Below are 110,395 nucleotides of genomic sequence, written 5' to 3' on the forward strand. Positions count from 1 at the left end.
CGAACGCCCAGAGAACGATGTCACAGCAACAGCTACCGCAACAGCAAGTGGGACAGCCAACGAAACAGCAGGGCCAGTCGACCCAGCAACAGACGGGACAGCAGTACCAGCAGCAGCCCCAGTCGTTCGACCAGGCAGTCCCGCAGCAGGTCTCGCAGGCGATCTACCAGCTCGAACAGCTCGAAACGAACGCCGAATGGGCGCACGGACAGGCGATGAAGGCCGGCGACCGGTTCACCTCCGGGAAGCTGGCGGACGTCACCCAGATCGTCCACCTCCAGAAGACCCTCCTCCTGCGGGAGTCCGACCTGGCACAGACGGTCAGCCTGTGCACCCAGCAGGCGCTCCAGCAGAGCACCCAGCAGCTCCACCAGTCCCAGATTCCGGGCGTCCAGCAGGTCGTCCAGCAGGTCCAGCAGGTCTCCCAGACGATAACGCAGGCGAGTTCGCAGGTCGGACAGCAGCGCCAGTCACAACAGATGGGTGGGCAGGGCGGCGGCCAGACTCCGTCGTCGCGGTCCGGTGGTCAGTCCTTCTACTGACCGCGTAGCGACCCGCCGCCAATTCTTTCCGGCGATCGACAGATGCTGCTCACCGGTGGATTTCGAATCCTGGAAGTCACGCACCAGGCGACGCGATTCCTCACCGACCGTCGTCCGACGTCGAGCGAAGGTTCTCCGACGGCACCCATCCCGTCTCCCCGGTCGGTTTCTCACACCACTCCCAGCCGGCGATGCGACGTGGGATACGACCGTCTCACCGCGCTCGCGGTGAGCTCCCTCGCCACGTAACCCTTTAGCGCGACCCACCGCTCGCCCGTCCGTTCGACGTACGCCTCCGGTATCCATCCTTCTCGCCCGGCGGTGTCGACGCACCACAACCACCCGTCCCACTCCGTCGGCCGCTCTTCGACCACGAGTTCGTCCCCTTCCACCAGCCGTATCGGGTCCGGATACGCCGACGTGTACGCTTCGCTGACTCGACGGCGGTCCGACGTAGTTGAGTCCATGCGTGTCGGCAGTACTCACCGAGTCCCGTGAAAATCCTGCGGTCCGTGTTAACGGCTGTACGTCACAACTATCGAATGCGAGGTGCGGCCGCCGCTTCCTACGGCGTGTCGTGGAACAGCGCGAGGTGGCGGAGTATCGTCCGGCTCTCCAGACCGCCCGCGAGCGCGCCGGTGAGCACGCCGACGGTGCTGATGAACGCGCCGGTCCGGACGAGGTCGGCGATCCCGACCGCAGGCTCCTCGAGGCTGGGCCAGTTCGACATCAGGTTCTGCGGGAAGACCAACAGCTCTATCGTCAGGATGATCGCCCCGACGAGCGCGAACAGGCCGACCATCGCGAACAGGAGGACGAGGAAGACGGTGACGTTCACGAGCGCCGTGTGCTCCGTGATGACGCGGTGGCGTTCGCGCGGAAACGAGAGGTTCTGGACGAACAGGAGGTACAGCGCGGCGAACACGACGCTCGCGACTGCGAAGGCCGCCGCGGTGGCGTCGGTCATGTTGAACCCGACGTCCCAGGACTCGGCGCTGAAGACGATGACGAGCGTCGGCGTCACGGCGGCCGTCGCCAGTTTCGGTAGCGACAGCGGGAGCAACGGCGCTCGACTGTCGACGAGCGCCCGCAGTATCTGTCCCGGATTCCGTGCGGCGCTGACGGCGTAGAACCCGAGTCGACGCAGCGGACCGCGGGTGGGGACCTCCTCCTCTGGGACCCTGTCCCTGATGCGGTACAGGTACCGCTCGACCGTCGCGTCGAACGCCGGGACGCCCCGTCGGTCCGGGTCGAACCGGAACGGCGCCATGACGCCGCCGCCGTCTCGATGGCGGGCGCCCAGGACGTGACCGACGAGGTGGAGCAGCAGCGTCGCGGCGTTCCAGCGGACCGGCGGCGAGTCGAGCGGGCGGGCCGGCCCCTTGCGGGTCGCCCGCTGCAGAATCTCGGTCGAGACGACGGCGATGCGGCCGAGCGGCGACGCGAGCCCCGGGACGAACCGCTGTCGGTTCGACAGGAGCGGGACGTCGGTGACGACGACGGTCAGGTCGTACGGCCCCTCGACCATCCGGTGGGTCGCGCGGTCGAGGAACTCCGAAGGCCGCCGGGTGTCGTTGTCGGAGAGACGGGCGAGCTCTTCCGTGTGGAATCGCCACTCCGTGTCCGTGGCCGTCTCGAGTTCGTCGACCGCGTCGGTGGCCATCCGCCCGGTGAACGAGCGGAGGTCGTCGGTGTCGGCCTCGGGTGAGTGGGCGATGAGCACGCCCACGTCGACGTGTTCGCCTGCCGTCGCTCCGCCGTCGGTCGTCGCCGCGTCGGCGTCCTCTCCTGGCGGTGGCTCGGGAGAGTCCATGACGACGGACGTTCGTCGTCGCGTCGGATAAACCCGGCACTGCCACCGGACCGGCCCCCAGACCTAACTGTCCGAGGATTGCCGTCCAGAGCGTGAGCCGAGGCCCGGAGCGACCGTGCGACGAATCGGACGACCCGTACCACGATTCGGACGGACCGTACGACGCGAACGAGCGGGCGAGCGACTCCTTCTTCCCGTACACCGGTAGCTGGGGGTTGGGGTCGGCGCTCCCGTCCGTCTACGGAACCGGGGAGACGGTGACCGACGAGGAGGCGTACGACGGGAGTCGGCGCGACGACCGATACGACGAGGCGACGACGGACGAGGAGGGGACGTGGCTGGACGAGGGGATCATCTCGCTGGTCCTCCTCGCCGGCGTCGTCCTCCTTTTCTTCCCCGAACCCGCCACGTCGGCGCTCGGCATCCTCCTCCTGGGGGTCGGCGTCGTCGCGTGGGTGATCGACGCGCTCGCGTAACTTCGCCAACCGCTCCCGGAGCACGCGCTGCACGCGGTTCGTAGCGACGCGCCGGAACTCAAACGCGGGCGTCGAACCCCCAGCGCAATCGGACACCCTCCGCGGGCGGTTCGTCGTAGACGACGCGTATCGACGTCTCGTCCGCTTCGGCGACGTGGAACCCGGTCGCCGCGTCGCTCTCCGGCCAGACGTTCCGGACGGCGGGCGCGACGTCGAGGCCGTGCGGGAGGGCGAACTCGGCCGTCTCGCCGTCGCCTGCGGCGTCGACCGTCCCGGCGGCCGCCCTGGGCAGGCCGACGTTGGCGCGCACGACCGCCGGCGGGGCGTCGGCGGCGAGCGGCGTGCAGTCGTGGAACTGGTTCCCCACGAGCGCCGCCGAGTCGTGGTCCGCGGCGAAGGCGACGCCGGGCGACTGGGACCCCGCCGCGCCGTGGACGTGGCACCCGGTCACCGTGACGTGGGTCGCGTCGTCGCCGAACCGGACGCCGGCCGCGCCGCCGTCACGGCCGTTGTCGTGGACGTCGCAGTCCGCCAGTCGGAGGTCGGACCCGCCGTCGGTGAAGGCGACGCCCGGCCCGCCGTTGTCGAAGACGCGGCAGTCCGCCACGGCGACGCCGGCGATCGGTTCGCCCGTCGCGACGCGGACGCCCGCCCCGTCGTTGGCGGACATCTGCGAGGCGGCGACGTCGATCGCCGCCCTCCCGTCCGCCGCCGTCACGTGGACGCCGTGGCCACCGTTCCCGGTGACGTGACAGCCGTCGATACGGTGTTCCCGCGCCGGGAATGGTGGGAGCGCGACCTCGCCGTCCATCTCCTCCTTCTCGTCGACGACGATGCCGTCCCTCGCGTTCGCGTGCGCCGAGCAGTTCGCGAACCGGACCCGGCGGTCCGCGGAGGTCCGGAACCCGACGCGGTTGCCGACCGCCGTGCATCCGTGGGCGACGCAGTGGCCGGCGTGGTGCTCGCGGTCGCGCTCGCCGGTCGCCTGGTTCTCGAACATGACGCCGTTGTTGCCGTTGTCGCGAGCGTGGCAGTCGGCGACGACGACCGGTTCGACGTCGGCCGCGAGGCCCGTTCCGATGCCGATGCCGTTCGAGCCGACGTTGAGGCCGTCGCGTGCGGCCGCGAAGTTGCGACCGCAGTCCTCCGCGACGCACCCGTGGACGAGGCTGTCGACCATCATGTCCGTCCCGATGCCGGTCGCCGCCGACCCGTAGGCGTGGACGCCCACGATGCGGCAGCGGCGGACGTGCTGGAAGTAGATGCACTTCTCGCCCGGCGCGTACGCCTCGTCGCCGGGGACGCCCGAGGCGTCGACGGTCATCTCCGCGACGGAGAGGTCCGTCAGGGGGTCGTCCGGGTCGCCGAAGCCCTCCAGGACCGCGAACCCCGCGCCCTCGCCCCGTATCGTCGTCGCGCCCATCCCGTCGCCGACCAGGTGGACGCCCGAGCGGTGAGTTATCGGTCCCTCGACCCGGTACTCGCCGGCCGGCAGGCAGACGCGGTCGCCGCCGGCCCCGTGGGCGTCGTCCACGGCCGCCTGGATCGCCGCACGGTCGTCGCCGGTGCCGTCGCCCGCCGCCCCGTAGTCGGTCGCTGATCGCACTGGCGACGAGTCACCGCGACGGGTGATAACGGTTGTCGCCGACCCCGTCAGTCACCGCGGCCGCAGTCGTCGTGCGGTCGCGTCCCGGTGGCGTTCGGTCCGGTTGCGTCGAAGTGGTCCGGAACCGGACAGAACTTCCTCGGTTCGCGTGACGCCGGGCGGAAGCGGTCGGCGTGTCCGCCGAGCCAAGGTTTTTACTTCGGATTCCCTAGCAACCGGTGATGAGGTCCCCGTTCGACGTGCTGCTCGTAGACGCCGATGCCGACGAGGAGGAGATAGAGCAGGCCTACCGGAGCCGGGTGAAGGAGGTCCATCCGGACCAGGGTGGCACGGTCGAGGAGTTCCAGGCGGTCAGGACGGCCTACGAACGACTCAAGGCCGGCTATCAGGAGAACGGCGAGGCGCCCGAGTTCGACGACGGCGACCCCGACGAGGAGGCTCCCGACCAGCGGGCCCACTCCGAGGTCACCTACCTCGACTACGACGTGCTCGCGGACTTCGGCTGGGAGACGGACGACGCCGACCTCTTCCGGAAGGCGGCCGCTGCGGACCTCGACGAGGCGGACTACGGGCAGTTCGACGTCGACCCCGGCCAGTCGCTGCTGGAAGCCGCCGAGGACCACGGCTTCGCCTGGCCGTTCGCCTGCCGCGGCGGGGCCTGCGCCAACTGCGCCATCCTGCTCGTCGAGGGCGAACTGTCGATGCCGGCCAGTCACGTCCTCCCCCAGGAGATGATGGAGCGCGGCATCCGACTGTCCTGTAACGCCATCCCCATCACCCGCGAGCTGAAGGTCGTCTACAACGTCAAGCACATGCCCGACCTCGACGACCTCCTGCTGCCGCCGACGCCGTTCGACAGGGCGTACTCCGACGACTGAGCGTCTACGCCGAACAGTTGTTCGCGCCGGTCTCGAGCTTCGCCGCCGCCCGGCGACTGTCGGGCTGCTCACGTCCGAGATTGATGGCGATGACGGTCTCGTAGCTGTCGGGCTTCTCGGGGAGGTTCCCCACCATCCGCTCGACGAACGCCTCGCGGTCCAGGTCGAGGAGGTCGAGTCGCTCCCGCACCTCGGCGAGCGACGTGGCGACCGGCTGCCCTGGCGTCCCGTTCTCGAACCGTCCGTCGTTCGCGATGGTGACGTGGCCCGGGAGGACGGTGAGTTCGTCGGGCTGGTCGAGCAGCGTGTCGTGGAGCGTGTCGTACTCCATCTCCGCGCCCGTCTCGGCGTCTTCCTCGCCGAACTGGACCTCGGTCCGGCCGACGGAGTCGACGAACAGGGCGTCGCCCGTCAGTATCGCCTCGTCGTCGACCCGGTAGTTCACCATCTCGGACGTGTGGCCCGGCGCGTCGAGCACCGATATCTCCCGGTCGCCGAGGCGGATGACGTCGCCGTCCTCGACGTGGTCGAACTCGTACGCCAGGTCGCGCTCCGTCGCGCGTGCGCCGAGGTGGTACGGCACGCGAGCAGGTCGGCCAGCTTCCGGCCGCCGGAGACGTGGTCGGCGTGGACGTGCGTGTCGAGGACGTGCGTTATCTCGACGTCGTGCTCGGCGGCGGCGACGACGTACTGCTCGACGTGTCGCGTCGGGTCGACGACCGCGGCCTCGCCCGCCTCCGGCGAACCGACGAGGTAGCTCAGACACCCCTTGCCCCGCCGCTGGAACTGCACGATGCCGACGTCGTCGCCGGTGTCGATGCGCGCCTGCTCGTACAGGGCGTTCCAGTCGCGCATCCCGCCCTTCACGACCGCGACGTCGTCGTAACCGCTCGCGTCGAGTTCCGCGGCGAGGCTGGTCGACGTCGCGCCCTTGCCGCAGAGCTGGTCGACGTCGCGCCCTTGCCGCAGATGGTGTGTATCGCCCGTCCGTCGGCGAGCTCGTCGATTCGGGCCTTCTGCTCGTCGTCGAGCGTCTCCGCCGCCCCGAACGGGACGTTCACCGCCCCGGGGACGTGCCAGGACTCGTAGCTGTCTTCCGGTCGCGTGTCGACGAGCACGTACCCCTCGTCGTCCGCGTCGACCTCGTCCGCCAGTTCGCGTGCGGTGATGACCTCGAACATGAACCAGGGTTCGGCCTCCGCACGGAAGGGGTTGTGCGCTGACAGTGCAAGTCGGTGGTGAGGCTTGTGGCGGGGACCGCTCGCCCGGCGTCGCTCCCGCGAACGGTCGCGGCGGTGTCGAACGGCGCGCCGGTGACCGCGTCCGTCGCCGGGGGACGATTCAATACCTCGCGGAGCGATGCGGACGGTATGGGAGAGTCAGCGGCGGTACGGTACGAGAACGTGCTGGTCCCGACCGACGGGAGCAAAGGAGCCCGGGGTGCGGCCGAACAGGCGGTCGACCTCGTCGAACGGAGCGGCGGCATGGTCCACGCCCTCTACGTGATGGACATGGGCGACGCGAGCTTCGTGGCGGTGCCGAGCGACATCGGGGAGACGCGGGGTCGGATGGAGAAGAAGGGCCGGAAACTCGTGGCCACGGTGGCGGAACTGGCCGACGAGCGCGGCGTCGACTGCGAGACGGTCGTGAAGTCCGGTATCCCGGAGGAGGAGATACTGGAGTACGCCCACGACCACGACGTCGACCTCGTCGTGATGGGGCGGCGCGGCCGCTCGGACCCGGACAAGCCGCTCGTCGGGTCGACGACGAAGCGCGTCCTCGGACAGTCCGACGTCCCGGTTCGCGTTGTGTAGGCGGGCCGTCCTCCCGCCCGACCGCGGAACGAAGCCCTCCAGCGTCACCGTGACGGCGTCGCCGCAGTCGCGGACCGCGTACGCCGTCGGGTAGCGACCCGGTCCGGGGTAGGCGTCCGGCTGGGACACCGTCAGCCGGTCGACCGCCGACGATGGCGGTCGCGCCGGCGTGCAGGAACGTTCGCCGGTTCATATATTTTCCCCCACGACGCCTGCCGTCTGGCGTCTTCGGCGGACGGGAGCGGCGTCTCACGGAACTCCGTCGCCATTACAGCTGCCGGATATGAAAAGAACTTTACTTTCGATTCGAAACACTCCTACGACGTGCCCCGCTTCCCCAACCCTGTCCGGCTCCTCATCCTCGGCATCGGCCTGTCGCTCGCGCGCGCCGGCCTCCTCGACCGGGACCACGTCCGGCGGACGACCGACCTTGCGTGGCCGCGCATCGTCACCGGTCTGGCGCGCATGTCGAAGAACGCGGCGGACGTGGCGATGGTGGGCATCGGCGTGGGGTCGACAGCCATCGCCGGGGTCGGCTTCGCGACGCCGTACTGGGGCGTTGCGTTCTCGCTCGGCGGCGGCATCGCCGGCGGGACCATCGCGCTCGTCTCCCAGCGCTACGGGGCGGAGGCGTTCGACGAACTCGGGCAGGCGGTCCGGACCAGCGTCGCGCTCGTCCTCGCCGTCTCCGTTCCCGTCGCCGCCGTCTTCTGGCTGTTCCCGACGCAACTCGTCTCGGTGATGACAGACGACGCTACGACCGTCGCGCTGGGGGCGGCCTACCTGCGCATCCTCGCCGTCGGCGTCCCGTTCGCGGGCCTCAACCTCATCGGCAGCCGCATCTACATCGGCGCCGACGACGCGTGGACGCCGATGCTGGTTCGCGCGGGCGGCGCGGTCACGAACGTCGTCCTCAACGCCGTCTTCGTCTTCGGCCTGGAGATGGGCGTCGAGGGCGCGGCGCTGGGGACGGTGCTCGCGAACGTGGTCGTGACCGCGACGTTCGCGGCCGGTCTGGTCGCCGGCAGACTCCCCGGCGCGGGCGACCTGCCGGTCACGGTGCGACCTTTCGGCTCCTACGTCGACCGCGAGACGGCCCGCCAGCTGGTCCGCATCGGCCTGCCGGTCGTCGGCCGGAACCTGGTGTGGACCGTCGCCAAGTTCCCGATGCTCGCCATCGTCGCCATGTTCGGCCAGCACGTGGTCGCCGCGTACGTCATCGCCCGGCGCATCTGGGGGCTGATGAACACGCCCGGCTGGGGGTTCGGCCTCGCGTCCAGCAGCCTCGTCGGCCAGGAGCTCGGCAGCGGCGACGAGGCCGCCGCCGCGGCGTACGCCCGTGACGTCATCGCGTTCTCCGTGGCGACGTACGCCGTCGCCGCCGTCGTCGTCGGCCTGTTCGCTGAACCCATCGTCGTCTCGTTCGTCGGCGACCCGGCCGACCCCGCGGTACCGGTCGCGGTGGCGCTCGTCTACGCGGCCTGCGCGGCGGTCATCGCACAGGGCGTCAAGGGTGCCGCCGCCGGCCCGCTCGACGCCAGCGGCGACACCCGCTGGCCGTTCTACAGCCAGGTCGTCGGCATGTTCGGCTGCGCGATCCCCATCGCCTACCTCGGGGCGACGACGAGCCTCGGCATCGCCGGTCTCTACCTCTCCTTCCTCGCCGAGGCGGCGGTCCCCGCGGTCATCAACTACCACCGCTTCTCGACCGGCAAGTGGAAGGCAATCAGCCGGGACTTCCGCCCCGGGTCGCCCGTCGCCGACGACTGAGTCTCCCGACCCCTACTCGCCGTCGGTTCGGGGGTCGACGAGGAACCGTTCCGCGACGTCGGGCGTCGGAGCCATGCACTCCTCGCGCCGCCCGAACCAGTCGTAGCGGTTGGCGGCGACGACGTCGTAGACGGCGTCCCTGACGCGTCGGGGGACGGCCAGGAAGGCGGCCAGCGCTCGGTACGGCCAGCCGAGGCGTGCCGCGACCCGGAGCGCGGCCGTCGACCTCGTGTAGCAGTCACCGCCGTCGACGAGGACGACGGTGTCGCGGTCGGCGTCGACGTCGCAGTCGGCGAGCAGGGCGGCGGCCACGTCCGACTGCAGCGGCGCGAACCGGAACACTGCGTCGGGGTCGTGGCGGATGACGAACCGGACGAGACCGTTGCAGAGGTTGCAGACGCCGTCGAAGAGGAGGACGGGGTTGTCGGCCGTGTCCACGTCGTCCATGCTGGACGTCAGTGGGTCGGCACGCTTCAGCGTTCCGCCGCTGGTGTGCTCGGCTTCTCTTCGCACCGGAATCCACGCCAGTTAACTATCCCCTCTCTCAACCCTGACACGAAATGAACGCTGGCGTCATCGGACTCGTGGAGGGTGATTTCCAGGCCGTCGACTCGTTCTCCGACACCGTCGTCGAGGGCGACCGCGAACTGACGCGGACGCTCGACGTCGGGCGCGTGTTCTCGCTCCCGTCCGGCGATATCGCGTTCGAGGGGCGCGCGGCGGTCGAGCGCACGGCCGAGCGTGCGACGGCCGAACTGGACTACGGCGAGGTCAGACTGCGGGAGACGAACGAGACGGAGACGCGCGTCACCGGGTTCGTCGGCGTGCCCGGGGAGTTCGTCGTGACCGAGAGCGGCGCGGGACGGTTCGCCTTCGACCTCATCGCGCGTGACACCGGCACCGACGTCGAACGGGCGACGTTCGACCTCGACGGCTTCCTCGACGCGCACGCCGACGCAGACGTGTGGAAGGCCGGATTCTCCGGCGCGGACGGGAGCGCCGAGAGCGGCCTGTTCCACGGGTCCGACCTGCTCGCCGACGACGACCTGGCCCACCTCGTCCGCCGCGGCGACCTGAACCAGCTCGGACTGGAGTACGGCTACGACGAGGACGACCTGAAGATGACGGCGGCGAAGAGCGGCTACGTCGAGGTGTACCGACCGGCCGCGTTCGACTCGGCGGACTTCCTGGCGTACCTGCTCGACGAGGTCGTCCCCCACCTGGAACGGTCCGACTGACCGCCCGCCGCTCGTCGTCGCCCCTCGCCGCTGCTTTGCGTCGGCGTCACCGGACCGCAGCACCGCCAGTGGCCAACGGACTGTGGGCCCCACGACCGCCGAGAACTGTGGGTTCCACCACCGTTGACGCCCGTTCGGCGGTGGAACGCACACCGATCCCTTCCGCCCCCGACCGTTCGAGCACGTTTGTCCAGAATATCGGCCATATCGGAAACTAACGTCCACCGAACGCCGGTTCTGCTTTACGAACATCACAAGCCTTTTCCGTGGGAACCGACTCGGTTTAGTCGCAATGGCAGAAGGTAACGTTGATTTCTTCAACGACACTGGCGGTTACGGTTTCATCTCCACCGAGGACGAGGACGACGACGTATTCTTCCACATGGAGGACGTTGGCGGTCCGGATCTCGAAGAAGGAACGGAAGTCGAGTTCGACATCGAACAGGCCCCGAAGGGCCCGCGCGCGACGAACGTCACCCGCCTGTAACCAGGCAGACCGGTCGCGACGCGACGACACCACACTAACCTGATTTTACTTTGGACTCGTCGACGAGCCGACAGGCTCCGGTTCGAGCGGGGTCGACGGAACGTGCCTCGTTTCCCGTTCGGCGGGCCTCGGTCCCGGGTCTCGAAATCACCAGTATCGTTATCTGTACTGTCGGCGACGGGTGCTGGAACGGACTGTGCGGCGCCTTCCACGCCATCTGTTCTCACGGAAGAATTATATGTGCCTGCCTCCTCTCTCGACAGGCAATGGCAAAAGGTACGGTCGACTTCTTCAACGACACCGGCGGTTACGGCTTCATCGAGACTGACGACGCGGACGAGGACGTCTTCTTCCACATGGAGGACGTTGGTGGCCCCGACCTCGAGGAAGGGCAGGACATCGAGTTCGACATCGAGCAGGCCGACAAGGGCCCGCGCGCGACCAACGTCACCCGACTCTAATCGGTTCTCGCGCTCGGTAGGCACAGTCCTTTCACAACGAATCTTACGTTATTTTCGGCCGACGACACCGCGCTCGACCAGTCGTTACGCCGCCGGTGACGGTCGCGAGGCCCGCGTGCGCAGCCGACGGCTCCCTATCGCTGCCGGACGGTCATCTCGACGGGGCCGTCCGGGTGGAGCGTCACCAGCGGGACGAGGTCGAACGCCTCGGTGACGCGGTCGCGGCGGTCGTCGGCATCACTCGAACTGGAGGTCGAAGTCGAGTTCCACGGTGTCGGTCACGTTGTCGTACAGCGGTGACGTCTCGGTGACCTCCTCGTGGAGTGCGCGGAGCTCCTCCTCGTCGGCGTCGGACTCGACGTACGTCGTGCAGCGAATCTCCTCGTACCCGGCACGGACCTCGTCGCTCATCCCGAAGAACCCGCGCAGGTCGATGTCGCCCTCGAACTCGAACCGCATGTCGTCTATCTCGATGCCCTTGGTCGCCGCGTGGCCGGCGTAGGTCACGCTAAGACAGGAACCGATGGCGGCGAGCAGTAGTTCCACGGCGTTCGGTCCTGCCCGGTCGCCGAACAGTTCCTCGGGCTCGTCGCCGACGATCGTGAACTCCTCGGACTCGACGGTCTCGCCCGCCTGTTCGAAGTTCGCGATGCGCGTCTCGCTCTCGAACCCGCCCGTCCACTCCGTCTCGGCGCTGAACGTGAACGACGCGAGGTCGGGGTCGTCTTCGACCGCTTCGAGCATCGTTCCCAGTTCGTCGACGTCGATGTCGTTGACGTTGGTCATGATTACTACGTCCAAGACCACAGACGGTGCGGACATCGAAGTCGCCTTCGGTGGCGGCGCAGTCTTCCCATTTCTGCCCCGCAGACGGGCCGCATATCTCGGGTGGGCTGCCGCCCCGCAACTCGGTTCAGACGTCCCGCCCGGCGGGTAGAGATGTCTAAAACACGCAATACTGTGGCGTCGGTCACCGTCCTTCCGTCGGTCGGTACCGCCGGCGCGGAACGGCCGTTCCGTCTCCGGAACGACCCTACCGTCGTCGGACGGTCATCTCGACGGGGCCGTCCGGGTGGAGCGTCACCAGCGGCACGAGGTCGAACGCCTCGGTGACGCGGTCGAGTTCGTACTTCCGGCCGAGAGTCGCCAGCACGTGCTTCGCCTCCCGGACGGCGAACCCGTCGCCGATGCACTTGCGCGGGCCGCCGCCGAACGGGAAGTACGCGAAGCCCGGGAGTTCCCGCCGGAACTCGTCGGTCCAGCGCTCCGGGCGGAACGACCACGGGTCGTCGAACCAGCGGCGGTCGTGGTGGACGACCCACTGTGGCGTCGAGACGACGCTCCCCGCCGGAATCCGGAACCCGCAGAGTTCGTCGTCCTCCCTGGCCTCTCGGTAGACGACGTAGGCGGGTGGGTAGAGCCGCATCGCCTCGGTGACGACCCTGTCGAGGACGTCGAGGTCCGCGAGGTCGTCGGCAGTCGGCGGGCCGTCCAGCGCGTCCACCTCCTCGTGGAAGCGCCGCTCGACATCGGGGTTGTCGGCGAGCAGCCACCACGCGTACGTCAGCGTCAGCGCCGTCGTGTCGTACCCCGCGAGCAGCATGGTCATCATCTGGTCGCGGACGAGTTCGTCGTCGACCGCGCCCGCCTCGTGCTGGCGCAGGAGGATGGCGAGCACGTCGTCGCCCTCCCGCCCCTCGTGCTGGCGGCGGAGTTCCCGGAGGACGCGTTCGAGCGTCTGGACCGAGCGCTGGTAGCGCACGTTGCGCGGCGTCGGCACGTCCTCGGGGACGAACACCTGCGGTCCGGGCCGGAACCGCTCGCCGACGTCCATCAGCGCGTCGGCGACGACCCGCTCCATCCCGTCGAGCTCGACGCCGAGCAGCGTCTCGACAACGATGCGGAGGGTGAGCTGCGACATCTCCGCGTGGACGTCGACGACGTCGCCGTCCGACCACGACGCGCCCGTCAGCTCGGCGTTCTCGACCATCTCCGACGCGTACGCGTCGAGGCGCTGGCCGAAGAACGCCGGCTGGAGCGCGCTGCGCTGGTCGCGCCACAGGTCGCCGTCGCTCGTCAGCAGCCCCTCGCCGAGCAGTCCCGCGAGCCCCTCGTCGTCGCCGAAGGTCGGCTTGCGGTAGCTCCCCGCGTTCCCGACGAGCACGCGCCGTATCGCCTCCGGATCGGTCACCTGGTAGACCTCCTGTCCGTACACGTCGATCGACACGACGTCGCCGAACTCGCGGGCCGCCCGTTCCATGAACCCGAGCGGGTCGTCGGCGTACTCCAGGCTGGTCCCCACCACCGGGAGGCCGGTCGGCCCGGCCGGTACACGGTTGGCCATAGACTCCGTTCGGCCGCAACGGATATAGAGTTCGTGCCCAACGCGTCCGAGCGGGCTACTCCGCTCCGTCGACCGCCTCGCGCTCGGCTTCGACCTGCTCGACGTACGCCGCCGTCACCGTCTCCAGGATGGCCTCGCCGGCCTCCGGCGTCGCCTTCCGCGGGTCGCCGAGCACGCCGTTCTCCGTTATCGACTCGAAGCCCTCGCTCAGCAGTCGCGCAGTCGAGAGGTCGCCCTCGTGGCCGACCGCCAGTTCGTCAGTGCGGACGAGGTCCTCGTCGACCGCCATGACGATGGCCGTCTCGGCCGCGCCGGCGTGGATCACCGGCTCCTCGTACTCGACGCCGGCCTCGCGCAACCCCTCGTTCAGCAGCTCCATGTGCTCGTCGAGGTCGCCCAGGACGACGACGTTCGCGTCGATCTCGCGGGCGATCTCGGGCGCGACGGCGTTGACGGGCGCGAAGTTCCCGCCGTGGGTCGGAACGAGCACGAGGTGTTCGAACCCGTGCTCGTCCAGCGACCTGCAGTACGCGCGGACGAGGTCCATCAGGGTCTCGGGCGGGACGGTGATCGTCCCCGGGAACTCCATGTGGTGGCCCGAGCAGCCGGGGCGGATGGTGGGCGCGGCCAGCGCGTCGCCGAGCCTCTCCGCGATGCGCCGCGCCAACTCGTCTCCGTCGAGCGTGTCCATGATGAGCGGCAGGTGCGGGCCGTGCTGTTCGACCGACCCGACGGCCACGACGGCGGTCCGCGTTCCGGACTCCAGCGCCGATTCGACCTCCGGCCAGGTGAGCTCTTCGAGTAGTACCGATTCTGGTGATGACATGCGTTGTCGCTCCGAAAAAGTGGCCCACCGCGACCGCGCAGACCGTCGAACGGCGACCGCCGTCCGAGGTGCTACCCGCTCCCGGTGATGGTTTTCGCGCGGCAGCGCAGAGCACTCCCGCGACAGAACTTGTTGCTACGGTGCCGATTACAGACGCTGCAGGTTCGTCGCGCGCGGGCCCTTGTCGGCCTGCTCGATGTCGAACTCGACTTCCTGACCCTCTTCGAGGTCAGGGCCACCAACGTCCTCCATGTGGAAGAAGACGTCCTCGTCCGCGTCGTCAGTCTCGATGAAACCGTAACCGCCCGTCTCGTTGAAGAAGTCAACCGTACCTTTCGCCATTGCGTTCTACCCAAACAACGCCATGCTTAAAAAGGTATGGACCTCCGCCGGGGTAGTGTGGTACGTTACCGGTGCACGTTAAATTTGGAGTGGCAAGGCTGATACTCGTCCAGCGAGTCACTACTGACCGAGATGTTACGGTGGGTTCGGCAGCAGTTCGAGACGGCGTACGAGCGACATCTGCGGCGGAGTATCTCCGGCGCGCCGACGCACGTCGCGGTCATCCAGGACGGCAACCGGCGCTACGCCAGAAAGGAGGGCGAGGACGCCACGGACGGCCACCGCGCGGGCGCGAAGACGACCGAACAGATCCTCTACTGGTGCGACGAACTCGGCATCGAGGAGCTGACCCTCTACACCTTCTCGACAGAGAACTTCGACCGGCCCGAGCACGAGCGCGAGGAACTGTTCGACCTGCTGGTGACGAAGCTCCGGGAGTTCGCCGACGCCGACCGCGTCCACGAGAACGAGGTCTGCATCCGCGTCATCGGTGACGAGTCGATGCTCCCCGAGCGGGTCCAGGACGCCGTCGAGTACGCCGAGCGCCGGACCCGCGAGTACGACGACTTCGTGCTGAACATCGCGCTCGCGTACGGCGGCCGCAACGAACTGCTGGGCGCAGCCCGCGACGTGGCGTGCGAAGTCGAGGACGGCGACCTCGCGCCCGAGGACATCACCGCCGAGACCATCGAGGACCGCCTCTACGACCGCCCGGTGCGCGACGTCGACCTCATCATCCGCACCGGCGGCAACGAGCGCACCAGCAACTTCCTGCCGTGGCACGCCAACGGCAACGAGGCGGCCGCGTTCTTCTGCACCCCCTACTGGCCGGAGTTCTCGAAGATCGACTTCCTGCGCGCGGTGCGGACCTACGAGTCGCGCGAGGAGTCGTTCCGCCAGGCGAAGGTCCAGCGCGCGCTCGCGCTCGTCCGCGCAGTCGGCGGCGTCGAACTCGACGAGGCGCGCTCGGTCATCCAGCGCTTCCGCGACTACCTGCCGGACGGGACCACCGCGGAGGAACTGGAGAGCCTGGAGGAGCGGTCGGCAGACTGAGCCCCGGAGAATCGAGATCCTGTCTCCACGTCGCTACTGTCCGAACCGCCGCTGTCGGTGCTTGTAGTCGAGGATCGCGCGCAGGTAGTCGCGCTTCCGGAAGTCGCGCCAGTTCACGTCGGTGAAGTAGAGCTCCGAGTACACCGACTGCCAGATCATGAAGTCCGAGAGGCGCTCTGCGCCGGTCTTGATGACGAGGTCGGGGTCGGTCGGGAAGACCAGGCGGGATTCGACCGCCTCCTCGTCGACCGCCGCTGCGGCGGTCGCGCCGGCGGCGACGTCCTCGGCGACCGCTCGCACCGCCTTGGCGAACTCGTGTTTCCCGCCGAGGCCGATGCTCACCTGTATCGGTGCGTCGGCGCGCTGGGTGTCGTCGGGGCCGCGGACGGCGACCGGTTGCGGTGCTTCGACCCCCTCGAGTTCGCGTTCGAGCGTCGGCACCGCTCCCGGGTCGAGGACGCTGACGTACACTGTCACGCGCTCGGCGCCGTAGTCGAACGCCCAGCCGAAGAACTGGCCCAGGGTCCGGTAGGCGCCCTGTTCCAGCAGGTCGCGCTCGGTGATGACGACGGCGATGTGGCGGGGCGGGTCGGCGGGGTTGCGGCGGACGCGGGCGGCGAGGTATCGGTCGTACAGTCCCACTGTTCACTCGATGGTCCCGGACGAACATTAAGCGTGACGACCTCGCCGCTGATGAACTCTCGATGACAGGACGCTCCCGGCCTCGCCGAGAACAACGGCGACCGCGACCCGGTCTGTCGGAGGTGTGCCGGGGGTGCCAGTTTATGCCGGTTGCCGCCGACGGGGCTAGCATGGAACACGTCGACTACGTCTACACGTTCGGTATGGACGACGAGGAGGTCGAGCGGCATCTCCGGGAGGCGATGACGGGCGTCCTCTCGCTCGCGCGGGACGACGACGCGTACGCGGTGCCCGTGGGCTGTCACTACGACGGCGACCGACTGCTACTCCGCCTCGCGGTCGAGTCGGGCGGCGAGAAGATGTCGTTCGTCGAGGAGACGGGGCAGGCCTGCTTCGTCGTCTACGAGGCGACGACCGACGAGTCCTGGAGCGTCCTCGTCGTCGGGAGCCTCCGCGAGACGACGGAGGAGTTCACCGACACCCAGGTCAACGAGTGGTTCGCGCCGCTGCGGGTGTTCAGCGAGGCCATCGACGAGGTCGAACCCGTGCTGTACGAACTGGAGATGGACACCATCGCCGGTCGCACGACGTAGGGCTGGCCGCACTGACTCCGCTTCGGAACCCTCCCGTCTGTACGTGTATGTTCCTCACAGTTCGAAACGTTTGACTACGTTCGGGGACGTCTCTCTCCGTCGACCTCTTAGAAGGGTACTACTGTCGGTAGTTTCACTTCGCGTACAATGAGTCGACGCCTGCGCCGGCTTCTTCCGAGACGGCTCCGACAGAGTTACGCGGCCACGTTCGCACTCACGCTCGCTGCGCTCGTGGTCGTGACCGGGGCGTTCGGGGGGTACATGTACCTGCACGCCGGGTCCGTCCTCCAGGAGGACACGAAGTCGGAGTTGACGACGACGTCCGACATCGAGGCGGACCACGTCGATGCGTGGTTCACGCGGAAGCACCAGCGGTACGAGACGCTGCCGAAGTCGGTCGCCTTCCCCAACGACAACTACAAGCAGATCTCGACGCTGCTGACCGACGCGGTCCAGCAGAGCGACCACGTCGAAGGGATGTACTACGTCGACCGAACGACGGGGGACGTCGTGCTCGATTCGGGGAGTCCAGTGCCGGTCACGGCGGAGGGGACGTTGCGAAAGGCGGTCGGCCAGCGCGTCTCTGCGGCGGCGAGCGAGGAGGTGAACTCGTCGGGGGCGTTCCGACTGTCGACCGACGGGTCACCGTTCGTGGTGTTCGTCGCGCCAGTGCCGGCCTACGAGCATCGGAGCCTCGTCGCGCTCGTGAACGTCGAGAGCCTGTCGGGGGCGTTGCTCGACGACGTCGAGGGTGAGGTCGTCGTCGTCGACGGCACCGGCCGGACCGTCATGGCGACCGACAACCGGTCGCTGCTCACCCGGGACGGCCTCGGCGTGACGTACGGGTCGTCGAAGGGGTTCACGACGGCCAACGGCAGCGCGGTCGGGTACGCGCCGCTCGAATCTCGCGACTGGACCGTGACGACGCGACTCCCGACCAGCGAGGCGTTCGCCCTCCAGTCGGACATCTCGACCCAGATACTCGCGCTCGTGGCGCTGACCCTGCTCTGTGCCGGACTCGTCGGTCTGACGATCGGACGCGGAACCGTCGGGGCGGTGCGTGACCTCTCCGCCAGCGCCGAGCGCCTCCGCGACGGCGACCTCGACGACCCGATAGAGACCGACCGCGAGGACGAGATCGGCGACCTCTTCCGGGCCTTCGACGCCATGCGGCGCTCCCTCCGCGACGAGATACGCGAGGCCGAGCGAGCCAGAGAGCAGGCAGAGGACGCACGCGAGGAGGCCGAACGCTCGCGTCTCGACGCGGAGCAGGCCCAGGAGCGGACCGAACGCGCACAGCGCGACGCGGAACGGGCGCGCGAGGAGGCCGAACGGCTCAACGACCACCTCATCGACCGCGCCAGCGAGTACGGCGACGTCATGGCCGCCTGCGCGGAGGGCGACCTGACCCGCCGCATGGACCCCGACGCGCAGGTCGAGGCGCTGGCGGCGGTCGCCCACTCGTTCAACGCGATGATGGACGAACTCGAACGCACCGTGGGTGCCACCCGGGCGTTCGCGGCGACGGCGGACGAGGCGAGCGACGCGGCCGCCGAGCGCGTCGCCGCCGCGGCCGAGGCCAGCGAGACCGTCAGCGAGTCAGTCGCGGAGATATCCGCGGGGACCGACGAACAGGACCGGAACCTCCAGCGCGTCGCCGCCGAGATGGAGGACCTCTCCTCGACCGTCGAGGAGGTGGCCGTCTCCGCGGACGAGGTGGCCGACCGCGCCGAGCGCGCCGTCGAGGTGGGTGCCGACGGCCGCGAGGCCGCCCGGGACGCGCTCGCGGAACTCGACGCCATCGAGGAGCGGACCGAGGAAGCGGTCGCGCGCATCGAGCACCTCGACGAGACGGTCGCCGAGATAGAGGACGTGGTCGGTCTCATCGCCGAGGTGGCACAGGAGACGGACACCATCGCGCTGAACGCCTCCATCGAGGCCGCCCGCGCCGAGGAAGGCGGTGAGGGTTTCGCCGTCGTCGCCGAGGAGGTGAAGTCGCTCGCCGAGGAGGCCACGTCGGCGGCGGACGGCGTCGAGGAGCAGATCGCCGCGGTCCGTCGCCGGACGGACGAGACGGTCGACGCGATGCACGAGACGCGCCAGCGCGTGGCCGACGGCAGCGACGCCATCTCCGGCGCGCTCTCCTCGCTCTCGGCGATCGAGGACGAGATAGCCGACACGAACGCCGGCGTCCAGCAGATCGACGCCGCGACCGACGACGGCGCCGAGTCCGCCGCCGAGGTCGTCGCTATGGCCGAGGACGTCGCCGAAATCGCCGCGGAGATGACCGACGCCTCCGAACGCGCTGACGCCGTCGCCGACGAACAGACCGAGACCCTCGCGGCCGTCTCCGAGACGGTCGCGGACCTCTCCGGGCGGACCGAACTGCTCCGTGACCGCCTCGCGACGTTCGAGGTGCGCGACGGGCGTGAGACGACTGGAGACGAGGGCGGCGAGACGGCCAGTCGCTCCCTGTCGAAGGGGTAGCCCCTACACTCTCAGCCGTACCGCGTCCTCGGTGATGTCCGCGACGAAGTTGTCGTTGAGGTGATAGACCTCGCGGTTGACAGTGCCCGTCCAGCGGAGGTCCTCCAGGATGTCCCGGTCGGCCCCGGCGGCGACCTCGACGTACAGCGACCCGTGGTCGACGTGGTCGACGGTCCCGATCTCGGTGCCGTCGGCCGCGACGACCCGCTTGCCCACGTGCTTGTCGGTGAACTCTGCCGTCATGCTCGACAGTTCGGCCCGCGCCCTCGTGTGCGTTCGGGCCGCGTTCGAGCGCTGTCCCGGCCGAAACCGTTTTCTAGATGATATCTGAACGGCTGTTCTGGACGAACGAGAGCCCGCGGCGGTCCGCGAGACCGTCCTGGGGAACGCCGAGGCCCTGCTCGCGGACGTCGAGGCGCGGTGGGGCGACGTCACGCGCCTCGACCCGCTCGTCGTCTCGCCGCTCTCCGGCGACGACGGGCCGTTTCCGGCGAGTGCGGCGGCGTTCCGCGACCGGTTCTACCCCTACGCGGCGGGGGCCGTCGTCACCGACGACGCGGGTCGCCTCCTGTGCGTCGACAGCGAAGTCGCGGACGTCGCGTGGTTCGCCCCCGACGAACTGCCGGACCTCCGGGAGTACGACTGGATCGCCGCACACCTCTCGGCGGTCGACGGGACGGCGACTCAGTAGCCGAGGCGGTCGAGCGTCCCCGCGAGCCGGTCCGGGTAGGGGTCGCCGAAGTAGTAGACGTGGACGAGCAGCGGGTAGAGTACGTACACGTCCCGGCGTTCGTCGAACCCAGGGTCGATACCCCGCCGGGCGTCGTAGCGGTCGAAGAAGACGTCCCCGAAGGTGTCGGTCCAGTCGACGTACGCGAGTTCGACCTCCGCGTGGGCGTAGTAGGTCGCCGGGTCGAGGAACGCCGCCACCCTGCCGTCGCGCGCGAGGACGTTGTTCGTCCAGACGTCGCCGTGGATCAGCGACGGGGCGTCCGGTTCGACCAGCAGGGCGTCGCAGTCCTCGGCGACCGACAGGACGCGCTCGTGGAGGGCCGGCGTGAGTCGCCCGGCGTCGCGGGCCACCTCGGCGGCGTACCGGAGCCGCCGGTCGCGGTAGAACGCGACCCAGGAGTCGGTCCACGGGTTCGGCTGGCGCAGCGTCCCGGTGAGCGTGTCGCGCTCGAAGCCGAACGCCGGCGCGGTCGTCCGGTGAAGCGCCGCGAGGTGGTCGGCGGCGTCGCGCTCGACCGACGGGGAGATCTCCGCGTCCCCCTCGACGTACTCCAGCAGGAGCAGGTCGTCGGTAGCGGATTCCACTGCGGGGACGGGGAGGCCGGCGTCGCCGAGGTGGGTCAGCATCTCGCTTTCGACGGAGAGGGGCGTCTCGCCGGTCTTCGCCACGAGCGGGTCGCGGTCGGCGAAGTCGACGCGGTAGACGGTGCCGATCTCGCCGCCGTCGAGTTCGACGAGCGCCGTGGGTCGGTCGCCGGTGCGGTCGGCGACGCGGTCTGCGAGGTCGGTCGGCATCGAGCGGTCGTTCTCGTCCGGGGTACGTAACTCGTCCGTCCGCGGAGCGCCTCGCCGGTGGTGCTTGGCCGGGACAGTAAAACCGTGACCACCTCGAAAGCCCCGCCCACCGTCGGTCGGTCGAGCGGCCGATACAGATGGACTGGATGAGGCGGCTTGAGGAGAGCGGTCCGCGAGAGCACGCGACCGAAGCGAGCGCGTAATGAGGGCACGCTCACGAACGAGACGTCGGGAAACTGTGCAAGCTTCACGGCAAAGCCTATACTGTCACTAACCCAACTCGATACATGGCCGTCTTCCCGCTTACACCGAAGGAACTCCAGATACTACGAATTCTCTTCGTAATCCCTGTCCTCGTCGGTATCGTCGGGCGTGCGCTCGCTGGCGGTTCCGCACTGGAAGCTGTCGCTGTAGGCGGCGTGCTTGGCGGACTGTACTTCTTGCCACTCGCACTCATCTACTTCGTGTATCTGTTCGGGAAGCGCCGCTCGACGAAGCACACCTGACCCGATCCCGCTGTGACCGATACGCGCCCCGTATTCGGCACGAACTCAGAAACCCAACCTTGCTGATGGTTTCGACGAGACTTCGGATTCGAACATCGCCGCGTCGACCGGGCAAGCGTTTTTATAGGGTGACGAGCATACGAGTCGGTATGCGACGGAGGGTCCGTCCGGCGGCGATGCGTATGCGTGGCCAGCAGTAGCGCCGAGTGGACCCTCCCGGACCGACGCGCGGCCGGTTCTGCGGTGGTGAAACTCGGCTGACCGGGCACCGCTTTCCAGCCACTGCGTACTCACCGAACCACGACAGATGCGAGAGACACCGAAACCGGCGGGTTTTACACCCGCAACGAAGGAGTTGATAGCATGAGCCACGACGACTATCCGACCGACGACCCCGCGGTGGTGACCTGCGGGCTCCCCTACGCCAACGGCGACCTGCACATCGGTCACCTGCGGACGTACGTCAGCGGCGACGTCACGTCGCGCGCGCTGCGAAAGCTGGGCCAGGAGACGGCGTTCGTCTCCGGGTCCGACATGCACGGCACCCCGGTGGCCGTCAACGCCGAGGAGGAGGGCGTCACGCCACGTGAGTTCGCGCTCCGTCACCACGAGAAGTACGAGGAGACGTTCCCGAAGTTCAACGTCGAGTTCGACAACTACGGCCACACGGACGACGAGACGAACACGGAGCTCACCCGCGACATCGTCCGCACGCTCGACGAGGAGGGGTACGTCTACGAGAAGGAGATCAAGGTCGCCTGGGACCCCATCGAGGACGAACCGCTGCCCGACCGCTACGTCGAGGGCACCTGCCCGTACTGCGGCGCGAAGGCGCGCGGCGACGAGTGCGACGAGGGCTGCGGCCGCCACCTCGAACCCGGCGAGATAGAGGATCCCCACAGCATCCGGACGGGCAATCCCGCGGAGTACCGCGACCGCGAGCACCGGTTCTTCCGCGTCTCGGAACTGCAGGAGTACCTCCAGGGGTTCATCGACCGCCTCGAAGGCACCAGCAACGCCCGCAACCAGCCCCGCGAGTGGATCGAGGGCGAACTCCAGGACTGGTGTATCACCCGCGACATGGACTGGGGCATCGACTACCCCGACAGCGACGCGTCGGAGGGGCATCGAGACGGAGACGGCGAAGCCGTCGACGAGGACGCAGACGACCTGGTCCTGTACGTCTGGGTCGACGCTCCCATCGAGTACATCGCCTCGACGAAGCAGTACACCGAGCGCGTCGGCCCCGGGGAGTACGACTGGGAGCAGGTCTGGAGGGAGGAGGGAGAGATAATCCACATCATCGGCCGCGACATCATCCAGCACCACACCGTCTTCTGGCCGGCGATGCTCCACGTCGCGGGGTACAACGAGCCCCGCGCCGTCGTCGCCAGCGGGTTCGTCAACCTGAACGGCAAGGGCTTCTCGACGAGTCGCAACCGCGCCGTCTGGGCCGACGACTACCTCGCGGAGGGGTTCCATCCGGACCTCGTCCGCTACTACCTCACGACGACCGGCGGCTTCCAGCAGGACGTCGACTTCTCGTGGGACCGCTTCCAGGAGCGGGTCAACGGCGAACTCGTCGGCGCGGTCGGTAACTTCGCCTACCGCTCGCTTTTGTTCGCCGCGCGCAACTTCGACGGGACGCCGGACGCCGGGGTCTCAGACGAGGTCCGCGAGCGCATCGAGGAAGCCGTCGACGAGTTCCGGGCGGCGGTCAACGACTACTCGCTCAAGCGACTCGGCGAGGCCGCCACCGCGCTCGCGGCGTTCGGCAACGAGTACATCCAGCGCAACGAGCCCTGGAAGCTGACCGACGACGACCCCGAGCGGGCCGCCCAGGTCATCCGCGACTGCGTCCAGATCGCGAAGGCGCTGGCCGTGCTGCTCGCCCCGGTCCTGCCCGGCAAGGCCGACGAGCTCTGGTCGCAACTCGGCGAGGACGGCTCCGTCCACGACGTCGCGGTCGAGGCCGCCCTCGAAGCGCCGCCGGCCGACTTCGGCGAGCCGTCGGAGCTGTTCGAGAAGATCGAGGACGAGCGCGTCGAGGAGCTGAACGAGAACCTGCAGGAGCGCATCGAAGCGGCTACGGCGGACGAGGAGAAAGCGGACGACGAGGACGAAGACATGAGCGAGGACATCGAACCCATCGACGACGAACGCATCGGCTTCGAAGAGTTCCAGGACCTCGACCTGCGGGTCGCCCGCATCGAGGACGCCGAGCCCATCGAGGGCGCGGACGACCTCGTCAAGCTGACGGTCGACGTCGGCGTCGAACAGCGCCAGATCGTCGCCGGCATCAAGCAACTCCACGACCTGGACGACCTTCCGGGGACGAAGATCGTCGTCGTCGCCAACCTCGAGAAGGCCGAGCTGTTCGGCACCGAGAGCAACGGCATGCTGCTCGCGGCGGGCGAGCAGGCCGACCTGCTGACGACCTACGGCGACGCCGAACCCGGCACGAAGATCAAGTGAGAACGCCGTCCGCGACGGCTCCGGACACCCCGATTTTACACTCGAACCCGAGTTAACACTGGCTTTTTCACGTGGCCTGGCGAACGTGCAAGCATGAGAAACGCGAAGATCGTCTGCACGCTCGGCCCCGCGTCGAGCGACCGGAGCACGGTCAGGAACCTGGCGGAGGCCGGGATGACCGTCGCCCGGATCAACGCCAGCCACGGAACCCGCGAGGACCGCGCCGACCTCATCGACACGGTGCGACGGGTCGACGAGGCGACGTCGCAGCCGCTCGCTGTGATGCTCGACCTCCAGGGTCCCGAGATCCGCACCGCCCCAACCGACGAGCCGGTCCACCTCGAGACCGGTTCGACCGTCCGGTTCGTCCCGGGCGACGAGGTGACGGCCGACGCGGTCGGTATCTCGGTCTCCCTCTCGAACGCCGACCCGGGCGACCGCATCCTGCTCGACGACGGTCGCATCGAGACGGTCGTCGACCACGTCGAGGGCGAGGACGTCGTCGTCCGCGTCGAGAACGGCGGCGACCTGGCGAGCCGCAAGGGGGTCAACGTCCCCGGCGTCGAACTCGGCCTCGACACCGTCACGGAGAAGGACCGCGAGGACCTGCGGCTCGCCGCCGGCGAGCGTCCCGGGCAGGACGCGACGGTGGACGACCTCGAACGGACGGTCGACTTCGTCGCTGCGAGCTTCGTCCGCGACGCCGACGACGTGCTGGCGGTGAACAAGGTCCTGGAGGACCTCGGTGCCGACGTTCCCATCGTCGCGAAGATCGAGCGCCGCGGCGCGGTCGAGAACCTCGGCGAGATCATCGACGCCGCCTACGGCGTGATGGTCGCCCGCGGCGACCTCGGCGTCGAGTGCCCGATGGAGGACGTGCCGATGATCCAGAAGCGCATCATCCGTAACTGCCAGGCCGAGGGCGTCCCCGTCATCACCGCGACCGAGATGCTCGACTCGATGGTCCACGCGCCGCGGCCGACGCGCGCGGAGGCGTCCGACGTCGCCAACGCCGTGCTCGACGGCACGGACGCGGTGATGCTCTCCGGCGAGACGGCGGTCGGCGACCACCCCGTGCGCGTCGTGGAGGCGATGGACCGCATCGTCCGCGAGGTCGAGTCCAGCGGCGAGTACGACGAGACGCTCGAACAGCGGGTCCCGACCGCCGACGACACCCGCACGGACGCCCTGGCGCGCTCGGCGCGCTACCTCGCCCGCGACATCGGCGCGAGCGCCATCGTCGCGGCCAGCGAATCCGGCTACACCGCGCTGAAGGTGGCGAAGTTCCGCCCGCCAGTCCCCGTCGTGGCGACGACCCCGAACCACCGTGTGCGCCGCGAACTCGCGCTCTCCTGGGGCGTCAACGCCCAGTACTCCGACCTCGGCGACAGCGTCGAGACCATCATCGACGACGGCGTGCAGGCCGCCCTCGACGCCGGCGTCGCCGAGAGCGGCGACACGGTGGTCGTCCTCTCTGGCATGATGAGCGAACTCGACACCCAGGACGCGACGAACATGCTGAAGGTTCACGTCGCGGCCGAGACCATCGCCACCGGCCGCAGCGTCGTCCGGGGCCAGACCGTCGGTCCCGTCGAGCGCACGGCGACCGGCGACCTCACCGGCATCCCGGAGGGCACCATCCTCGTCCTCGACCCCGACTTCGACGGCGAGTTCACCGGCGACGCGACGCGGCTGGCGGGCATCGTCGACGCCCGTCCCGGCATGACCGGCTACCCGGCGATGATCGCCCGCGAACTGGAGATTCCGATGATAAGCGGTGCGCCGCTGGGGGCCCGCGTCGGCGACGGCGACGTCGTCACCCTGAACGCCGAGCGTGGCGTCGTCTACGACGGCGACGTCCGCTCGCGCGAGCGACGCTGAGCGACTGTCGAGCCGGTCGCCTTTTGTTGCGCCGGCCCGTACCGGCATCCATGTCCGACTGGAAGTACGACCTCGACGAGGTCGGCGACGATGCGTCCCCGACCGCGGACGAGCGGGACGAACCGCTCGAACCCGGCTCGCCGTCGATAGAGAACGCGGCGTTCGTCCTGCTCGGCGTGCTCTCGATGCTGCTCGTCTTCGTCCGCATCCTCGTCTTCTGAGCCGGGGCGACCGCGTAGCCGCCCTGTTCCGTTCACCCGCCCGCGCTCTCCGCTTCGAGTTCGCTGACTAGCTCCGACAGCGTCGCCAGGTCGTACTGGCCGGGCGCGGTCGCGTCGGCGGCGTCGACCGGCGCGTACCCGATCTTCGACCCGTACAGCGGGGCGACGGCCCGGGAGTGCCGGCCCGCCTCGCCCATCGCCATCGTCGCCACGGTCCGTCCCTCGGCGTCGAGTTCGTCGGTCACGGCGAGGAGGTCGAGGACGTCCCGTCGCGACTCCGCGGTCACGGCGAGCTTGCCGACGTCCGCGCGGTCGGTCGCGGTGACGAGTAGCTCACGCATCGACGCGCAGTCCGGCGTCGCCTGGAAGTCGTGGACGGAGGCGACGACGGCGACGTCGCGGTCGCGGGCGTGCTCGGCGACGCGAGCGCCGTCCTCGAGCAGACTCTCGAGTTCGACGTCGACCGCCTCGACCGCCGGGTGGTCGACCGCCGCTTCGAGTTTGTCGAGGCGCTCGTCGCCGTCGGGGGCCTCGCCGCCCTCCCACGTGACGCGGTTGGTGACGAGTATCGGCAGGTCGCCGTCGTAGTCGTCGAGCGCGGCCAGTGGGTCGGTCGCGAGGTCCATCCGGAACTCGACGGCGTCGGCGTGGGGGTCGGCCCGCGACGCCGCGTCGAGGTCGGCCGTGCTCGCCGCGAGGACGAACGAGTCGAACTCCATGCCGGTGCGTCGTCGCGCACGGGCAAAAGAGTCCCCGGTTGCCGGTAGTTCTCCGGCGCGTCACCCGGTGTACGGTTCGTGGGTGGCGACGAACCGGTCGCCGGGGTGGTCGGCCTCGACGCGGTCGACGTCCGTGACCGCGTAGAACTGCAGGTCCTCCTCCTGGCGGGTCTTCACCGGGAAGTCGTAGTTCGCGGCGTCGTAGCCGAGGTCGCCGTCGTGCTCGCGGGCGAACCGCCGGTGGGCGTCGAGGCGCTCGTCGGCCTTCCGGCGCGAGAGCGCGGGCGCCTCGGCGGCGCGGTCGTCGAACACGCCCGTGAACTCCGCGTCGAGTTCGTACCCCACCGAGTTCCGCCCGGCGACCATCGCGGCCAGCGAGGTGGTGCCGGTTCCCCAGAACGGGTCGAGGACGGTGTCGCCGTAGACGGAGTACATGTTGACGAGACGGTATGGGAGCTCGAAGGGGAAGGCAGCCGAGCGCTCGCGGAGGTCGCCGTGGTCGAGGTCCTGGGTCTCGCCGCGGACGTCGGTCCAGAGGTCGGAGAACCAGCGGTTGCGCTCCTCCCAGAAGTACGCCGCCTCGTACCGGCGGTCGGCCCCCGGCTCCAGCTCGCGCGGGTCGCCGTTCCGGAAGATGAGGACGTACTCGTGTTCGAGCGCGGCGTAGGCGTTCGGCGGCACCATCCCCGAGCCCATGAACTTCGTCAGGCGGTTCGACGGCTTGCGCCAGAGGATGTCCGGCAGCGGTCGCAGGCCGCGGTCCTGGAGGTCGCGGGTCACCCTGGCGTGGTTCGGGAACAGCTGAAAGGAGTCGTCGACTTTCCGGGTGGCGTCGCCGACGTTGACGGCTGCGACGCCGCCGGGCGCCAGCACGCGCGACAGCTCCGCCCAGACGGCGTCGAGGGCGTCGTGCATCGCCTCGTAGGCGGCGTCGCCGTCGCCGCTGTCCAGGTGCTCGCCGACGGCGGGGTCGAGGTCGGCGAACAGGTCGTCCCACATCTCGATCATCGGATACGGCGGGGAGGTGACGACGAGGTCGACCGAGTCGTCCGGCACCGTCGTCATCGCCGCCGCGTCGCCGACGTGTATCTCGTGCTCGGTCTTCATTTCGGTCGCTACGGGAACGTTTCACCCCCCACAAAAACATCTTTTCAAACGGTCGGGCGTTCGCAGCGCCTGGCGCTCCGGGCGTTACAGCGCGACGGTGCCTTCCTCGGCCTCGAGGAGTTCGTGGTAGCGGTTGCGGATGGTGACCTCGCTGATGTCGGCCACATCGCTGACCTCGGCCTGCGTGGTCTTCTCGTTGGTGAGGAGGGCGGCAGCGTAGACGGCGGCGGCGGCGAGGCCGACCGGCGACTTCCCGCTGTGGACGCCCTGCTCCTTGGCGGTCTTCAGCAGCGACCGCGCGCGGTGCTCGGCCTCGTCGGAGAGGTCGAGCCCCGACGCGAACCGCGGGACGTAGCTCTCGGGGTCCGCGGGCTTCACCTCGAGGCTCAGTTCGCGGACGACGTAGCGGTAGGTGCGCGCGACCTCGCTCTTCTCGACGCGGCTCACGTCCGCGATCTCGTCGAGGCTGCGGGGGACGCCGGCCTGGCGCGCCGCGGCGTAGACGCAGGCCGTCGAGACGCCCTCGATGGAACGGCCGGGGAGGAGGTCCTCGTCGAGCGCGCGGCGGTAGATGACCGACGCCGTCTCGCGGACGTTCTCGGGAAGGCCGAGGGCGCTGGCCATGCGGTCGATCTCGCCGAGCGCCTGCTTCAGGTTGCGCTCTTTCGAGTCGCGGGTGCGGAAGCGCTCGTTCCACTTGCGCAGGCGCTGCATCTTCTCGCGCTGGCGCGACCCCAGCGAGTTGCCGTAGGCGTCCTTGTCCCGCCAGTCGATGTTCGTCGACAGCCCCTTGTCGTGCATCGTGTTCGTCGTCGGTGCCCCGACGCGGGACTTCTCGTTCTTCTCCTTGGCGTCGAAGGCGCGCCACTCCGGCCCGCGGTCGACGTTGTCCTCCTCGACCACGAGACCGCAGTCCTCGCAGACGGTCTCGCCGTGCTCGGAGTCGGTGATGAGGTTGCCGCTGCACTCGGGGCAGCTCTCACCCTCGTCTCGCTGGTCCTCTACCTCGTTCTCGTCGGCCCTGTTCCGCGCTCGGATGGTCGTGTCTGGCATGATTGATACACCTCTCTGGACGAGAGTGCGTCGGCTACCGGGCAGGGGAAAACCTGAAAAACCCGGCGCGTGAATTCTTAACTTGCGGTTATTCCGAAACTCACTTAAAGCCATCGATGCTGGCTGCCCGCGGGTTCGTGAAACAGTCACACGGGACGTGAGCCGCCTGTCCAACGTCGGACGAACCAAAAGTTTAAGCGTAATGTTCGACGCGAAGGGTTTACCCCCGAAGGGCGTGGAGGAAAACAGCGTGACTGCCCCGACCGTCGTCTCGCTTGCCCCCAGCGCGACCGAAACGCTCCGGGCGCTCGACGCGACCGACTCCCTCGCCGGCGTCACGCACCACTGCGACGCCGACGCGCCGCCGGTCGGCGGCTGGTTGAACCCCGACTACGACGTCGTCGACGACTGCGACCCCGACGTCGTCCTCACCGCCGACCCGCTCCAGCGCGAGGTGCGCGACCGCCTTCGCGAGCGCGGCCACCGCGTCGCGCACGTCGAACCGAGAACGCTGGGCGAGGTCGTCGAGTCGTTCGTCGACGTCGCCCGCGCCGTCGGCCGCGAGCGCGCCGGCCACGACCTCGCCTGGCGCGCCCGCAGTCGCATCGACCGCGTCCGCCGACTCACGCGCGACCGCGACCGCCCGACCGTCTACTGCGAGGAGTGGTCGGACCCGCCGACCGCCGCCGGCAACTGGGTCCCCGACGCGGTGCGGGCCGCGGGCGGACGCTACCCCTTCGTCCCGTCGGGCGAGCGCTCCCGGGAGGTCGACCGCGAGACGGTCGAGGACGCCGCGCCCGACCACGTCGTCCTCCACGTCTGCGGGCACGGCGAGCGTAGCGACCCGACCGCCGTCACCGGACGCGACTGGGCCGTCCCGGCCGTCGAGCGCGACGCCGTCCACGTGCTCGACGACTCCCTGCTCAACCAGCCGAGTCCGCGCCTCCTCGACGGCGTCGAGACCCTCGCGGCCCGTCTGCACCCCGACGCGGTCGGCCGTCAGTCCTGACCCCTCCGCGGGACCGGTTCCGGGCCCGGTCGATTTCTCGGCCCGGTCGACCCGGAGAACGCGCGGGCTAACCGGTCGCCCGCACGCCGTCCACCGCCGTCACGTCGTGCGCATCCCGACCGTAACCCGGCGGCAGGACGGGCGGGAATCAGCGTCGATTCGAACGGATGGTCGCTCCCGCCGGTCCGTCCGGCATCGCGCTCGTCGTCTGACACCCGCGCGAACGTCTCGGTCGTCCGACCGGTTTCTCCGGTGTTTCCGCGACGGTAACGGGCGCGTAACCCGTAATCGAGGCAGAACTTTCAATGCCGTCCTCGTCGTCGGTCGTTGCAACATGACACTCGATTCCGCCGTCGTGCTGGCCGCCGGGGAGGGACGGCGGCTCCGGCCACTCACGCGCAACCGACCGAAGCCGATGCTGCCGGCGACCACGCGCCCAGTTCTGGAGTACGTCCTCGACGCGCTCGTGACGGCGGACGTCGAGCGCATCCACCTCGTCGTCGGCTACAAGCGCGACCGGGTGCGCGAGCACTTCGGCTCCTCGTACCGCGGCGTGCCGCTCTCCTACGTCGTCCAGGACGACCGTCTCGGGAGCGGCGACGCCCTACTGTCGGCTCGCGGTGCGGTCGAGCCTCCGTTCCTGGCGGTCAACGGCGACCAGATCCTCGACCCGGCGATGGTCGCAGACGTGTGCGAGGCGTTCGAACGGGGCCGGGAGCGACCGACGGTGGCGCTGGCCGCCGTCGAGCGCGACGACCTCGCGCAGTACGGCGCGGTCGTGCTCTCGGACGACCGCGTCACCGAACTCGTCGAGAACCCCGGGACCGACGCCTACCGCCTGCTCAACGCCGGCGTCTACGCCTTCGACGACGGCGTCTTCGAGGCGATCGAGTCCACGCCGCGCGACGCCGGCGACCTGGCGCTGACCGACACGCTGCGACGCCTCGTCGCCTCCGAGACCACCGTCCGGGGCGTCCGGACGGACGGCGTCTGGCTCGACGCGAGTCGACCGTGGCACCTGCTCGACCTGGCCCACGAACTGCTCGTCCGCGGCCGCGTCGACGAACCCGAGCGCGATGACCGGGTCTGGGTCGCCGACGAGGCGACCGTCCACGAGAGCGCCACGTTGCGACCGCCCGTCGTCGTCGGCCCGCACAGCGAGGTCCGGGCGGGCGCCGTCGTCGGTCCGTTCGCCACCCTCGGCGTGGACGCGACGGTCGGGGCGAACGCCGTCGTCGAGCGGTCCGTCCTCGACGCCGGCACCCGGGTCGGGGCGAACGCGACCCTGCTCGACTGCGTGACCGGCCAGGACGTCCGCCTCGGCGCGGGAACGACCGTCCCGGGCGGCCCCGGCGACGTGCGCGTCGACGAGGTCGTCCACGAGGACCAGCGACTCGGCGCGTTGCTCGCCGACCACGTCCGGGCCGGCGGGAACGCAAGCTTCGTCCCTGGGACGCTCGTCGGTCCCGGGACGACCATCGACGCCGGCGCTTCGGTCGCCGGAACCGTCGCCGAGCAGGCCACCCTGGTCCGCTGACGCGGACCGACGCTCTTCTCACCGGTTGTCACAGAACAATTTTTCACATTATAAAAAGATATTTCTCGCCGCGCACAGCAACCAACGCGTACGGTCGAACGGCGTCGACGCCTGAATTCGGACGTCGTCGTCCGCGCGAACGAAATTGCCACGCCGTCGTCTGGTGAATCGAAGGGGCTATAAGCGTGCTAGAACAGTTTGAGGATATGGCTTCCGAGCGGCCGCCCGTCTCCGTCATCATCCCTGTCTACAACGACCCCCGAGGGATTCGGATGACGCTCGACGCCGTCACCGACCAGACGTACCCGTCGGCGGCGTACGAGATACTGGTCGTCGACAACGGGTCGGAGGACGACACGCGCGAGGTGGTCCGGGAGTACTGCGACCGCTTCCCAGACCTCGTGACGCTCCTCGTCGAGGACGAGGTCCAGGGGCCGGCAGCCGCGAGGAACGAAGCGATACGGAACGCGAACGGCGACATCCTCGCGTTCGTCGACGCCGACATGACCGTCGAGGAGTCATGGCTCGAGGACGCCGTCGAGTCGCTGGAGGCCAACGACTGGGACTACATGGGCTGTGACGTCGACATCTACGTCGAGGACGGGAAGGACACGCTCACGGCCCGGTACAACCAGATCTTCGGCTTCCCCATCCGGCGATACATCGAGGAACAGCAGTTCTCGGGGACGGGCTGTCTGGTCACGCGGAAGGAGGTGTTCGACGAGGTCGGCCTGTTCGACGAGCGCCTGTTCTCCGGCGAGGACGAGGAGTTCGGCAACCGGGTGTACGACGCCGGCTTCGACCAGCACTTCCAGCCCGACATCACGATGTACCATCCCGCCCGGTCGTCGCTGTCCTCGTTCCTGAAGAAACACTTCCGGCTGGGCCGCGGAAAGGCGCAGATGCAGCGCTACCATCCCGAACGCGTCGAGAAGCCGAGCGTCCTGAACCCGCGGCACTACCTGCCGCCTCACCCCGGCCGATTCTACCGACGCGTGACCGACGCGGTGTCGGTGACGAAGCTTCAGCTCTTGCTCCTCTTTCTCATCGCGTACGCCAAGCGGTTGACGACGACTGCGGGCTGGGCGTACGAGCACTTCTTCGACGGCGCGGACGACTAGCGCCGGGTGTCGTTTCCCACCGACGTCGCGGCCGGCACCTCGTCAGCTCTCGTTCCCCTCCGCCACTAGCCGCCGGACGACCGGTCGTCCGACCGCAACTCGCTGGGAGGCACCGTCGGTCCCGGCGGTTCCCCCTGCGTTACGTCGCCGGGCACCGACTGCACCTCCATCCCGAGGTAGTCGTCCGGGCAGGACGCCGTCTCGGTGATGATGAAGGGAGCGCCGGCCTTCACCGACGGCCTGTTCGCGTTCATGTAGAACTCGACCCTGACGTACTGCGGCCGGCGGCTGAGCCGGTCGAGGTACATCCCCTGGTAGAGTCGCGTCTGGTCGGCCTGCCAGTTCGGCCAGTCGCAGTCGTCGACGACCGCCGGGGACACCTCACTCTCCGACGGGTAGCTCGCGATGAGGAACTGTCCGACGTAGTTCCCTTCGAACGGCTGTACCGCCGGGCCGACGATCTGGCGGTTCACTCGCGCTCCAGCTTCCTCCTCCTCTTCTCCGTCGTCCGCCGCGTCCTGATTCGCGGCCTCCGCGCCGCTTCCCAGCGCCACCGCGCCCGTGACGCCGGCCACGCTCGATAGCACTTGCCGTCTCGATGGTCGTTGGTCGTCTGTCATCGCTGGTTCTCCGTTCGAGAAACTGCACTGTCCGATAGCGGTCGCTGCGACCACTGGTACCGGTGGGAGGTCCGAAAGCACTGTGGCCGACGCCGACCACGTCCGAGGGTTTATGAACGAGGCCGGGACCAACGCCGGCGATGCGTCCGCTCGTCGCCGTCGTGGTTACCGTGCTCGCCCTCGTCCGCCGTCCGTCCGAGGGTTCAAAACGGAGGGGGTCCCACGTACCGACATGTACAGCGTCGTCGGGTGCAGCGAGTGCTCCAACCTGTGGCTCGTCGAGGGTCGTCCGGAGACGACCCAGTGCTCGCGGTGCGGGAAGCGCCACCAGTTCGGGAAGCTCAAGCAGTTCGTCCGGACCGACGACGAGGACCACGCACGCGAGGTCCGCGCGTCGATGCTCGCCAACCGGCAGGGGCACGGCGAGGCGTTCGCGGAACTGGACTCGTTCTCCGAGATGGAGGCGCAGGCCGAAGACGCAGGGATGGACGACGCGGAGTTCCTCGACCGGTCGGGCATCGACGCCGACGAGGTGGAAGCCGCCGCCGATCGGTCGCGACGCGGTAGCACGAGCAAACGCGACGCCGTCCACAACGCGCTCGACGTGCTCGACCGGCCGACCGAGGACGAGGTCGTCGCGTACGCCGAAGAGCGTGGCGTCGCCCCCGAGTACGCCGAACGCGCGCTCGAAAAGATGGTTCGGAGCGGCGAGGTCAGCGAGAGCAGAGGGCACTATCGGCTCCTCTGAGCTACGGCACCGAACCCGTTACCGCCTTCCAGATCGTGACGACCAGAGTGACGACCGTGAGCACCAGCTTCAGGAACTGTAATCGTCGGTAGGCGCGGGATTCGGTTATCGGCGCGTTCCGGTCGGAGCGCTGCGTTGACATAGGGCTCACCACGGTCGGCGCGACGCGAGCGTGGAACCGCAGAGAGCGGTTCAGCGACCGACCGTCGCCTCGCCCGGTCGGTCCGTCGCTCCACACACGCGCGCACCACGAATCCATTCCACCCCAACCGCAATAAATTCCCACTCTAGATATTGTGAATTTTGTCGGCGGGCGGCCCGTCGTCAGCCGATCAGGTCGACCACCCAGCGACCGGCCTCGGACGCGACGAGCAGCAGACCCTCGGCACGGGTGAGACGTCGCCCCGTCCAGAGCACCGCGACGGTGAGGACGGTCAGCACGACCAGCCACAGGGTGTCCGCCAGGGCCGTGCGGCCCACCGACAGCGGCTGGATGAGTCCCGCGACCCCGAGGACGCCGAGCACGTTGAACACGCTGCTCCCGACGACGTTGCCGACCGAGACGCCGGTGCGTCCGCGAGCGAGCGCCGTCAGCGAGACCGCCAGTTCCGGGGTCGACGTCCCGGCGGCGACCAGCGTCGAACCGATGGCCCACTCCGAGACCCCGACCGAACGCGCCAGCGTCACGGCCGAGTCTACGAGGACGTGCCCGCTGGCGACCACGAGACCGAGGCCGACACCGAGTTCGACCGCCGTTTTCGCCGGTCGTGCCACCCCCGTCTGCGGGACGTCGTGCAGTTCGTCGTCGTCAGCGCGGGCGAGCACGAGCAGGTAGCCGACGAACAGCGCGAGCAGGACGGCGGCCTCCGGTCGCGCGAGTCGCCCGTCCCGGAGAACCGCGAACGCCAGCACCGACGACCCGACCAGCGCGACGGCGTCACGCCCCAGCACTGCTCGCGGGACCGAGACGGTCCCGAACACGGCGGTCACGCCGAGTACCACGGCGACGTTGTAGACGTTCGACCCGACGACGTTCCCGACGGCGACCGCCCCGCTCCCAGCCAGGACGGCGTCGACGCTGACCACGAACTCCGGCAGGCCGGTCCCGATCGCGACGACGGTCAGGCCCACGACCAGGTCCGACAGGCCCGCCCGGCGCGCGAACGCCGCCGCCGCGTCGACGAACAGGCGAGCGCCGAACCAGAGACCGACGACTCCCAGCACGACGAGCAGCACCGCGAGCTCTGCACCGTTCATCCTGTGGCGCCACGACGCGCTCGCGAAAACCTCTGTCGTCCGGTCAGCGGCCGAGGTCCTCGTGGGCGCTGGAGAGGTGCCGCGAGGCCAGTGCGGCGAGCAGGGAGAGTTCGCCAGCGAGCGCGCCGACGGCGACGACCTCGGCGAGCGCGTCCGCGTTGCTGCCGGCGGGGTCGCCGCCGCCGCGGAGGCCGAGCACGTCGAGCGCCTCCGACTGCGTCGGCAGCTTCGTCCCGCCGCCGACGGTGCCGACTTCGAGGCTCGCGAGACTGACGCTCGCGTACAGGCCGTCCTCGCGCGCCTCGACGGTCGTGATGGCGTTGGCACCCTCGACCACCTGCGCCTCGTCCTGTCCGGTGGCGAGGAAGGCGGCGGCGACGACGTTCGCGGCCTGTGCGTTGAACCCCAGGCTGCCGGCCTTCGCGCTGCCGACGAGGTTCTTGCGCGTGTTCGCCTCCGCGATGGCCTCCGGCGTGGTGTGCAGACGCTCCTCGACCGTCTCGCGCGGGACGAGGACGTCGGCGGTGACGCTTCGCCCGCGCCCCTCGACGGCGTTGATGGCGGCGGGCTTCTTGTCCGTACAGAGGTTGCCCGAGAGCGCGACGAGGTCGGCCGGCGTCTCCGCCTCGACCAGCGACGCGGCCTCGCCCGTCGCGATGGTCGCCATGTTCATCCCCATCGCGTCCTTGGTGTCGTAGACGAACCGCAGGAAGACGGAGTCGCCGACGACGTAGGGGTCGACGTCGAGCAGTTCGCCGTGGTTCGTCGTCGACTCGGCGGCCTCGGCGAGGCGGTCTCGGTTGTCGGCGACCCACTCGACGACTTCCTCCGCCTCTGCGATGCCGGTCACGCTGAACACGGGAGCGCGGGTCATCCCCGAGGCGGTGACGCGGGCGTCCGCGCCGCCGGACGCGCTGATGACCGAACAGCCGCGGTTGACGCTGGCGACCAGCGCGCCTTCCGTCGTGGCCAGCGGGAGGTAGTACTCGCCGTCGGCCGCGCCGCCGTCGACCGCGAGCGGCCCGGCGACGCCGAGGGGCACCTCCGCCGTCCCGACCATGTTCTCGATGTTGGGGTCCGCCACCGCAGCGTCGAAGCCGTAGTCGCCGACGGCGTCGAGGTCGGCGTCGGTGGCCGATTCGAGCAGTCGCCGCCGCGCCGCGGCGGCGGTGTCGTGGTCGGCGTGGTCTTCGAGTTCGTGCAGGCGCAGGTCCCCGGTTCGTACCTGCTCGGCGAGGTCGTCTGCGTCGCTCATACTCGGAGGGTTGCGGACCGTCCCCCCTAACAGTTGCCGGTTCGGCGCCGTCGCGAGGACCGTCCGCGGGATGCCGTTCGCGCCGTCGCGGGACCCGTTCGTCGACCGCGTCGCGGTCGTCGCTCCGACCGGTACCGTCTTGGCCGCTCGTGCGGTACGTGTCGGGCATGCAGACGCGACAGGCGACCGCGGACGACATGCCCGGCGTCAGAGAGGTCGCACGCGAGGCGTGGGAGACGGCGTACGACTTCCTCCCGGAGCGGGAACACGAGGCGGCGATGCGCGAACGCTACTCTCTCGACCGACTGGAGCGGGTCCTCGCGGACGACGAGGACGAGTTCGTCGTCGCGGTCGAGGACGGCAGCGTCGTCGGGTTCGCCTACGCCGACCCCGTCGACCCCGTGAAGCGCGTCGGCGACGCGGAACTGCGGGCTCTCCACGTCCACCCTGACAACTGGGACGAGGGCGTCCGGACCGCGCTGCTCGACCACGTCGAGCGCGTGCTCGGCGACCGGGGGTACAGCCAGCTGGAGGTGCTGGTGTTCGCCGACGCGCTCCACGAGCAGTCCTTCTTCGAGGAACAGGGATTCGAGCGCATAGAGAACCGCGTCGCGGACCTGCTCGCCGGCGACACGGAACCGGTGTACCGCTACTACCACGAGTTCCGATAGCTCAGTCGTCGAGGTACTCGCCGACGAGCAGGTCGACGCGTTCGCGCGTCTCCGCCGGTATCTCCTCGACTGGCGTGTTGACGGTGCCGGCGAGCGTCTGCCCGCAGTCGCAGTCGCGCTCGTCGGGCATCGTCCGGATGGCGTGCTCGACGACCTCCTTGATGGCGTCCTCGTTCTCCGCCGCGTTCGCCAGGACCTCCTGGAGGGTCACCTCGCTGTCCTCCTTCCAGACGTCGTAGTCGGTGACGCCGGCGACCGTCGCGTAGCACATCTCGGCCTCCCGGGCGAGTTTGGCCTCCGGGATGGTCGTCATGCCGATGACGTCCCAGCCCTGCTCGCGGTAGAACTCGCTCTCGGCCCGGGTCGAGTACTGCGGCCCCTCGATGCAGACGTAGGTGCCACCCTTCTCGTGGGTCGCGTCCGTCGCCGTCTCGCACGATTCGGCGAGGTGGTCGACCATGTGGGGACAGTACGGCTCCGCGAACGGCATGTGGACGACGATGCCGTCGCCGAAGAACGACGAGTCGCGGTGCTTCGTCCGGTCGAACGTCTGGTCGGGCACCACGAGCGTCTGCGGCGGCAGGTCCTCGCGGAGGCTCCCGACGGCGTTGCTCGACAGCACGCGGTCGACGCCCATCTCCTTGAGCGCGTAGACGTTCGCCTTGTACGGCGCGTTCGTCGGCGTGTGCTGGTGCGCCGGTCCGTGGCGGGGCAGGAACGCGACCTCCTCGCCGGCCATCTCGCCGACGGTCACGGGGGCGCTCGGCTCGCCGAACGGCGTCGTCACGTTCTCTTCGCGGGTGTCCTCCAGTGGCAGCGCGTCGTAGATGCCGCTGCCGCCGATGAAGCCTATCATGCCTCCGAGTCGCCCCGGGAGCTACAAAACGGTTTACTTCGGGCGGCGGCGACCGTCGGAAACGGTCGGGCCCTCGACCGGCGAACTTCCACCAGTGATTCCAGGCCGTGCGCGTACGGCGATCCTGGGCCGTCCGTTGATGCTGGGCCGCTCTCGACTTCGTCCATGCCGGCAACTCCTCGACCGTCTTCCGTGTCCGTCTGGCACACCGTCGGACTCCTACGCGCTAGGAACGGGCGATCAGCACGGACGTATCGGCCGACCGAGCGACGCGATCCGTCGTGCTCCCGAGCAGGTGTTCCTTGAGTCCCGAACGACCGCTCTCGCCCAGGACGACGAGGTCGACGTCCCGGTCGGTGCTGTACTCGACGATCGCTTCGTGCGGTATCCCCTCCAGCACCGTTCGTTCGCAGGGAACGCCAGCATCTTCGGCCCGCGACTCCGCCGTGTCGAGTGCGTCTGCTGCCACGTCTTCGAGAGTCGTCGTGAGGTCGTCGGCGATGTCGCCGACCGCAGACGCAGACATCTCCGCGCCCACGTCGACGACGTGCAGGAAGTGGACGGTCGCCTCGAACCGACGTGCGACCGCGACGCCCTGGTCCACCGCGGCCAGGCTCGCGTCGCTTCCGTCGGTCGGAACCAGTATCTCGGTGAACACGTCGGGCGTTCGGTTCCGACCCGGGTAAAGTGCGTGGCCGGTTCGCCGCTGTCGTCATCCCTCCTCGGACGTGACGACGGACCTGGTGTCGAGCGGGTCTTCGATGTCGCCCGTCACCGACTCGAGCAGGTCGGTCACGGTCACCATCCCGACCACCTCGCCGTCCTCGATGACGAGCGCGAGTTCCTGATTCTCCGCCTGGAACCGGTCGATGGCGTCGCTCACGTCGACGTCCGGCGACACCGTCATCGGCGGTGCTGCCAGTTCGGTGAAATCGATGTCGCCGTCAGCCACCTTGTCGCGGTGCTGGGTGATGATCGGGAGATAGACTATCCCGCGGAAGTCGGTCATGTCCCCGCCGATCAACGGGTACCGCGTGTGTGGGTTCTCCGCCATCCGCCGGAAGTTCTCGTCGGCGTCGTCCTCGGTGGAGAGGGCGACGACGTCCTCGGCCGGGACCATCACGTCCCGGACCGGCCGCTCACCGATCTGGAGGGCGTTCATCACCTCGTCGCGCCGTTCGTCGGACAGGTCGCCCTCGTCGAGGACCGAGCCGAGGCGGTTCCGCAGGTCGGCCCGCGATTCGATGACGTCCTCCTCGGTTTCGAGCCACGCACCGGTCATCTCGACGCCGAACAGTTTGAGCGTCGCCTTCGCGATCCAGTCACCGAACGTGATGAGCGGCGATATCAACCAGTTGAACCAGTACAGCGGCGTCGCGCCGTACTTGCAGACCATCCGGGACCGTTCGACGCCGAGGTAGGTCGGCGTCTGTTCGCCGTGGGTCAGGTGGACGAGGTTGATGATGAGGAAGGCGACGATCGCGCCCGAACCCACCGCTGCCAGCGCGGTGTCCGCGAACAGCGGTTCGAAGATCGCCGCGAGCGCGGGTTCGGCGACGATACCGACCGCGATGCTCGACGCCGTGATGCCGACCTGGCAGGTGGTGAGATAGATCTCCAGGTTGTTCGTCATCTCCCAGGCCCGCTCCAGGGCGCTGTGACCCTCGCCGACGAACTCCTCCTCGCTGAACTGCCGCGCACGCGTCAGTGCGAACTCGATGGCGACGAAGAACCCGTTGGCGAGGATCAACAGGACGCCGGCGACGAGACGGATCCCTACTTCTAGCGAGTTCATTGCTACCATGTTTACTCACGCACCGTCAGGCTCCTAAGAAGCCCTGGTTCTGTGTCTGTGGCATCGGAGACGATGTCCCCGCGCTCACCATCGGGAGCGTCGCTATAGCGACCGCGTCGCTCGCGATCGCGACGAGGAACAGTACGAGCAGGAACAGCCCCATGACGATGACGAGGATCGTTTCTTCTTTCATGCGTTGCTCTGGTGGTCTTCCTTTCAGGCGTCGCTCTCGGGACCGCTTCGACGGCGTCTCCCTCCCTGCGTCGCCGTTTCCCGGGTCACCCCATCGAGGAACCAGCCGTGTGTCATCGGCTCGCGCTAGCGTCTCCAGTCGGAAAAAGAGCGGGCCGGTACTCGTCGCCGTTCTCCTCCTGGGCGGCTGGACGTCGACCGCTCCCTGCGAACGCTGGTCCGGTCCCGCCGGACGTACGCCACTGTTCCGGGGCGACGAGTGGGGCTTCCAGGACGGGCAGGCGGACGGGAAGACGCGAGGGGCACGACCGGCTACAGGTTTTACGGTCGCTGTACCGAATGGCCGCTAGTGGCGCTCGACGCACTCGTGACCAGCGAACGTCTCAACGCTGTCGTCGGATGGGTGTCGGTAGCGATGGTAACGCTATGGGCTGTCGAGAGCATTCTGACAGGCGATCTCCTCTGGGGTGGGTTCTCGCTTCTTCTCGCCGCCGTTGCGTCGCTGCCGGCCCTGACGACCCGCGACTGGCTGGCGATGGTCCCGTGGCCGCTCCCGTTCAGCGCTGCGGTGGCCGTGATCGCGAGGGCGACCGAACTCTCCACGGAAACCGCCGGGTATCTCGGGGTCGCGACCCTCGCGCTCCTCGTGGTCGTCGAACTCGACGTGTTCACGTCCGTCGAACTCGGCCGTCGGTTCGCCGTCGCCTTCGGCGTCCTGACGACCATGGCTGTCGAGGCGCTGTGGATCGTCGCCCAGTTCTACTCCGACCGGTGGCTCGGGACCGACTTCCTGACCACCCAGACCGAACTCCAGGAGGACATCGTCATCGTCACCGTCGTCGGCTTCGCGCTGGGGGCGCTGTTCTTCTGGTACTTCGAACGGGTCGAGTCTGCAGGAGCCGTAGAGCGGTCGTCCGACGGCGTGGAGTCACGATGACGGTCGGCGACTCGCTCGGACTGTCGGACTCCAGGGAACGACACATCGTCCGAGCGCTGCAACTCGTGCTGGTCGGTCTGCTGTTCTTCGGGGTGGTGACGGTGCAGGTCGAGGTGGTCGCCTCCGTGGGCCTGGCGCTCGGCGTGACGCTGTTGCCAGCGCTGCTGCGGCGGGAGTACGGCTACGCGATGGACCCCGGTCTCGTCCTCTGGATCACCGTCGCCATGGTCCTCCACGTCGCGGGATCGCTGCGCCTCTACGCGCAGTACCAGTGGTACGACGAGATAACCCACGCCGTCTCGGCGACGCTCATCGCCGGCGTGGGCTACGCCGCCTTCCGGGCACTGGAGCTTCATTCCGACGACATCGACGTCCCGTCGGAGTTTCGAGCGGTCTTCGTCGTCGTGTTCGTCCTCGCGGCGGGCGTCCTCTGGGAGGTACTGGAGTACGTCCTCGGCGGGCTCGTGACGGTCTACGGAATCGACGACATCGTCACTGACTTCGTATTCAACGCAGTTGGCGCAGCAATCGTCGCGGTCTGGGGGACTGGCTACGTGAGCCGGCTCGTCGGGTTCTTCGGAGACCGGTTACGTTCGGGTACGTAGGTCGTCCGACTGCGGAGACTGCGCCTCACCCCGACCCGTCACTTCGCGTCCTCGTACCGACGCCGTATCTCCGCGAACAGCGTCTCGCCCACCCCGGTCCGCAGTCGCGGTTCCGCGGTGGCGAAGAACTCGTCGAGGTCGTCGTACTCCTCGAACGCCTCGCCGTCGTCGCCCGCGTACCGGTCCTCGCGTTCGTAGACGAGCGCCTGCAGGCACATGTCGACGAGGTCCATGTCCTTGACGAACCGCGCCGCGGCGGTCTCGCGGGCCTCGTACTCCTCCCACAGCGACCGGACGGCGTCGTCGAGCGGCGCGGCGAGGTCGTCCATGGCCTCGCGCTCGCGCCGCTCCTTCGCTTCGGCGTCGACGCGCTGACGGTCGTCGTTCGCCCGCGTCGCCACGTCGCCGGTCTCCGCTTCCGCGAGGTCGTGGACGACGGCCAGGCGCAGCGCGCGGTCGACGTCGACGCCCGCCGCGTCGGCGTACTGGAGACAGAGCAGCGCGACGCCCCAGGTGTGGGCGGCCACCGACTCCGGGTCGGCGACGCCCCGCAGTTGCCACCCCGTTCGTTCCTCGTCCTTGAGCGCGTACGCCGAGGCGAGTGCGTCGATGGTGTCCATGCTCGCGTCGCTGTGTCGCTACGCCTGCACGCCGGTGGCGTTCTCCAGCAGCCGCCAGCCGCCGTCGGCCTCGGTGACGACGTCCCGGCGCACCATCTCCTCCAGCACCTCGTCGAGGCGGTCCGGCTGGGCGATCTCCATCTGGATGCGCTCGACGTCGTGGAACTCGTTGAGGTAGTGGCGCAGGTCCGCCTCGGAGAACACCTCCGCGTCGGCCTGGTCCATGACGCCGCTGACGATGTCGATCATGTCCTCGATGAAGTTCCACGGGTAGACGATCCAGGCCCACTCCTCCAGGCGCTCGCCGACGTAGTCGGGTTCGAACTCGCTGGTCTGGAGCAACTGCAGGGTCGCGGTCCGGACCTCGTTGGCGTCGCGGTCCGTGACGTACTCGTAGGCGTGCTCGATGGACCCGCCGGTGTCGGCGATGTCGTCGATGATGAGCACGTCCTTGTCCTCGACACTCCCCTCCGGCATCGGGTAGCGCACCTCGGGTTCGCCGCTCTTGGCAGCCGTCCCGACGTAGTGTTCCATCTTGAGGCTCGTCAGGTCGTTCAGCCCGAGGAAGTCACAGATGCACCGCCCCGCGAACCAGCCGCCGCGAGCGAGCGCGACGACGACGTCGGGCTCGAACTCCGACGTCTTCACCTGGTCGCTCACGTCGCGGCAGAGACCGTAGATGTACTCCCAGTTGGTTATCGTGCACTTGAAATCGTCGGGGAGGTCGCTCATACCACCGTGGAGGTCTCGGCGCGTGGCACTTAACGGTTTACAGGCGTCCCCGCGAGCGTGCTTCCGGAACCTGAACGCAGCTGTGGTCGGACTCCCTCATCAGCGGTCCAGGTCGACGCGGTCGTGTATCGGTCCGCCGGCGTCCCGCAGGTGGCCGGGGTCGCGGCCCGCGTGGACGGCCAGCACCTCCGCGACGACGCCGAGCGCGGTGCGGTGGGGCGACCCGCCGCCGAGGTCGAGGCCGACGGGCGCGTACAGGCGGTCGAGTTCCCCCTCGACGTCGGCGCCGAACGCCGCGAGCATCTCCTCGGCGCGCTTCGCCGGTCCCATGACGCCGACGTAGGGGACCGGCGACGCCAGCAGTTCCTCGACCGCGACGCGGTCGGCCTCGAAGTCGTGACTCATGAGCACCGCGTACGTCCGGTCGTCGAGGTCGAGCGCGTCGCGGACGTCCGCCGGCGACGTCGTGACCGTCCGGTCGGCGGCCGGGAGACGCTCCGCGACGTCGACGGCCTCGCGGAAGGAGACCACGGTCACCCGGAGGTCGCTCAGCGCCGCCAGTTCGACGACCGGGGCGACGTCGTGACCCGTCCCGAAGACGACGCAGTCGGCGGGCGCCGCGACGCGCTCGACGAACAGTTCGAGGCGGTCGCCGTCGCGGTCGAGGCAGACGACGTCGCCCACGTCGCGCCCGGCGAGGTCACCAGCGACGTCGGCCACGTCGTCGACGGGCCAGTCGGCCTCGTCGCCGTCCGCCGCCTCGAACCGGTCGTTCGTCGGGTGGTAGTACGCCCGGTCGCCGCGGGCGAGCGCGTCGCCGCCGGTCGATAGCACGGTGACGGCGACGACCGCCTCCCCCGCCGCGAACGCCTCGGCCATCGGGCGGTGGCTCGCGGTCAGCGGTTCGAGGAGGACGTCGACGACGCCGCTGGTGCTCGCGCCCGACTCCGGCGCGTCGCCCGACGCGTCGCCGCTCAGGTCGTACGTGCGCAGGGCCGGTCGCCCGGATTCGCGGACGGCGTCGGCGGCCGGGCGCAGTTCGGTCTCGAACCCGCCGGCCGCGACGCTGCCGATGCTCCGGCCGTCGGCGGTGAACAGCACCTTCGCGCCCGGGCGGCGGTACGCGCTGTCCGCCACGTCGACGACCGTCGCGAGGACGTCCGTCCCCACGGCGTCCGTCTTCGCGGCGTCCACGCGCTCGCCGACGCGCCGCAGGACCTCGGTCGCGGGTGCGCTCCAGTCGTCGCTCATGGGCTCCCCGCCGAGGAGTCGGTCGCCGTCACCGCGCCGACGCCGAGCGCATCGACGACGGCGTCGGCTAGCGCGGCCGGGCCGCGCTCGGGCACGTCGAGGTTGAGGTACGGCTCGACGAGTTCGAGCTCCATGAGCCGGAACTCGCCGCCGCGCACGATGCCGTCCACCCGTGCGTAGGGGAGGTCGACCGGGTCGACGCCCAGGACCGACCTCGCGGCCCGCAGCACGGCGGCCGCGTCGTCGACGAGGGCCTGCGGCGGGTCGTGTGGTTCCACCGTCCCGCCGTAGTCTGGGTGGCTCCGGAACTCCCCCTCGGCCGGGACACACCGGACGGCGTGGCTGTACTCCCCGCCGAAGAAGACGAGCGAACGCTCGCCGTCGAACACCTCCGGCGCGAACGCCTGGACGAGGAGGTCGCCGTCGGCGACGGCCGCCGCGAACCGCCCCTGGTCGTCGGCCGCGTCGGCGAGCGACGTCCGCCACGTTCCGACCGAACTGGTCCCGACCGCGGGCTTCACGACGGCCTCCCGCCACCCCTCGTCCCGCAGCAGTTCCGCCAGGTCGGCGTCGCTGCCCTGCTCGACCCACGTCGTCGGGACGACGGGCACGCCCGTCGCCTCGAGGTCGCGGAGGTAGAACTTGTGGACGTTCCACCGGACGACGTCGCCGGGGTTGAGCAGCGTCGTCCCGGCGTCCTCGACGGCGTCCAGCCAGTCGCGGAAGGCGTCGATGCGGGCGTGATAGCCCCAGCACGACCGGACGAGCGCGACGTCGAACGTCGTCCAGTCGACGGCGTCGTCGGTCCAGACGACCGGCTCCGCTGCCAGGCCGCGGTCGCGCAGCGCCGAAAGCACCGACCGGCCGTTCTCGGTCAGGTCCGGGGCGTCCTCGCCGGTGACGACGCCGACGCGGAGGGAGCGTTCCGTCATGGTGCTCGCTGCGGCGGGAAACGGGTGTCGGTCTGCGTGCGGCTCATACTCCGGATTTGCGGCGAGAGCCACTAAAGCGCTCGCTGAACTGCGTTGCCGTAGGTGAGCTGACACGATTCTGTCTCGTCCAGATACGGAGCGACCGCCGGTGGGTTCGAGGTGGCGACAACTCTCCGCCCGGCGGACGTTTCCCGGCAGCCCATCTGCTTCCGGACCCCGAACAGTTAACGCGGTCGCCCGACACTGCGGAACCATGACGCAACCTGCGGACCTGATTCTGACGAACGCGACGGTCCACACGCTCGCGGAGCCGGACGAGACGGCCGAGGCGGTCGCGGTCCGGGACGGCGAGATCGTCCGCGTCGACGACGAGTACGAGGTGGGGTTCCTGGAGGGCGCGGAGACGGAGGTCGTCGACCTCGGCGGGCGCGTCTTGCTCCCCGGGTTCGTCGACGCCCACACCCACGTCCAGACGCTCGGGAGCTACCTCGTCCACGCCGACCTCTCGGCGGCCGACTCCCCGGCCGACTGCGTCGACCTGCTGGCCGAGAACGCCCACGACGACCGCGAGTGGATACTGGGCTACGGCTTCGACGAGAGCACGTGGGACGAGAGCCGGTACCTCACGCGCGCGGACCTCGACGCCGTGAGCGAGACGCGGCCCGTCGCCGCCTTCCGCGAGGACATGCACGTCGGCGCGGTCAACGGCGTCGCGCTGGAGCGCCTGCGCGACGAGATGCCGGACGAGGACGTCCGCGTCGCGTCGACGTCCGACGACGCCGAAACGGGCGAACCGACCGGCGTCATCGTCGAGGACGCCGTCGACGCCGTCTACGAGGCCATCGAGCCGGACGCCGGGGAGACGCGCGAACTCCTGCTGGCCGCCCAGCGCCACGCCCACCGCGAGGGCGTGACGGCCGTCCACGACATGGTACGGCGCTCCCGCGCGCCGGAGGTGTACCGCCGGCTCGACCTCGACGGCGACCTCGCGCTGCGGGTGCGGCTGAACTACTGGAGCGACCACCTCGACGCCCTCGACGAACTCGGCCTGCGGACGAACCACGGCAGCGAGTTCGTCCGCACCGGCGGCGTGAAGACGCTCACCGACGGGAGCATCGGCGGTCGGACGGCGAAGGTCTCGACGCCGTACGAGGACGGCGAGGGAACTGGCCAGTGGGTCGTCCCGCCCGAGGAACTCGACGAAATCGTCGCGAGAGCGGACGACGCCGGCCTCCAGGCGGTCGCCCACGCCATCGGCGACGAGGCCATCACCGCGGTGCTGGACGCGTTCGAGCGCACCGACGACCCCGACGAAGCCCGCCACCGCGTCGAGCACGCCGAGATGCTCACCGACGAGCATATCGAGCGGTTCGGAGAGTCCGGTGCCGTCGCCTCCGTCCAGCCGAACTTCCTGAAGTGGGCGGGGCCGGACGGCCTCTACGAGGACCGCATCGGCACCGAGCGCCGTCACCGGACGAACCGTTACCGGGACCTGCTCGACGCCGGCGCGCGCCTCGCCTTCGGCAGCGACTGCATGCCGCTTTCCCCGCTGCTCGGCGTCCATCACGCGGTGAACGCGCCCGCCGAGGGCCAGCGGCTCACCGTCACCGAGGCGCTGCGGGCGTACACCCTCGGCGGGGCGTACGCCGGCTTCGACGAGGACCGCATGGGCACCGTCGAACCGGGCAAGCTTGCCGACCTCGTCGTGCTGGAGCGCTCGCCCTGGGAGCACGCGGAGGACGTCGTCGACATCGACGTGGCGATGACCCTGGTCGGCGGCGAGGTCGTGTACGACGACCGGTGAGGACAGGAGCAGATTCCGGTTGACGGGAAGTTAAGGCGTCGCGGTGGACACGACTCCGCATGAACGTCATCGTACACGGCGGCGCGGGCAGCGACCCGGACGAACCGGCACCACGACAGGCAGTGCTCGACGAGGCGGCGGCGACCGGGGCCGGCGAGCAGTCGGTGGTCGACGCGGTCGAGGCGGCGGTGCACGTCCTCGAATCGTCGCCCCGGTTCAACGCCGGCGTCGGCGGCGCGGTCCAGAGCGACGGCGTCGTCCGGACGGACGCCGGCCTGATGACCAGCGACCGCGCGGCGGGCGCGGTCTGCTCGATGCCGGGCGTCGAGCACGCCGTCAGCGCAGCGCGCGTGGTGCTGGAGGAGACCCCGCACGTCCTCGTCTCCGGTCGCCACGCGGTCGACCTCGCGGGCGACTTCGGCGTCGAGACGGACGTCGACCTCTGGACGGACGACCAGCGCGAGCGCTGGGCCGACCTCGACGCCCCCGACGGCACCCCGAGCGACCACCTCGACTGGCTCGACGACCGGTTCGGCGGTGCCCCGGACGACGTCGACGAGGACCACACCGTCGACCCCGGCGACCACGACACCGTCGGCGCGGTGGCGTTCGACGGCGACGCCTTCGCGGCCGCCACCTCCACGGGCGGGCGCTGGCTGGCGCTCGCCGGTCGGGTCGGCGACGTCCCCCAGATCGGGTCGGGCTTCTACGCCGCGCCGGCGGGGGCCGCCAGCGCCACCGGCGCGGGCGAGGACATCGCGAAGACGACGCTCACCCGGCGCGCGGTCCGGCACCTCGAATCCGGCATGGGAGCGCAGGCGGCCGCGGACCGCGCGGTCGAGGAGTTCGCGGAGCTTACCGGCTCGTCGGCCGGCGTCATCGTCCTCGACCGGGACGGCGAGGCCGGGAGCGCGTACAACAGCGACGCCATGCAGACCGCCGTCGAGCGCGGCGTCGACGTGGAGTGACGTCCGTCGACGCGGCGCGTCCACCGACGCGGCGCGTCCGTCGGCGCACGCGGCGCCGCTTCGGGGAACGCAAACCCTTTGGCTCGTTCGGGCAAAGTAGCGGGCATGAGTGAGCAGGAGGTCGATCTCTCGGCCGAGAAGTACGAGAAGCACCGCGAGGCGGGCGAGATCCTCGCCCAGGTGCGCGAGGAAGCCGCCGACCGCGTCGAGGTCGGCGCGAGCCAGCTCGAGGTCGCCGAGTACGCCGAGGACCGCATCCGCGAACTCGGCGGGAAGCCGGCGTTCCCGGTGAACATCAGCGTCGACGAGGAGGCCGCCCACGCGACGCCGGGCATCGACGACGAGACGACGTTCGGCGAGGAGATGGTGAACCTCGACATCGGGGTCCACATCGACGGCTGGATCGCCGACACCGCCATCACCGTCGACCTCTCCGGCCACGACGAACTCGCCGATGCGAGCGCGGAGGCGCTCGACGCCGCCCTCGAGGTCGTCGAACCCGGCGTCGAGACGGGCGCTATCGGCGCCGAGATCGAGGAGGTCATCGACGGCTACGGGTTCAACCCCGTCGTCAACCTCTCCGGCCACGGCCTCGCCCACTACGAACAGCACACCGACCCCAACATCCCCAACCGGGCCGTCTCGCAGGGCATCGAACTCGAGGTCGGCGACGTGGTCGCCATCGAGCCGTTCGCCACCGACGGGTCGGGCAAGGTCACCGAGGGTGCCGACGAGGAGATCTTCGCCCTCGAACGCGAGGGGTCGGTCCGGAACCGGCAGGCCCGTCAGGCGCTCGACCAGATAACCGAGGAGTTCCGCACCCTCCCGTTCGCCACTCGCTGGCTCGACGTCTCGCGCCCCGAGATGGCGCTCCGCCGGCTGAAGATGTCAGACGTCGTCCACGGCTACCCCGTGCTGAAGGAGGACGAAGGCAACCTGGTCAGCCAGAAGGAGCACTCCGTCATCGTCACCGAGGACGGCTGCGACGTGTTCACCGCCTGAGTCGTCGACGGCGAACGGTCGACGCTACGGTCGTTTCCTGTCGTCGACTGCCCGGCGGTGTCGGCCGTGGAGAACGAGATTTCGAGAAGAGTACTGCCCCGGAAAACCCCCTGAGGTTCAGGCGTTGTTCATCCGCTGGCTCGTCTCTTCGCCACAACGCTGGCATTTCGATACGCGGTACGGTTCGCGCGAGAACTCCGCGTTCTCCTGTTTCTTGCTCTCGGTCCTGATCTCGACGGAGACCTCGTGTGACGTCTCCTGTCCGCAGTTGTCGCACAGTTCGACGATAGCCTTGAACCCCTGATTCTTTGTTGCCATGATTGCTACCTGTTCGGACACTCTTTGCGCCGAGAATCGCATAAAAACCCGACTCTGTTGGACGACGTTCGAACCGTTCATCCGGTTCCTGTCCGGCGATTCCGGGCCACTGGCGGCGGGAAACGTCTCGTTCTGTTTATCGAATCCTGTGCGGCGTTAACCCTGGCGAAAAACGGCACAACGGCCGAATACTATTTATACTATAGTTACGGTTCGAGACCGAACAGCCAGGACCGAACGAACACGAGGACGGGGATTATCTCCAGCCTGCCGATCCACATGTTCAGCACCAGCATCGCCTCGCCGATGGGTGACATCGACGGCCCCGTGATGCCGGTCGAGAGGCCGACGTTGCCTTGCGCGCTCGCCACCTCGAACAGAACGTCTGCGTAGCCGAACTCCGGGGCAACGTTGACCAGGACGACGCTGCCGGCGAGCAGCAGGACGAGCCACAGCATGCTGACGATTGCCGCCTCGCTGAACTCCTCGAACATCTCGTCGCGGCCCAGGGTTCGGTCGCCGAGGTGGGTACTCACGACCGCGGAGGAGGGGAGGAACACGCGGGAGAACTGCCAGCGGATGCCTCTCCCGATGGTGTACCCGCGGATGATCTTGATGCCGCCGACGGTGCTGCCGGCCGCGCCGCCGAGCACCATCGCGCCGCTGAGGATGAGCTTCCCGCCCGCGCCCCAGTCGCCGACGGGCGACGACTGGAACCCGGTGCAGGAGAGCGCGCTGACGAACTGGAACGCCGAATCCCGGGTGGCGGTCGCGCTCGCGGTGTCGAATCCGAAGTAGGCGGCCGTCGGTTCGAACGCCGCCGTGAGAACGAGTTCGTTCTGGAGCGTGAGCAGGACAGAGCCACCGGCGAGCAGCAGGAGCAGCCATCGCGTCTGTAGGTCCGACCACAGCGGCGACGGGTCGCGGTCGTGCAACATCACGTAGTGGACGGGGAAGGCGATGGCGCCCAGGGTCATGATCGGCAGCAGGACGGTCTCTATCAGCGGCGAGTCGTACGACGTGATGGAGTTGTCGGTGACGCTGAACCCGCCGGTCGACAGCGCCGTCATCGCGTGGTTGAGCGCCTGCCACCCCGTCTCGAACAGCGAGAGTCGGGGTTCGCTGAGCCGGATGGCGACGAACAGCACGACGACGGCGAGCGCCGTGTAGAGCACGAAGATGCGCCAGACGGTCTGAACGGTGTGAACGATGCTAGGGTGGATGCGTTCCTCCCGCGTCTCCGCGCGGTAGAGCGCGTAGCTCCCGCTGCCCGGCCGCGCGAGGATGGCCGTCGTGAGGACGATGACGCCCACGCCGCCGACGTACTGGATGAGCGACCGCCACCACTGGAACGCCCGGGGGAGCGACGGTTCGTGGATCGCCATCGTCAGACCGCTCCCGGTCCACCCGGACATGCTCTCGAACAGCGCGTGCAGCGGGTGCTGGAAGTAGGCGAGACTCGACAGCGTCGTCGTCCCGTCGACCGGTATCGGGCGGTAGGACGCACCTGCCGGCACGTACGTGTCCATTACCCCCGGCGGGGTGAGGGTCGCCGCCAGGAAGAAGGGGACGGCGCCGAAGATGGCGGTGACGAACCAGCCGCTGGCCGCGATGACCATGCCGTGTTTCATTTTCGGGACGGGCGCGGCCGCGAACCGCTTGCGCGCTATCCAGCCGACGACGGCGGTGACGGCGGCCGCGGCGAAGAAGGACAGCGCGGCGTACCATTCGTCGAAGACGACGGCGACGCCAGTCGTCACCGCCATCAGCGCGGCCTGCATCAGCACGAGCGCGCCGACGTCGCGCACGATGATGGCGAGGTCGGTCGGCACGCCCGCGACTCGCTCGTCCCGCGTCATCTCACTCGCGGTCCTCGAAGTGACCGAACTTGTCCGTCACGTCCGGCGTCGCACCGCGCTCGGAGAAGACGGTCACGAGGTCGCCGCCCTCGATGGTCGTCGTCCCGCTGGGAGTGATGACCGCGTCGTCGCGCTCGATGGCGACCACGAGCAGGCCCTCGTCGAGCACCCCTTCCTCCGCCGCCTCAGCGAGGGTCTGGCCGGCGATGGGGGCGTACGGGTCGACCGTTATCTCGAACACCTCCGCGTGCTCGCCGAGTTTCATGTAGTCCTTGATCGAGGGGCGTTTCACCGCGCGGTAGAGGTACTCGGCGATGAGGCGCTGGGGGTTCTCGATGACGTTCACGCCGATCTGGCGGAAGATGTTCATGTGCTCGGGGTTGTGGACGACGGAGACGAGCGACGGGACGTCTGCCTCCTGGCCGAGCAGGCAGACCATGATGTTGGTCGCGTCCTGGTCGGTCGTGCTGATGAGGGCGTCCGCCCGGTTCACGCCGGCGTCCTCCAGCGTGGCGATGTCCGTCGCGTCGTCGTGCAACACGAGGCAGTCGAACTCCCGCGACGCGCGCTCGGCGCGCTGCTCGTCCTTCTCGATCACCACCACGTCGTTGGTGTTCTGGGTTGCGATCTCGATGAGCTGTGAGCCGATGTCGCCAGCGCCGACGATGATGAGATACATCCCTTACCTACCGTCCGAAGGCGGTCGTTGAAAAGATACTGTTGTCCGGGTCGGACCGCCGAAACGTCCGTTACGGTCGGTGAACGGCGTCGAACCGTCGATTTCACGCCCGTTATCGCCACGTTACCGGGCGAGAGAAGGGGCGGCGGACGTCGACGTCCGCTCGCGGAAAGGATAAAGCCCTCGCCGTCTCAGACGCCGTCATGGACCAGGTCTTCGCACCGTGGCGCATCGAGTGGGTCGAGCGCGACGACAAGAACGCCGACGTCGACGAGTGCGTCTTCTGCGAACTTCCGGACCGCGACGACGACCGCGAGAACCTGGTCGTCGCCCGCAACGACCACGCCGTCGTCATGCTGAACAACTACCCCTACAACCCGGGCCACGCGATGGTCGTTCCCCGCCAGCACACCGGCGACTACCGCGACCTGGACGACGACGCCCTCCTCGGGCACGCCCGGCTCAAACAGCGCACGTTCGACGCGCTCGAGACCGGACTCGGGCCGGACGGGTTCAACGCCGGTCTGAACCTCGGCCAGGGGAGCGGCGGCTCCATCGACGACCACCTCCACACCCACGTCGTCCCGCGGTGGGAGGGCGACACCAACTTCATGCCGGTGGTCGCCGACACGAAGGTCGTCGTCGAGGCGCTCGACGACACCTACGACCGGGTCCACGCGGCGTTCGCCGAGCAGGAGGGCGCGACGACCGACGACGGCGCCGTTCGGTTCTGAACCGGCCGGGGTCCGGTCGGAGACGGGGCTCCGGGGGAACGATACGCCCTTTAGGTCCCGGGTACAACGGTTACGGCGATGAGTCGTTCCAGCGCCGTCCGCCGAGCGGGGCTCGTCGTCCTCGCGGCGAACGTGGTGCTCGCCGTCGCCAAGGGCGGCGTCTGGTTCGAGACCGGCAGTCTCGCGGTCGGCTCCGAGGCGGTCAACAGCCTCTCGGACGCCGTCTACAGCGTCGTCGTGCTGGCCGGTCTGTACCTGACGACCCAGCCGCCGGACTTCGAACACCCCCACGGCCACGAGCGCATCGAGCCGTTCGTCTCGCTGTTCGTCGCCGTCGGCGTGTTCGCGGCGGGTGGGCTTGTGCTGTGGCGCTCGACGACGAGCGTCCTGACGGGCGACGTCACGGTGACGACGGGGCCGCTGGCGGTCGGCGTCCTCGCCGCGACCGCCGGTGTCAAGTACGGCCTCTACCGCTACTGCCTGTACGTCGGGGAGGAGACGCGCTCGCCGGCCGTGGTGGCGACGGCGCTCGACAACCGCAACGACATCCTGACGGCGGTCGCGGCGCTCGTCGGCGTCGTCGGCGCGCGCATGGGTGCGCCAGTGCTCGACCCCGTCGCCGCCGGCGTCGTCTCGCTGGGCATCCTCTACACCGGCTGGGAGATCGTCGAGGACAACGTCGACTACCTCGTCGGCCGCGCGCCGCCGGAGGACCTGCGAGCCGAGATCGTCCAGCGGGCGCTCGCCCATCCGGAGGTCGAGGGTGCCCACGACGTCGTCGCCCACTACGTCGGTCCCGAGATCGACGTGAGCATGCACATCGAGGTGGAGGGCGACCGCACCCTCCGCGAGGCCCACGACATCGAGACGGACGTCGTCGAGTCCGTCCGCGAGCTGCCCGAGGTCGACGACGTGTTCGTCCACGTCGACCCCAAGGAGCTCGGCGAGTGGAAGGAAGACCCCGACGCCGACCGGCTCGTGGGGTCGGCCACCGACGACGGCTGACCGCCGGCGTCGCTATCGGCCGCTGATTCCGCCGATACGACCGGTTCGCGCCCCGTGATTTGATTTCCTCCTCGTCACTCATTCAACGTCGTGAAAATCAGATTTGATAAGCTTCCTATAAGTCTGCCCGGGCGCAATCTCCAGTGCAATGGCACAACCAGGTGCGGAATCGATATGGCTCTGGATCGGTGCACTCGGGATGGCAATCGGCACGCTGTACTTCATCGGCCGCGGATGGTCGGTGAGCGACGTAGAACAGCAACTGTTCTACATCGCGACCATATTCATCACGACGACGGCGTTCGCCTCGTACCTCGCGATGGCGACCGGGTTCGGCCTCACCGAGGTCGTGGTCGGCGACCGGACCCTCGACATCTACTGGGCGCGGTACGCCGACTGGCTGGTGACGACGCCCCTGTTGCTGTTCGACCTCGCGTTGCTCGCGGGTGCCGACCGCAACACCATCGCCACGCTCGTCGGCGTCGACGTGTTCATGATCGTGACGGGTCTCGTCGCGGCGCTGACGCCCGACCCCGCGTTCCGCATCGTCTGGTGGGGTATCAGCTCCGGTGCGCTGCTGTTCCTCCTGTACATCCTCGTCGGGAGCCTCACCATGCAGGCCCGCGAGCGGCCGGGTGACGTCGGCAACCTGTTCCAGACCCTCCGGAACCTCACCGTCGCCCTGTGGGTGCTGTACCCCGTCGTCTGGATACTCGGGACCGAGAGCACGCTCCAACTCGTGCCGCTGTACTGGGAGACGGCGGCGTTCATGGTCCTCGACCTGAGCGCGAAGGTCGGGTTCGGGTTCCTGCTGCTCCGCAGCCGGAACGTCCTCGAACAGGCGACGCGCCGCCCTGCCGAGGCACCGGCGTAACCGGTTCGCCGGTCCCCGGATGAGCACGCCCATCACGTACCTCCAGTTTCTCGCGCTGTTCGTCGTCCCGCCAGTGCTTGCGCTGGCGGTGACGACCTCGCGGCCGCTCGCCGGGCGCGGACGCGTCGCGGGCGTCGGCGTCGGCGTCCTCGCTGCGATCGCGCTCGGCTACACGACGCCGTGGGACAACTACCTCATCGCACGCGGCGTCTGGTGGTACGGCGACGGCGCGGTCGAGCGCCGACTCTGGTACGCGCCGGTCTGCGAGTACCTGTTCGTGCTGCTGCAGTCGTTGCTGACGGGGCTGTGGGTCGCTCGTCTCTCGTCGCCCGACGACGACCGCACCCCCGTCCAGGGGAGCGTCGCGGGTGCCGCGGCGTGGGTGGTCGTCGCGCTGTCCGGCGTGGCGCTGCTCGGCGTCGACGGCGGGTACTACCTCGGCGCCATCCTCGCGTGGGCCGCGCCGGTGCTCGCGCTGCAGGTGGCCTACGGCGGTCGCTACCTCTGGCGCTGCCGGCGACGGTGCGCCGTCGCCGTCCTCGTGCCGACGCTGTACCTCGCCACCGTCGACAGGGTCGCCATCGCCGCCGGCGTCTGGAAGCTCTCGCCGGCCCAGACGACGGGCCTGACGGTCCTCGGCCTCCCCGTCGAGGAGGGACTGTTCTTCCTGCTGACGAACCTCCTGCTCGTCCAGGGGCTGGTGCTGTACTTCCGGGTGTCCGACGACTGGCGGCGGACGGGAGTCGTCCGATGGCGGTGACGCCCGACGTCCGGCCGACCCTCCTGCGCTGGGTCGTCCGCCCGGCGTGGGCGCTGGTGGGCACGCTCGCGCTCGCGTTCGCGGTCGTGGCCGTCGCCCGCGCGCTCACGGCCGGACCGTCGCCGCCTCCGTCGAGTACCGTCGTTCCGCCGTGGCAGTTCCTCCCGCTGCTCGCCAGCGTCGTCGCGTTCGGACTCCCCCACGGGGCCGTCGACCACCTCGCGCTCCCGTGGGTCCACGACCGGCCGGTCACGCCCCGCGCGCTGGCCGGCGTCGGCCTGCTCTACCTCGTGCTCGGCGGTGCCTTCTTCGCGGCGTGGTTCCTCGCGCCCGCCGCGTCGTTCGTCGCCTTCATCGCCCTGACGTGGTTCCACTGGGGGCAGGGCGACCTCTACCTGCTGCGGGCGCTCGACCCGGGCGCGGCCCCGACGCGCCTCCAGCGGGCGCTGGTCGTCGTCGTCCGCGGCGGCCTGCCGATGGTCGTCCCGCTCGTCGCCTTCCCCGCCACGTACCGCCGGGTGGCGTCGCTCGTCGTCGGACTGTTCGACCCAGGCGCGGTCGCGCGCCTCGACCCCCTGTTCCGGCCGGAGGTGCGCGCGGCGCTCGGCGTCGCGCTGCTTTCGGCCGCGCTGGCGTCGCTGGCACTCGGGAGACGGACCGGCGGCGCGGCGTGGCGGTACGACGCGGTCGAGACGACGCTGCTCGCGGCGTACTTCGCGGTGGTGCCACCGGTGCTCGCCATCGGCGTCTACTTTCCGCTGTGGCACTCGGTCCGGCACGTCGCCCGCATGGTCGCCCTCGACCCCGGAGGACGTGCGGCGCTCGACGCCGACCGCGTGGGCGCCGCGCTCGGTGCGTTCGCTCGCGACGCCGCGCCGCTGACCGTCGTCGCACTCGTGCTGCTCGGCAGCGCTGCGGTCGTCGTGCCGGCCGCACCGGCCGCCCCCGGAGAACTCGCCGCCCTCTACCTCGCCGTCCTCGCCGCGCTCACGCTCCCCCACACGGTCGTCGTGTCGCTGCTCGACCGCCAGCAGGGCGTCTGGTAGTCGATGGCGGGGATTTTTACTCGCGCTCGCCATCCCTCCGGGCATGGACGAAGCCGAACTCGCGGCCCGCATCGACCACACGGTCCTCGGGCCGGAGACCACCCCTGCCGACGTCGAGCGAGTGCTGGACGAGGCCGCCGAGTACGGGATGAACGCCTGCGTCCCGCCGTGCTACGTCGCTGAAGCGGCCGAGCACGCGCCGGACGTGACGCTGGCGACCGTCGTCGGCTTCCCGCACGGCCAGCACGCCACCGGGGCGAAGCGTGCGGAGGCGGTCACGGCAGTCGAGGACGGGGCCGACGAACTGGACGTCGTCATCAACGTCGGTCGACTGCAAGCGGGCCAGCACGACGCGGTCCGCGACGAACTCGCGACGGTCGTCGACGCCGTCGCCGTCCCCGTGAAGGTCATCATCGAGACGGCGCTGCTGACCGACGAGGACAAGCACGACGCCTGCCGCCTCGCGGCCGACGCCGGCGCCGACTTCGTGAAGACCTCGACCGGGTTCGCCGAGGCCGGCGCGCGCGTCGACGACGTGGCGCTCATGAGCGAGTACCTGCCGGTCAAGGCGAGCGGCGGCGTCGGCGATTTCGAGACGGCGAAGAAGATGTTCGAGGCGGGCGCCGAGCGCATCGGCGCGAGCAGCGGCGTCGCTATCGTCGAGGACTTCCGTCGTTAGTCATCGTCACCGCTACTACCGGCACCGCGCTGGGGACTCGGCGTCCCCTGGTTCGCCTGCTGGACCCAGCCGTCAATGTGGTCGGCGACGTAGTGCCGGCTTCCCCAGCCGAACGAGACGCCGAGGCCGATGGCGAGCGCGGCGGCCAAGCCCCACGCGAGCGCCCGCGCGAACACGAACAGGATGCCGACGTCGATGCCCATCGTGTCCAGGCCGATGACGACCGCGGTGAAGTACAGGAACATCCGCGTCCCCGTCGCGAACCACGTCGTGTAGGCGGTCTGGGTCGCGGCGCGGGTCCGCTGGATGGCGTCGCCGATGAAGTCGGCCACCACGAACCCGAAGATGATGACCAGCAGTCCCGCGATGAACGCCGGCAGGTAGGAGACTGCGGTCGATATCCACTCCGAGAGGACCGAGATGGCCAGCACGTTCGCCGCGGCGAGGACGGCGAGCGCGTAGACGAACCACGCTGCTATCTTGCCGAACGTGCCGGAGACGGCGCGTTCGGTTCCGCCCATCATCCGCCCGAGCGGCGTCTCCAGCACCATCCGGTCCAGTTCCACCCGGTCGGCGATGCGCCTGACGAGTCCGGCGACGGCGCGGCCGATCGCCCAGCCGATGAGCAGCACGACGATGGCGGCGACCAGTCGGGGCAGGAACGCGATGAACGACGATACCGGGTCCTGCAGCCATCCCGGCATGTTTCCGTCGAACAGGCCGCCACCGTCTTGCAGTACGATGCTTGCGAGTGTGTCTTGTCGAGTCATGATTTCTCCACCACGCTGTCGCGTGGGCACCTGACCGTCGGCCCAGAGCCTGTTTGTTGTTGGCCGACTGAACTCCGTCGCCGTTCGAGTAACGAGGGATGTATGGAACCTGGTTCCGTCGAAGATACGCATGGATACAAACCGTGTGGGTCCGAAACAGGATGTCATCCCGACTGGAAAGCACAGTTCGGCGCGCGCTGAAACGAAGCGGACGTGCGGGCTTTCCCGGCCGTTTCCCAGTTTCTGACACGTCGCGTTACCACTATCTGGGGGACTGCTGACACCGACGCCGTCGGTCCCGGTCCACCCCCGCCCGATTCGCGTCTGTCAACGGTTCACACGTCCATCGGCGGACGGCTGGCGGTGTCGTCCCGCCGCCGTCGACGGTCGCGTCCACCGGTCCGTCGCCCTGCCAATCCGTCGCCCTTTTGACCGCGTGGGCGCAACGTTCGGTGCGAATGGCCCGGTACCACATCGAGACGTACGGCTGTACCTCCAATCGCGGCGAGAGCCGGCAGATCGAGTCCGCGCTCCGCGACGCCGGCCACTACCGCGTCGACGGGCCGGAGGAGGCCGACGTCGCCATCATGAACTCCTGCACCGTCGTCGAGAAGACGGAGCGGAACATGCTTCGCCGGGCCCAGGAACTGGACGAGGCGACGGCCGACCTCATCGTCACCGGCTGCATGGCGCTCGCGCAGGGCGAGGAGTTCGCGGCGGCGGACGTCGACGCGCAGGTCCTCCACTGGGACGACGTCCCCGAGGCGGTGACCAACGGCGAGTGTCCGACGCCCGGCCCCGGCGTCGAACCCGTCCTCGACGGCGTCGTCGGCATCCTCCCCATCGCCAGGGGCTGCATGAGCGACTGCTCGTACTGCATCACGAAGCACGCGACGGGGAAGATCGACTCGCCGTCCGTCGAGGAGAACGTCGAGAAGGCGCGCGCGCTCGTCCACGCGGGCGCGAAGGAACTCCGCATCACCGGCCAGGACACGGGGGTCTACGGCTGGGACGAGGGCGAGCGCAAGCTCCACGTCCTGCTCGACCGCATCTGCACGGAGATAGACGGCGACTTCCGCGTCCGCGTCGGGATGGCGAACCCGAAGGGCGTCCACGGCATCCGCGAGGAACTGGCCGACGTCTTCGCCGAGCACGAGAGACTGTACAACTTCATCCACGCGCCGGTCCAGTCCGGTAGCGACGACGTACTCGGTGACATGCGCCGCCAGCACCAGGTCGCGGAGTTCCGCGAGGTGGTCGAGACGTTCGAGGACCGCCTGGACGAGTGGACGCTGTCGACCGACTTCATCGTCGGCTTCCCCACCGAGACCGAGGAGGACCACGAGCAGAGCATGGACCTGCTCCGCGAGGTCCGCCCGGAGAAGGTCAACGTCACGCGATTCTCCAAGCGGCCGAACACGGACGCCGCGGAGATGAAGGGCCTCGGCGGCACCCTCAAGAAGGAGCGCTCGAAGGCGATGTCCGACCTGAAGATGGACGTCGTCGGCGAGGCGTACGAGTCGATGGTCGGCGACCACCGCTCGGTGCTGGTCGTCGAGGAGGGCACCGGCGACTCCGTGAAGTGCCGCGACCAGGCCTACCGGCAGATAATAGTCCAGAACGCCAGCGAGCACGGCGTCGAACCCGGCGACTTCCTCGAGGTCGAGGTGACGGGCCACCAGACCGTCTACGCCTTCGGCGACCCCGTCCGATAGCGAGGATTCGGCGTTCGGCGAACGGGCGTAACGACGGCGTACGCTCCCGGCGGCGACCGTTCACGCCCGTAGCTTCAACCGTTCACGCCTGCGCCTACAGTTCTCGCGCGACCATCTCGCCCCAGTGTTCGAAGCCGTGGCGCTCGTAGAAGGCGCCGGCGCGCTCGTTCTCACGGTCGACGTCGAGCACGAGGCGGTCGAGCGGCAGGTCCTGGGAACGAGCGAGGTCGACGGCGGCGTGCATGAGGTCGTCGGCGACGCCCGTGCCGCGGTGCTCGGGGCGGACGTACACCTCGTTCAGCACGGCGGCGTCCCAGATCATCGCGAGGCGTTCCGGGAGGACGAAGACGTAGCCTGCGAGTTCCCCGTCGCCGGGGTCGGCGACCGTGACGCAGCGCTCGTCGTCGTCGGTACAGCGCGCGACCCAGTCGAGGTAGCGTTCGCGGTACTCGTCGGTCACCTTTCCGGCGTACCTGTCGGCCTTGTCGTCGTCGCCGGTGCCCTCGCCGAGGCCGAGTTCGAAGCCACGCTTGAGGGTCCACAGCGAGTCGGCGTCACCGTCCGGGTCGTAGGGACGAACGTCCATACGCCACGTTGAGGTGGGGGTGTGTTACTTCTTGCGAGACTCCCAGAGGCGGAAGCCGAGGATGCCGAAGCTCGCCACCCCCAGGAACAGCTGTTTCCCCGAGCGGGCGATGGGGAACGTCCGCTCGGCTCCCGTCGGGTCCGCCCCGCGCGCCAGGTCGAATCCGGTGCTGTAGTGGGTGGTGGCCGTCGACCCCCTCGCCTTCGCGTCGAAGACCGTCTGTACGAGTCCGCGTTCGTTCGAGAACGACACCTTTCCCGAGACGCTGTAGAACTGGTCGTGGATGGGGTAGAACACGTTCACGCCGTTGGTGAACAGGTCGAGGCCGATGCCCGCGACCAGCAGCGAGGCGAACGCGACCCACGCGACGCGCTTCCCGTACGCCCCCCACCGGTCAACGAGCCACGAGCCGCCGACCGAGTCGGCGAACAGCACCGCACCCACGCCTGCCGGAAGCAGGAGCGTGTGCAACACCGCCCTGTGTCCCCCGGGAACCCACAGCCCCACCAGCGTATCGAGGTCTGGCACCGCGGCAGCGGCCAGCACCACCAGCGCCGCCCGCCCGTCGAAGTGTTCGGCGAGCAGCGACGTGGCGATCAGGCCTGCCACCGCGAGGTGAACGACCGTCGATGGCATAAAAGATTGCACAATATCTTTGAAGATATGGCTTTCCGCCGACGACCCCCTCGCTGGCACGTATTCTCGTCCCGTCGGTACGGAAGAAAGCCGCCGACAGATTCCGGGGTCGGACGGGGGCGACGACGGTCGGAGGGGCGACGGGAGAACGGGGGTGCGCGAGGAACGGAGCCGAGCGTGCGGGTCGACTACTCCGCGTAGATCTCGTCGATGCGGTCGGCGAAGCGGTCGAGGATGTTCCGGCGCTTCTTCTTCATCGTCGGCGTGAGGAGGTCGTTGTCCTCGGAGAACTCCTCGGGGACGAGCCGGAACTGCTTGATCTTCTCGTAGGACTCGAACTTCTCGTTGACGCGGTCGACCTCCGCCTCGACCCACTCGTAGACGGTGTCGTCGCGGACGAGTTCCTGGCGGTCGTCGGGCAGGTCGACGCCCTGGCGGTCCGCCTTGACCGCTATCTCGTCGAAGTCGGGGACGATGATGGCGCTGACGAACTTCTGGCCGTCGCCCATCACCATGGCCTGGTCGACGACGTCGCTGGACGCGAACGCGTCCTCGATGGGGCCGGGCGCGACGTTCTTCCCCGTCGAGAGCACGAGCAGTTCCTTGGCGCGCTCGCGGAAAGCGATGTAGTCGTCCGGGCGGATCTCGACGATGTCGCCGGTCCGGAACCATCCATCTTCGGTGAACGCCTGCTCTGTCTTCTCTGGCTTGTTCCAGTAGCCGTCGGTGACGTTCGGTCCCTTCACGAGCAGTTCGCCGACCTCGCCCGCGGCGTCGTCGAACTCCTTGCCGACCACCGAGTCGTCGACGGTCACCTCCACGTCGACGACCGGCGGCCCGATGGTGCCCGGCTTCGGCTCCTCCGGCGGGTTGACGGCGATGACCGGCGACGTCTCCGTGAGGCCGTACCCCTCCAGGATGGGCAGGCCCATGCCGTGGTAGAGCTGACAGAGGTCCTTCGAGAGGCTGCCGCCGCCGCTGATGAAGAAGTCGACGTTCCCTCCGAGCCCGTCCTTCACGGTGTCGAAGACGAGCTTGTCCGCGAGCAGCTTCTTGCCGCGGAGCGCCAGTCCGGGGTCGTCGGTCTCGTGGTAGGCCCGGCCGACGTCGGTCGCCCAGTCGAAGATGCGGCGCTTGGTCTCCGTCTCCTCGGCCTGGTTGCGGATGGTGTCGTAGATGCGCTCGTACACCCGCGGAACGCTGGTGCTGGTGGTCGGCTCGACGGCCTGGAAGTCCTCCTTGAGCGTGTCGGGGCTCTCGGCGTACGCGACGGTCGCTCCGGCGGCGAACATCAGGAAGTGACCCGCCATCCGCTCGAAGACGTGCGCCAGCGGCAGGAAGGAGACCGAGCGAGAGTCCTCGTCGATGCCGGGTACGTCACCCTTGTCCGGGCGCGGCCCGAACCGCCGGTAGCACTGGTTGACGTTCGCGCGGAAGTTCCAGTGGGTCAGCCGGACGCCCTTCGGCTTGCCCGTCGTCCCGCTGGTGTAGATGAGCGTGGCCAGGTCGTCGAGGTCGCGGTCGTCGATCCAGCCCTCGTACGCCTCCCGGTCGAACGTCTCGGCGCCGCGGTCGTGCACGTCCGCGAGGGTGTGAACGTCGTCGCGGTCCTCGACCGACGGCGCGTGGTCCATCACGACGACGAACTCCAGGTCGAGGTCGGCGTCGTCGACGCGCCCGAGCAGTTCCTCGTTCTCGACGACGACGCCGGTGGCGTCCGGGTCGTCGAGCAGGTACTCGACCTGCGAGACCGACGAACTGCGGTAGACGGTCGTGACCACCGCGCCCGCGGCCAGCAGCGCGAAGTCGGTCTGTGCCCACTCCATCCGCGTGTCGGCGAAGATGCCGACGCGGTCGTCGGCCGCGACGCCGAGGTCACGGAACCCGGCGGCGAGGTTCCGGACCACGTCGCGCATCTCGCCGTACGAGAGCGCCCGGAACTGTCCGTCGGGCGCACCGGGGAACGCGGTGTCGGTGAGCGAGCGGTCGTAGACGCCCCCTTTGTACTGCTGGGCGGGACGGTTCGCGTGTCGCGCCGCGCTGTCCTCGAACATGCGGGCGAGCGTCGTCCGCTCGATGACCTCGTCCGTGTACTCCGCCTCTGCGTCTCGCCATCCCATGCCTCTCGTTTTAGAACCAGGTCCCATTAAGTTACGGTAGAACCGGGGGAGAGTTTGTCATCGTTGTTGTACGCCCCGTCGTCGGTCGTCGAACGACCTGTGCGTCCGGGGACGACCGGTCACTCCGACTCGCGTTCGTCGAGGTAGCGGAGAACGCCGCGGACGTTCATCGCCGTCTCCGCCTCCGCCTTCGTCGCGCCCCAGACGTCGGTCATCTCCTGCTCCTCGACGAAGTGCTCGACGACCGCGTCGTCGTTGCCGAGCTCCTCGCGTCGCTCCTCGACGGCCTCCACCCACGCGGTGAGGACGTCGGCGTACTCGTCCATCGCCGCCTCGGAATACGGTCGCGGCCCGAAGTGGGTGTACAGCAGCGTCGACGGCGCGACGTCGCGGATGGTCTCGACGTCGTCGAGGCACCCTTCGAGGTCGAAGTTCGACGGCGGCGACGTCTCGCGGATCGCCTCGATGCTCGGCACCCAGATGCCCGCCGCGTCCGCCGCGAACAGCGCGTCGTTCGCCGGGTCGTAGAAGACGACCTGGTGCGGCGCGTGGCCCGGCGCGTGGTACACCTGGAGTTCGTGGTCGCCGAGGTCGACGACGTCGCCGTCCTCCAGTTCGACGACGCGCTCCTCGGGCACCGGCTCCGGTTCGACGTAGAACTGCCACTGGTCGCCCACGGCCCGCTTCGTCCCCTCGACGAGCCGTCCGGGGTCGACGAGGTGTCGCGCGCCGATCTCGGGGACGTACACGTCTGCGTCGGGGCAGGCCTGTGCGAGAAAGCCCGCGCCGCCGGCGTGGTCGAGGTGGACGTGCGTCGGTGCGATGACCTTCACGTCCGCGGGGTCGATGCCGATCTCGTCGAGCGCGTCGAGGATGTACTCGTGGTTGGTGCCGATGCCGGTCTCGACGATGGCCGGTCGCTCGGCGTCCAGCACGAACGCCGCGCCGTACGCCTCCGTGTCGTACATCCCGGTGTCGACGTAGTAGAGGTCGGTACACTCCCCCGTCGTCACTTCCTGTACGTCTCCGATTGCCATACTCCCACTCGCGCTCCCGGGGTCAAAAGCGGTTCGCGTCCCGTCTGAGCGACGGCGACCGCCCGGGAGTCCCCGTCGGCGGCGTCCGCGCGGCGGCCGTCGGGTCGCGCGAACGATACGGTTTTTTGCAGGCGCGTGAAATAGCGACCCAGGAATGCTCGACAGGACGTACGTACGTGAGAACCCGGAGGAGGTCCGACGGGCGCTCGAGACCAAGGGCGTCGAGGACGTGGACCTCGACGCGGTGCTCGACATCGACGAGGAGTGGCGCGAGCTCAAGGCGCGCGGCGACGACCTGCGGCACGAGCGCAACGAGGTCAGCCAGCAGATCGGGGAGCTGAAACAGGAGGGCAAGGACGACGAGGCACAGGAGGCCATCGAGCGCTCGCAGGAACTGAAAGCGGAACTGGAGGAGGTCGAGGACCGCGCCGACGAACTGAAAGACGACCTCGACGAGGCGATGCTCGAACTCCCGAACGTCCCCCACGAGTCGGTCCCCGTCGGCGAGGACGAGAGCGACAACGTCGAGCGGTACCGCGAGGGGTTCGACGACCTCCGCGACGTCCCCGAGGACGTCGTCCCCCACTACGACCTCGGCGAGGACCTCGACATCCTCGACTTCGAGCGCGGCGCGAAGGTGACCGGCGGCGGCTTCCAGTTCGTCAAGGGCGACGGCGCGCGCCTGGAGTACGCGCTCGTACAGTTCATGCTCGACGTCCACCGCGAGCAGGGGTACACCGACGTCTTCCCGCCGATCCCGGTCAACAGCGCCTCGATGCAGGGGACGGGCCAGCTCCCGAAGTTCGCCGAGGACGCCTACCGCATCGGCTCACGGCAGGACGACGAGTACGAGGACGACGACCTCTGGCTGCTCCCGACCGCGGAGGTGCCGGTGACGAACATGTACCGCGACGAGATACTGCTCGACGACGACCTCCCGCTCAAGCACCAGGCGTTCACGCCGAACTTCCGGCGCGAGGCCGGTGAACACGGGACGGAGACGCGGGGGTACGTCCGCGTCCACCAGTTCAACAAGGTCGAACTCGTCAACTTCGTCCGCCCGGAGGACAGCTACGACCGCCTCGAAGGACTGCTCTCGGAGGCCGAGGAGGTGCTCCAGCGGCTCGGGCTCCCCTACCGCGTGCTCACGATGTGTACCGGCGACATGGGCTTCCAGCAGGCGAAGAAGTACGACATCGAGGTGTGGGCACCGGCCGACGACATGGCGGACGGCCCCGAGGAGGGCGGCCGCTGGCTCGAGGTGTCGTCGGTCTCGAACTTCGAGGACTTCCAGGCCCGCCGCGCCGGCCTGCGCTACCGCCCGGACCGCCACGAGAGCGCCGAGTACCTCCACACCCTCAACGGGTCGGGGGTCGCGCTGCCGCGCGTGATGGTCGCCATCCTGGAGTACTACCAGAACGACGACGGCACGGTCACGGTGCCCGAACCCCTCCGGCAGTACATGGGCGGCCAGGAGGTCATCGAGGGTCACGAGAAGGTCGGCGAGAGCGCCCTCGGGTCGGGCGAGAAGGACTAGCTCGTCGTCAGGTAGACGCCGACCGCGGCCAGCAGGATTCCCGTCGCTTTCTTCGCGCTCATCGGGTCGTCGAGGAAGACGACGCCCAGCAGCGCGCTCCCGACGAGGAACATCCCGAAGATGGGGACGACGACGCTGACCGGGCCCTGGCCGAGCGCCTGGTAGTAGGCGATGATGCCCACCGAGAGACAGACGCCGGCGGCGTACATGTACATCGCGTTCCCGCCGGTGAGGTACGGGACGACCGCCTCGTCGCGGTAGACGATGACGGCCGCCGCCGACAGCGCCAGCATGCTGTTCGCAACGAGTGCGACGACTGTGCTCGGTATCTCGTCGGTCGCGAGACTCGCCAGCGGGGTGAAGACGGAGTAGCCGACGAGCGCCACGACCGCCCAGGCGACGTAGTTCACGGGGACCTGTCGGAGGGCCGGGAACCTATCGGTTTGGATTCCCGCCGCCCGCCCACAGGAACCTGCGCGGTAGTCCCCCGACCGCCAGCTCGCCGCGGACCGCCAGCAGCCTGCCGACCGTTCACACATTACAGGGCGCGGACACGTCCCGCTACGCCTGCCTCGCCCGCATCGCCCGCAATCGCCCCGAAACCGTCGTTTCCCGCCGACTCGGCTTCGGGACGTCCGTCGCCCGTCGATTTTTCCCGCAAGCTGTCTTGTACAATTAGTGCATTACTGTTTTATCCGTTCCGTCCCAACTGTCGAACATGGCACGGACCTTTGTCGTCATCGGCGGCGATGCAGCGGGGATGAGCGCGGCGAGCAAGGCCAAGCGCGACGCACCGGACACCGAGGTCGTCGTCTTCGAGAAGGGACAGTGGGTCTCCTACGGCGCCTGCGGACTGCCCTACTACGTCAAGGGCGAGATAGAGACGCTCGACGACCTGGTGGCGATGACGCCCGAACAGTTCGCGGAGCGCGGCGTCGACCTCCGCCAGCACCACGAGGTGGTCGACGTCGACCCCGAGGAGCAGGTCGTCACGGCGGTCCACGACGGCGAGACCGTCGAACAGCCCTACGACGACCTCCTCGTCGCGACCGGGGCGAGCGCCATCGTCCCGCCCATCGACGGCGTCGACCTCGACGGCGTGTTCACGCTCCACAGCATGGACTCGGCCAAGAAGGTCAAGAGCTACCTCACGCAGGAGGGGTCGGTGCCGGAGGACGAGTTCCTGGAGGGCTACGGCGCGGAGGTCCACGACTACCTCACCGCGAAGACGCCCGAGTCGGTGGGCATCGTCGGGGGCGGCTACGTCGGCCTGGAGATGGCCGAGGCGTTCGAGGCCCGCGGCCTCGACGTCCACGTCTTCGAGATGCTGCCCCACGTCCTCGCGCCGTTCGGGCCGGGTGCGGCCGAGACCGTCGAGGACCACCTGCGCGAGCAGGGCGTCGACGTCCACCTCGACACCACCGTCGAGCGCATCGACGAGGAGGCCGGCCGCGTCGCCGGCGTCGAGGCGGGCGGCGAGCGGTTCGACGTCGACATGGTGCTGGTGGCGACCGGCGTCGCGCCGAACGCCGACCTCGCCGCGGAGGCCGGCATCGAACTCGGCGAGACGGGAGCCATCGCGACCGACGAGTACGGCGAGACCAACTACGACGACGTGTACGCGGCGGGCGACTGCGCCGAGGCCCACAACGCGGTGACCGACGCGCCGGACCACGTCCCGCTCGCGCTGACGGCCAACCGCGCGGGGCGGGCCATCGGCCAGACCGTCGCCGGCGACCCGACGCCGGTCGGCGACATCGTCGGCACGGCGGTCGTGAAGGTCTTCGACCTGGAGGTGGCTCGCACCGGCGTCATCGACCACGACGAGGCCCGCGAGGCGGGCTACGACCCCGTCTCCCAGGAGATAACCGCGGAGTCGCGCGCTCACTACTACCCCGGCGGGTCCGACCTGGAGGTCCGGATGACGGCGGACCGCGAGAGCGGGAAACTGCTCGGCGCGAGCATCGTCGGCCACGAGGGTGTCGCCAAGCGCATCGACACCGTCGCGACCGCGCTCCACGCCGACATGACCGTCGACGAGGTGGAGTACCTCGACCTGGCGTACGCGCCCCCGTTCAGCCCCGTCTGGGACCCGGTCCTCACCGCGGCGAAGGTGCTCGCCGGGAAGCTGGAGTAACTGGGTCGGTCGACCCTGATTTTTCGACGGCGCGACGACGGCGCTATCCGAGTTCGGACGCGCGGAACTTCGCGTAGCCGGCGCCGAAGGCGGCCACCGTCCACCCCACCATCACGAGGACGGTGAACCAGGCCTGCCTGGCGAGATTGTCGCTTCCCGGGCTGAACATCCCAAACGCCTCGTACTGGTCGAACACGCCGCGGAAGACCAGTTCGGTCGACTGGAGGTACGCCGTCGCCGGGGAGAGCATCGTGATGAGCTCCTCCGTCTCGGCCGAGACGGTGACGCCGAGCAGCGACGAGACGGCGTCGACGAGGGTGCCGAGGCTGAGCACCGGCAGGAAGCCGAACATGAACGGCACCAGCACGAAGTAGCTTCCGAACACGCCGAACATGGCGCGCGACCGACTCGCGCTCGACGCCGAGATGGCGACGAAGATGCTGACCATCGCCAGCGCGTACAGCGCCGACACGGCGGCGAACGAGAGGAATCGCACCGGGTCGGCGCCGCTGGTGAACGTCGCCGCGGCGACGACGAAGCCGACGAACACCGCGACCACGATGGCAGCGACGGCGACGCTCGCCCGCGAGACGAACTTGCCGACGTAGTACTCCAGGCGGCTGTTCGGCAGCCCGAGCACGTACTTCATCGCACCACCGCTGCGGTCGCCCGCGATGGAGAGGTACGTCAGCGGCGCGAGGAACAGCGGGAAGACGAGGCCGACGAGCATCGTGACGTCGAACAACGTCCGGTAGGCGTCGTCGTAGATGTCGATCTCGGAGACGAACACCAGCGCGGTGAGCACGGTGAACACGCCGATGACCCCGAGCACGACGGACGAGCGGCGGGCGTTCCGGAAGTCGTCCCGCAGGACGGTGTAGGCGCTCATCGCCGGTCACCTCCCCCGTCCGCGACGGGGGGCTGCGTCGTCCCACTCGCGGCGACTGCTGCGTCACTGTCGTGCTCGTCGTCTCCGTCCCCGTCGCCGCGCTCGCCGCTAGCCGTGTACTCCTCGAACAGCGCCTCCAGCGAGGCGTCCTCGATGGTCACGTCGGTGACGGTGACGGCGTCGTCGAGTCGCCGCAACGCCCGCATCTTCGCCCGCGGTCGTGCGCAGCGGACGCGGACCGTCGTCCCGTCGACGGTCACGTCGGTGACGCCCTCGACGTCGTCGAGCGAGAGGTCTTCCGGAACGCGGTCGACCGTCGCCTCGACGACCGACTCGACGTCCAGTTCCGTGCGGAGTCGGTCGACGGTGTCGACGGTGACGAGTTCGCCAGCCTGCATGATGGCGACGCGGTCGCAGACCTTCTCCACCTCGTCGAGGACGTGGCTGGAGAAGAAGACGGTCGCACCGCGCTCCGCTTCCTCGCTGACGATGCGCCGCAGGCGCTTGATGCCGCTGGGGTCGAGGCCGGAGGAGGGCTCGTCCAGTATCAGGAGGTCGGGGTCGCCGACGAGCGCGACACCGAGCGCCAGGCGCTGTTGCATCCCCTTCGAGTAGTCACCGGCGGGGCGACGTGCGTCATCGGGGTCGAGCCCGACCCGCTCCAGGACGGCGTCCGGGTCGTCGTCGGCGTCCTTCGTCTCGATGGCCGAGACCACGTGCTCGCGCCCCGTCAGGTTCTCGTACACGTCGTATCCCTCCGGGAGCAGGCCGATGCGCTCGCGGATGGCCCGCGAGTCGGTCGTCACGTCGTGACCGAGGATGGTGGCCGACCCCGCGGAGGGGTCGAGGAAGCCGAGCAGCACGTTGATGGTGGTCGACTTCCCCGCCCCGTTCGGACCGAGGAAGCCGAACACCTCGCCCGCCTCGACGCTCATGGAGAGGTCCTCTACTGCGACGAACTCGCCGAACCGGCGCGTCAGGCCGTCGGTGTCGATAGCTGCCATCGTGGGTCGACCGAGGCTGTCCGTCCCCTTAATGCCGTACTCGGAGTCGCAGACTCTGCGACTGCGTCCGACGGTATAAGTACGAGCGTCGGTCGGACCCACCGAAGGTGTCGGTCAGCGCGTGTAGGTCCGGATCTCCGCGATTCGGCCGTCCGAGAGCGAGAAGGCGTCGGCGAAGGCGAACAGTTCCCGTCCCGTCGCGTCGAGCAGGCCTCCCTCGACGACCACGTCCACGTCGTCCGGCGCGTCACCGTCTCCTGCAGCGTCACCGTCTCCTGCAGCGTCACCGTCTCCTGCATCACCGTCCACCGCACCGTCGCCCGCCACGTCGTCACCTCCGTACACCCGGCGCACCTCGTGGCTGGTCTCTTTGTTCGGGCGGTCGTCGCGCATGAACGCCACCAGCGTCTCGCGACCGTCGATGGTCCGGTCGGGGCGGCGGTGGACCACGTCCGCGGCCAGGCGGTCGGCGAACGCCTCGTAGTCGTGGTCGTCGAGCGCGCGATAGTACGCCCGGACGACGCTCTCTCCGTCCATGCGCGGGCGGACGGCCGGCCGCCCCTTGAGGATGGCGCTGCCGGTGTGTGATACAGAGCCGAACGTAGCCGTCATAGCAACGGCTACTTGGGCCCGGCGTCCACCTCCACGTGCCGGTCGCCAGTCCGGCACGGTCAGGTTCGCGTCAGTGCGGTTCGTGCGTTCTCTCGTCTCACCGCCGGCCCGTCCCGCCGTCGGGCCTTCCCGCATCCCTTTTGAGCGCCCCACGCCTACCTCGCGACAGTGAACCTTCACGTGCGGTACGAGGGCGACGACGACCCCGACAAGTGCACGGCGCGGAAGCTCGCCCGGTTCGACCGGGCGACGCTCCACCGCTCCGCGCGGGCGACGCCGTACGGGGTCGTGCTCAACCCCCACGCCGAGCAGGCGCTGTCGCCCGCCGACCGGGCCGAGAGCGACAGCCTCGTCGCGCTCGACTGCTCGTGGGAGACGGCGGAAGCCGCCCTGTTCGAGATGCCGGGCGTCCACCGCGCGCTCCCGTTCCTCGTCGCGGCCAACCCCGTCAACTACGGGAAGCCGTTCCAGCTCACCACCGTCGAGGCGTTCGCGGCAGCCCTGGTCATCCTCGGCGAACGCGACCAGGCCGAGGACGTCCTCTCGAAGTTCCGCTGGGGGGAGACGTTCCTGGAGCTGAACGCCGAACCGCTGCGGCGGTACGCCGACTGCGAGGACTCCGGCGAGGTGGTCGCCGTCCAGCAGGAGTACCTCGACGCCGGGGAGTGACCCCCGAACCGACTCGGAAACGTTTAAACGCGCAGGAGCGGAACGGAGGGTATGGCCAAGTTCGACGCAGCGGAAAAGCGGATGCTCGAGAAGATGATCTGCATGCGCTGTAACGCACGGAACCCGCAGCGAGCCGACCAGTGTCGCAAGTGCGGCTACGGCAACCTGCGACCGAAGAGCAAGGAATCGCGCAGCGCGTAATCCCGCACTTCTCTTCAGCACACTCGCGTCCGCCAGCGACTGCTATCGCGGCGGTCGGCGGATGGAAGGGGACTCTGCCGGCCGGCGCGAGGTCGAGACCCGTCGTTCTACGCCGTCCGGTCGAACCACTCGTCTTCGAGGACGGCGTAGACGTCGACGTCGACGTACTCCCCGTCGACGTACTCGCTCTCCTCGAACGTCCCCTCGTGGCGGAAGCCGAGCTTCTCCCAGATGCGCGTCGACCCGACGTTGTCCTCGAAGACGCGGGCCATGACGCGGTGGTAGCGCAGTTCGCGGAACGCGTAGTCGGTGACGAGGCGGCTGGCCGCGGTGCCGTACCCCTCGCCCCAGTGCTCCTCGGCGAGGAAGATGCCGATCTCGCAGGAGACGCCGAGCGGGTCGTGGCCGTGGAGGCCGACGGACCCCAGGGCGTTGCCGTCGCGACAGATGAGCAGGTCGACGTCGTCGCCGTCGCCGTCGGACGCGCTCTCCTCGAACCACTCCCGTTCCTGCTGGCCGTTGACGGGCGTCCGGTTGACGAGCGACCGTCGTATCGTCGGGTCGTTGATGAGCTTCTGGAGGAAGTCGACGTCCTCCTCCTCGACCGTTCGCAGTTCGACGCGGTCGCCGTCGATGAACACGGGGCCGGGCATGGGGGAGGCTGAACTGTACGTGAACAAAAACGTTCCTGACCGCGACCGACGGCACCGGACGTCCGTCGCCGGCAACGCCCGTCACTCGTCGGGGTACTTCGGTTCGCGCCGCTCGGCGCGCGCCAGGGCGCGCTCGACGACCGCCCGGACGTCGCCGTGGAACTCCCCGCCGTGGCCGGCGTACATGTGCTCGACGCCGTCCGGCATGCGGTCCAGGAGGTCCTCCAGGCTCTCGATGAGGCGCTCGCGGGACTGGCCGGGCATGTCCGTCCGGCCGAAACTGCCGTCGTCGAACGCGCCGTCGTCGTGGACCACCACGTCGCCGCTGAACAGGGTGGTGTCGCTCACGAAGGCGAGGTGGTCGTCGGCGTGACCGGGCGTGTAGACGGCCTCGAACGTCTCGTCGCCGATCCGGACCGCGTCGCCGTCCGCGATGGGGGCGGTCCGGCGCGGATGGGGGCCGTAGGCTTCCAGGTCAACGTCGAACGCGTCGAGGACGTCCGGCAGGCTCTCGACGTGGTCGCCGTGCTGGTGCGTGAGCACGACGGCGTCCAGTTCGTCGGCGTGCTCCCGGACGGTCTCGACGACGTCGTCGGTCGCGCCGGCGTCCACGAGGACGGTCCGGTCGCCGGGCGCGAGGTAGGCGTTGCAGGTGAACGTCTCCGCGTCCGCGGTGACGTTGACGATACGCATATCGGCCGCTTGTGGCCCAACTACCAAAATCTTGACGGGCGGCGTGCGATTTTAGTGGTCGAAGTGAGTAGTAACGAGTACGTATGGGCTTCGGGAGCTACGACGAATCCGAACAAGACAACCAGGAGTACGACGCCGATCTGGACGACGACAGTGGCGTGAACACCACTGAACACGACCACGAGGGCGACGTCGACTTCGAGATCGGAGCGTCGAACGACGAGTTGCTCGACCGCCTCTCGGAGATCAAAGACAACCAGTAGCGTGGTGAAGTCAGGCGTCCGCGCGCTCGGCGTCGCGGAGTCGTACCGCGGCGACACCAGCACGCTCGCCGGCGTGGTGGTCCGGGCGAGTCGGGTCGTCGACGGGTTCGCGTTCGGCAGTTGCACGGTCGGTGGCACGGACGTCACCGACGCCGTCGCGGACCTCGTCGACCGACTCGACCGCGAGGACGTTCGATACGTCCTCGTCGCGGGCGTCGCGCTGTCGTGGTACAACGTTCTCGACCTTTATCGACTCCACGAGCGCGTCGAGCGACCGGTGCTGTCGGTCACCTTCGAGGAGAGCGACGGACTGCTCGACGCGATGGAGCAGGAGTTCGACGGCGAGGACCTGGCCCTGCGGCGCGAGCGCTACTGCGCCCAGCCGACGCGTCGCGAACTCGCTGTCAACGACGAGACGGTGTTCGTCCGCTCGGTCGGCGTCGACGAGCGCGAGGCGCGCGACGTCGTCCGGGCGTTCACGCCGGAGGGCGGCCGGCCGGAGCCGCTCCGGGTCGCCCGCCTCGCCGCGCGCGCCGCCGACGAGTGTCGCAACTGAGACGACGTCGCTGCTTTGCCCCGACGTCGGACCGACCGGGGACGGTCACCGCTTCTCGACGCACCCCGCGTTCTTGACGGTCAGGGTGGTCGTCGTGTCGCCGTCGGGGTCGACGGACAGCACGTACTCGCCGGCCTCGACGGTCCTGGGTTCGGTGCCAGGGACGTCACCCGGAACGACCGCCAGCGCCGCGAGGTCGACCGGAACCTCCACGGTCCGGGTCTGGCCGGGGTCGAGCTGGACGCGTTCGTAGCCGACGACGCGGCGGTCGCGATGGATGACCGAGCCGTAGGCCTGGGTGTTGTAGACCTCGACGACGTGCTCGCCGGCCACGTCGCCGGCGTTGGTCACGTCGACGCTGACGGTCACCGCCCGGCCGCCCCTGGGGTGACCGAGCGTCCCCGGGGTGACCGAGAGGTTCGCGTACTCGAAGGTCGTGTAACTCAGCCCGTGGCCGAACGGGTACAGCGGCTCCTCCCGGTTCCCGGACCAGGCGTTGTGGTACAGCGGTTCGTGGGCGACGGTCTTGGGCCAGGAGAACCCGAGCCGACCCGAGGGGTTGTACTCGCCGAGCAGCGTCTCGGCGACGGCCACGCCGCCACCGGAACCGGGCTGGCCGGCGAACAGGAGCGCGTCCAGGTGCTGGAAGGTCTCCTCGCCGCCGCGCGGACTCCCCGCGTACTCGACGCCGACGACCGGCGTCCCGTCGCCGGCGTTCTCGACGACCGTCCGGACGATCTCCCGCTGTGTGTCGGGGATGGCGAGGGAGTCGCGGTCGCCGAACCCCTCGTTGTGGGGCCCCTCGCCCAGCACGACGACGACGGCGTCGGCGGTAGCAGCCGCGCTCTCGACGTCGCTCCGCTGTCGATCGGTGAAGCCGTAGTCGCCGTTCTCGCTCGACCCGTCCTCGGGGACGTCCCACCACTGCGAGCGGTCGAAGTCCGTCGGGACGTGGGTGACGGTCCCGTCGTGGTCGGCCTCCAGTTCCGCGACCATCGTCGAGCCGGCGGGCCGGGGGCCGTCCTCCGAGAGACTGCCGCTCTCGATGCCCTGCCAGCCGAGCGTCCAGCCGCCGTGCTGCATCAGGAGCCGGTTCTCGATTCCCGTCTCGGGGTCGACGCCGGGGCCGGTCACGAGCAGGTCCTCGTCGCCCGACAGCGGGAGGGCCGGGTCGCCGTCCTCCGCGACGGCGTCGTTCTTCAGGAGGACCATCGACTCGCGGGCGAGGGTGGTCGCTATCGACAGCGACTCGTCGTTGCCGACGAGCGAGGCGGCCTCCGACGGGTCGACGTACGGGTCCTCGAACAGGCCCAGGTCGCGCTTGAGTCGGAGGATGCGCCGGACGGACTCGTCGATGCGCTCCTCGGCGAGTTCGCCGCTGGCGACGAGGTCCTCGACGTGCGAGACGAACTCCGGCGGGGTGAGCCCGCCGCCGCCGAGCATCGCCATGTCCAGTCCCGCCTCGATGGCGGCCCGGACGGCGGCGCGGCGGCCGTCCTCGGTGTTCGGGAGGTACTCGTGGATGTCGATCAGTCGGAAGAGGTCGTTCCAGTCCGAGAGGACGACGCCGTCGAAGCCGTACTCCTCCCGGAGCACCTCGGTCAGCAGCCAGTGGGAGACGTGTGCCGGGACGCCGTTGACGGACCCGCTGTTCACCATCACCATCCCCGGCCCTTCGTCGATGGCCACCTCGAACGGCGGGAGCAGCGTCTCGCGGAGGTCACGCATCGACGTGTTGGCGGCCGCCCGGTCGTTCCCGTTGTGGGGGACCTCGTAGCCGGCGAAGTGCTTGACCGTCGACGTGACCCGGTCGTTGCTCTCCAGCGCGCGCGTCCGCGCCGCCGAGACGTCGGCGAGCAGTTTGGGGTCCTCGCTGATTCCCTCGAAGAACCGTCCCCACCGTGGGTCGCGCTGGAGTTCGAGCGTGGGTGCGAACGTCTCGTGGCAGTTGGTCGCTTCGAGCACTGCGGCCGTGTGCTGCTCGGCTCGTTCGATGGTCTCGACGTCGCGGGTCGCCCCCATGTTGAGCCGCTGCGGGAAGACGTTCGCACCGTCGAGGTAGTCGGCCCCGTGGACGGCGTCGATGCCGTAGAAGAACGGGATGCCGTGCGGCGAGTTCTCGATCGCGTACTCCTGGAGCGCGTTGACGCCCTCGGCGAGCGCCTGCGGGTCCATCGTCGGCGGGGCCGCGCCCCCCGACAGCAGGGACCCGGGAGCCACGTCCGAAAGGAGTGAGCCGATCCGGTCGACGTCCTCGAACGTCGACTCCGCCTCCGTGTCGTAGCTGTTGACGACGGGCTGGAGCATCTGGCCGGCCTTCTCCGCGACTGTCATGTCGTCGACCAGTCGCTCCACCGACTGTCCCTCCGCCGCGCCCCGTTCGGCACCGAACCCGACCGTCGCGGCTGCGGTCGCCGCGCCCGTCGCCTGTATGAACGTTCGTCGAGACGTTCCCTCGTTGCTCGCTGTCGTACCCCGCCCGCTGCCGTCTTGTTTCGCCATTACATACCATGTGTGCCTGGGTACACGCATAAATATTTATTAAGAAATGAGAAAATTAAGAATGGGGAACACCTGTGACGATGGGGCCCGTCGTCGACGTCCGGTCGTCACCGTTCCGGGTGGCCGACCGGGCGAACAGAGGAGGGACGCGAACGGAACGAGTGAGGGGACGACGCGCCCCGAACTTTATCCCGGAGAGCGACCCACTCAATCCATGGAACGATACGACGCCCTCTTCCGGCTCTACGACGAGTTCGACGTGGACGCGCTGCGGGCCTACCAGGACTTCGTCGACCTGTTTCCGCCGGTCGACTCCCGGGTCGCGCTCGACCACTGGCAGTCGGCCAGCGAGGAACTCGAGGAGCGCAAGGACGAGATCCGCGACGCCTTCGACGCGGGCGAGACGTACGCCGACGTGGCGGTGCACGCGACCCGCGACCAGGCGTTCACGGCGCTCGACCTCTGCAACACCTACGAGCGGCCGGTGAACGCGCTCGTGCTCGACGTGGACGAGACGCTACGCTCGGCGGGGCACACGGACAACGAGATACCGCGCGAGACGCTGCACCTGCTCACCGAGTTCCACGAGGACGGCGTCCCCATCGTCGTCTGCACCGGGCAGACGCTGGAGAACGTCAAGGGGTTCGCCATCCAGGGGCTCGGCAACGAGATGGTCCACTCGGGCGACGTGAGCATCGTCTACGAGGCGGGGACTGGCGTGTTCACGCCGGGCCACGGCGCGGACACCAAGCGGCTGCTGTACGAGGACCTCGACGCCGCAATCCGGGACGCCTTCGACGAGATACGGTCGCGCGTGCTCTCGGACGCGCCGGACGACCTCCGGCGCGCGACCCACCTCCAGGGCAACGAGTTCAACGTCACGCTGAAGCCGAACTTCGAGACCGGCAGTCCCGACGCCGTCGAGGTCATCGACGACGCGCTCGTCCACCTGCTCGACCTGCTCGGGGAAACGGTCGCGGGCGCACACGACGGCTCCGACGCGGCGTCGGCCGAGAACGGCGACTGGGCCCGCGCCGTCTACGCCGACAGCGACCCCGAGATACGCGGCGTCCTCGAGCGACGCGGCCAGACGGCCGACTGCGCGCCGGAGGACGTCCCCGCCGACGTCCGCGAGACGTTCGAGCGCATCGACGTCGCGTACTACGAGGGCGACGCCGCCGAGATCGGCAGCCGCGAACTGAACAAGGTCGTCGGCGTGGAGGCCGCCCTCGAGGTGCTCGGCGTCGACGACCCGTTCTCGCTCGTGATGGGCGACAGCAAGAGCGACCTCCGCGTGATGGAGTGGGTCGCCGAGACCGACAGCGGCATCGCCGCCGCGCCCGAGCACGCCTCGCGCGACGTCCTCGACCACGTCATCCGGACGGACGAACTCATCTTCGACCGCGGCAAGGCGGGCGACGTGCTCCGGACGGCGTACGCGCTCAAACTGCTCGCCCGCCTCGGGTGAGCCAGGCGAGTCGCGGCCGCGCCACGATGTCGTCTCTCCGCCGGCGCTCCGCCGGCCTGAGAACTTTAGTACATAGCGAGCGTATCCCGGGTCTCGCCATGAGCCGAAAGGTAACGATCGTCACGCCGTTCCCGGAACGGGGCGAGGACCGTGACGACATGGACGGCGCGGAGTCCGCGCGGCGGACGCCGATGCTCCGCGCCGTCTGCGAGGGGCGACCGGAGTAGCTACAGCAGCCCCTCCTCGCGGGCGAGCAGCACCGCTTCGAGCGTCGCGTCGTTTGCCGGCCCCTCGCGAGCGGCGGCCAGCGCCTCGTCGACCGGCACCGTCACGACCGACAGGAACTCGTTGTCGTCCAGGTCGCGCTCGACGGGCGTGAGTCCCTCGGCGTAGACGATGCCGCGCTCGTGGCGCAGCACGCCGGTCGCGACGTCGAACGTCTCCAGTTGTGCCAGTACGTCCGCGTCGAACCCCGTCTCCTCTCGGAGTTCTCGGGCCCCCGCCGCGGTGTAGGACTCGCCGTCCTCGACGATGCCGGCGACGCACTCCAGGCACGTCTCCCGGATGGTCGGGCGGTACTGCTCGACGAACACCAGTTCCTCGCCCGCGCGAGCGAGCACGACGACCGCGGGCGGCAGCTCGGCCCAGTAGTACTTCTTCGTCGAGCCGTCCGGCTGCTCGACGAGGTCGTAGCCGCCGGTGTACCAGCCCGTCTCGTACTCGGTCTCCGATTCGAGCACCGGCCAGTCGTGGTCCGCGTGGTCGTTCATGGTCGACCCGAGGGTCCCGCGCGGCTTAAAAGCGCGAGCCGTCGGCCGGTCAGAACAGCGCGTCGCGCAGTCCCGCGAGCGTCGCGTCGTCGCCGGCGGCGACGTACAGTTCGCCCTGGCTGGCGGTGCTGGCGTCGCTCTCCTCGGCCAGCAGCCACCCGGCGTGCTGTTCGATGGCGTCGGGGTGGAAGGCGACGACGGCCTCGACGTCGCCGCGCGCGAGCAGCCCCCAGTCGAGCGCGGGCGCCCAGCTCTCCCAGACCCGCTTGCACTGCCCCGCGAGTGAGTGCTCGAGTTCCTCGCTACGCGCCCGGAGGTCGTCGTCCTCGATGGCGTCGAGGCCGACCACGAACGCCACCGTCCCCCGGTCGAGTTCGACGTCGCTGCGAGCGCTCGCAGGTGTGCCGTCGTGGGTCGCGCCCTCGCCCCGGCGCGCGACGTAGGTGTCGTCGTGGAGCGGGTCGTGGACGACGCCGAGCACCGGGTCGCCCTCGTGCAGCAGCGCGACCGCCGTGCCAAAGTAGGGGATGCCCGAGCAGAAGTTGTTCGTGCCGTCGAGCGGGTCGAGCACCCAGCGGTACGCGGCGTCGCCGGGCCGCTCGCCGCGCTCCTCGGCGTACACCGCGTGGTCGGGGAACGCCCCGGCGATGACGTCGAGCGCGCGGTCCTCCGCGCCGCGGTCGGCCTCGGCCTTCACGTCCCGCGGCCCGTACTCGGCGGTCGTCTCCGCCCGCTCGAACTCCGCGACGAGGTAGTCGCCCGCTGCCTCGCACGCCTCGACCGCGACCGTCTCGAACTCGTCCATGGTTGGAACGGTGACGTGTGTCCGAAAGAACGTTTTGTTCGGCGTCGGCCGGGGCGACGCGGGCGGCGAGGAGTCGCCCGGACGAAGGGGCCGCTGTGACGGCGTCGTTCGCCGTCTTCGCGGCTCACCGACGGTCGAGTCCCGACGGCCGGCCCTCCGCCGTCCCGGACGGCTCCGGCGCGTCGGCGGTCCGTCGGACGTGGCAGACGCAGCCCGCCAGCGTCAGCAGGCACCCCCACAGCAGGGGCGTCCCGAGCGTGAACACCGGCTCGGCGGCCGCGAGGACCGGCGGCCGGACGCCCGTCGGTGCCGAGACGAGGTCGAGGAACCGCCGGACGCTCCCAAGCGTCAGCGGGAGGTCGGTGACCAGTGCGCCGGCGAGGAACAGCCGTCGGGCGCGTCCCTCCAGGAGGTAGAGCAGCGGCACCAGCGGGAAGAACAGCAGCGGGAAGTAGACGAAGTAGGTCGGAAAGAAGAGGAGGACGGCGACCAGCGTGACGTACGCGCCGACGAGGCGGTCGGTCGGCGTCCGCAGGTCGCGGTAGCAGTAGGCGACGACGGGCGCGAGCATGACGGCGGCGAAGACGGGTAGCAGTGACGGGTCCACGCCCAGCACCGACAGCGGCCGGCGGAGCGTGAAGTAGGTCGCCTCCGGCGCGAGCCCGCCGGCGAAGGCGTCGTGGCGCAGTCGTGGCAGCACCGCGTCGAACAGCCACGTTCGGGTGACGTCGAGGCCGAACAGTGGGACGCCGAGCGCCAGCAGGCCGCCGCCGGTGGCGACGGCCGCGCCGACGGCGCGCCACGAGCGTCGTCGCAGCAGCCACAGGCCGACGCCGGCCGGGAACACCTTCACCAGCGCCGCCAGGCCGAACGCGACGCCGGACCTGCCCTCGTCGCCGCGTTCGAGCGCCACGAACCCCACCGCGAGCGCGAACGCCAGGGGCAGGTTCGTCTCGCCGTAGAACTGCGGTACGACACTGTGGATGGACAGGAGCACGTAGCCGCCCACGAGCACCTCGTCGACCCGCGAGAGCGAGGGACCGAACCGTTCGACGGTCCGGACGAGCAGCAGCGCCAGCGCGATACCCGCGACGAGTTTGAGCGCCGCGAAGAGCGCGAACGAGACCAGCCAGTCGTCGACGAGCGCGAAGGGGTAGAACGCGACGACGGTCACCGGCGGGTAGACGTAGCCGAACGCGGGGAACGCCGGCGGCGAGGCGGCGTACATCGCGTCACCGGCGAGGCTGGCCCGCGCGGCGTAGTAGTACACCTGGAAGTCGATGGCGAACTTTCCGGCCTGCGTGAGCGACTGGTACGCCAGCGTCGCCACGCCGAGGACGAGGCCGAGCGCGAGCACCAGTCGGGGACCTGCGCGTCGCACGTCGGTGCGCTCTCGCTCGTCGCACTTGTCAGTAGCGGTGACTTCTGTTCGGGGGGAGGCGACGTCACCGCCGCGGGCGGCGTTTTCGGCGCTCACCGGAGCGCTCCGGCGCGTAGAAACGGGGCCGCGACCTCGTAGTAATTAAGAAAGCTTATTCAAGGCCGTCCCGGACCCAACGAGCATGGTAGAGTTGCAAGTGCCGGAGGTCGATTACACCCGGTACTCGAACCGGCAACTCGCGAGCATTCCACTCGCCGTTCTGGTGCTCGCGTTGCTGATCATCGCGGGCTGGTACGTCACGACCGGCGCGCCGGTGACGCCCGGAATGGAGTTCACCGGCGGCACGGAGATGCGTATCCAGACCGACGTCCCCCAGTCCGAGGTCCCGCAGGCGTTCGAGGAAGACGTCTCCTCGGTGACCGCGACGCAATCGAGCGGGAACGCCTACATCGTACAGTTCCAGTCGACCAACACCGACACGCTCAGCACGCAGGCCCAGCAGGCCGGCTTCGAGGTGGTGTCGGTCCAGACCACGTCGGCGAGCTTCGGTGCCGAGTCGCAACGGCTCGCGCTGTACGGCATCGTCGCCGCGTTCGTGGGGATGAGCGTCCTCGTCTTCCTCATGTTCCGGTCGTTCGTCCCCTCCATCGCCGTCGTGCTCTCCGCGTTCAGTGACATCGTCATCCCCGTGGCGCTGATGAACGTGCTGGGCATCAAGCTCTCGCTGGGCACCGTCACCGCCCTCCTGATGCTCATCGGTTACAGCGTCGACTCCGACATCCTGCTGAACAACCACATCCTGCGCCGCTCGGGTGACTTCTACGAGAGCACGTACCGAGCGATGCGGACCGGTGTGACGATGACCGTCACGTCCATCTCCGCGATGGCCGTGATGGCACTCGTCGCCGCATTCTTCCAGGTCGACCTGCTCCGGTCCATCGGCGTCGTGCTCGTGCTCGGGCTGGCGACCGACCTGATGAACACGTACATGCTCAATCTCAGTCTCCTGCGCTGGTACAAGTTCGAAGGGGTGGCACGATGAACGTCCGCGAGAACTGGCGCGTCGTACTGCTGGTCGTGCTCCTGCTCGCCAGCGGGTTCGCGCTGTTCGTCCCCCAGGGGTCGTCGTCGTCGGACGCCGCTGGCGGCAACCTCACGACCGGCGACGGACCGAGCAACCTCAAGTTCGGCCTCGAACTGGCCGGCGGGACGCGCATCCGCGCCCCCGTCGAGGGCGTGACGGCGGAAGGGGCTCAGCTCGGCGGCGCCTCGCCCGGCGACGCCCAGAGGCAGATCGCCGCGAACATCTCGGGCGTGACCGTCTCCGACGTGCAGGTTCGGACGACCCAGTCCGGCACGACCGTCGAGGTGTTCACCGAGACGGTGTCGACGCAGAACCTCTCGACCACGCTCGACGGGATGGGCATCGAGTACGACACCGTCCGCGAGGGCGTCACCGAGACGACGCGCGAGGAGATCCGGCGGACGCTTAGCGACAAGGTCTCGAAGGCCGGCCTCGCCGGCGGGCGCGTCCAGACCACGACGACGCCGACCGGCGAGCACTTCATCGTCGTGGAGATGCCGAACGCGAACCAGTCGCGGATGGAGGAACTGGTGACCAGCAAGGGCCAGGTCCGTCTCGTCGCGCAGTTCCCGGCGGAGAACGGCTCCGGCTACCGCAACGAGACCGTCCTGAACTCGGAGACGATCGCCGACGTCGGTAGCGTGACCCAGACCGAGACGGGCGCGTCCGTCAACGTCGTCGTCGCCGACTCGGCCGCCGAGCGGTTCCAGCAGGACATGGTGGACTACGGCTTCACCGGGCCGGGCGTCCAGGCCTGCCACGCCGCGCCGGAGGGCCAGCGGTACTGTCTGAACACCGTCGTCGACGGCCAGACGGTCTACTCGGCCGGCGTGCGCGACACCCTCGCCGCCGACTGGGCGAGCGGGTCGTGGGCGCAGTCCCCGACGTTCAGCGTCACGGCGAACAACCTCTCGGAGGCGCGTAACCTCCAGATCAACCTCCGCGCCGGCGCGCTGCCGGCGGCGCTCGACACCGACGCGGGCACGACGACCTACCTCGCGCCCACCCTCGCCGAGCAGTTCAAGACCTACTCGCTCATCGCGGGGCTGGCCGCGGTCTTCGCCGTCAGCGGCAGCGTCTTCGTCCGCTACGGCAAGCCCGAGGTCGCGCTCCCGATGATCGTCACCGCCCTCTCCGAAGTCGTCATCCTGCTCGGGTTCGCGGCCGCGGTGCAGTTGCCGCTCGACCTCTCACACATCGCCGGCTTCATCGCGGTCATCGGGACCGGGGTGGACGACCTCATCATCATCGCCGACGAGGTGATGTCCGAGGGCGACGTGCAGTCGAACCGCGTCTTCCAGTCCCGGTTCAAGAAGGCGTTCTGGGTCATCGGTGCCGCCGCCGTGACGACCATCATCGCCATGAGTCCGCTGGCGGTGCTCAGCCTCGGCGACATGCAGGGCTTCGCCATCATCACCATCCTCGGCGTGCTCATCGGCGTGCTCGTCACCCGCCCGGCGTACGGTGACATCCTGCGCTACCTGCTCACCGACCGCTGAGGACTCTATTTTCGAGCCTTCCTCGCACAGTCACCGTCCCGTCGAGAGTCAGTCCTCCAACGTCCTCGAACTCGCACCGACCGTCGAGCGTGCGCGTCGGCAACCTGCTCTCCCCTGCCGCTCGTCACAGGCGGAGGATAACTGCCCTAACCGCGGATTACCGTTCAGAACTCGTCCAGCGCGGACTGCTCGCGCGCCGCCAGCACGTCGTCGCAGGTTCCCCAGGAGGTGCGCGCGCAGTCGGGGAGCTCGCCGTGTTCGTCGACGTACTCCCGGAGGAACCGCCGCGTCGTCGGGTCGCTCGGGTAGCCGCTCCCGACGTCGCCGTGCTCGTCGGCGAGGCGGTCGACGTGGGCGTCGCGTTCGACCTTCGCGACCACGCTGGCCGCGCCGACGACGGCGTGGCTCCCGTCCGCGCCGTGCTCGGCCGTCACGTCGACCGGGACTGCCACCGCGTCCGCGACCCGACGACCGAACCGCGCCGCGTCGGTGTCGCCGGCGTCGACGACGCCCGTCGCGTCGGCCGCGGCGACCTGCGAGATGGCCTCGGCCTGCGCCGCGACGGTCAGCGAGTTCATGTCCGTCGCCGGGTCGTCGATGCGCTCGGTCGGTATCTCGGCGACGCCGACGGTCACGGCGTCGCTCGCCCGCAGCTCCGCCGCGAGCTCCTCGCGTCGCTGCGGCGCGACGTTCTTCGAGTCGTCGACGTCCGCGGGCAGGTCGGCGGGGTCGGCGACCGCCACGGCGGCGGCGAACATCGACCCGAGTACCGGCCCCTTGCCCGCTTCGTCCGCTCCGAACACGGTCGAGTCGTGGGGACCACCGCACATGGTCGTTTCCATCAGAAGTCGGTCAGCTTCGCCTCCGTCGCGCCTTTCGCGTCCGTGTCGAACTCCGAGAGCCCGACGAACTCCAGGTCGTTGTCCCGCAGGGCGCGCTTCACGCGCTCGGAGGCGGCGGGCGCGACGAGCATCCCGCGCACCTCGCGTCCGGCGTCGGCCTCGCCGTCGATGGCCGCCTCGCCCTCCTCGTAGAGGGAGACGTACCGCTGGAGCTGGTCGAAGTGGTTCAGCGTCGCCTGGATGCGCTTGACCTCGACGACGACCGGCACGCCGTCGGCGTCGCGGGCGAAGAAGTCGATGAAGCCGTACTTCGTCTCGCGCTCGTGCTCGACGATGCGAAGCTCCGGCTCCAGCACGTCGGGGTTCGACTCGATGTACTCGTGCATCTCCGCCTCGGTGCCCGACTCCTCGTAGGTCGCGCCGTCGGTCGCGTCGAAGCGCGTCAGCCCGTGGGCCTCGTGGATGCGAGCCTCGACGCGCTCGGTCGGGTTCGTCCGTCGCGCGAGCAGGACGGCGGCCCGCGAGTTGCCGTCTCCTTCGTCCCCGTCCGTCGCGCCGTCCTCGCTCTCCACCGCTCCTTCCTCGCTCACCCGGGCCGAGACGGTCCCGCCGCCGGGCATCCAGTTCACCGGTTTATTGCCGGTCGGCTGGTGGACGAGGAAGGTGCCGTCGGGCTTGGCGACCAGCAGTCGGTCCCCCGGCCCGAGGTAGCCGCTCGTGCGTCCGTCGTACTCCACCTCGCAGCGCGCCTGCACCGTCAACACCGCGCCGTCCCGGAACGCGGCCTTCGCCTCGCTGACGAGGGCCTCGGGGGTCGGCGCGTCGAGTTGCTCGACGACCATCCGTTCTCGCTGGTGGTCACCTGCGGGGCAAAAAGGTAGCTGGTTCGCCCCGACCGGAGCGAGACGGGCTGGTCCGGCGTCAGAGCGAGACGCCGGAGAGGTCCGCGTCGAGGTCGTCGACGTGCTCGTTGAACGCCGCGACGAACGCCGGGACGTCGCCGGCGAGTTCGCGCACGTCGCGCGCCGAGGGCGGCTGGTACTGCGAGAGCAGGTAGACGCCACCCTCGCCGCCGACGCGGAGGTACGACGCGCTGCCGTCCTCCCACTTGAGCTCCCAGCGCGTCCCCGCCACGCGGGTCGTGAAGCTCCCGTAGTCGCCGCCCTCGTACCGCGAGAGCTCGTGGGCCATCCGGTCGGCGACCTCGCGGACGCGGTCGAGGACGCGCGAGCGCTCCTGCACGATGGACTCCGTGGAGGCAACGTCCGGGAAGTCGGTCGGCACGTCGTCGAGGACGCCCTCCAGCGACGCGACGTGGTCGTTGAACGCCGCGACGAAGGCGTCGTAATCCTGCAGGGCGTCGGCGAGCGCGGCCGGCTCCGGCGGCTGCTTCGTCGACACGACGTACACCTGGTCGCCGCCGCTCTCGAACCGCAGGTACTGGACGGTACCGGCCTCGTACTTCAGCGTCCACTCGCCGGCGTCCGTGCCGAATGTCCGCTGGCCGTAGTCGCCGCCCTGGAGGCGGGCGAGTTCGCGCGCTACCTCGCTGGCGTGGGTCTCGACCGCCGCGACCACCTCGTCGCGGCGGTCCGCGACGTCCGTCCCCGAGTCGACGTCCAGTTCGAACGGCTCGCTCATCGTCTGCTCTCGATGGCGGACGGAGAAAACCGCTGTGAATCGGCCGCGCGGACGGTCGGCGGCGAGGCGTAACGGCGTTCCACGGTGCGACCGTCGCCCTCCGGGAGCCCCTGAGCGTTCCTTCAGGCCGGACCTGACGAAGGCGGTCCGGCCTAGGCCGTTCGTTCCGTGCGCGGGTTCCGGAAAAACGGTAGCCGCGACTTATCCGTCTCGCCGGTGAACCGCGTCCACATCCATGCAACCGGAGCGCGTTAGCCGGCGGGCAGTTCTCGCAGCCAGTGCCGGCCTCGTCGCGACCGGCGTCGGTGCGGCCGGTGGCGACGACCACGGAACCGACCGCACCGGCGACGATGAGACCGACCGCAACCACCTCGTCGTCGCCGGCGGGAGCCCGGGCGACCCCGTCGAGTACCAGTTCGTGGTCACCGGGGACGTCCGCCGGAACGGGCGCGCTGGCGACGCGCCGCTCGCAGATAGCTGTGTCACCGTCGACACCGGAGATTCGGTGAGCGCCGACGGCGAGCGTCGGAGCGTCGCGAGCGGCACCGTCGCCGGCGGCGCCGACGCCTACATCTTCACCGGCCGCATCACGCGATTCCGGATCGAACTCGTCCGCCGGCGTCTCGACGCGGTGCGGATCTTCCTGAACGGCCGGCGCGTCAGCCCTGCCGAACTCGGCGACAACCCCGCTGCGGCGACGCCCGTCGAGTTCCTCGACTGCAACACGGCGGTCGTGGTCGGCGACTTCGACGGCGTCGAACTGAACGCGAGCTTCTGGGACGAGGGCGGTCTGGGGACGAGCATCCTCTTCCCCGACCCCGTCAGCGGCGTGACGACGCTCCACCCCGCCGAGCAGTTCGACCCGTTCCCCTTCACCATCGAGTCGCTCGGCCTCGACCCGGACCCGATACCGACGCCGGGTGCACCGGCGCAGTTCACCGCCGAGAACCCCTTCGCCGGACCGTGGTGTGAGCGCGAGGAGAACCAGTTCCCGAACCACCTCCTCGTCGCCGGCGAGGGCGGTCCCGGGACGACGGCCGACTACGAGTTCGCGGTGAGCGGCAGCGTCCGGAAGAGCGACGACGCCGGCGACGCGCCCGTCGCCGGCCGCCGCGTCAGCGTGGACGCCCACGACCGCATCACCGACTCGCGCGTCACCGGCACCGTCTACGGCGGCGCCGACGCCTACCGCTACTCCGGCGAGATAACCGAGTTCGGCCTCGACGGCCCCGCCCAGGTCTTCCTGGACGGCGAGCGGGTGCGACCGGCGGACCTCGGCACACCGACGCCACCGCCGCGGCCGTCCGTCGAGTTCACCGACTGCGACCGGGCCGTCGTGCGCGGCGACTTCGGCGCGGTCGCCGTCGACACGGTGTGGTTCGCGTCGGACGGGTTCGCGACGTCGTTCACCGTCCTCGGGCCAGTGAGCGGTCGGACCGTCGTCGACCGGTCGAACGCCGGCGACATCGCCGACGTCAGCGGCTTCGTCATCACCCGCATCACGGCGGGTGCGGAACTCGGGGCAGAGCCGACGCTCAACGTGCGGAACCCGAACCTCGAGGAGTGCATCCAGTCCATCCGTCCGGAGCCGATCCGCCCCTTCGCCGTGGACTGCGGCCCGGGGGACGGCGGCGGGGAGGTCGTCTTCGGCTACGAGAACCCGAACGACGCTGCACTTCTCGTGCCCAGCGAACTCGTCGGCAACGCCACCGACGATCCGCCGACGACGCTCGACCCCGGCCGCAACGCGTTCACCGTCGGCTGGCAACCGGCGTCACCGGACGAGCGCCTGACGTGGCGACTCGACCTCACGCCGTTCTCCATCAGCGAACGCCCGGCGGCGACGACCCCGACCGCGACCGACTGCGGGATACGCTGACCGGCGACCGTTGCGGCCGACGGCCCCCGGACGCGACGGACCGGAACCTGTCGCCGACGACGCTCGTCGGTGACCCTCCTCTCGCTGGAAGGCAATGTCGACCGTACTCACATTTCAGGTAGGTGGTGTTATTTAGACGTCATGACGCCTCATAGCAGTTCTTTTTCCGACACTTTTCCTTGTCCCGTGCGTATGGCACAACGGCGACGATTCCTCAAGGCGATCGGGCTGGCAGGTACCGTAGGCCTCGCCGGCTGTACCGGCGACACGGACACCAGCGACACCACGACGTCCAGCACGACCTCGTCGCAGGACGGCGACGACTCGTCCGACGACGGGAACGACACGACGGCCGAGCAAGGGCCGGCGGTCACGTTCGGCGGCGACGACGAGATCAACATGAGCCTCTCGCCGAGCGTCCCGCAGAAGAACCTCTACGTCCAGTACGGCCCGGTGCGCGACCACCTCGAGCAGTACGTCGAGAGCAACTACGACGTCCCGGAGGCACTCGACGCGAACATGAGCATCGGCAGCAACTACAGCGCGGTCATCCAGGCGCTCGGGTCCGGCACGGCCGACATCGCCGAAACCGGTCCCTTCGCCGCCGCGCTCGGCGTCGACGCCGGGAACGCCGAGGTCATCCTGCAGCGCAAGGGGTACGGCTCCTGGACGTACCAGAGTCTCATCGCCGTCTCGAAGGACAGCGACATCACGAGCCTCTCGGACCTCTCGGGCAAGACGGTCGCGTTCGCCGACCGCCTCTCAACCAGTGGCTGTCTCTACCCGCTGCACGACATGAAGACCAAGGGGAACGTCGACATCGGCAAACTGCCCGAGGGCAACGGTTCGCAGGCCGACATCGACCCGGTGTTCGCCGGCGGCCACACGAAGTCCTACGCACTCCTGCAGAAGGGACAGGTCGACGCCGCCGGCATGGGCGGGTTCGTGCCGGGTATCGTGGAGGACTTCTCGGCGAACGCCAGGACGGTCAACGAGCACACGGGGCTTCCGCGTGCGCCCATCGTGGTCAGTTCGCAGCTCGGCTCGAAGGCCAAGGAGGCGCTCGCGCAGGCGTTCCTCCAGGCACCCGACACCATCTACTACGGTGCGGACGGCGAGGAGGGCGGCGACGACGACCTCTGGTTCAGCGACGTCCGCGAGGCGTCCGTCGAGGACTACCAGAGCGTCATCGACACCGCAAAGGAACTCGGCGTGACGCCGGAGCTGTTCGAGAAGGCCTGAAACGCCGTTCTCTCTCCATCAATGCCTGCAATATCACTGGATAGCGTCACGAAGGAGTACGGGACGGACACCGTCGCGCTCGACGACGTCACGGTCGACGTCGAGGCGGGGGAGTTCGTCGTCCTGCTCGGTCCGTCCGGGGCCGGAAAGTCGACGCTGCTCCGCGTCCTCAACGGTCTCACGGAACCGACCGAGGGAGAGGTCGTCGTCGACGGGACCCGACCGGCCGCGGGGTCGGGTAGCGACGTCGGGATGGTGTTCCAGGAGCACTACCTCGTCGAGAGCATGAGCGCGTTCCGGAACGCGCTCACCGGCGCGCTCTCCCGGAACGGCCTCCTCCGGAGCCTGCTCACCTGGCACGCAGAGGCCGACAAGCGCGCGGCGCTGGACGCGCTCGACACCGTCGGCCTCCTGGCCGAGTCCGGCCAGCGCGCCGGGTCGATGAGCGGCGGCCAGAAGCAGCGCGTCGGCATCGCCCGCGCGCTCGTGCAGGATCCCGACCTGCTGCTCGCCGACGAACCGGTCGCCAGCCTGGACCCGAAGGCGGCCCGCGACGTGATGCGATACATGAAACGCGCCGCGAGCGAGCGCGACCTGACCGCCATCGTCAGTCTCCACCAGGTGAACATCGCCCGCGAGTTCGGCGACCGGTTCCTCGGACTCCGCGACGGCGACCTGTTCTTCGACGGGTCCCGCGAGGACCTCACGATGGAGGTCGTCGACCGCATCTACTACGGCGACGAGGGAGCAGACGGGACTTTCGCCGGGTCGGGGCTGGACGGCTCCGCGGCCGCCGACCGCTCCCCTTCGTCCGGTCGGACGGTCGCCGGGGGTGACGGCGCGTGAGCGAGTCGCACGCCGACGAACGAGCGCGCGACGAGCAACTCCGGCGACTGGAGCGTCGCCGTCGGCTGACGCAACTGCTCGAGGTGGGGCTGGTCGTCGCCGTCCTCGCGCTGACCTATCTCGGCCTGCAGTTCATCCAGTTCGAACCCGGCGACCTCGTCAAACAGATTCCCGAGGAGATCAAGTTCATCCAGGGCTTCCTGCCGCCGAACTTCGTGGACTTCACCGTCTACACCCAGAACAACGGCATCTCGGGCCTGCAGGCGGTCCCGGCGAGTCTCGGCGACTTCGGCGGGCGCATCCTCGACAGCCTCGGGTCGCAGCGCCCGTCGCTGGTCCGGGCCAGCCTGGTCACCGTCGTCCTCGGGTTCACCGGGACCGTCCTCGGCTTCCCGCTCGCGCTCCTGTTCGGGGTGCTCGGCAGCGAGCGCGTGACGCCGTTCCCGTTCAACTTCCTGTTCCGGGGCGTGATGAGCGCCATCCGCGCCATCCCCGCGCTGGTGTGGATCCTCATCTACGTCCCGCTCTCGGGCATCAACCAGGTGACGGCGGTGCTCGCCATCGCGACCGACACCGTCGGTAACCTCGGCCGCCTGTTCACCGACGAACTGGAGGAGATCGACGACGGCCCCATCGAGGCCGTCAGTTCGACCGGCGCCTCCCGGACGCAGGTCGTCGGGTTCGGGATGCTGAGCCAGGTCTCGTCGTCGTACGTCGCGTGGACGCTGTACATCCTCGAGATCAACACCCGCATCGCCATCTCGCTCGGCGTCGTCGGCGCCGGCGGCATCGGCCGGTACATCCGGAACCGCCAGGACCTCCTCTACTACAGGGAGACCGCCGCCGGCATCGTGATGGTGTTCGTCATCGTCATCTCCATCGAACTGCTGTCCTCGCGCATCCGCGCCCGCCTCCGACCCGGCGAGCACGAGGGACGGTCGTTGGTCGACGCTCTCCGAGACCTCGCCGACCCCGGCCGCTGGCTCGGTCGCGCCGACCCTGACGACGCGAGCGAGTGACCCTCCGGGCGTCGGTCGTCACCCGCTTCCGCGTCGGTTCAATCGTCAGTGACTCGCGCTCCTTCGTCCGTTTGCCTTCCGTCCTCACTCCGGGATTCGTCGTCCGTCCGTGCATCGCTGTCCGTCCCGCGCGACACCGCCCACCGGAGCGTGACCGTCCACTCCTCGGCGTCGCCGTCCGTCGACCGGTGTTCCGACACGTCCACGTTCGCGGTCGGTCGCGGGCGTTCGTCGGCCGTCTCGGTGGCCGGCCGCATCCCGTCGTAGCGACCGGTCAGGTCCGAACGAAGGTCCGCGAGGTACGCGGCGAGGTCGTCGCGGTCGAGCGACTCGTCGCGTCGGGTCTCGTAGCTGGTCGCACCCCGTCCGACGCCACCTGGATTCCCCGTGGCGTGGCCGCCGACGACCGCGTTGACCACCGCGCCGAGCAGGAGGACGAGCCCCGAGAAGTAGAGGTAGGTGACGACGACGATGACGCCGCCGAAGAAGCTCCCCGTCCCGGGGTTGCTGAACGACAGGTAGACCTGGAAGACGCCCTGGAGCGCCGCCCAGCCGATCGCCGCGATGACGACCCCCGGCAACACGTCGGAGACGCTCACGTCGACGTCGGGGAAGCGGTAGTACATCGGGAGGAACGCGGCCACGAGACCGACGACGAGCACGAGCGGCGACAGGAGGCCGACGAACGGGATCAGGTCGGCGAACACCGAGAAGAGGGCGGTGGCGCCGACAGTCGCGACGACGGCGACGACGAGCGCGGCCAGGACGACCACGCCATCCGTCAACTGATCGACGAAGGAGTTGCGGTTCTCGGTCTCGTAGATCTCCGAGAAGGCGGTGTCCAGGCCGCGGAAGATCTTGAGCGTCCCCCACAGCAGCACGACGAGGCCGACGACCGAGACGCCGGTGGTCGCCGACCCGCCCTGGAATATCCGCCTGACGACGTCCGCTATCGGACCCGGCAGCCAGTTCCCGGCGGTGGTGGCGATACGTGCCTCGAGTCCTCCACCGAAGATGGAGACGACGAACAACAGCAGGAGCAGCATCGGCGCGAGCGAGACGAACGCGTTGTACGCGATACCCGCCGCCATGAACGTCACGTTCTTCTCGGAGAAGTCCGAGAAGACGCGCTTCGTGACGTCGCCGAGCTCGGAGCCGCTGGTCATACGTCGCGTTCGACGCGTCCGTTTGAAACTCGCACGGCCGTTGCGCGAGAGATGCCTACCCCGTGTAGTCCGTCGTCTCGAAGCGCCAGTAACCGAGCGCGAGCGGGACGACCGCCCAGAGGCCGAGGACGACGAACCCGACCCAGTCCTGCAGGTAGAACGCGTCCGACTCCGGATACACCGTGAGCTCGTAGTACTCCGGGATGACCGCTCTCGCAGCGAACATGAACGCCGTCGAGGGGTTGAGCAGACCGACGAGCTGGACCCAGGCAGGGAGCCCACCGGCGGGCGGCTCTGGCCCGTAGACGACCAGCTGCAGGCCGTACAGGAGAGCGTCCCAGAGCAACATGATCAGCGAGTAGATCGCGACCACGCCGCCGAGCGCCCGCGCTCTCGACCTCGTGCCGGCGGAGACTCCGATGGAGATGGCGATGTAGACCGCTCCGTAGCAGATCGTCAGTAGCGTGTAGAGCCCGAACATGGTGGCGTCGAAGGAGTCGTACGTAAGCAGGGCGATGATGCCGACGGTCACGTAGCTGACCAGTATCGCCACTCCGACGACGGCGGTTCGACCGAGGAACTTCCCGAACACGACGTCGCGCCGCGAGTTCGGCAGTCCCAGCATGAGCTTGAGGCTGCCGTTCTCGCGCTCGCCGGCGATCACGTCGTACCCGATGCCGAGGGCGATCATCGGCACGAACACGACGGTTGGCTGTTTCATGCTGTTCAGGAGGGCCAGCGTACTCGTCGACGCGCTGTCGGTGTCCGTCAGGTTCGGCACCCACTGGATGGCGGCGAGGAATCCGGCGAAGAGCACGAAGAGAGCCGTCAGCCCGAGCAGGGAACTGGACCGTACCGAGTCGAGGAACTCCTTCTCGACGACAGCATTCAGGGGCATCAACATGACGGTTCGCTGTCTGATGCGTTAGAACCTTCGGTGACTACTCGGTGGCGACGGACAGTTGTCGGGAAACCTTCTGCAATGGAGAGGCCGACGCTACGCATCGAGGGAGGAAGCGACGTCGGAGCAGGAGACCGGCGCGAATTCGAATCGCCGCGGAGCAAGGCTCCGCGAGCCCTCACTCGCTGTCGCTCGTGAGGACGCGGTTACGGCCACCCGAAGGCCGAAGGATACCACTGATCGAGTCGGATTGCGGGAGAAGTGGGCCGGCGCGAATTCGAATCGCCGCGGAGCAAGGCTCCGCGAGCCCTCACTCGCTGTCGCTCGTGCGGACGCGGTTACGGCCACCCGAAGGCCGAAGGATACCACTGATCGAGTCGGATTGCGGGAGAAGTGGGCCGGCGCGAATTCGAATCGCGGTTACGGCCACCCGAAGGCCGAAGGATACCAAGCTACCCCACCGGCCCGCACTACGAACAAGGCAATCCCCGCCTTTAACGCTTCCGAAATTCGCCCTCCGACTCGACGGCGCGTTCGACGTACGCCACCGCCTCGTCGGGGGTCTCGACCGACTCCACGCCGGGAGCGTCGTGGGTGCCCAGTCCGGCCGCCGGCCGGTCGAAGACGCCGGCGAAGCCGAGTTCGGAGAGGGTGCCCGACCCCCCGTCGACCGCGACGACCGCGTCGCCGTTCATCACCACCAGCGGGTTCCGGGCGTGACCCAGTCCCGTGGCGATGGCGGTGTCGACGTGCGGGTTCGCCGCTCGCCGGTCCTCGCCGGGCAAGATGCCCACGGTGTGGCCGCCGGCCTCGCTCGCGCCGCGGCAGGCGGCCTCCATGACGCCGCCGAGGCCGCCGCACACCAGGGTGTGGCCGCGCTCGGCGAGCAGTCGTCCGACTTCCTCCGCCCGCTCTGCTTCCGCGTCCGTGACGGTACTTCCGCCGATAACGCTAACTCGCATGAATCGAAGGTGTCCTCGGTCGACGTACGGCACCGAACCCGGTAAACGGTTCCTCTCCGACGCGTCGTCGGTCGACACGCCGAAGACGGGGGCGAGCCGTCGTCGGGGCGCAGTCGTCTTGCGTTCGAGGTTCCCGCCGCACGCTGGCTCGGCGGGACGTCACGGGCAGACGTCGACGAGCCGTGTCCGTCCTGGTTGGATCAGTGCGCCGTTGGAGCGATATCGGACCAGTGATTATTCCGAAGTAATTTTAATAATTTATATATCGTAGGATACATATTATTACGAAGTCCCGCAGGGTTTTTGTCGTCGTGCCTGAAAGCATTCTCCATGTCAACAAGGAACAGTCTGGTGGCGCTTGACGACGTTCGCAAGGAGTTCGATGACGTGGTCGCTGTAGAAGACATCAACCTCGAGATCCGCAGTGGGGAGTTCTTCTCACTCGTCGGCCCCTCGGGATGCGGGAAGACGACCACGCTGCGAATGATCTCCGGATTCGAGACGCCGACAACGGGCACGGTCAGTCTCGACGGGTCCGACATGACGGGCGTCTCACCCGACCACCGGGACACGAACCTCGTCTTTCAGCATCTCTCGCTGTTCCCGCACATGAGTGTCGGCGAGAACGTCGGCTACGGGCTCCGCAAGCGCGGTCTCCCGGGCGAGGAAGACGACGGTCGGTCCGAGTCCGAACGGCGCGACGACCGCATCTCCGAATATCTCGACCTCGTCGACCTGTCGGGGTTCGCCGACCGTGATCCGACCGAACTCTCCGGGGGCCAACAGCAGCGGGTCGCGCTCGCCCGAGCGCTCGTCAACGAACCGAGCGTCCTCCTGCTCGACGAACCGCTGTCGAGTCTCGACCGGAAACTCCGCAAACGGATGCAGGTCGAACTCCGGAAGATACACGAGAAGACCCAGGGCGCGTTCTTCTACGTCACCCACGACCAGGAGGTGGCGATGACCCTGAGCGACCGCCTCGCGGTGATGAACGACGGTCAGATAGAGCAGGTCGGGACTCCTGAGGAGATATACCGGGAGCCCGCCTCCCCCTTCGTCGCCGACTTCATCGGCGACACGAACCTCCTGGAGGGCCGGGCCGACCCCGACGGCGACGGCGCGATCGTCACGGTCGGTGACCTCTCGTTCCGGACCGACGAACCGGTCGACGGCGACGTCACCGTTTCCATCCGACCGGAGGACTTCGCGCTCGCCGAGGACGGAGCGCTCGCCGGCGAAATCGACGAACGCTACTTCCAGGGCGACCAGACGGTCTACGTCCTGTCGCCGGACGACGACGTGTCGGATCTCCAGATAGTCATGCAGGGGCAGGAAGCACCGGTAGAGAAAGGAGAGCGCGTCACCGTCACCGTCCGCGAGGGGGCGCCATCCGTCTTCGACCAGTACTGACCGCCGGCAGTGCGAGCGGCGAGCGCCTTCGCCGCCGACTTTTTCGTCCCGACGGTTCGCCAAGACTTGTCGTCGGGTCAGAGCTCGGTCAGCACGTCGTCGGCGTCGGCGAGATATCGTTCGAGGTGTTCTTCGCCGTGAGCCGTCGAGAGATGGTGGCGCTTGAACGGGTTCGGCGTGAAGAAGTGGCCCCGCTCGCGCATCCCTCTCGCGTAGGTGCGGAATCGCTCCTCGTCGAGTTCGACGACGTCCTCGTAGGTCCGCGGTTCGCCGGTGACGCCGAACTGCGGGCTGAAGATGGAGCGGTGGCCGACGACCCGTCCCTCGACGCCGTGGTCGGCCATGAGGTCGCGCAGCCCCTCGCGGTATCGCTCTCCGAGGTCGGTGAGGTGTCCCTGGACGTCGCGCTCGGCGAGTGCGTCGACGGTCGCTCGCGCGGCCGCGAGTCCGACGCGGTTTCCGGAGTAGGTTCCGCTGATGACGACTCCATCGGTGTTGTCGCCGCCGGCTTGCGAGAGCAACTGCTCCGTTCCCGCGACGGCGGCGACCGGATAGCCGTTGCCCAGTGCCTTCGCCACGCAGGTCAGGTCCGGGTCCACGCCGAGTTCCCTCTGGACTCCGTGCGGGGAGTGCCTGAAGGCGGTGATGACCTCGTCGAAGACGAGGGGGACGTCGTACTCCTCGCACAGGGTTTCGAGCCCGTCGAGGAACTCCGGGTCGGGCAGCAGACAGCCGACGGAGTGGGGGATCGGTTCGAGGATGACCGCCGCGAGTTCCTCCCCTCGCTCGCGGAAGACGGCCTCGACGGCTCCGAGGTCGTTGAACGGGACGACCTCCGTAGCGTCGACGGCGGCGTCGAGTATGCCGGCCGATTCGGGGTGTCTCTCGCCGACCTGGTCCGCGGGCGGGTAGACGTTGACGTCGACGTAGTCGTGCCAGCCGTGGTAGCAGCCCTCGAACTTCAGGACCGTCTCGTTGTCCGTGTACGCCCGGGCGAGGCGGATGGCGTGGTAGGTCGCCTCCGAGCCCGAATTACAGAAGTTGACCATCTCCGCGCTCGGCAGACTATCGACGATTCGTTCGGCCACCTCGACCTCGAGAGGGGCGGTGGCCGTCCCGAAGAGGACGCCGTCGTCGATGGCGTCTCTCACCGCGGCGTCGACGGTCTCGTCGCCGTGACCGAGGACGACCGGCCCGAAGGCGAGGTGGTAGTCGGTGTAGGTCTCCCCCTCGACGGTCGTCATCGTCGCGCCGTCGGCCGACGCGAACGCGATGTCGTCCGGATAGAACGCCTGCTCGCGCAGACCGGTCTGGGCCCCGCCCGGGACGACCTCCCTGGCGCGGTCGACGAGGTCCGTCATTCGCCCCGTTCCCCGGCGGTGTACTCGACCACCGACCCGAGGTTCATCCCTATCGCCAGCAGCACGGCGATGACGAAGATGATGACCGTCGAGATGGCGTTCATCTTCGCCGTCGAGTTGTACTTGATGAGCGAGAACATCGTCACGGTGAGCACGTTGCCCGTCCCCTGGACCATGAACGCCCGGATGAAGTCCTCGAAACTCCGGATGAACGCGAACACCGCACCGGCCATGATGGCGGGGCGAACTATCGGGAAGGTGATCTCCCAGAACACCTCCCACCTGTCGGCCCCGAGGTCCCTGGCCGCCTCCTCGACGCTGGTGTCGAACGCGTACAGCCGCGAGGAGACGAGGAGGACCACGAACGGGAGTCCGTAGAGGCTGTGCGTGAGGATGATCGTGAACAGCGAGAGCTGGACTCCGAGGATGGTGTTGAAGAACACCAGCAGGCCGAGTCCGAGGACGATGCCGGGGACGATCATCGGCGTCACCAGCGCCGTACGGTAGGCGTCCTTCCAGGGGAACTCGTAGCGCGCGAGTGCGAAGCTCGCGAGCACGCCGATCACCGTGGCGATGGCTGAAGCGGCCGTCGCCACGACGAGGCTGTTCAGCACCGACTGGACGATGGTCCTGTCGGAGAGCGCGGCGACGATGTGCTCCACCGTGAACCCTCGGAAGGGGAAGACCGTCGAGGCGTTCTCGGCGACCGAGAGGAAGATCATCACCGACAGGGGGAGCCAGAGGAAGACGAGCGTCACGGCCGTGATACCGTACAGCAGGTAGGAGATGGTTCGACGTCGCATTCTAGACGCCTCCCAGGTCCTCGACGTCGATGTACCTGAAGCTCAGCGCGAACAGCACCACGATGGTCAGGACGATGATCATGCTGGCGGCGCTGGCGTAGTCGACCTGGTAGAGCGATCCGATGCGCTGTTCGATGTAGAGACCGAGCATCAGTATCTTCCCCTGGCCGAGGAACCGGGGCGTGATGAACGCTCCGAGGCTCGGGACGAACACGAACAGCGACCCCGCTATCATCCCCGGCATCACCAGCGGGAGGACGACGTCGACGAACGTCTCGATGCGACTCGCGCCGAGGTCGCGAGCCGCTTCCACCAGCGAGAAGTCGACGCCGTCGAGGCTGGCGTACAGCGACAGCAGCATGTACGGGAAGTAGGCGTGAACCAGACCGACGACGATCGCGGCCTGGCCGAACTCGAACAGTCCCGTCGGCTGTGAGATGACTCCTAACCGGATGAGCAGCGTGTTGAGGATTCCGCCCGAGCCGAACAGCAGGAGCCACGAGTACGCCCGCACGATGTACATCGTGAAGAACGGTAGCAGGACGAGGAAGATCACCACGCCGAACGACCGCTCCAGACGGGTAGCGAGCGTGTAGGCGACCGGGAAGGCGAGCGCGAGCGTGATGAGCGTCGTCACGGCTGCTATCTTGAACGACAACACGACGACCGACACGAACGTGTCCCCCGCGATTAGCGCCCGATAGCTGCCGAGCGACGGCTCCCAGACGACCTGGAACGTCGTCGGGTCGACGCGCACGAAACTCAACGCGGTCATCAGCGCGACCGGCGTCAACAGGAACAGTACCAGCCAGAGAAGGCTCGGTCCCGTGGTCACCGCCAGTTGGGACTGGCGGTCCCGGAAAGAACTCAACAGCCGCTCGCGGTACGACCGGTCGACCGAAGCTGTTTCGGACATGGAGTCAGGCGTTCTTCACTTCTTCCCACGCCTTGATCCACTTCTCCTCCTCGGCCATCGGCTTGAACGGGATGAGGCTCTTCATCCGGGCCGGGTCCACCATGAACCTCTCTTCCTCCTTGCTCGAGAGGTTCTTCGAGATGTCGGGGTTGGTCGTGGGAGCGCCGCCGGCCCTCGCTAGCTTCGCGCCGAGGTCGGGCGACAGCATCTCGTTGATCAGTTTCTGGACGTCCTCCTTCCGGTCGGACTTCTTCGAGACGATGGCACCCTCGTACCACGCGAGCCCGCCCTCCTTCGCGACGGTCGTGCCGGCGCGGGAGACGCCGTCCTGCTGAAGCTGAACTATCTCGTTCCGTCCGCTCCAGCCCGCGTGGACGTTGTTCTGCTTGTAGGCTTTCACCCACGAGGGGTTGCCGGAGAGGTAGCCGAACAGGAGCGGCTTCTGCTCGATGAGCGCCTGCTTGCACTCTTTCAGCTGGCTGTCCGAGAGCGTGACCTTCTGGCCCTCGAAGGCGTCCTGGAAGCCGAGCTTGAGCGCGGCCATGGCGATGGCCTTGAAGTGGTTGTCGTACACCGCTACCTTTCCCTCGTACTCGTCGTCCCAGAGCGTGTCGACGGTCTTGCGCTTCTGTTCGGGGACCTGCTCTTTGTCGTAGGAGATGCCGTACCAGCCGAACCGGATGGGGACTCCGAACATCTTCCCGTCGTGCTGGAACTGTCGCTTGGAGATGTCCTTGAACTGCTGGTACATCGAACCCCAGTTGGAGATCGAACCAGTGTCTATCGACTGCAGCAGGTCGGCCTGGTAGAACTTGTTCACGAGGTTGTTGTTCGGCAGCGCCATGTCGAACTGGCTGGCACCGCCGGTGTTCCACTTGGTGAACATCTTGGTGGAACTCGTCATCGCCGTCATCTTGACCTCCGTCCCGATGCGGTCGGAAAGTTCGTCCTGGATCTCCGTGTAGTCGTTCCAGACGATGACGTTCAGTGGGCCGCTCCCGCCGCTTCCGCCGCTCCCGCCGCCACCCATACCGAGACATCCCGCAGTTGCCGCCAGACCGGCCGCCCCGGCGGTACCGGCCGCCTGCAAGAACGCCCGTCTGTCTGAATGGTTGTCGTCGTCCACGGAACCGACATCATTGTGTGCCATACCCTAACAAAGATTTTCAAACCACAATAAACTTGGTGAAGAAAACCTGAAAAATACTAAAAATAATTATATAGTAGCTATTCATTATGTTGGGGGTGAGCGAAACTACCGCGGGGTATCGAACAATACGGGATATCTGGAAAGGAAGACCCCACGACCTGATTCGCCGTGTCGACGAGCGTGAGAACCGGCGTCGCCCGGGTTCGAGGCGCGTCCGATCCGACGGCACGCCCCGGCAGCGATAGCTTGCGTCGGAGCCTCGCGCGGTCGTCGGGCTCGTCGTCCACGACCGTTCGTCGGCGTGAGTGTCGAGGCCGACGTTCAGTACCGCGTGAACCCCGCAGTGTCGAGGTAGTTGTGTGCCACCGTGATGGCGTGGTCGCCGTGCAGGAGTTCGGGGCCGAGGCGCAGGCGTTCGTCGGCGGCGTCGGCGAGCAGGTCGGCCTCCGCGTCGGCGAAGTCGCCGTGGTCCGAGAGGACGAAGACGGGGTCCTCGGGCGGTTCGACGTCGACGACCGGTCGGCCGTCCTCGTGGAGTTCGACGACGGTCCCCTCGCGTGCGGCGGATTCGAGCACCGGTTCGAACCCGCGCCTGGAGACGTAGACGCCGGGCGTGCTCTCGGCCTCCACGTGCCCGACGGCCTCGTCTTTCGCCGCCAGCGCCTGCCGGACGAGCGCGGCCGTGCTGCGCTCGTCGGGGTTGAGCCGCCGCAGTTCGGACCCCTCGAAGCGAATCGCCACCTCGTCCTGGTGGACGAGCGTGCAGCGGACGTCGTCGCGGACGGCGTGCGAGAGGAAGAACGCGCTGTTGACGCACCGGCAGAGGGCGTCGAGCCGTCCCGCGCCGCCGGCGAGGTCGTCGAGCGAGAAGTCGGGGGTCGTCGGGGCCTCGTGACCGAGGACGATGAACTGTCGCATGTCCGGAGGCTCGCGTCGGGCGCGTAAGTCGCTTGCTCACCGCGGTCGTCGCGGCGGTTCGGCACCGTCACGGCCGGTCGTCCGTCCGGCGGTTCGCGTCGACGGTCACCGCCCGCCCGTATGGCTGGACCGGCACCGACTGCCGTGCCATCCGTCCGCGTCCGAACCGCCCTGCTTCAACGGACCGGTGGCGCGGAACGTGACCGACGGGGCGTCGAACCCCCTGTTCGAGTTGGACGGCAGACAGATGTCTGACGCAGCTTTATGGTGTCACCGTGACGCATAGGTGATATGACCAGCCAGCGAGATCGCATCGAGTCGCTCGAGTCGCGCGTCGAGGAACTCGAGGCGACCATCCGAGGCCTCACCGAGGAACTCGTGGAGGCGAACCAGCGCATCAAGGAACTGGAGACGAAGCACGCCACGGCGGACGCGGCCGAGTCGGCTGACGGTGCCGAAGCGTCGGTGTCGCCCGCGCCGACCGAATCGACCGCTGACGAAGAGGCTAAAACCGACGAGTTCCACGAGGAGAACGAAACCGACGACGAGGGTGGCTCCGAACTGGGCGACGACATCATCGTAGCGTAGGGCCGCTCTCTCCCCCACGAGCAACCCATGCACATACGAAAGCTCGTCCTCGATAGCTTCAAGAGCTTCGGCCGGAAGACCGAGATTCCGTTCTACGAGGACTTCACGGTCGTCACGGGGCCGAACGGCTCCGGGAAGAGCAACATCATCGACAGCGTCCTGTTCGCGCTCGGCCTGGCGCGGACCCGCGGTATCCGCGCGGAGAAGCTGACCGACCTCATCTACAACCCCGGCTACGAGGACGGGGCGGAGGAGTCGAGCGGCCCCCGCGAGGCCAGCGTCGAGGTCGTCCTCGACAACACCGACGGCACGCTCGACCGCTCGCAGGTCGTCAACGCCGCCGGGTCCGACAACGTCGGCGACGTCGACGAGATACGAATCAAGCGCCGCGTCAAGGAGACCGAGGACAACTACTACTCCTACTACTACCTCAACGGTCGCTCGGTCAACCTCTCGGACATCCAGGACCTGCTCGCGCAGGCCGGCGTCACGCCGGAGGGGTACAACGTCGTCATGCAGGGCGACGTGACGGGCATCATCAACATGACGCCCCACGAGCGCCGCGAGATAATCGACGAGATCGCGGGCGTCGCGGAGTTCGACGCGAAGAAGGAGGACGCGCTCGCGGAACTGGACACGGTCACCGAGCGCATCGAGGAGGCCGAACTCCGCATCGAGGAGAAGCGCGACCGCCTCGACCAGTTGCGCGACGAGCGGGAGGCCGCACTGGAGTACAAGGGCCTCCGCGAGGAGAAAGAGGAGTACGAGGGCTACCTGAAGGCCGCCGAACTGGAGGAGAAGCGTTCTGACCTCGAAGCGACCCGCGAGGACGTCGCGGACCGCGAGGACGAACTGGAAGCCCTGCAGGCCGACCTCGACGAGAAGCAGGGCCGCGTCGTCCGCCTCGAGGACGACCTCGAGGAGCTCAACGCCGAGATCGAGCGCAAGGGCGAGGACGAACAGCTCGCCATCAAGAGCGAGATCGAGGAGGTCAAGGGCGAGATCTCCCGCATCGAGGGCGAGATCGAGTCCGCCGAGGAGAAGATATCCGAGGCGGAGAACGAACGCCGCCAGGCGTTCGTCGAGATCGACCGCAAGCAGGAGACGGTCGACGAGCTCGACGAGGAGATCCGCGAGGTGAAACTCGAGAAGGCGTCCGTCAAAAGCGACGTCCAGAGCAAGGAGGCCGAACTCGAGGAAATCGAGGCCGAGATCGAGAGCGTCGACACGGAGTTCGACGAGCTGAAGGCCGACCTCGCGGAGAAGAAGGAGGCGCTCGAGGCCGAGAAGAGCGAGAAGAACGAGCGCCAGCGCGAGAAGGACCGCCTGCTCGACGAGGCGCGACGCAAGTCCAACGCCGTCAACGACAAACAGGACGAGATCGACGCCGCCCGCGAGCGCATCCCGGAGCTGGAGACGGAGCTGGACGACCTCGCGGACGAACTGATGAAGGCCGAGCGCAACCGGGAGCAGATCCAGGAGGTCGTCGACGACCTCAAGAGCGAGAAGCACGCGCTGCAGGACGACCTCGACGACGTCGAGGACCGCCTGCAGGCGCGCCGCCAGGAGTACGCCGAACTCGAGGCGAAGGCCGAGGAGAGCGGCGACTCCTCCTACGGCCGCGCCGTCTCGACCATCCTCAACGCGGGGATGGACGGCGTCCACGGCACCGTCGCCCAGCTCGGCAGCGTCGACCAGCAGCACGCCACCGCACTGGAGACGGCGGCGGGCGGCCGGATGGCCCACGTCGTCGTCGACGACGACGGCGTCGGTCAGGACTGCATCGAGTACCTGAAATCGCGCAACGCGGGTCGGGCCACCTTCCTGCCCATCACGAAGATGCAGAACCGGTCGCTGCCGAGCGCGCCGAACCTGCCGGGCGTCGTCGACTTCGCGTACAACCTGCTGGACTTCGACTCGGCGTACGCCCCTATCTTCTCGTACGTGCTCGGCGACACGCTGGTCGTCGAGGACATGCAGACGGCACGCGAACTGATGGGCGATTTCAGGCTCGTCACGCTGTCGGGCGAACTCGTCGAGAAGAGCGGCGCGATGACCGGCGGCTCGAAGAGCGGGTCGCGGTACTCCTTCTCCGCGTCCGGCAAGGGCCAGCTGGAGCGCGTCGCCCGGAAGATCAACGACCTCGAGGACGAGCGCCGGTCCGTCCGCGAGTCTATCCGCGACGTCGAGGAGCGCCTCGACGACGCCCGGGACCGCCAGGGCGACGCCAGCGACCAGGTCCGCAGCATCGAGAACGACATCGAGCGTCGGGAGGAGGAGCTGGAGTCATTCCAGGAGAAGATCGACGACCTCGAGGACGACATCGAGGAGTTGCGCGACGAGCGCGAGTCGGTCGACGAGCAGATGCAGGAGCTGGAGAGCGAGATAGCGGCCCACGACGACGCCATCGCGACCATCGAGGACGAGGTGGCGGAGCTGGAGTCCGAACTCGCGGACTCGAAGATCCCGGAGCTGACCGCCGAGGCCGAGGAGATCGAGGCCGACATCGACGACCTCGAGGACCGGATGGACGACCTCGACGGCCGGCTCAACGAGCTGCAGCTGGAGAAGCAGTACGCCGAGGACGCCATCGACGACCTCCACGACGACATCGAGGCCGCCCAGAACCGCAAGTCCGAACAGGAGGAGCACATCGAGGAGCTCGAAGCGAAGGTCGAGGACAAGGAGGCGGCCCTCGCGGAGAAGCGCGAGGCGGTCGCCGAACTCGAGGACGAACTGACCGACCTCAAGGACGAACGGTCGGAGCTCAAAGACGACCTCCAGGCCGCCAAGCGCGAACGCGACGAGAAGCGCGACGAGGTGGAGTCGGTCGAGAACCGACTCGAGAGCCTGCAGAACGCCGTCCGTCGCCTCGAAGACGAGGTCGAGGAGCTCGCCGAGGAGGTCGGCGAGTACGACCCCGACGAGGTGCCGGACCACGACGAGGTCCGGTCGAACATCGACCGCCTCGAACGCCAGATGGAGGAGCTGGAGCCGGTCAACATGCTCGCCATCGACGAGTACGACGAGGTGGAGGCCGACCTCGACGAACTCGAGGAGCGCAAGGCGACGCTGGTCGAGGAGCGCGAGGCCATCACCGACCGCATCGACTCCTACGAGGCCCAGAAGAAGTCGACGTTCATGGACGCCTTCGACGCCATCGACTCGCACTTCCGGGAGATATTCACCCGGTTGTCGAACGGGTCGGGCGAGCTCCACCTCGAGGACGAGGCGGACCCGTTCGAGGGCGGGCTGACGATGAAGGCCCAGCCCGCGGACAAGCCGGTTCAGCGCCTCGACGCGATGTCCGGCGGCGAGAAGTCGCTGACCGCGCTCGCCTTCATCTTCGCCATCCAGCGCCACAACCCCGCGCCGTTCTACGCGCTGGACGAGGTGGACGCGTTCCTCGACGCCGCGAACGCCGAGCGGGTCGGCGAGATGGTCGACGAACTCGCGGGCGACGCGCAGTTCGTCGTCGTCTCCCACCGCTCGGCGATGATGGAGCGCTCCGAGCGCGCCATCGGCGTCACGATGCAGGGCGACAACGTCAGCACCGTCACCGGCATCAAGCTCGACGGTAGCCAGGAGGTGCCGGCGGATGACTGACGACGTCCCGCTGAACATCGCCGGCCACGAGGAGCGCAAGCGCGAACGCGAGGTCGACGCCGTGCCGGGCGGCGACGCAGTGCCCGGCGGCGACGACGCTCCGGCGGACGATGTGTCCGCTGCGAACGGCGACGCCGCCCGCGCGGACGGCGAGGCCGTCCTCCCGGGCGAACTCGAACCCGACGACAGCGACGACGATGCGGTCGAACCGGTCGAACTCCTGGTGCAACTCGCCGAGGAGGGCGAGATCGAGCCGTGGGACATCGACATCGTCGACGTGACCGACAAGTTCCTCGACCGTCTCGACGAGGCGGACCTCCGGACGTCGGGCCGGGCGCTGTTCTACGCGAGCGTCCTCCTGCGGATGAAGAGCGACGCGATGCTGTCGGACGACGACGAGGAGGAAGACGAGCCCGAACCGTGGGAGGCCCCGATGGCGATGGAGGCCGAGGGCGCGGACGCGCCGGCCTTCGACCCCGTGGATTCGCTTGAGCGGGAGATGGAGCGCCGCCTCGACCGCAAGCACGCCCGCGGGACGCCCGAGACGCTTGAGGAACTCGTCCGCGACCTGCGCGAGCGCGAGCGCGGGTCGTGGTGGAAGGAGTCACGGACGTACGACACCAGCGACTCGCCGCAGGGGTACCAGCGCGGCACGCAGACGCTGGACTACCACGCGGCCGACGACATGCGCCTCGACGAGGAGCCGACCGAGGACGACGTGACCGGGACGACCCACGACGAGGACATCGAGTCGGTCATCGACGACGTGCGCGCCGAACTGGAGACCCAGTACGAGCGCGGGCGCAACGAGGTGCTGTACGCCGAGATCGACGACGTCGGTACCACGCGCGTCGAGACGTACCTCGCGCTGCTCTTTCTCGCCCACCGCGGGTTCCTCACGCTCGAACAGGACGACCTGTTCGGCGACCTCTGGGTGCAGAACGCCGACGTCGCCGGCGAGAGCCGCCCGGAAGTGCCCGCGGACGACTAGTCCCGGAGCCGACGCAGTGACCGGACGGTCGCCACGCTCCCGGCGACGGCCTGAACGCTTTTTCGTCGCCGCGTCCTTGCACGGGCGTGCGTCTCGTACACGTCTTCGTCCCCGACGACCGGCGCGACGCGATACTGGCCGCGCTGGACGACGCCGACGTGGACTACGTCGTCACGGGGGCGTCGTCCGAGGAGGGCGGAACGCTCGTGGAGTTTCCACTCCCGACGGACGCGGTCGGGGACGTGTTCAACGAACTCCACGACGCCGGACTTCCGGAGGACGCGTACACGGTCGTCGGCAGCGCCGAGACGGCGACGACGGGGACGATGGAACTGCTGGAAGACCGCTACGCCAACAACTTCTCGCCCATCACGGCGCCCTCGCTGCGCTCGAAGGCGCGCGACCTGGCAAACGACTGGCGCTCGTACGTCTGGCTGGTCTTCCTGTCGGCGGTCATCGCCACCGGCGGGCTGATCGCCGACTCGCCGGCCATCGTCGTCGGGTCGATGGTCATCGCGCCGCTGGTCGGCCCCGCGCTCACCGCGGGCGTCGGTTCGGTGACGGGCGACCGGGAGATGGTGGTCGACAGCGTCGAGTTCCAGATCGCCGGCCTCGTCGTGGCGGTCGCCGGCGCGACCGCGTTCGCGTTCCTCCTCAAGACCCTGGGGTTCGTCCCGGCGGGACTCGGCGTGACGGCGCTGGAGCTGGTGAGCCTGCGCGTGGCTCCGTCGGTGGTGGCGGTCGTCGTCTCGGTCGCGGCGGGCGGTGCAGCGGCGTTCTCGCTCACGACCGAGGGGCCGACGTCGCTCGTCGGCGTCATGGTCGCCGCGGCGCTCGTCCCGGCGGCCGCGACGACGGGCATCGCCATCGTCTGGGGGTCGCTCCCCGTTGCGGTCGGGTCGTTCCTGCTGCTCTCGGTCACGGTCGTCGGCATCAACGTCGGCGTCTGGACCACGCTCCGGTACCTCGGCTACCGGTCGGAGGAAAGCGTCGTCGGTCGCCTGGAGAAGCGGACGCGGCTGGTCGTCGGGGGGCTCGTCCTCGTCGCCGCCGTCGGCCTGGTGTTCGCCGGTACGTACAGCCAGCTGTCGTTCGAACGCGAGGCGACCACGGCGGTCGAGGAGGTCGTCGACGACTCCCGGTACGGCGAAGTCGACGTGGTCTCGGTCCGGCCGAGCTACTCGTCGCCGTTCATCTCCTCTTCGCGGACGGTCACGGTCGTGCTGGAGCGACAGGCCGGCAAGTCGTATCCGGACCTCCCGCAGCGGCTCAGGCGACGGATATCGTCGGCGACGGGCCAGTCGGTCACCGTCCGCGTCCAGTACGTCGAGTACGCGGTGTCGCGGCCCGGCGCTCAGCCCTCGAACGGCAGTTCGGGCTCGTAGCCGATGGCCTCGACGGCGGCGTCGAGCGTCTCGTCGACGTTCTCGTCGTTCTCGACGCTCATGAACAGGTCGGCGTCGACGTCGGTCGAGAGGTCGGACTTGTTGCCGACCGTGAGGACGGGCACGTCGCCGAACCGCTCGGCGATGGAGTCCCGCAGCGCGAGCTGGGCGTCCAGCGAGTACCCGCAGTAGCCGCTCGGGTCGACGATGACCAGCACGCAGTCGGCGAGGTGTTCGAGCGCCGAGACGGCCTGGGACTCGATGTCGTTTCGCTCCTCGGCGGGGCGGTCGAGCAGGCCCGGCGTGTCGACGATCTGGTAGCGGACGTGGTCGCGTTCGAAGTGCCCGACGCGGACGCCCTTCGTCGTGAAGGGGTACTCCGCGATCTCGTTGCTGGCGCGGGTGACGCCGTTGACGAACGACGACTTGCCGACGTTCGGGTAGCCCGCGACGACGACCGTCGGGTCGTCGGGGTCGATCTCCGGCAGGTCCCGGAGGGCGTTGCGCGCCTCGCCGACGCGTTCGAGGTCCCCGCTCACCTCCTCGACGACGTCCGCGAGGCGGGCGAACCCCTGCTTGCGGATCTTGCGCGCCGCCTCGGTGTCGTTCGGCAGCCGTCCCTGGTAGTCGCGGCCGATCTCCTTGGTCTTCCGGGACGCCCACTGTATCTCGGAGAGGCTCTGGCGGACCGCGTCCACGCCGGACGGGGCGTCCTCGGGGCCCTCGACGTCGTCCGCCGTTGCGTCGGCGTCCGACACGGGGTCCTCGACGATGGCGTCCGCGAGTTCGTAGTAGAAGGGGTCGACCTCGTGGAAGTCCGGCCAGGCGGTGACGACGTTCTGCAGGTTGTCCGACAGGACGTTCGACGCGGTCTGGAGCATCGACTGCTGGGCCTCGACGCCGCTCTTGGCCCGTCCGGCCCGCGCCGCCCGCGAGAACGCCTTGTCGATGAGTTCCTCCGACGTGGGCGTCGTCGGCAGGGTCTCGAAAATCATGGACGTTCGTACGGCCTCGCCATTTAAAAGGCCGTTCATAGTGCGCGTGCGCCGACGACTGCGCCGACGGACGTCGACAGCGGCGTCCGGGCGTTACTCGACGCGTTCGCGCGCCGCGGCGACGACGAGCGGCAGCGTGATGGTGGCGTCGGCGTAGACGGAGGCGTTCCGCGCGGCCTTCTCCAGTTTGCCCCACGACCGCGCCTCGTCGAGCGTCGCGCCCGAGAGACCGCCGGTCTGGGGCGGGTCCATCGTCAACTGGACGGCGTAGTCGTAGGCGTCCGGCGAGACGAGCATCGTCTGGAGGACGTAGTTCTTCGGGACGCCGCCGCCGACGACCATCGCGCCCGCCTTCTCGGCCTCGAACGCCTGGTCGGTGATGGTCGTCATGTCGGCCAGGGCGTCGAGGGTGAACTCGGAGGTCTGGGAGTACATCCACGCCTGCAGGCCGAGCACGGAGTCCTGGACCGCCGGGCAGTAGATGGGGACGTCGTTCTCGTAGGCCGCCGCGGCGACGCCCTGGCCCTCCGCGACGTCCTCGCTCTCGTTGACCTCGGCGTTCGCGCGCCCGAGCTCCTCGGTGAGCCGCTGGATGCTCACTGCGCCCTCCTCCGCCAGCGTTGGAAACACCCGCTCGCGGAGGTGGTTCTCGAACAGCGCGAAGTGCTCCTGGGGCAGGTAGACGTTGTAGATGCGGTCGACCTCCTCGTCGCGCAGTTGCTCGTCGTGTTCGCGCATCGTCTTCCCCTCGGCGGTCTCCTCGCCGTGGTGGTGCTTGCCGCCGATGGCCTCGATGGCGTCGTGGGTGAGGTTCGCGCCGGTCGTCACCAGCGCGTCGACGTGCCCGTCGCGGATGAGGTCGGCGACGATGCGCCGCATCCCCGTCGGCACCATCGCGCCCGCGAGGCCGAAGAAGTTGGTCACGTCGTCGTCGCCCAGCATCTCGGCGTACACGTCGACGGCCTCGTGGAGGGTGGCCGCGCCGACGCCTGCCGACCCGTACTCGTCGGCGAGTTCGCCGACGGTCATCCCCGAGCGGGCCTCCGCGTGGGCGATGGGGTCGTGGTGGAACGCCTCTCGGTGGACGTGGTGGTCGCCGTCCTCGTGGTCGTCGGTCATGGTGGTTCCTGCGGAGGCCATCCGCTTCAACGCCGCGATTGTCGGACGACCCGTTCGAGTTCGATCCTCGCCCCCGAACACCGCTCGACCAGGTCCCCGAACGGGAGCGTCCGGCGGCGTCGCTATCCCGACGATGTAGCTCGTCGGTGTCGTCCAGTCGACGCTGTTACCCTTCCGCGTTCCGCTACGTGACACGCGGCTGTCCGGAAGAAACTGTGTTGCCGACTACCGCGGGGGTGCGCGTGGCGCGGGGTCGAGCGCCAGCGGCGCTTCGATTAGCCGCAACCCGGGGGTTCGGCTATCGGGGCCGGTCGGCGGCGGCCCGTGTCCGGCGAGAGCCGGGACGTGACCCGGTTGTCCCGGCGGTCCTCCTGGACCGTAGAAACCCACCGAACACGTCCCGATGGTCGGCGGCACCGCTTTTAATACCACATGGTTCGAGCGGAATCGTCTGACGCTCGTATCAGAACGAGAGAACGTATCGCGTTCAGTTTGTTCCCGTTCGTCTGAATGTTTCTCCTTCTCAGAGGCCGGTCGGCGCGTCCACGAAGGTCGTCGCGAGCCCCCACTCGTCGGCGAGCGACTGCAGCGAGCGGACGCCGAACGTCTCGGTCGCGTAGTGGCCGCCGAGGAGGACGGTCAGCTCGCTCTCGCGGGCCATGTGGTAGGCCTTCCCCTTGCCCTCGCCCGTGATGAGGGCGTCCGCGCCCGTCTCGACCGCCTCGTCGAGCCAGTCGACGCCGCTCCCCGTGACGATGGCGACGTCCTCGACGGTTTCGGGGCCGAAGTCGAGCACGCGCACGCCCTGGCCGAAGTGGTCGAGTTCGTCCACCAGCAGCCGCTGGAGGTCGTCGGTCTGGACGCCGTCCGGAACGCGGCCGCGCTGGCCGACGTGCTCGGGGCCGAGTTCGCCGAACGGCTCGCGGTCCTCGAGTCCGAGGAGGTCGGCGACGCCCGCGGCGTTCCCCAGGTCGGGGTGGGCGTCCAGCGGCAGGTGGGAGACGTACAGCGCGACGTCGTTCTCGACGAGTGGCGCGACGCGGTCGTAGGTGCGTCCCGTCAGGCGGTCGATGCCGCCCCACGAGAGGCCGTGGTGGACGACCAGGGCGTCCGCACCGCGGTCCGCGGCCGCCGCCACGGTCTGCTCGGCGGCGTCGACCGCGAACGCCACGGTCTCCACCTCGTGGTCGTCCGGCCCGACCTGGACGCCGTTCTCGCTCGCGTCGAGGTCGGCGAAGTCGTCAGTTCGCAGGCGCTCGTCGTAGCGGGCCGCAAGTTCGGCGAGGTCCATGCTCGCCTCTGCTCGCGCGAGCGGCTTGTATCTCCCGGACCCCGACCTACGCGCGGAAGGCGGCCCACCGGAGCATGTCGTCGAACTTCACGACCGAGTCGTAGCGGTCGTCGGGGTCGGCCGCGGTCGCGGTGGCGAGCACGTCGTCCAGTTCCTCCGGGAGCGTCGGGTCGACCCGACTCGGCGGCGTCAGGTCCTCGTCGAGCGCCGGCGGCTCGCCCGTCACCGCGTGGTATGCGGTCGCGCCGAGGCGGTACTGGTCGGTCTTCTCGTCGGGGTCGTCGGCGTCTTCCTCCGGCGCGGCGTACGGCGACGGCCGGTCCAGCGCCGCCGCGAGTTCCCAGTCGCTCACCGCCGCGGCCGTCGGGTCGTCGAACAGGACTGTCGACGGGTCGACGCCGCCGTGGACGACGCCGTCGCCGTGCGCCCGGTGGACCGCCGCGTTCGCCGCCGACACGGCGTCGACGCGCTCCGCGACCGACAGGTCGTCGGCGTCCGCGAGCGAGCGCTCGAAGTACGGCGTCCGGACCCACGGCTCCGGGTCCTCGCCGTACTCGAGCACGGGGACGACGCCCGGCCGGTCGGCCATCGCCGCCCAGCGCTCGACCGCCGCGAGGAACGACTCGGCGTGCTCGGGGTCGGTCAGTCGCGTCTCGGCGACGAGGCGCGGGCCGTCCTCGGTCCGCTCGCGCACCCGGTACGTATCGGTCATCGGTCCCGCCCGCACCCGTTCGAGCGTCCCGAACTCCGGTTCCGGCGACGGCTCCCCGACAGCGGCCGGGTCGTCGTCCGACCCGCCGGCGTCGAGGCGGCGATAGGCGGCCAGCACGCCCGCGCCGCCGACGACGCCCGCGAGCGCCATCCCCGTCCCCGAGGAGAGGAAGTCGGTGGCGTCGTCGACCGTGGCCGCGAGGAACGGGCGGTTGCGTTCGAGGGCGTAGATGCCGCCCTCGTCGGTTCCCAGGAGTATCGTCTCCCCGGTGACCTCGGTCCAGACGACGTCGGGGCGGGATTCCGGGCGCTCCTCCTGGGCCGGGTCGGTCGTGTCGT

Annotated in this window: 113 protein-coding genes and 1 tRNA gene (1 of these 114 running past the window's edge); 51 read left to right on the plus strand and 63 right to left on the minus strand. The window is 68.9% G+C overall.

Going from position 1 to position 110,395, the window contains the following annotated elements:
* Nucleotides 1-47 precede the first annotated feature (47 nt).
* Complete coding sequence (locus tag NKT36_RS11295; RefSeq protein WP_327051148.1) at nt 48-542, plus strand: hypothetical protein; 495 nt, start codon at nt 48-50, stop codon at nt 540-542.
* A 170-nt stretch (nt 543-712) separates the two neighbouring features.
* Here the strand turns inward: NKT36_RS11295 and NKT36_RS11300 are convergent, their stop codons facing one another.
* Complete coding sequence (locus tag NKT36_RS11300) at nt 713-1,009, minus strand: SH3 domain-containing protein (RefSeq protein WP_327051149.1); 297 nt, start codon at nt 1,007-1,009, stop codon at nt 713-715.
* A gap of 98 nt (nt 1,010-1,107) precedes the next feature.
* Complete coding sequence (locus NKT36_RS11305; RefSeq protein WP_327051150.1) at nt 1,108-2,355, minus strand: hypothetical protein; 1,248 nt, start codon at nt 2,353-2,355, stop codon at nt 1,108-1,110.
* Between the two features lie 92 nt (nt 2,356-2,447).
* Between NKT36_RS11305 and NKT36_RS11310 the strand changes: the two genes are divergently transcribed.
* Nucleotides 2,448-2,831: a hypothetical protein gene (locus NKT36_RS11310; RefSeq protein WP_327051151.1), complete on the plus strand. Its 384-nt coding sequence runs from the start codon at nt 2,448-2,450 to the stop codon at nt 2,829-2,831.
* A 58-nt stretch (nt 2,832-2,889) separates the two neighbouring features.
* Here the strand turns inward: NKT36_RS11310 and NKT36_RS11315 are convergent, their stop codons facing one another.
* Entirely contained in the window at nt 2,890-4,437 is a 1,548-nt protein-coding gene (locus tag NKT36_RS11315) for a glycosyl hydrolase family 28-related protein (protein WP_327051152.1), read from the minus strand.
* A 221-nt stretch (nt 4,438-4,658) separates the two neighbouring features.
* Between NKT36_RS11315 and fer the strand changes: the two genes are divergently transcribed.
* A complete protein-coding gene (fer, locus tag NKT36_RS11320) occupies nt 4,659-5,315 on the plus strand; it encodes a ferredoxin Fer (protein ID WP_327051153.1) in 657 nt (218 codons plus the stop codon).
* A gap of 441 nt (nt 5,316-5,756) precedes the next feature.
* On the opposite strand, the gene NKT36_RS11325 is transcribed toward fer, so the two are convergent.
* Nucleotides 5,757-6,170, minus strand: a complete 414-nt coding sequence (locus tag NKT36_RS11325; protein WP_327051154.1) for an MBL fold metallo-hydrolase — start codon at nt 6,168-6,170, stop codon at nt 5,757-5,759.
* 8 nt (nt 6,171-6,178) lie between these two features.
* Nucleotides 6,179-6,496, minus strand: a complete 318-nt coding sequence (locus NKT36_RS11330) for a rhodanese-like domain-containing protein (RefSeq protein WP_327051155.1) — start codon at nt 6,494-6,496, stop codon at nt 6,179-6,181.
* A 189-nt stretch (nt 6,497-6,685) separates the two neighbouring features.
* On the opposite strand from NKT36_RS11330, the gene NKT36_RS11335 reads away from it, so the two are divergent.
* Nucleotides 6,686-7,129, plus strand: a complete 444-nt coding sequence (locus tag NKT36_RS11335; protein ID WP_327051156.1) for a universal stress protein — start codon at nt 6,686-6,688, stop codon at nt 7,127-7,129.
* A gap of 324 nt (nt 7,130-7,453) precedes the next feature.
* Entirely contained in the window at nt 7,454-8,899 is a 1,446-nt protein-coding gene (locus tag NKT36_RS11340) for an MATE family efflux transporter (RefSeq protein ID WP_327051157.1), read from the plus strand.
* Between the two features lie 12 nt (nt 8,900-8,911).
* Here NKT36_RS11340 and NKT36_RS11345 read toward each other — a convergent pair whose 3' ends face one another.
* Nucleotides 8,912-9,346, minus strand: coding sequence for a thiol-disulfide oxidoreductase DCC family protein (locus NKT36_RS11345; RefSeq protein WP_327051158.1), 435 nt, complete (start codon nt 9,344-9,346; stop codon nt 8,912-8,914).
* Nucleotides 9,347-9,459: 113 nt separating this feature from the next.
* Here NKT36_RS11345 and NKT36_RS11350 point away from each other — a divergent pair, with 113 nt between their 5' ends.
* The 3 genes from NKT36_RS11350 (at nt 9,460) to NKT36_RS11360 (ending at nt 11,085) form a co-directional block, all read left to right on the plus strand.
* Nucleotides 9,460-10,137 carry a hypothetical protein gene (locus NKT36_RS11350; protein WP_327051159.1) on the plus strand — a complete coding sequence of 226 codons (678 nt, stop codon included), beginning with the start codon at nt 9,460-9,462 and terminating at the stop codon, nt 10,135-10,137.
* Between the two features lie 292 nt (nt 10,138-10,429).
* Nucleotides 10,430-10,624 (plus strand): cold-shock protein, encoded by a 195-nt coding sequence (locus NKT36_RS11355; protein ID WP_327051160.1) that lies wholly within the window; start codon nt 10,430-10,432, stop codon nt 10,622-10,624.
* Between the two features lie 266 nt (nt 10,625-10,890).
* Complete coding sequence (locus NKT36_RS11360; protein WP_327051161.1) at nt 10,891-11,085, plus strand: cold-shock protein; 195 nt, start codon at nt 10,891-10,893, stop codon at nt 11,083-11,085.
* A 237-nt stretch (nt 11,086-11,322) separates the two neighbouring features.
* On the opposite strand, the gene NKT36_RS11365 is transcribed toward NKT36_RS11360, so the two are convergent.
* The 4 genes from NKT36_RS11365 to NKT36_RS11380 form a co-directional block, all read right to left on the minus strand.
* Nucleotides 11,323-11,871 (minus strand): OsmC family protein, encoded by a 549-nt coding sequence (locus NKT36_RS11365; RefSeq protein ID WP_327051162.1) that lies wholly within the window; start codon nt 11,869-11,871, stop codon nt 11,323-11,325.
* A gap of 247 nt (nt 11,872-12,118) precedes the next feature.
* Nucleotides 12,119-13,429, minus strand: a complete 1,311-nt coding sequence (locus NKT36_RS11370; RefSeq protein WP_327051163.1) for a cytochrome P450 — start codon at nt 13,427-13,429, stop codon at nt 12,119-12,121.
* Between the two features lie 55 nt (nt 13,430-13,484).
* A complete protein-coding gene (locus NKT36_RS11375) occupies nt 13,485-14,255 on the minus strand; it encodes a creatininase family protein (protein ID WP_327051164.1) in 771 nt (256 codons plus the stop codon).
* A gap of 147 nt (nt 14,256-14,402) precedes the next feature.
* Nucleotides 14,403-14,597: a cold-shock protein gene (locus NKT36_RS11380; protein WP_327051165.1), complete on the minus strand. Its 195-nt coding sequence runs from the start codon at nt 14,595-14,597 to the stop codon at nt 14,403-14,405.
* Between the two features lie 132 nt (nt 14,598-14,729).
* On the opposite strand from NKT36_RS11380, the gene uppS reads away from it, so the two are divergent.
* Nucleotides 14,730-15,650 carry a polyprenyl diphosphate synthase gene (uppS, locus tag NKT36_RS11385; RefSeq protein ID WP_327051166.1) on the plus strand — a complete coding sequence of 307 codons (921 nt, stop codon included), beginning with the start codon at nt 14,730-14,732 and terminating at the stop codon, nt 15,648-15,650.
* A 33-nt stretch (nt 15,651-15,683) separates the two neighbouring features.
* On the opposite strand, the gene NKT36_RS11390 is transcribed toward uppS, so the two are convergent.
* Entirely contained in the window at nt 15,684-16,292 is a 609-nt protein-coding gene (locus tag NKT36_RS11390; RefSeq protein WP_327051167.1) for an undecaprenyl diphosphate synthase family protein, read from the minus strand.
* A gap of 170 nt (nt 16,293-16,462) precedes the next feature.
* Between NKT36_RS11390 and NKT36_RS11395 the strand changes: the two genes are divergently transcribed.
* Together NKT36_RS11395 and NKT36_RS11400 are read left to right on the plus strand one after the other, a co-directional pair.
* Nucleotides 16,463-16,885: a pyridoxamine 5'-phosphate oxidase family protein gene (locus tag NKT36_RS11395; RefSeq protein WP_327051168.1), complete on the plus strand. Its 423-nt coding sequence runs from the start codon at nt 16,463-16,465 to the stop codon at nt 16,883-16,885.
* 147 nt (nt 16,886-17,032) lie between these two features.
* The gene (locus NKT36_RS11400) at nt 17,033-19,372 is read left to right on the plus strand and encodes a methyl-accepting chemotaxis protein (RefSeq protein WP_327051169.1); all 2,340 of its coding nucleotides are present in this window, start codon (nt 17,033-17,035) and stop codon (nt 19,370-19,372) included.
* 3 nt (nt 19,373-19,375) lie between these two features.
* On the opposite strand, the gene NKT36_RS11405 is transcribed toward NKT36_RS11400, so the two are convergent.
* The 3 genes from NKT36_RS11405 to NKT36_RS11415 all read right to left on the minus strand — a co-directional run bounded on the left by NKT36_RS11405 (nt 19,376) and on the right by NKT36_RS11415 (nt 20,899).
* Nucleotides 19,376-19,615, minus strand: a complete 240-nt coding sequence (locus NKT36_RS11405) for a hypothetical protein (protein ID WP_327051170.1) — start codon at nt 19,613-19,615, stop codon at nt 19,376-19,378.
* 73 nt (nt 19,616-19,688) lie between these two features.
* A complete protein-coding gene (locus tag NKT36_RS11410) occupies nt 19,689-20,030 on the minus strand; it encodes a hypothetical protein (protein WP_327051171.1) in 342 nt (113 codons plus the stop codon).
* Between the two features lie 26 nt (nt 20,031-20,056).
* Nucleotides 20,057-20,899: a fructosamine kinase family protein gene (locus NKT36_RS11415; protein ID WP_327051172.1), complete on the minus strand. Its 843-nt coding sequence runs from the start codon at nt 20,897-20,899 to the stop codon at nt 20,057-20,059.
* A 287-nt stretch (nt 20,900-21,186) separates the two neighbouring features.
* On the opposite strand from NKT36_RS11415, the gene NKT36_RS11420 reads away from it, so the two are divergent.
* The 4 genes from NKT36_RS11420 (at nt 21,187) to NKT36_RS11435 (ending at nt 25,982) form a co-directional block, all read left to right on the plus strand.
* A complete protein-coding gene (locus NKT36_RS11420; RefSeq protein ID WP_327051173.1) occupies nt 21,187-21,405 on the plus strand; it encodes a hypothetical protein in 219 nt (72 codons plus the stop codon).
* Nucleotides 21,406-21,768: 363 nt separating this feature from the next.
* A complete protein-coding gene (gene metG, locus NKT36_RS11425) occupies nt 21,769-23,880 on the plus strand; it encodes a methionine--tRNA ligase (protein ID WP_327051174.1) in 2,112 nt (703 codons plus the stop codon).
* A 93-nt stretch (nt 23,881-23,973) separates the two neighbouring features.
* Nucleotides 23,974-25,761: a pyruvate kinase gene (pyk, locus tag NKT36_RS11430; protein WP_327051175.1), complete on the plus strand. Its 1,788-nt coding sequence runs from the start codon at nt 23,974-23,976 to the stop codon at nt 25,759-25,761.
* Nucleotides 25,762-25,811: 50 nt separating this feature from the next.
* Complete coding sequence (locus NKT36_RS11435; protein WP_327051176.1) at nt 25,812-25,982, plus strand: DUF7312 domain-containing protein; 171 nt, start codon at nt 25,812-25,814, stop codon at nt 25,980-25,982.
* Nucleotides 25,983-26,014: 32 nt separating this feature from the next.
* Here the strand turns inward: NKT36_RS11435 and NKT36_RS11440 are convergent, their stop codons facing one another.
* The 3 genes from NKT36_RS11440 to NKT36_RS11450 all read right to left on the minus strand — a co-directional run bounded on the left by NKT36_RS11440 (nt 26,015) and on the right by NKT36_RS11450 (nt 28,861).
* Nucleotides 26,015-26,701, minus strand: a complete 687-nt coding sequence (locus tag NKT36_RS11440) for a type I 3-dehydroquinate dehydratase (protein WP_327051177.1) — start codon at nt 26,699-26,701, stop codon at nt 26,015-26,017.
* A 60-nt stretch (nt 26,702-26,761) separates the two neighbouring features.
* On the minus strand, nt 26,762-27,808 hold the full coding sequence (locus NKT36_RS11445; RefSeq protein WP_327051178.1) for a DNA-methyltransferase: 1,047 nt from the start codon (nt 27,806-27,808) through the stop codon (nt 26,762-26,764).
* Between the two features lie 84 nt (nt 27,809-27,892).
* Nucleotides 27,893-28,861: a transcription initiation factor IIB gene (locus tag NKT36_RS11450; RefSeq protein ID WP_327051179.1), complete on the minus strand. Its 969-nt coding sequence runs from the start codon at nt 28,859-28,861 to the stop codon at nt 27,893-27,895.
* Nucleotides 28,862-29,111: 250 nt separating this feature from the next.
* Between NKT36_RS11450 and NKT36_RS11455 the strand changes: the two genes are divergently transcribed.
* The 3 genes from NKT36_RS11455 (at nt 29,112) to NKT36_RS11465 (ending at nt 32,528) form a co-directional block, all read left to right on the plus strand.
* Nucleotides 29,112-29,870 (plus strand): helical backbone metal receptor, encoded by a 759-nt coding sequence (locus NKT36_RS11455; protein WP_327051180.1) that lies wholly within the window; start codon nt 29,112-29,114, stop codon nt 29,868-29,870.
* Between the two features lie 334 nt (nt 29,871-30,204).
* The gene (locus NKT36_RS11460) at nt 30,205-31,407 is read left to right on the plus strand and encodes a sugar phosphate nucleotidyltransferase (protein WP_327051181.1); all 1,203 of its coding nucleotides are present in this window, start codon (nt 30,205-30,207) and stop codon (nt 31,405-31,407) included.
* Nucleotides 31,408-31,613: 206 nt separating this feature from the next.
* A complete protein-coding gene (locus tag NKT36_RS11465) occupies nt 31,614-32,528 on the plus strand; it encodes a glycosyltransferase (RefSeq protein WP_327051182.1) in 915 nt (304 codons plus the stop codon).
* A 65-nt stretch (nt 32,529-32,593) separates the two neighbouring features.
* Here the strand turns inward: NKT36_RS11465 and NKT36_RS11470 are convergent, their stop codons facing one another.
* A complete protein-coding gene (locus tag NKT36_RS11470; RefSeq protein WP_327051183.1) occupies nt 32,594-33,148 on the minus strand; it encodes a hypothetical protein in 555 nt (184 codons plus the stop codon).
* A gap of 232 nt (nt 33,149-33,380) precedes the next feature.
* Here NKT36_RS11470 and NKT36_RS11475 point away from each other — a divergent pair, with 232 nt between their 5' ends.
* Nucleotides 33,381-33,896: a DUF5817 domain-containing protein gene (locus NKT36_RS11475; protein WP_327051184.1), complete on the plus strand. Its 516-nt coding sequence runs from the start codon at nt 33,381-33,383 to the stop codon at nt 33,894-33,896.
* A 1-nt stretch (nt 33,897) separates the two neighbouring features.
* Here the strand turns inward: NKT36_RS11475 and NKT36_RS11480 are convergent, their stop codons facing one another.
* From NKT36_RS11480 to hmgA, 3 genes are all read right to left on the minus strand, one after another.
* Nucleotides 33,898-34,038: a hypothetical protein gene (locus NKT36_RS11480; RefSeq protein WP_327051185.1), complete on the minus strand. Its 141-nt coding sequence runs from the start codon at nt 34,036-34,038 to the stop codon at nt 33,898-33,900.
* A gap of 182 nt (nt 34,039-34,220) precedes the next feature.
* Complete coding sequence (locus NKT36_RS11485) at nt 34,221-35,153, minus strand: calcium/sodium antiporter (protein ID WP_327051186.1); 933 nt, start codon at nt 35,151-35,153, stop codon at nt 34,221-34,223.
* A gap of 43 nt (nt 35,154-35,196) precedes the next feature.
* Nucleotides 35,197-36,408: a hydroxymethylglutaryl-CoA reductase (NADPH) gene (hmgA, locus tag NKT36_RS11490; RefSeq protein ID WP_327051187.1), complete on the minus strand. Its 1,212-nt coding sequence runs from the start codon at nt 36,406-36,408 to the stop codon at nt 35,197-35,199.
* Nucleotides 36,409-36,575: 167 nt separating this feature from the next.
* On the opposite strand from hmgA, the gene NKT36_RS11495 reads away from it, so the two are divergent.
* A complete protein-coding gene (locus tag NKT36_RS11495) occupies nt 36,576-37,079 on the plus strand; it encodes a GNAT family N-acetyltransferase (RefSeq protein ID WP_327051188.1) in 504 nt (167 codons plus the stop codon).
* Between the two features lies 1 nt (nt 37,080).
* Here the strand turns inward: NKT36_RS11495 and mtnP are convergent, their stop codons facing one another.
* From mtnP to NKT36_RS11515, 4 genes are all read right to left on the minus strand, one after another.
* Nucleotides 37,081-37,935, minus strand: a complete 855-nt coding sequence (mtnP, locus tag NKT36_RS11500) for an S-methyl-5'-thioadenosine phosphorylase (protein ID WP_327051189.1) — start codon at nt 37,933-37,935, stop codon at nt 37,081-37,083.
* Between the two features lie 226 nt (nt 37,936-38,161).
* Nucleotides 38,162-38,593 carry a universal stress protein gene (locus tag NKT36_RS11505; protein ID WP_327051190.1) on the minus strand — a complete coding sequence of 144 codons (432 nt, stop codon included), beginning with the start codon at nt 38,591-38,593 and terminating at the stop codon, nt 38,162-38,164.
* A gap of 54 nt (nt 38,594-38,647) precedes the next feature.
* The gene (locus NKT36_RS11510) at nt 38,648-39,730 is read right to left on the minus strand and encodes a hemolysin family protein (RefSeq protein WP_327053389.1); all 1,083 of its coding nucleotides are present in this window, start codon (nt 39,728-39,730) and stop codon (nt 38,648-38,650) included.
* A gap of 25 nt (nt 39,731-39,755) precedes the next feature.
* Nucleotides 39,756-39,923, minus strand: coding sequence for a hypothetical protein (locus NKT36_RS11515; RefSeq protein ID WP_327051191.1), 168 nt, complete (start codon nt 39,921-39,923; stop codon nt 39,756-39,758).
* Nucleotides 39,924-40,181: 258 nt separating this feature from the next.
* Here NKT36_RS11515 and NKT36_RS11520 point away from each other — a divergent pair, with 258 nt between their 5' ends.
* Entirely contained in the window at nt 40,182-40,859 is a 678-nt protein-coding gene (locus NKT36_RS11520; protein ID WP_327051192.1) for a hypothetical protein, read from the plus strand.
* On the plus strand, nt 40,856-41,464 hold the full coding sequence (locus tag NKT36_RS11525; protein WP_327051193.1) for a hypothetical protein: 609 nt from the start codon (nt 40,856-40,858) through the stop codon (nt 41,462-41,464). The genes NKT36_RS11520 and NKT36_RS11525 overlap by 4 nt, the downstream gene beginning before the upstream one ends.
* A 38-nt stretch (nt 41,465-41,502) precedes the next feature.
* Here NKT36_RS11525 and NKT36_RS11530 read toward each other — a convergent pair whose 3' ends face one another.
* The 4 genes from NKT36_RS11530 to NKT36_RS11545 form a co-directional block, all read right to left on the minus strand.
* The gene (locus NKT36_RS11530; protein ID WP_327051194.1) at nt 41,503-42,084 is read right to left on the minus strand and encodes an HD domain-containing protein; all 582 of its coding nucleotides are present in this window, start codon (nt 42,082-42,084) and stop codon (nt 41,503-41,505) included.
* 18 nt (nt 42,085-42,102) lie between these two features.
* Nucleotides 42,103-42,816 carry a phosphoribosyltransferase gene (locus NKT36_RS11535; protein ID WP_327051195.1) on the minus strand — a complete coding sequence of 238 codons (714 nt, stop codon included), beginning with the start codon at nt 42,814-42,816 and terminating at the stop codon, nt 42,103-42,105.
* A gap of 99 nt (nt 42,817-42,915) precedes the next feature.
* Nucleotides 42,916-44,067 (minus strand): XdhC family protein, encoded by a 1,152-nt coding sequence (locus NKT36_RS11540; RefSeq protein WP_327051196.1) that lies wholly within the window; start codon nt 44,065-44,067, stop codon nt 42,916-42,918.
* Entirely contained in the window at nt 44,064-44,999 is a 936-nt protein-coding gene (locus NKT36_RS11545) for an ATP-grasp domain-containing protein (protein WP_327051197.1), read from the minus strand. The genes NKT36_RS11540 and NKT36_RS11545 overlap by 4 nt, the downstream gene beginning before the upstream one ends.
* 253 nt (nt 45,000-45,252) lie before the next feature.
* Here NKT36_RS11545 and NKT36_RS11550 point away from each other — a divergent pair, with 253 nt between their 5' ends.
* The 3 genes from NKT36_RS11550 (at nt 45,253) to map (ending at nt 48,773) form a co-directional block, all read left to right on the plus strand.
* Nucleotides 45,253-46,803 (plus strand): amidohydrolase, encoded by a 1,551-nt coding sequence (locus tag NKT36_RS11550; RefSeq protein ID WP_327051198.1) that lies wholly within the window; start codon nt 45,253-45,255, stop codon nt 46,801-46,803.
* Between the two features lie 59 nt (nt 46,804-46,862).
* Complete coding sequence (locus NKT36_RS11555) at nt 46,863-47,771, plus strand: isoaspartyl peptidase/L-asparaginase (RefSeq protein WP_327051199.1); 909 nt, start codon at nt 46,863-46,865, stop codon at nt 47,769-47,771.
* A gap of 105 nt (nt 47,772-47,876) precedes the next feature.
* Nucleotides 47,877-48,773, plus strand: coding sequence for a type II methionyl aminopeptidase (gene map / locus NKT36_RS11560; protein WP_327051200.1), 897 nt, complete (start codon nt 47,877-47,879; stop codon nt 48,771-48,773).
* A 117-nt stretch (nt 48,774-48,890) separates the two neighbouring features.
* On the opposite strand, the gene NKT36_RS11565 is transcribed toward map, so the two are convergent.
* The 3 genes from NKT36_RS11565 to NKT36_RS11575 form a co-directional block, all read right to left on the minus strand.
* A complete protein-coding gene (locus NKT36_RS11565) occupies nt 48,891-49,091 on the minus strand; it encodes a DUF7835 family putative zinc beta-ribbon protein (protein WP_327051201.1) in 201 nt (66 codons plus the stop codon).
* 206 nt (nt 49,092-49,297) lie between these two features.
* A complete protein-coding gene (locus tag NKT36_RS11570; protein WP_327051202.1) occupies nt 49,298-50,950 on the minus strand; it encodes a TrkH family potassium uptake protein in 1,653 nt (550 codons plus the stop codon).
* 1 nt (nt 50,951) lies between these two features.
* The gene (locus tag NKT36_RS11575) at nt 50,952-51,629 is read right to left on the minus strand and encodes a potassium channel family protein (RefSeq protein ID WP_327051203.1); all 678 of its coding nucleotides are present in this window, start codon (nt 51,627-51,629) and stop codon (nt 50,952-50,954) included.
* A 203-nt stretch (nt 51,630-51,832) separates the two neighbouring features.
* On the opposite strand from NKT36_RS11575, the gene NKT36_RS11580 reads away from it, so the two are divergent.
* The 6 genes from NKT36_RS11580 to deoC all read left to right on the plus strand — a co-directional run bounded on the left by NKT36_RS11580 (nt 51,833) and on the right by deoC (nt 56,727).
* Complete coding sequence (locus tag NKT36_RS11580) at nt 51,833-52,363, plus strand: HIT family protein (RefSeq protein WP_327051204.1); 531 nt, start codon at nt 51,833-51,835, stop codon at nt 52,361-52,363.
* A 78-nt stretch (nt 52,364-52,441) separates the two neighbouring features.
* A complete protein-coding gene (locus NKT36_RS11585; RefSeq protein WP_327051205.1) occupies nt 52,442-53,368 on the plus strand; it encodes a cation diffusion facilitator family transporter in 927 nt (308 codons plus the stop codon).
* A 148-nt stretch (nt 53,369-53,516) separates the two neighbouring features.
* Nucleotides 53,517-54,242: a bacteriorhodopsin gene (locus NKT36_RS11590; RefSeq protein WP_327051206.1), complete on the plus strand. Its 726-nt coding sequence runs from the start codon at nt 53,517-53,519 to the stop codon at nt 54,240-54,242.
* Nucleotides 54,243-54,261: 19 nt separating this feature from the next.
* Nucleotides 54,262-55,002 carry a lycopene cyclase domain-containing protein gene (locus NKT36_RS11595; protein WP_327051207.1) on the plus strand — a complete coding sequence of 247 codons (741 nt, stop codon included), beginning with the start codon at nt 54,262-54,264 and terminating at the stop codon, nt 55,000-55,002.
* A complete protein-coding gene (locus NKT36_RS11600; protein WP_327051208.1) occupies nt 54,993-56,048 on the plus strand; it encodes a Brp/Blh family beta-carotene 15,15'-dioxygenase in 1,056 nt (351 codons plus the stop codon). Before NKT36_RS11595 ends, NKT36_RS11600 begins: the two co-directional genes overlap by 10 nt.
* A 43-nt stretch (nt 56,049-56,091) precedes the next feature.
* Nucleotides 56,092-56,727: a deoxyribose-phosphate aldolase gene (deoC, locus tag NKT36_RS11605; protein ID WP_327051209.1), complete on the plus strand. Its 636-nt coding sequence runs from the start codon at nt 56,092-56,094 to the stop codon at nt 56,725-56,727.
* On the opposite strand, the gene NKT36_RS11610 is transcribed toward deoC, so the two are convergent.
* A complete protein-coding gene (locus NKT36_RS11610) occupies nt 56,724-57,431 on the minus strand; it encodes a mechanosensitive ion channel family protein (RefSeq protein WP_407652214.1) in 708 nt (235 codons plus the stop codon). The genes deoC and NKT36_RS11610 overlap by 4 nt on opposite strands.
* Before the next feature lie 524 nt (nt 57,432-57,955).
* On the opposite strand from NKT36_RS11610, the gene NKT36_RS11615 reads away from it, so the two are divergent.
* Nucleotides 57,956-59,212 carry a tRNA (N(6)-L-threonylcarbamoyladenosine(37)-C(2))-methylthiotransferase gene (locus NKT36_RS11615; RefSeq protein WP_327051211.1) on the plus strand — a complete coding sequence of 419 codons (1,257 nt, stop codon included), beginning with the start codon at nt 57,956-57,958 and terminating at the stop codon, nt 59,210-59,212.
* A 94-nt stretch (nt 59,213-59,306) separates the two neighbouring features.
* On the opposite strand, the gene NKT36_RS11620 is transcribed toward NKT36_RS11615, so the two are convergent.
* The 4 genes from NKT36_RS11620 to NKT36_RS11635 form a co-directional block, all read right to left on the minus strand.
* On the minus strand, nt 59,307-59,798 hold the full coding sequence (locus NKT36_RS11620; RefSeq protein WP_327051212.1) for a GNAT family N-acetyltransferase: 492 nt from the start codon (nt 59,796-59,798) through the stop codon (nt 59,307-59,309).
* A gap of 24 nt (nt 59,799-59,822) precedes the next feature.
* Nucleotides 59,823-60,434, minus strand: a complete 612-nt coding sequence (locus tag NKT36_RS11625; RefSeq protein WP_327051213.1) for a metal-dependent hydrolase — start codon at nt 60,432-60,434, stop codon at nt 59,823-59,825.
* Nucleotides 60,435-60,622: 188 nt separating this feature from the next.
* A complete protein-coding gene (locus NKT36_RS11630) occupies nt 60,623-62,554 on the minus strand; it encodes an AMP-dependent synthetase/ligase (RefSeq protein ID WP_327051214.1) in 1,932 nt (643 codons plus the stop codon).
* 119 nt (nt 62,555-62,673) lie between these two features.
* Nucleotides 62,674-63,591, minus strand: coding sequence for an MBL fold metallo-hydrolase (locus NKT36_RS11635; RefSeq protein ID WP_327051215.1), 918 nt, complete (start codon nt 63,589-63,591; stop codon nt 62,674-62,676).
* A 154-nt stretch (nt 63,592-63,745) separates the two neighbouring features.
* Between NKT36_RS11635 and serS the strand changes: the two genes are divergently transcribed.
* The gene (serS, locus tag NKT36_RS11640) at nt 63,746-65,128 is read left to right on the plus strand and encodes a serine--tRNA ligase (protein WP_327051216.1); all 1,383 of its coding nucleotides are present in this window, start codon (nt 63,746-63,748) and stop codon (nt 65,126-65,128) included.
* On the opposite strand, the gene NKT36_RS11645 is transcribed toward serS, so the two are convergent.
* Nucleotides 65,125-65,538, minus strand: a complete 414-nt coding sequence (locus NKT36_RS11645) for an EamA family transporter (RefSeq protein WP_327051217.1) — start codon at nt 65,536-65,538, stop codon at nt 65,125-65,127. The genes serS and NKT36_RS11645 overlap by 4 nt on opposite strands.
* A 308-nt stretch (nt 65,539-65,846) precedes the next feature.
* Between NKT36_RS11645 and NKT36_RS11650 the strand changes: the two genes are divergently transcribed.
* Complete coding sequence (locus NKT36_RS11650; RefSeq protein ID WP_327051218.1) at nt 65,847-67,265, plus strand: FAD-dependent oxidoreductase; 1,419 nt, start codon at nt 65,847-65,849, stop codon at nt 67,263-67,265.
* Between the two features lie 43 nt (nt 67,266-67,308).
* On the opposite strand, the gene NKT36_RS11655 is transcribed toward NKT36_RS11650, so the two are convergent.
* The 3 genes from NKT36_RS11655 to NKT36_RS11665 all read right to left on the minus strand — a co-directional run bounded on the left by NKT36_RS11655 (nt 67,309) and on the right by NKT36_RS11665 (nt 69,770).
* Complete coding sequence (locus NKT36_RS11655) at nt 67,309-68,154, minus strand: ABC transporter permease (protein ID WP_327051219.1); 846 nt, start codon at nt 68,152-68,154, stop codon at nt 67,309-67,311.
* Complete coding sequence (locus NKT36_RS11660; protein ID WP_327051220.1) at nt 68,151-69,158, minus strand: ABC transporter ATP-binding protein; 1,008 nt, start codon at nt 69,156-69,158, stop codon at nt 68,151-68,153. The genes NKT36_RS11655 and NKT36_RS11660 overlap by 4 nt, the downstream gene beginning before the upstream one ends.
* 114 nt (nt 69,159-69,272) lie before the next feature.
* A complete protein-coding gene (locus NKT36_RS11665; protein WP_327051221.1) occupies nt 69,273-69,770 on the minus strand; it encodes a nuclear transport factor 2 family protein in 498 nt (165 codons plus the stop codon).
* 168 nt (nt 69,771-69,938) lie between these two features.
* Here NKT36_RS11665 and NKT36_RS11670 point away from each other — a divergent pair, with 168 nt between their 5' ends.
* Both NKT36_RS11670 and NKT36_RS11675 read left to right on the plus strand, forming a co-directional pair.
* Nucleotides 69,939-70,439, plus strand: a complete 501-nt coding sequence (locus NKT36_RS11670) for a DUF367 family protein (RefSeq protein ID WP_327051222.1) — start codon at nt 69,939-69,941, stop codon at nt 70,437-70,439.
* A gap of 51 nt (nt 70,440-70,490) precedes the next feature.
* Complete coding sequence (locus NKT36_RS11675) at nt 70,491-70,640, plus strand: 50S ribosomal protein L40e (RefSeq protein ID WP_327051223.1); 150 nt, start codon at nt 70,491-70,493, stop codon at nt 70,638-70,640.
* A gap of 107 nt (nt 70,641-70,747) precedes the next feature.
* On the opposite strand, the gene NKT36_RS11680 is transcribed toward NKT36_RS11675, so the two are convergent.
* Nucleotides 70,748-71,293, minus strand: a complete 546-nt coding sequence (locus tag NKT36_RS11680) for a GNAT family N-acetyltransferase (protein ID WP_327051224.1) — start codon at nt 71,291-71,293, stop codon at nt 70,748-70,750.
* Between the two features lie 81 nt (nt 71,294-71,374).
* Nucleotides 71,375-71,986 (minus strand): MBL fold metallo-hydrolase, encoded by a 612-nt coding sequence (locus NKT36_RS11685; RefSeq protein WP_327051225.1) that lies wholly within the window; start codon nt 71,984-71,986, stop codon nt 71,375-71,377.
* An 83-nt stretch (nt 71,987-72,069) separates the two neighbouring features.
* On the opposite strand from NKT36_RS11685, the gene NKT36_RS11690 reads away from it, so the two are divergent.
* Nucleotides 72,070-72,249, plus strand: coding sequence for a DUF5786 family protein (locus NKT36_RS11690; protein WP_327051226.1), 180 nt, complete (start codon nt 72,070-72,072; stop codon nt 72,247-72,249).
* 4 nt (nt 72,250-72,253) lie between these two features.
* A complete protein-coding gene (locus NKT36_RS11695) occupies nt 72,254-72,805 on the plus strand; it encodes an endonuclease dU (RefSeq protein ID WP_327051227.1) in 552 nt (183 codons plus the stop codon).
* 45 nt (nt 72,806-72,850) lie between these two features.
* Here NKT36_RS11695 and NKT36_RS11700 read toward each other — a convergent pair whose 3' ends face one another.
* Complete coding sequence (locus tag NKT36_RS11700) at nt 72,851-75,307, minus strand: glycoside hydrolase family 3 protein (protein WP_327051228.1); 2,457 nt, start codon at nt 75,305-75,307, stop codon at nt 72,851-72,853.
* Nucleotides 75,308-75,521: 214 nt separating this feature from the next.
* Here NKT36_RS11700 and NKT36_RS11705 point away from each other — a divergent pair, with 214 nt between their 5' ends.
* Nucleotides 75,522-76,775 (plus strand): HAD family hydrolase, encoded by a 1,254-nt coding sequence (locus NKT36_RS11705; protein WP_327051229.1) that lies wholly within the window; start codon nt 75,522-75,524, stop codon nt 76,773-76,775.
* 98 nt (nt 76,776-76,873) lie between these two features.
* On the plus strand, nt 76,874-77,002 hold the full coding sequence (locus NKT36_RS11710) for a hypothetical protein (RefSeq protein ID WP_327051230.1): 129 nt from the start codon (nt 76,874-76,876) through the stop codon (nt 77,000-77,002).
* On the opposite strand, the gene NKT36_RS11715 is transcribed toward NKT36_RS11710, so the two are convergent.
* The 3 genes from NKT36_RS11715 to NKT36_RS11725 form a co-directional block, all read right to left on the minus strand.
* Complete coding sequence (locus NKT36_RS11715) at nt 77,003-77,545, minus strand: NUDIX hydrolase (RefSeq protein ID WP_327051231.1); 543 nt, start codon at nt 77,543-77,545, stop codon at nt 77,003-77,005.
* Between the two features lie 49 nt (nt 77,546-77,594).
* Complete coding sequence (locus tag NKT36_RS11720; RefSeq protein WP_327051232.1) at nt 77,595-78,350, minus strand: inositol monophosphatase family protein; 756 nt, start codon at nt 78,348-78,350, stop codon at nt 77,595-77,597.
* A 124-nt stretch (nt 78,351-78,474) separates the two neighbouring features.
* Complete coding sequence (locus tag NKT36_RS11725; protein ID WP_327051233.1) at nt 78,475-79,731, minus strand: glycosyltransferase family 87 protein; 1,257 nt, start codon at nt 79,729-79,731, stop codon at nt 78,475-78,477.
* Nucleotides 79,732-79,912: 181 nt separating this feature from the next.
* Between NKT36_RS11725 and secF the strand changes: the two genes are divergently transcribed.
* Both secF and NKT36_RS11735 read left to right on the plus strand, forming a co-directional pair.
* A complete protein-coding gene (gene secF / locus NKT36_RS11730) occupies nt 79,913-80,773 on the plus strand; it encodes a protein translocase subunit SecF (protein WP_327051234.1) in 861 nt (286 codons plus the stop codon).
* Nucleotides 80,770-82,314, plus strand: a complete 1,545-nt coding sequence (locus NKT36_RS11735; RefSeq protein ID WP_327051235.1) for a preprotein translocase subunit SecD — start codon at nt 80,770-80,772, stop codon at nt 82,312-82,314. The genes secF and NKT36_RS11735 overlap by 4 nt, the downstream gene beginning before the upstream one ends.
* Before the next feature lie 164 nt (nt 82,315-82,478).
* On the opposite strand, the gene rnhB is transcribed toward NKT36_RS11735, so the two are convergent.
* The 3 genes from rnhB to NKT36_RS11750 form a co-directional block, all read right to left on the minus strand.
* Complete coding sequence (rnhB, locus tag NKT36_RS11740; RefSeq protein ID WP_327051236.1) at nt 82,479-83,156, minus strand: ribonuclease HII; 678 nt, start codon at nt 83,154-83,156, stop codon at nt 82,479-82,481.
* On the minus strand, nt 83,156-83,998 hold the full coding sequence (gene nucS / locus NKT36_RS11745; protein ID WP_327051237.1) for an endonuclease NucS: 843 nt from the start codon (nt 83,996-83,998) through the stop codon (nt 83,156-83,158). Before nucS ends, rnhB begins: the two co-directional genes overlap by 1 nt.
* Nucleotides 83,999-84,077: 79 nt before the next feature.
* On the minus strand, nt 84,078-84,797 hold the full coding sequence (locus NKT36_RS11750) for a hypothetical protein (protein WP_327051238.1): 720 nt from the start codon (nt 84,795-84,797) through the stop codon (nt 84,078-84,080).
* Between the two features lie 235 nt (nt 84,798-85,032).
* On the opposite strand from NKT36_RS11750, the gene NKT36_RS11755 reads away from it, so the two are divergent.
* The 4 genes from NKT36_RS11755 (at nt 85,033) to phnE (ending at nt 89,783) form a co-directional block, all read left to right on the plus strand.
* Nucleotides 85,033-86,676 carry a hypothetical protein gene (locus NKT36_RS11755; RefSeq protein WP_327051239.1) on the plus strand — a complete coding sequence of 548 codons (1,644 nt, stop codon included), beginning with the start codon at nt 85,033-85,035 and terminating at the stop codon, nt 86,674-86,676.
* 192 nt (nt 86,677-86,868) lie between these two features.
* Entirely contained in the window at nt 86,869-87,918 is a 1,050-nt protein-coding gene (locus NKT36_RS11760) for a phosphate/phosphite/phosphonate ABC transporter substrate-binding protein (RefSeq protein WP_327051240.1), read from the plus strand.
* A 21-nt stretch (nt 87,919-87,939) separates the two neighbouring features.
* Complete coding sequence (locus tag NKT36_RS11765; RefSeq protein WP_327051241.1) at nt 87,940-88,764, plus strand: phosphonate ABC transporter ATP-binding protein; 825 nt, start codon at nt 87,940-87,942, stop codon at nt 88,762-88,764.
* Entirely contained in the window at nt 88,761-89,783 is a 1,023-nt protein-coding gene (gene phnE / locus NKT36_RS11770; protein ID WP_327051242.1) for a phosphonate ABC transporter, permease protein PhnE, read from the plus strand. Before NKT36_RS11765 ends, phnE begins: the two co-directional genes overlap by 4 nt.
* A gap of 38 nt (nt 89,784-89,821) precedes the next feature.
* On the opposite strand, the gene NKT36_RS11775 is transcribed toward phnE, so the two are convergent.
* From NKT36_RS11775 to NKT36_RS11790, 4 genes are all read right to left on the minus strand, one after another.
* Nucleotides 89,822-90,949: a YihY/virulence factor BrkB family protein gene (locus NKT36_RS11775; protein WP_327051243.1), complete on the minus strand. Its 1,128-nt coding sequence runs from the start codon at nt 90,947-90,949 to the stop codon at nt 89,822-89,824.
* Between the two features lie 55 nt (nt 90,950-91,004).
* A complete protein-coding gene (locus tag NKT36_RS11780) occupies nt 91,005-91,847 on the minus strand; it encodes an ABC transporter permease (protein ID WP_327051244.1) in 843 nt (280 codons plus the stop codon).
* A gap of 397 nt (nt 91,848-92,244) precedes the next feature.
* Nucleotides 92,245-92,317, minus strand: a tRNA-Pro gene (locus tag NKT36_RS11785).
* Nucleotides 92,318-92,344: 27 nt separating this feature from the next.
* Nucleotides 92,345-92,812: a TIGR00725 family protein gene (locus tag NKT36_RS11790; protein WP_327051245.1), complete on the minus strand. Its 468-nt coding sequence runs from the start codon at nt 92,810-92,812 to the stop codon at nt 92,345-92,347.
* A gap of 330 nt (nt 92,813-93,142) precedes the next feature.
* Between NKT36_RS11790 and NKT36_RS11795 the strand changes: the two genes are divergently transcribed.
* On the plus strand, nt 93,143-94,222 hold the full coding sequence (locus NKT36_RS11795; RefSeq protein ID WP_327051246.1) for an ABC transporter ATP-binding protein: 1,080 nt from the start codon (nt 93,143-93,145) through the stop codon (nt 94,220-94,222).
* A gap of 77 nt (nt 94,223-94,299) precedes the next feature.
* On the opposite strand, the gene NKT36_RS11800 is transcribed toward NKT36_RS11795, so the two are convergent.
* The 5 genes from NKT36_RS11800 to trmY form a co-directional block, all read right to left on the minus strand.
* Entirely contained in the window at nt 94,300-95,583 is a 1,284-nt protein-coding gene (locus NKT36_RS11800) for an aspartate aminotransferase family protein (RefSeq protein ID WP_327051247.1), read from the minus strand.
* Nucleotides 95,580-96,386 (minus strand): ABC transporter permease, encoded by an 807-nt coding sequence (locus tag NKT36_RS11805; protein ID WP_327051248.1) that lies wholly within the window; start codon nt 96,384-96,386, stop codon nt 95,580-95,582. Before NKT36_RS11805 ends, NKT36_RS11800 begins: the two co-directional genes overlap by 4 nt.
* 1 nt (nt 96,387) lies before the next feature.
* On the minus strand, nt 96,388-97,302 hold the full coding sequence (locus NKT36_RS11810) for an ABC transporter permease (protein ID WP_327051249.1): 915 nt from the start codon (nt 97,300-97,302) through the stop codon (nt 96,388-96,390).
* 4 nt (nt 97,303-97,306) lie between these two features.
* Entirely contained in the window at nt 97,307-98,452 is a 1,146-nt protein-coding gene (locus NKT36_RS11815) for an ABC transporter substrate-binding protein (RefSeq protein ID WP_327051250.1), read from the minus strand.
* 321 nt (nt 98,453-98,773) lie between these two features.
* The gene (gene trmY, locus NKT36_RS11820; protein ID WP_327051251.1) at nt 98,774-99,370 is read right to left on the minus strand and encodes a tRNA (pseudouridine(54)-N(1))-methyltransferase TrmY; all 597 of its coding nucleotides are present in this window, start codon (nt 99,368-99,370) and stop codon (nt 98,774-98,776) included.
* A gap of 291 nt (nt 99,371-99,661) precedes the next feature.
* On the opposite strand from trmY, the gene NKT36_RS11825 reads away from it, so the two are divergent.
* The 4 genes from NKT36_RS11825 (at nt 99,662) to NKT36_RS11840 (ending at nt 105,940) form a co-directional block, all read left to right on the plus strand.
* Nucleotides 99,662-99,958 carry a DUF7518 family protein gene (locus tag NKT36_RS11825; RefSeq protein WP_327051252.1) on the plus strand — a complete coding sequence of 99 codons (297 nt, stop codon included), beginning with the start codon at nt 99,662-99,664 and terminating at the stop codon, nt 99,956-99,958.
* 27 nt (nt 99,959-99,985) lie between these two features.
* Complete coding sequence (gene smc, locus NKT36_RS11830; RefSeq protein ID WP_327051253.1) at nt 99,986-103,564, plus strand: chromosome segregation protein SMC; 3,579 nt, start codon at nt 99,986-99,988, stop codon at nt 103,562-103,564.
* Nucleotides 103,557-104,555: a ScpA family protein gene (locus NKT36_RS11835; RefSeq protein ID WP_327051254.1), complete on the plus strand. Its 999-nt coding sequence runs from the start codon at nt 103,557-103,559 to the stop codon at nt 104,553-104,555. Before smc ends, NKT36_RS11835 begins: the two co-directional genes overlap by 8 nt.
* 86 nt (nt 104,556-104,641) lie before the next feature.
* Complete coding sequence (locus tag NKT36_RS11840; RefSeq protein ID WP_327051255.1) at nt 104,642-105,940, plus strand: TIGR00341 family protein; 1,299 nt, start codon at nt 104,642-104,644, stop codon at nt 105,938-105,940.
* On the opposite strand, the gene NKT36_RS11845 is transcribed toward NKT36_RS11840, so the two are convergent.
* From NKT36_RS11845 to NKT36_RS11860, 4 genes are all read right to left on the minus strand, one after another.
* Entirely contained in the window at nt 105,910-106,935 is a 1,026-nt protein-coding gene (locus tag NKT36_RS11845) for an NOG1 family protein (protein WP_327051256.1), read from the minus strand. The two genes, NKT36_RS11840 and NKT36_RS11845, sit on opposite strands and share 31 nt — an antisense overlap.
* A gap of 93 nt (nt 106,936-107,028) precedes the next feature.
* Nucleotides 107,029-108,054, minus strand: coding sequence for a deoxyhypusine synthase (locus NKT36_RS11850; RefSeq protein WP_327051257.1), 1,026 nt, complete (start codon nt 108,052-108,054; stop codon nt 107,029-107,031).
* Between the two features lie 523 nt (nt 108,055-108,577).
* Nucleotides 108,578-109,345 (minus strand): Nif3-like dinuclear metal center hexameric protein, encoded by a 768-nt coding sequence (locus NKT36_RS11855; RefSeq protein WP_327051258.1) that lies wholly within the window; start codon nt 109,343-109,345, stop codon nt 108,578-108,580.
* Between the two features lie 46 nt (nt 109,346-109,391).
* On the minus strand, nt 109,392-110,395 hold the 3' portion of the coding sequence (locus NKT36_RS11860; RefSeq protein WP_327051259.1) for an outer membrane protein assembly factor BamB family protein. It continues 1,216 nt past the right edge of the window; only the last 1,004 of its 2,220 coding nucleotides appear in the window; the start codon falls outside the window, past its right edge; the stop codon is at nt 109,392-109,394.

This window comes from Halomicrococcus gelatinilyticus (assembly GCA_024227995.1).
In the GTDB taxonomy this organism is placed as follows: Archaea; Halobacteriota; Halobacteria; order Halobacteriales; family Haladaptataceae; genus Halomicrococcus; species Halomicrococcus gelatinilyticus.

Excerpts from the sequence above, each read along its gene's own strand:
- NKT36_RS11705 (WP_327051229.1), top strand. The coding sequence starts at position 75,522 with ATGGAACGATACGACGCCCTCTTCCGGCTCTACGACGAGTTCGACGTG.
- NKT36_RS11845 (WP_327051256.1), bottom strand. The coding sequence starts at position 106,935 with ATGATTTTCGAGACCCTGCCGACGACGCCCACGTCGGAGGAACTCATC.
- NKT36_RS11600 (WP_327051208.1), top strand. The coding sequence starts at position 54,993 with ATGGCGGTGACGCCCGACGTCCGGCCGACCCTCCTGCGCTGGGTCGTC.
- NKT36_RS11370 (WP_327051163.1), bottom strand. The coding sequence starts at position 13,429 with ATGGCCAACCGTGTACCGGCCGGGCCGACCGGCCTCCCGGTGGTGGGG.
- NKT36_RS11555 (WP_327051199.1), top strand. The coding sequence starts at position 46,863 with ATGAACGTCATCGTACACGGCGGCGCGGGCAGCGACCCGGACGAACCG.
- secF (WP_327051234.1), top strand. The coding sequence starts at position 79,913 with ATGGTAGAGTTGCAAGTGCCGGAGGTCGATTACACCCGGTACTCGAAC.
- NKT36_RS11595 (WP_327051207.1), top strand. The coding sequence starts at position 54,262 with ATGAGCACGCCCATCACGTACCTCCAGTTTCTCGCGCTGTTCGTCGTC.
- NKT36_RS11460 (WP_327051181.1), top strand. The coding sequence starts at position 30,205 with ATGACACTCGATTCCGCCGTCGTGCTGGCCGCCGGGGAGGGACGGCGG.
- NKT36_RS11590 (WP_327051206.1), top strand. The coding sequence starts at position 53,517 with ATGGCACAACCAGGTGCGGAATCGATATGGCTCTGGATCGGTGCACTC.
- NKT36_RS11495 (WP_327051188.1), top strand. The coding sequence starts at position 36,576 with ATGCAGACGCGACAGGCGACCGCGGACGACATGCCCGGCGTCAGAGAG.
- NKT36_RS11855 (WP_327051258.1), bottom strand. The coding sequence starts at position 109,345 with ATGGACCTCGCCGAACTTGCGGCCCGCTACGACGAGCGCCTGCGAACT.
- NKT36_RS11440 (WP_327051177.1), bottom strand. The coding sequence starts at position 26,701 with ATGGAGTTCGACTCGTTCGTCCTCGCGGCGAGCACGGCCGACCTCGAC.
- NKT36_RS11470 (WP_327051183.1), bottom strand. The coding sequence starts at position 33,148 with ATGACAGACGACCAACGACCATCGAGACGGCAAGTGCTATCGAGCGTG.
- NKT36_RS11530 (WP_327051194.1), bottom strand. The coding sequence starts at position 42,084 with ATGGACACCATCGACGCACTCGCCTCGGCGTACGCGCTCAAGGACGAG.
- NKT36_RS11405 (WP_327051170.1), bottom strand. The coding sequence starts at position 19,615 with ATGACGGCAGAGTTCACCGACAAGCACGTGGGCAAGCGGGTCGTCGCG.
- nucS (WP_327051237.1), bottom strand. The coding sequence starts at position 83,998 with ATGGTCGTCGAGCAACTCGACGCGCCGACCCCCGAGGCCCTCGTCAGC.
- NKT36_RS11365 (WP_327051162.1), bottom strand. The coding sequence starts at position 11,871 with ATGACCAACGTCAACGACATCGACGTCGACGAACTGGGAACGATGCTC.
- NKT36_RS11375 (WP_327051164.1), bottom strand. The coding sequence starts at position 14,255 with ATGTCATCACCAGAATCGGTACTACTCGAAGAGCTCACCTGGCCGGAG.
- NKT36_RS11325 (WP_327051154.1), bottom strand. The coding sequence starts at position 6,170 with ATGCGCGACTGGAACGCCCTGTACGAGCAGGCGCGCATCGACACCGGC.
- NKT36_RS11550 (WP_327051198.1), top strand. The coding sequence starts at position 45,253 with ATGACGCAACCTGCGGACCTGATTCTGACGAACGCGACGGTCCACACG.
- NKT36_RS11825 (WP_327051252.1), top strand. The coding sequence starts at position 99,662 with ATGACCAGCCAGCGAGATCGCATCGAGTCGCTCGAGTCGCGCGTCGAG.
- NKT36_RS11625 (WP_327051213.1), bottom strand. The coding sequence starts at position 60,434 with ATGCCATCGACGGTCGTTCACCTCGCGGTGGCAGGCCTGATCGCCACG.
- NKT36_RS11415 (WP_327051172.1), bottom strand. The coding sequence starts at position 20,899 with ATGCCGACCGACCTCGCAGACCGCGTCGCCGACCGCACCGGCGACCGA.
- NKT36_RS11630 (WP_327051214.1), bottom strand. The coding sequence starts at position 62,554 with ATGGGATGGCGAGACGCAGAGGCGGAGTACACGGACGAGGTCATCGAG.
- NKT36_RS11400 (WP_327051169.1), top strand. The coding sequence starts at position 17,033 with ATGAGTCGACGCCTGCGCCGGCTTCTTCCGAGACGGCTCCGACAGAGT.
- NKT36_RS11735 (WP_327051235.1), top strand. The coding sequence starts at position 80,770 with ATGAACGTCCGCGAGAACTGGCGCGTCGTACTGCTGGTCGTGCTCCTG.
- NKT36_RS11335 (WP_327051156.1), top strand. The coding sequence starts at position 6,686 with ATGGGAGAGTCAGCGGCGGTACGGTACGAGAACGTGCTGGTCCCGACC.
- NKT36_RS11715 (WP_327051231.1), bottom strand. The coding sequence starts at position 77,545 with ATGAACGACCACGCGGACCACGACTGGCCGGTGCTCGAATCGGAGACC.
- NKT36_RS11300 (WP_327051149.1), bottom strand. The coding sequence starts at position 1,009 with ATGGACTCAACTACGTCGGACCGCCGTCGAGTCAGCGAAGCGTACACG.
- NKT36_RS11835 (WP_327051254.1), top strand. The coding sequence starts at position 103,557 with ATGACTGACGACGTCCCGCTGAACATCGCCGGCCACGAGGAGCGCAAG.
- deoC (WP_327051209.1), top strand. The coding sequence starts at position 56,092 with ATGGACGAAGCCGAACTCGCGGCCCGCATCGACCACACGGTCCTCGGG.
- NKT36_RS11750 (WP_327051238.1), bottom strand. The coding sequence starts at position 84,797 with ATGAGCGAGCCGTTCGAACTGGACGTCGACTCGGGGACGGACGTCGCG.
- NKT36_RS11485 (WP_327051186.1), bottom strand. The coding sequence starts at position 35,153 with ATGAACGGTGCAGAGCTCGCGGTGCTGCTCGTCGTGCTGGGAGTCGTC.
- NKT36_RS11525 (WP_327051193.1), top strand. The coding sequence starts at position 40,856 with ATGACGGTCGGCGACTCGCTCGGACTGTCGGACTCCAGGGAACGACAC.
- map (WP_327051200.1), top strand. The coding sequence starts at position 47,877 with ATGAGTGAGCAGGAGGTCGATCTCTCGGCCGAGAAGTACGAGAAGCAC.
- NKT36_RS11800 (WP_327051247.1), bottom strand. The coding sequence starts at position 95,583 with ATGACGGACCTCGTCGACCGCGCCAGGGAGGTCGTCCCGGGCGGGGCC.
- NKT36_RS11540 (WP_327051196.1), bottom strand. The coding sequence starts at position 44,067 with ATGAGCGACGACTGGAGCGCACCCGCGACCGAGGTCCTGCGGCGCGTC.
- NKT36_RS11765 (WP_327051241.1), top strand. The coding sequence starts at position 87,940 with ATGCCTGCAATATCACTGGATAGCGTCACGAAGGAGTACGGGACGGAC.
- pyk (WP_327051175.1), top strand. The coding sequence starts at position 23,974 with ATGAGAAACGCGAAGATCGTCTGCACGCTCGGCCCCGCGTCGAGCGAC.
- NKT36_RS11795 (WP_327051246.1), top strand. The coding sequence starts at position 93,143 with ATGTCAACAAGGAACAGTCTGGTGGCGCTTGACGACGTTCGCAAGGAG.
- NKT36_RS11720 (WP_327051232.1), bottom strand. The coding sequence starts at position 78,350 with ATGGACGAGTTCGAGACGGTCGCGGTCGAGGCGTGCGAGGCAGCGGGC.
- NKT36_RS11510 (WP_327053389.1), bottom strand. The coding sequence starts at position 39,730 with ATGAACTCGCTAGAAGTAGGGATCCGTCTCGTCGCCGGCGTCCTGTTG.
- fer (WP_327051153.1), top strand. The coding sequence starts at position 4,659 with ATGAGGTCCCCGTTCGACGTGCTGCTCGTAGACGCCGATGCCGACGAG.
- NKT36_RS11710 (WP_327051230.1), top strand. The coding sequence starts at position 76,874 with ATGAGCCGAAAGGTAACGATCGTCACGCCGTTCCCGGAACGGGGCGAG.
- NKT36_RS11515 (WP_327051191.1), bottom strand. The coding sequence starts at position 39,923 with ATGAAAGAAGAAACGATCCTCGTCATCGTCATGGGGCTGTTCCTGCTC.
- NKT36_RS11815 (WP_327051250.1), bottom strand. The coding sequence starts at position 98,452 with ATGGCACACAATGATGTCGGTTCCGTGGACGACGACAACCATTCAGAC.
- NKT36_RS11775 (WP_327051243.1), bottom strand. The coding sequence starts at position 90,949 with ATGACCAGCGGCTCCGAGCTCGGCGACGTCACGAAGCGCGTCTTCTCG.
- NKT36_RS11570 (WP_327051202.1), bottom strand. The coding sequence starts at position 50,950 with ATGACGCGGGACGAGCGAGTCGCGGGCGTGCCGACCGACCTCGCCATC.
- NKT36_RS11535 (WP_327051195.1), bottom strand. The coding sequence starts at position 42,816 with ATGAGCGACCTCCCCGACGATTTCAAGTGCACGATAACCAACTGGGAG.
- NKT36_RS11610 (WP_407652214.1), bottom strand. The coding sequence starts at position 57,431 with ATGCCGGGATGGCTGCAGGACCCGGTATCGTCGTTCATCGCGTTCCTG.
- NKT36_RS11585 (WP_327051205.1), top strand. The coding sequence starts at position 52,442 with ATGAGTCGTTCCAGCGCCGTCCGCCGAGCGGGGCTCGTCGTCCTCGCG.
- NKT36_RS11450 (WP_327051179.1), bottom strand. The coding sequence starts at position 28,861 with ATGCCAGACACGACCATCCGAGCGCGGAACAGGGCCGACGAGAACGAG.
- trmY (WP_327051251.1), bottom strand. The coding sequence starts at position 99,370 with ATGCGACAGTTCATCGTCCTCGGTCACGAGGCCCCGACGACCCCCGAC.
- NKT36_RS11665 (WP_327051221.1), bottom strand. The coding sequence starts at position 69,770 with ATGACGGCTACGTTCGGCTCTGTATCACACACCGGCAGCGCCATCCTC.
- NKT36_RS11675 (WP_327051223.1), top strand. The coding sequence starts at position 70,491 with ATGGCCAAGTTCGACGCAGCGGAAAAGCGGATGCTCGAGAAGATGATC.
- NKT36_RS11655 (WP_327051219.1), bottom strand. The coding sequence starts at position 68,154 with ATGAGCGCCTACACCGTCCTGCGGGACGACTTCCGGAACGCCCGCCGC.
- NKT36_RS11615 (WP_327051211.1), top strand. The coding sequence starts at position 57,956 with ATGGCCCGGTACCACATCGAGACGTACGGCTGTACCTCCAATCGCGGC.
- uppS (WP_327051166.1), top strand. The coding sequence starts at position 14,730 with ATGTTACGGTGGGTTCGGCAGCAGTTCGAGACGGCGTACGAGCGACAT.
- NKT36_RS11780 (WP_327051244.1), bottom strand. The coding sequence starts at position 91,847 with ATGCCCCTGAATGCTGTCGTCGAGAAGGAGTTCCTCGACTCGGTACGG.
- NKT36_RS11545 (WP_327051197.1), bottom strand. The coding sequence starts at position 44,999 with ATGACGGAACGCTCCCTCCGCGTCGGCGTCGTCACCGGCGAGGACGCC.
- NKT36_RS11480 (WP_327051185.1), bottom strand. The coding sequence starts at position 34,038 with ATGTCAACGCAGCGCTCCGACCGGAACGCGCCGATAACCGAATCCCGC.
- rnhB (WP_327051236.1), bottom strand. The coding sequence starts at position 83,156 with ATGGAAACGACCATGTGCGGTGGTCCCCACGACTCGACCGTGTTCGGA.
- mtnP (WP_327051189.1), bottom strand. The coding sequence starts at position 37,935 with ATGATAGGCTTCATCGGCGGCAGCGGCATCTACGACGCGCTGCCACTG.
- NKT36_RS11690 (WP_327051226.1), top strand. The coding sequence starts at position 72,070 with ATGGGCTTCGGGAGCTACGACGAATCCGAACAAGACAACCAGGAGTAC.
- NKT36_RS11350 (WP_327051159.1), top strand. The coding sequence starts at position 9,460 with ATGAACGCTGGCGTCATCGGACTCGTGGAGGGTGATTTCCAGGCCGTC.
- NKT36_RS11345 (WP_327051158.1), bottom strand. The coding sequence starts at position 9,346 with ATGGACGACGTGGACACGGCCGACAACCCCGTCCTCCTCTTCGACGGC.
- smc (WP_327051253.1), top strand. The coding sequence starts at position 99,986 with ATGCACATACGAAAGCTCGTCCTCGATAGCTTCAAGAGCTTCGGCCGG.
- NKT36_RS11755 (WP_327051239.1), top strand. The coding sequence starts at position 85,033 with ATGCAACCGGAGCGCGTTAGCCGGCGGGCAGTTCTCGCAGCCAGTGCC.
- NKT36_RS11805 (WP_327051248.1), bottom strand. The coding sequence starts at position 96,386 with ATGCGACGTCGAACCATCTCCTACCTGCTGTACGGTATCACGGCCGTG.
- NKT36_RS11330 (WP_327051155.1), bottom strand. The coding sequence starts at position 6,496 with ATGTTCGAGGTCATCACCGCACGCGAACTGGCGGACGAGGTCGACGCG.
- NKT36_RS11635 (WP_327051215.1), bottom strand. The coding sequence starts at position 63,591 with ATGGCAATCGGAGACGTACAGGAAGTGACGACGGGGGAGTGTACCGAC.
- metG (WP_327051174.1), top strand. The coding sequence starts at position 21,769 with ATGAGCCACGACGACTATCCGACCGACGACCCCGCGGTGGTGACCTGC.
- NKT36_RS11850 (WP_327051257.1), bottom strand. The coding sequence starts at position 108,054 with ATGACCGACGACCACGAGGACGGCGACCACCACGTCCACCGAGAGGCG.
- NKT36_RS11565 (WP_327051201.1), bottom strand. The coding sequence starts at position 49,091 with ATGGCAACAAAGAATCAGGGGTTCAAGGCTATCGTCGAACTGTGCGAC.
- NKT36_RS11580 (WP_327051204.1), top strand. The coding sequence starts at position 51,833 with ATGGACCAGGTCTTCGCACCGTGGCGCATCGAGTGGGTCGAGCGCGAC.
- NKT36_RS11360 (WP_327051161.1), top strand. The coding sequence starts at position 10,891 with ATGGCAAAAGGTACGGTCGACTTCTTCAACGACACCGGCGGTTACGGC.
- NKT36_RS11420 (WP_327051173.1), top strand. The coding sequence starts at position 21,187 with ATGGCCGTCTTCCCGCTTACACCGAAGGAACTCCAGATACTACGAATT.
- NKT36_RS11790 (WP_327051245.1), bottom strand. The coding sequence starts at position 92,812 with ATGCGAGTTAGCGTTATCGGCGGAAGTACCGTCACGGACGCGGAAGCA.
- NKT36_RS11760 (WP_327051240.1), top strand. The coding sequence starts at position 86,869 with ATGGCACAACGGCGACGATTCCTCAAGGCGATCGGGCTGGCAGGTACC.
- NKT36_RS11810 (WP_327051249.1), bottom strand. The coding sequence starts at position 97,302 with ATGTCCGAAACAGCTTCGGTCGACCGGTCGTACCGCGAGCGGCTGTTG.
- NKT36_RS11685 (WP_327051225.1), bottom strand. The coding sequence starts at position 71,986 with ATGCGTATCGTCAACGTCACCGCGGACGCGGAGACGTTCACCTGCAAC.
- NKT36_RS11355 (WP_327051160.1), top strand. The coding sequence starts at position 10,430 with ATGGCAGAAGGTAACGTTGATTTCTTCAACGACACTGGCGGTTACGGT.
- NKT36_RS11305 (WP_327051150.1), bottom strand. The coding sequence starts at position 2,355 with ATGGACTCTCCCGAGCCACCGCCAGGAGAGGACGCCGACGCGGCGACG.
- NKT36_RS11475 (WP_327051184.1), top strand. The coding sequence starts at position 33,381 with ATGTACAGCGTCGTCGGGTGCAGCGAGTGCTCCAACCTGTGGCTCGTC.
- NKT36_RS11650 (WP_327051218.1), top strand. The coding sequence starts at position 65,847 with ATGGCACGGACCTTTGTCGTCATCGGCGGCGATGCAGCGGGGATGAGC.
- NKT36_RS11680 (WP_327051224.1), bottom strand. The coding sequence starts at position 71,293 with ATGCCCGGCCCCGTGTTCATCGACGGCGACCGCGTCGAACTGCGAACG.
- NKT36_RS11660 (WP_327051220.1), bottom strand. The coding sequence starts at position 69,158 with ATGGCAGCTATCGACACCGACGGCCTGACGCGCCGGTTCGGCGAGTTC.
- hmgA (WP_327051187.1), bottom strand. The coding sequence starts at position 36,408 with ATGAGCGACGCAGACGACCTCGCCGAGCAGGTACGAACCGGGGACCTG.
- NKT36_RS11445 (WP_327051178.1), bottom strand. The coding sequence starts at position 27,808 with ATGAAGACCGAGCACGAGATACACGTCGGCGACGCGGCGGCGATGACG.
- NKT36_RS11380 (WP_327051165.1), bottom strand. The coding sequence starts at position 14,597 with ATGGCGAAAGGTACGGTTGACTTCTTCAACGAGACGGGCGGTTACGGT.
- NKT36_RS11620 (WP_327051212.1), bottom strand. The coding sequence starts at position 59,798 with ATGGACGTTCGTCCCTACGACCCGGACGGTGACGCCGACTCGCTGTGG.
- NKT36_RS11395 (WP_327051168.1), top strand. The coding sequence starts at position 16,463 with ATGGAACACGTCGACTACGTCTACACGTTCGGTATGGACGACGAGGAG.
- NKT36_RS11575 (WP_327051203.1), bottom strand. The coding sequence starts at position 51,629 with ATGTATCTCATCATCGTCGGCGCTGGCGACATCGGCTCACAGCTCATC.
- NKT36_RS11465 (WP_327051182.1), top strand. The coding sequence starts at position 31,614 with ATGGCTTCCGAGCGGCCGCCCGTCTCCGTCATCATCCCTGTCTACAAC.
- NKT36_RS11700 (WP_327051228.1), bottom strand. The coding sequence starts at position 75,307 with ATGGCGAAACAAGACGGCAGCGGGCGGGGTACGACAGCGAGCAACGAG.
- NKT36_RS11435 (WP_327051176.1), top strand. The coding sequence starts at position 25,812 with ATGTCCGACTGGAAGTACGACCTCGACGAGGTCGGCGACGATGCGTCC.
- serS (WP_327051216.1), top strand. The coding sequence starts at position 63,746 with ATGCTCGACAGGACGTACGTACGTGAGAACCCGGAGGAGGTCCGACGG.